At 65.0% G+C, this 85,310-nt stretch carries 66 protein-coding genes; 29 read left to right on the top strand and 37 right to left on the bottom strand.

What is annotated here, in order from left to right; genetic code table 11:
• The 10 genes from G332_RS12660 to G332_RS0104530 form a co-directional block, all read left to right on the top strand.
• Positions 1–468: T9SS type A sorting domain-containing protein (locus G332_RS12660; protein WP_038059514.1), on the top strand; the 468-nt coding region annotated here is incomplete at its 5' end.
• Between the two features lie 148 nt (positions 469–616).
• Positions 617–1,312 (top strand): hypothetical protein, encoded by a 696-nt coding sequence (locus G332_RS0104570; protein ID WP_156000753.1) that lies wholly within the window; start codon positions 617–619, stop codon positions 1,310–1,312.
• A 539-nt stretch (positions 1,313–1,851) separates the two neighbouring features.
• Positions 1,852–3,417, top strand: a complete 1,566-nt coding sequence (gene murJ / locus G332_RS0104565) for a murein biosynthesis integral membrane protein MurJ (protein WP_019625817.1) — start codon at positions 1,852–1,854, stop codon at positions 3,415–3,417.
• A gap of 340 nt (positions 3,418–3,757) precedes the next feature.
• Entirely contained in the window at positions 3,758–4,720 is a 963-nt protein-coding gene (locus G332_RS0104560) for a bifunctional riboflavin kinase/FAD synthetase (RefSeq protein WP_019625816.1), read from the top strand.
• Positions 4,721–4,753: 33 nt separating this feature from the next.
• The gene (gene ileS / locus G332_RS0104555) at positions 4,754–7,600 is read left to right on the top strand and encodes an isoleucine--tRNA ligase (RefSeq protein ID WP_019625815.1); all 2,847 of its coding nucleotides are present in this window, start codon (positions 4,754–4,756) and stop codon (positions 7,598–7,600) included.
• A complete protein-coding gene (gene lspA, locus G332_RS0104550; protein WP_019625814.1) occupies positions 7,600–8,106 on the top strand; it encodes a signal peptidase II in 507 nt (168 codons plus the stop codon). The genes ileS and lspA overlap by 1 nt, the downstream gene beginning before the upstream one ends.
• A 2-nt stretch (positions 8,107–8,108) precedes the next feature.
• Positions 8,109–8,540: a peptidylprolyl isomerase gene (locus G332_RS0104545; RefSeq protein ID WP_019625813.1), complete on the top strand. Its 432-nt coding sequence runs from the start codon at positions 8,109–8,111 to the stop codon at positions 8,538–8,540.
• Between the two features lie 24 nt (positions 8,541–8,564).
• Positions 8,565–9,515, top strand: coding sequence for a 4-hydroxy-3-methylbut-2-enyl diphosphate reductase (gene ispH, locus G332_RS0104540; RefSeq protein ID WP_019625812.1), 951 nt, complete (start codon positions 8,565–8,567; stop codon positions 9,513–9,515).
• 191 nt (positions 9,516–9,706) lie between these two features.
• Positions 9,707–10,561: a formyltetrahydrofolate deformylase gene (purU, locus tag G332_RS0104535; RefSeq protein ID WP_019625811.1), complete on the top strand. Its 855-nt coding sequence runs from the start codon at positions 9,707–9,709 to the stop codon at positions 10,559–10,561.
• Between the two features lie 286 nt (positions 10,562–10,847).
• On the top strand, positions 10,848–11,606 hold the full coding sequence (locus G332_RS0104530; RefSeq protein ID WP_026340600.1) for a serine protease: 759 nt from the start codon (positions 10,848–10,850) through the stop codon (positions 11,604–11,606).
• 73 nt (positions 11,607–11,679) lie between these two features.
• Here the strand turns inward: G332_RS0104530 and G332_RS0104525 are convergent, their stop codons facing one another.
• The 4 genes from G332_RS0104525 to G332_RS0104515 form a co-directional block, all read right to left on the bottom strand.
• Positions 11,680–12,786: a nucleotidyltransferase family protein gene (locus tag G332_RS0104525; RefSeq protein ID WP_026340599.1), complete on the bottom strand. Its 1,107-nt coding sequence runs from the start codon at positions 12,784–12,786 to the stop codon at positions 11,680–11,682.
• The gene (locus tag G332_RS0104520) at positions 12,776–13,681 is read right to left on the bottom strand and encodes an HprK-related kinase A (protein WP_019625808.1); all 906 of its coding nucleotides are present in this window, start codon (positions 13,679–13,681) and stop codon (positions 12,776–12,778) included. Before G332_RS0104520 ends, G332_RS0104525 begins: the two co-directional genes overlap by 11 nt.
• A 390-nt stretch (positions 13,682–14,071) precedes the next feature.
• On the bottom strand, positions 14,072–14,359 hold the full coding sequence (locus G332_RS13860; protein WP_196800042.1) for an HPr-rel-A system PqqD family peptide chaperone: 288 nt from the start codon (positions 14,357–14,359) through the stop codon (positions 14,072–14,074).
• 46 nt (positions 14,360–14,405) lie between these two features.
• Positions 14,406–15,104 carry a hypothetical protein gene (locus tag G332_RS0104515; RefSeq protein ID WP_019625807.1) on the bottom strand — a complete coding sequence of 233 codons (699 nt, stop codon included), beginning with the start codon at positions 15,102–15,104 and terminating at the stop codon, positions 14,406–14,408.
• A 267-nt stretch (positions 15,105–15,371) separates the two neighbouring features.
• On the opposite strand from G332_RS0104515, the gene G332_RS12655 reads away from it, so the two are divergent.
• Together G332_RS12655 and G332_RS0104505 are read left to right on the top strand one after the other, a co-directional pair.
• The gene (locus tag G332_RS12655; protein ID WP_038059513.1) at positions 15,372–17,153 is read left to right on the top strand and encodes an AMP-binding protein; all 1,782 of its coding nucleotides are present in this window, start codon (positions 15,372–15,374) and stop codon (positions 17,151–17,153) included.
• Entirely contained in the window at positions 17,137–18,375 is a 1,239-nt protein-coding gene (locus tag G332_RS0104505) for a pyridoxal-dependent decarboxylase, exosortase A system-associated (protein ID WP_019625805.1), read from the top strand. Before G332_RS12655 ends, G332_RS0104505 begins: the two co-directional genes overlap by 17 nt.
• A 76-nt stretch (positions 18,376–18,451) precedes the next feature.
• Here the strand turns inward: G332_RS0104505 and G332_RS0104500 are convergent, their stop codons facing one another.
• Together G332_RS0104500 and G332_RS0104495 are read right to left on the bottom strand one after the other, a co-directional pair.
• On the bottom strand, positions 18,452–19,186 hold the full coding sequence (locus tag G332_RS0104500; RefSeq protein WP_019625804.1) for a bifunctional 2-polyprenyl-6-hydroxyphenol methylase/3-demethylubiquinol 3-O-methyltransferase UbiG: 735 nt from the start codon (positions 19,184–19,186) through the stop codon (positions 18,452–18,454).
• Positions 19,183–19,377, bottom strand: coding sequence for a hypothetical protein (locus tag G332_RS0104495; RefSeq protein ID WP_156000751.1), 195 nt, complete (start codon positions 19,375–19,377; stop codon positions 19,183–19,185). The genes G332_RS0104500 and G332_RS0104495 overlap by 4 nt, the downstream gene beginning before the upstream one ends.
• Before the next feature lie 196 nt (positions 19,378–19,573).
• Between G332_RS0104495 and G332_RS0104490 the strand changes: the two genes are divergently transcribed.
• Positions 19,574–20,296, top strand: a complete 723-nt coding sequence (locus G332_RS0104490; protein ID WP_019625802.1) for a hypothetical protein — start codon at positions 19,574–19,576, stop codon at positions 20,294–20,296.
• A gap of 235 nt (positions 20,297–20,531) precedes the next feature.
• On the opposite strand, the gene G332_RS0104485 is transcribed toward G332_RS0104490, so the two are convergent.
• The 4 genes from G332_RS0104485 to G332_RS0104470 all read right to left on the bottom strand — a co-directional run bounded on the left by G332_RS0104485 (position 20,532) and on the right by G332_RS0104470 (position 27,931).
• Positions 20,532–23,915, bottom strand: coding sequence for a VanZ family protein (locus G332_RS0104485; RefSeq protein WP_019625801.1), 3,384 nt, complete (start codon positions 23,913–23,915; stop codon positions 20,532–20,534).
• Entirely contained in the window at positions 23,912–24,988 is a 1,077-nt protein-coding gene (locus G332_RS0104480; protein WP_019625800.1) for a GNAT family N-acetyltransferase, read from the bottom strand. The genes G332_RS0104485 and G332_RS0104480 overlap by 4 nt, the downstream gene beginning before the upstream one ends.
• 262 nt (positions 24,989–25,250) lie before the next feature.
• The gene (locus G332_RS0104475; protein WP_019625799.1) at positions 25,251–26,804 is read right to left on the bottom strand and encodes a glycosyltransferase family 39 protein; all 1,554 of its coding nucleotides are present in this window, start codon (positions 26,802–26,804) and stop codon (positions 25,251–25,253) included.
• Between the two features lie 299 nt (positions 26,805–27,103).
• Positions 27,104–27,931 (bottom strand): THxN family PEP-CTERM protein, encoded by an 828-nt coding sequence (locus tag G332_RS0104470; RefSeq protein ID WP_019625798.1) that lies wholly within the window; start codon positions 27,929–27,931, stop codon positions 27,104–27,106.
• A gap of 1,221 nt (positions 27,932–29,152) precedes the next feature.
• On the opposite strand from G332_RS0104470, the gene G332_RS0104465 reads away from it, so the two are divergent.
• Genes G332_RS0104465 through G332_RS0104455 form a run of 3 tightly spaced genes read left to right on the top strand, consistent with a single transcriptional unit; the run spans position 29,153 to position 32,630 of the window.
• Positions 29,153–30,124, top strand: coding sequence for a polysaccharide deacetylase family protein (locus tag G332_RS0104465; protein ID WP_019625797.1), 972 nt, complete (start codon positions 29,153–29,155; stop codon positions 30,122–30,124).
• 36 nt (positions 30,125–30,160) lie between these two features.
• On the top strand, positions 30,161–31,609 hold the full coding sequence (locus G332_RS0104460) for a putative O-glycosylation ligase, exosortase A system-associated (protein ID WP_019625796.1): 1,449 nt from the start codon (positions 30,161–30,163) through the stop codon (positions 31,607–31,609).
• Between the two features lie 13 nt (positions 31,610–31,622).
• Positions 31,623–32,630: a glycosyltransferase gene (locus tag G332_RS0104455; protein ID WP_038059512.1), complete on the top strand. Its 1,008-nt coding sequence runs from the start codon at positions 31,623–31,625 to the stop codon at positions 32,628–32,630.
• Between the two features lie 207 nt (positions 32,631–32,837).
• Here the strand turns inward: G332_RS0104455 and G332_RS0104450 are convergent, their stop codons facing one another.
• Positions 32,838–33,998, bottom strand: a complete 1,161-nt coding sequence (locus tag G332_RS0104450; RefSeq protein WP_081619751.1) for a CapA family protein — start codon at positions 33,996–33,998, stop codon at positions 32,838–32,840.
• Positions 33,999–34,163: 165 nt separating this feature from the next.
• On the opposite strand from G332_RS0104450, the gene G332_RS0104445 reads away from it, so the two are divergent.
• The 6 genes from G332_RS0104445 (at position 34,164) to G332_RS0104420 (ending at position 41,832) form a co-directional block, all read left to right on the top strand.
• Positions 34,164–34,931 (top strand): hypothetical protein, encoded by a 768-nt coding sequence (locus G332_RS0104445; RefSeq protein ID WP_019625793.1) that lies wholly within the window; start codon positions 34,164–34,166, stop codon positions 34,929–34,931.
• Positions 34,932–34,954: 23 nt separating this feature from the next.
• The gene (locus G332_RS0104440) at positions 34,955–36,502 is read left to right on the top strand and encodes an oligosaccharide flippase family protein (protein ID WP_019625792.1); all 1,548 of its coding nucleotides are present in this window, start codon (positions 34,955–34,957) and stop codon (positions 36,500–36,502) included.
• A 34-nt stretch (positions 36,503–36,536) separates the two neighbouring features.
• Entirely contained in the window at positions 36,537–38,237 is a 1,701-nt protein-coding gene (locus tag G332_RS0104435) for a hypothetical protein (RefSeq protein WP_019625791.1), read from the top strand.
• A complete protein-coding gene (locus tag G332_RS12650; RefSeq protein ID WP_019625790.1) occupies positions 38,238–39,335 on the top strand; it encodes a sugar-transfer associated ATP-grasp domain-containing protein in 1,098 nt (365 codons plus the stop codon). It abuts the gene before it with no gap.
• Between the two features lie 398 nt (positions 39,336–39,733).
• Positions 39,734–41,578 carry an ATP-grasp domain-containing protein gene (locus tag G332_RS0104425; protein WP_019625789.1) on the top strand — a complete coding sequence of 615 codons (1,845 nt, stop codon included), beginning with the start codon at positions 39,734–39,736 and terminating at the stop codon, positions 41,576–41,578.
• Entirely contained in the window at positions 41,575–41,832 is a 258-nt protein-coding gene (locus G332_RS0104420; RefSeq protein ID WP_019625788.1) for an acyl carrier protein, read from the top strand. The genes G332_RS0104425 and G332_RS0104420 overlap by 4 nt, the downstream gene beginning before the upstream one ends.
• A gap of 95 nt (positions 41,833–41,927) precedes the next feature.
• Here the strand turns inward: G332_RS0104420 and G332_RS0104415 are convergent, their stop codons facing one another.
• A complete protein-coding gene (locus G332_RS0104415; protein ID WP_019625787.1) occupies positions 41,928–42,707 on the bottom strand; it encodes a hypothetical protein in 780 nt (259 codons plus the stop codon).
• 162 nt (positions 42,708–42,869) lie between these two features.
• Positions 42,870–43,847: a glycosyltransferase family 2 protein gene (locus tag G332_RS0104410; RefSeq protein ID WP_026340596.1), complete on the bottom strand. Its 978-nt coding sequence runs from the start codon at positions 43,845–43,847 to the stop codon at positions 42,870–42,872.
• A gap of 118 nt (positions 43,848–43,965) precedes the next feature.
• On the opposite strand from G332_RS0104410, the gene G332_RS0104405 reads away from it, so the two are divergent.
• Positions 43,966–45,411, top strand: coding sequence for a chondroitinase-B domain-containing protein (locus G332_RS0104405; protein ID WP_019625785.1), 1,446 nt, complete (start codon positions 43,966–43,968; stop codon positions 45,409–45,411).
• Between the two features lie 134 nt (positions 45,412–45,545).
• On the opposite strand, the gene G332_RS0104400 is transcribed toward G332_RS0104405, so the two are convergent.
• The 14 genes from G332_RS0104400 to G332_RS0104335 form a co-directional block, all read right to left on the bottom strand.
• The gene (locus G332_RS0104400) at positions 45,546–47,327 is read right to left on the bottom strand and encodes a hypothetical protein (RefSeq protein ID WP_231362874.1); all 1,782 of its coding nucleotides are present in this window, start codon (positions 47,325–47,327) and stop codon (positions 45,546–45,548) included.
• A gap of 43 nt (positions 47,328–47,370) precedes the next feature.
• Positions 47,371–48,573, bottom strand: a complete 1,203-nt coding sequence (locus G332_RS0104395; RefSeq protein ID WP_019625783.1) for a glycosyltransferase — start codon at positions 48,571–48,573, stop codon at positions 47,371–47,373.
• On the bottom strand, positions 48,570–49,772 hold the full coding sequence (locus tag G332_RS0104390) for a glycosyltransferase family 4 protein (RefSeq protein ID WP_019625782.1): 1,203 nt from the start codon (positions 49,770–49,772) through the stop codon (positions 48,570–48,572). The genes G332_RS0104395 and G332_RS0104390 overlap by 4 nt, the downstream gene beginning before the upstream one ends.
• Entirely contained in the window at positions 49,769–51,082 is a 1,314-nt protein-coding gene (locus G332_RS0104385) for a hypothetical protein (protein ID WP_019625781.1), read from the bottom strand. The genes G332_RS0104390 and G332_RS0104385 overlap by 4 nt, the downstream gene beginning before the upstream one ends.
• A gap of 89 nt (positions 51,083–51,171) precedes the next feature.
• Entirely contained in the window at positions 51,172–53,082 is a 1,911-nt protein-coding gene (locus G332_RS0104380) for an XrtA/PEP-CTERM system amidotransferase (protein WP_026340594.1), read from the bottom strand.
• A gap of 2 nt (positions 53,083–53,084) precedes the next feature.
• Positions 53,085–54,218: a TIGR03088 family PEP-CTERM/XrtA system glycosyltransferase gene (locus tag G332_RS12645; RefSeq protein ID WP_019625779.1), complete on the bottom strand. Its 1,134-nt coding sequence runs from the start codon at positions 54,216–54,218 to the stop codon at positions 53,085–53,087.
• A 59-nt stretch (positions 54,219–54,277) separates the two neighbouring features.
• Positions 54,278–55,837, bottom strand: coding sequence for an exosortase A (gene xrtA, locus G332_RS0104370; protein WP_019625778.1), 1,560 nt, complete (start codon positions 55,835–55,837; stop codon positions 54,278–54,280).
• Complete coding sequence (locus tag G332_RS0104365; protein ID WP_019625777.1) at positions 55,834–57,066, bottom strand: TIGR03087 family PEP-CTERM/XrtA system glycosyltransferase; 1,233 nt, start codon at positions 57,064–57,066, stop codon at positions 55,834–55,836. The genes xrtA and G332_RS0104365 overlap by 4 nt, the downstream gene beginning before the upstream one ends.
• Before the next feature lie 13 nt (positions 57,067–57,079).
• The gene (locus tag G332_RS0104360; protein WP_019625776.1) at positions 57,080–58,117 is read right to left on the bottom strand and encodes a FemAB family XrtA/PEP-CTERM system-associated protein; all 1,038 of its coding nucleotides are present in this window, start codon (positions 58,115–58,117) and stop codon (positions 57,080–57,082) included.
• Positions 58,118–58,139: 22 nt separating this feature from the next.
• The gene (locus G332_RS0104355) at positions 58,140–59,048 is read right to left on the bottom strand and encodes an XrtA system polysaccharide deacetylase (RefSeq protein ID WP_026340591.1); all 909 of its coding nucleotides are present in this window, start codon (positions 59,046–59,048) and stop codon (positions 58,140–58,142) included.
• 16 nt (positions 59,049–59,064) lie between these two features.
• Entirely contained in the window at positions 59,065–60,168 is a 1,104-nt protein-coding gene (locus tag G332_RS0104350; RefSeq protein WP_019625774.1) for an XrtA/PEP-CTERM system-associated ATPase, read from the bottom strand.
• Positions 60,169–60,171: 3 nt separating this feature from the next.
• Positions 60,172–61,635, bottom strand: coding sequence for a TIGR03016 family PEP-CTERM system-associated outer membrane protein (locus G332_RS0104345; RefSeq protein WP_051080532.1), 1,464 nt, complete (start codon positions 61,633–61,635; stop codon positions 60,172–60,174).
• A 127-nt stretch (positions 61,636–61,762) separates the two neighbouring features.
• Positions 61,763–62,635 carry an XrtA-associated tyrosine autokinase gene (locus G332_RS0104340; protein ID WP_019625772.1) on the bottom strand — a complete coding sequence of 291 codons (873 nt, stop codon included), beginning with the start codon at positions 62,633–62,635 and terminating at the stop codon, positions 61,763–61,765.
• Positions 62,636–62,735: 100 nt separating this feature from the next.
• A complete protein-coding gene (locus G332_RS0104335; protein ID WP_019625771.1) occupies positions 62,736–64,286 on the bottom strand; it encodes an XrtA system polysaccharide chain length determinant in 1,551 nt (516 codons plus the stop codon).
• 606 nt (positions 64,287–64,892) lie between these two features.
• Between G332_RS0104335 and G332_RS0104330 the strand changes: the two genes are divergently transcribed.
• Positions 64,893–65,471 (top strand): PilZ domain-containing protein, encoded by a 579-nt coding sequence (locus tag G332_RS0104330; RefSeq protein WP_019625770.1) that lies wholly within the window; start codon positions 64,893–64,895, stop codon positions 65,469–65,471.
• A 258-nt stretch (positions 65,472–65,729) separates the two neighbouring features.
• Here G332_RS0104330 and prsT read toward each other — a convergent pair whose 3' ends face one another.
• The 5 genes from prsT to G332_RS0104305 all read right to left on the bottom strand — a co-directional run bounded on the left by prsT (position 65,730) and on the right by G332_RS0104305 (position 74,127).
• Positions 65,730–68,519: an XrtA/PEP-CTERM system TPR-repeat protein PrsT gene (prsT, locus tag G332_RS0104325; RefSeq protein WP_019625769.1), complete on the bottom strand. Its 2,790-nt coding sequence runs from the start codon at positions 68,517–68,519 to the stop codon at positions 65,730–65,732.
• The gene (prsR, locus tag G332_RS0104320) at positions 68,516–69,862 is read right to left on the bottom strand and encodes a PEP-CTERM-box response regulator transcription factor (RefSeq protein ID WP_026340589.1); all 1,347 of its coding nucleotides are present in this window, start codon (positions 69,860–69,862) and stop codon (positions 68,516–68,518) included. The genes prsT and prsR overlap by 4 nt, the downstream gene beginning before the upstream one ends.
• Before the next feature lie 22 nt (positions 69,863–69,884).
• Positions 69,885–71,969, bottom strand: a complete 2,085-nt coding sequence (gene prsK / locus G332_RS0104315) for an XrtA/PEP-CTERM system histidine kinase PrsK (RefSeq protein WP_019625767.1) — start codon at positions 71,967–71,969, stop codon at positions 69,885–69,887.
• Positions 71,956–73,350: a TIGR03013 family XrtA/PEP-CTERM system glycosyltransferase gene (locus tag G332_RS0104310; RefSeq protein ID WP_019625766.1), complete on the bottom strand. Its 1,395-nt coding sequence runs from the start codon at positions 73,348–73,350 to the stop codon at positions 71,956–71,958. The genes prsK and G332_RS0104310 overlap by 14 nt, the downstream gene beginning before the upstream one ends.
• A 147-nt stretch (positions 73,351–73,497) precedes the next feature.
• Entirely contained in the window at positions 73,498–74,127 is a 630-nt protein-coding gene (locus tag G332_RS0104305; RefSeq protein WP_019625765.1) for an XrtA/PEP-CTERM system exopolysaccharide export protein, read from the bottom strand.
• A 298-nt stretch (positions 74,128–74,425) separates the two neighbouring features.
• Here G332_RS0104305 and G332_RS0104300 point away from each other — a divergent pair, with 298 nt between their 5' ends.
• The gene (locus G332_RS0104300; protein ID WP_038059510.1) at positions 74,426–75,205 is read left to right on the top strand and encodes a YdcF family protein; all 780 of its coding nucleotides are present in this window, start codon (positions 74,426–74,428) and stop codon (positions 75,203–75,205) included.
• 222 nt (positions 75,206–75,427) lie between these two features.
• On the top strand, positions 75,428–76,408 hold the full coding sequence (gene galE, locus G332_RS0104295; protein WP_019625763.1) for a UDP-glucose 4-epimerase GalE: 981 nt from the start codon (positions 75,428–75,430) through the stop codon (positions 76,406–76,408).
• 240 nt (positions 76,409–76,648) lie between these two features.
• Here the strand turns inward: galE and G332_RS0104285 are convergent, their stop codons facing one another.
• The 3 genes from G332_RS0104285 to G332_RS0104275 form a co-directional block, all read right to left on the bottom strand.
• Entirely contained in the window at positions 76,649–77,431 is a 783-nt protein-coding gene (locus G332_RS0104285; RefSeq protein ID WP_019625761.1) for a hypothetical protein, read from the bottom strand.
• A gap of 14 nt (positions 77,432–77,445) precedes the next feature.
• Entirely contained in the window at positions 77,446–77,973 is a 528-nt protein-coding gene (locus G332_RS0104280; RefSeq protein ID WP_019625760.1) for a helix-turn-helix transcriptional regulator, read from the bottom strand.
• Between the two features lie 100 nt (positions 77,974–78,073).
• Positions 78,074–78,880, bottom strand: coding sequence for a TIGR04255 family protein (locus G332_RS0104275; protein ID WP_081619749.1), 807 nt, complete (start codon positions 78,878–78,880; stop codon positions 78,074–78,076).
• Between the two features lie 114 nt (positions 78,881–78,994).
• On the opposite strand from G332_RS0104275, the gene G332_RS0104270 reads away from it, so the two are divergent.
• Positions 78,995–79,339, top strand: a complete 345-nt coding sequence (locus tag G332_RS0104270) for a nucleotidyltransferase family protein (protein ID WP_019625758.1) — start codon at positions 78,995–78,997, stop codon at positions 79,337–79,339.
• Positions 79,340–79,415: 76 nt separating this feature from the next.
• Here the strand turns inward: G332_RS0104270 and G332_RS0104265 are convergent, their stop codons facing one another.
• Entirely contained in the window at positions 79,416–82,616 is a 3,201-nt protein-coding gene (locus tag G332_RS0104265; protein ID WP_019625757.1) for a DEAD/DEAH box helicase, read from the bottom strand.
• Entirely contained in the window at positions 82,613–83,026 is a 414-nt protein-coding gene (locus G332_RS0104260; RefSeq protein ID WP_019625756.1) for a (deoxy)nucleoside triphosphate pyrophosphohydrolase, read from the bottom strand. Before G332_RS0104260 ends, G332_RS0104265 begins: the two co-directional genes overlap by 4 nt.
• A gap of 469 nt (positions 83,027–83,495) precedes the next feature.
• Here G332_RS0104260 and G332_RS13455 point away from each other — a divergent pair, with 469 nt between their 5' ends.
• A complete protein-coding gene (locus G332_RS13455) occupies positions 83,496–84,362 on the top strand; it encodes a hypothetical protein (RefSeq protein ID WP_156000749.1) in 867 nt (288 codons plus the stop codon).
• 100 nt (positions 84,363–84,462) lie between these two features.
• Positions 84,463–85,209 (top strand): hypothetical protein, encoded by a 747-nt coding sequence (locus tag G332_RS13450; RefSeq protein ID WP_156000747.1) that lies wholly within the window; start codon positions 84,463–84,465, stop codon positions 85,207–85,209.
• The last annotated feature ends 101 nt before the right edge of the window (positions 85,210–85,310 follow it).

The raw sequence follows: 85,310 nt of genomic DNA, 5'->3' as shown, positions 1-85,310 counted from the left end.
CTGGCGCCGGGTACCTATTACGCCCGGGTCGCGCGTTCCCGTGGCCAGGGCGGTTACGTGATCACGCCGCGGCTCGACCCGGTCGGTTACACCCCTGACCGCGAACCCAACGACAGCCTCGAGGAGGCGCAACCCATCCACCTCGGCGCGGACAGCACCGGCCTGCTCGGCTACGTTTCCAGAAACGAACGCGACACCGAGGACTGGTTCAGGGTCGAGACGGGTGCCGAAGGCGCGCTGGCGGTGAGTGTCGCCGCGCAGGAGAGCCTTCGCGTCACGTTGCGGTTGTACGACGCCGACGGACGCAGCCTGCGTGCGTCGACGGGCGGGTCGACTTCCAGCCGGGATGTCGAACGCACCGAACTTCCCGCCGGCGTCTATTTCATCCGTGTCGCGCGCAGCGGCGGCCAGGGCGGCTATACGGTCCGGCCGGTGTTCACGCCGGCCCCGTCCGCGGATCACCGCTGAATGGTCGCCCTCGCCGGCGGTTGCGGCCCCGCCTGCTTCCGAGCGACCCCTGGCGGGGCTGGTCAGGCTTATACGAATCAGGCGCTTGGATTCGTCATGATCCGAGGTCCGTGGACAACCGCCACAAAAGACGAACGCAGGACAGGAAATGACAAAAACGGCACGTGAGCCAGGCAGCAAACCCGAGGGTGGGACAGCCCCATCGGACTCTTCCCGGGAAACGGTATCAGAGAACGTCATCCGGCACGGCAACGAGTACCGCTGGCTTCATGACGTTAGCCTGTGGAGGGATACTGTCATCCCCTTGATGCTCTTCAGGCTGATTTTGCTGGCAGCGCTGATTCCGGCGCTGCTGCTCCTGGTGATCGAAACCCTGGAGGGGTCCTTCTTGAGGGGCCTGCAAGCATTTGGCCAAGTCTATTTGATTGTTGCCAGCATCATGCTGGGTCTGTTCATCATCGCATACCCCCTTTACGTCCTGGTCAGCGGTGGCCGCTACTCGATCCTTTTCGAGATGGATGACAAGGGCATCGATCACATCGAGATGCCGTCCAGAGGGGTCAAACGGACCGATCTGCTGGCTCGGGTGGGGTTCCTTGCAGGTCTGGCATCCGGCAATCCATCGGCTTCGGGCGCCAGCCTGCTGGCCCTGTCGCGCAAACGCATGCACACACCATTCAATCGGGTGCGCAAAGTCGTAGTGTACGAGCGCAAGGGCGTTGTCAAGTTGATCGCCCGCAACATGACACGGAACCTGATTTATGCCCAGCCAGCCGATTTCAAGCTGATCAAGGATCTATTGCTTGAACGCTGCCCCCGGAAGGCCACGGTCATTTATCGCTGACCGAACAGCCCAACCGCAAAAAATGAGGGGTCCGACCCTGCTGCGTTCACCATGAAGGAAACACCCGCAGCCGATAACCGTTCCGATCGCCCTGTGAAACACTCTTGATCCAGGAAGACGCTGATTGAATCGCACGTCCGCGTGGGTGCCCGCCCAGTTTCTCGAGACAAGCGTTCCGAGACAAGACGCGTCGTGCAGCGGGTAGTGGTTCTGCCCGCCCGTTTTCGATGGATTCGGGGCGCAACGCAGGATCGGGCCATATTCATTCAGAATCGGGGGGGGCACCAGCCCCGCAAGCCATTGAAAGCAGGGGATCGTCCGCCCGTTGTTAATCAAAAACGGGCGCGGGAACGGCGTTGCGGCTCACCTGTAGCAGAATGACTGCACGGCCGCCGCGCTTCAAACGCACGCAAAAGCGACTCGAGCGCGGACGCGCGATTCAATCAGCGTCTCCCTGGACGCCCACCGGGGAAAACGCCGCGGTCCGATGCGGGTGATTCAAGTACACTGCCGGGCTTTCCGATAGGCCACCCCACGCAATGAACCGCCTGTTCCGTTCCACCGCCGTCGTCAGTGGCATGACCATGATCTCCCGGGTCATGGGCTATCTGCGCGACATGGTGCTGGCGGTGACCTTCGGCGCCGGCTCGGCCACCGATGCCTTCTTTGTCGCCTTTCGCATCCCCAATTTCCTGCGCCGGCTGTTTGCCGAGGGCGCGTTCAACCAGGCATTCGTGCCGGTGTTCGCCGAGTTCCGCGAAAAGCGCGGGCGCGAGGCCCTGCGTGACCTGCTGGACCACACCGCCGGCACGCTGATGGCCGTGGTCGCGGTGATCACGCTGCTCGGGGTGCTCGCCGCCCCGCTGCTGATCTGGGTGTTCGCGCCAGGCCTGGCCACCCAGGAAGAAGGCCGCCAGGACCTGGCCGCGCAGATGCTGCGCATCACCTTCCCCTACCTGCTGTTCATCTCGCTGACTGCGATGGCCGCGGGCATCCTGAACAGCATCGGGCGTTTTGCCGTGCCCGCCTTCACCCCGGTATTCCTGAACCTCGCGCTGATCGTGGCCGCGCTGTGGCTGGCACCGCTGTTCGCCGAACCCATCGTCGCGCTGGCCTGGGGCGTATTCATCGCCGGCGCCCTGCAACTGGCCTTCCAGATCCCGTTTCTGTGGCGCGCCGGGCTGCTGCCACGGCCCCGCCTGCGCCGCGCCCACGAGGGGGTTCGGCGCATCGTGAAGCTGATGCTGCCGGCGATCCTGGGCACCTCGGTGGTGCAGATCAACCTGCTGGTGGACACCCTGATCGCCTCGTTCCTGGTGGCGGGGTCGATCTCCTGGCTCTACTTCGGGGACCGTTTCGTGGAGCTGCCGCTGGCACTGTTCGGGATCGCGATCGGCACCGTGATCCTTCCGCGTCTGGCGCGGCAGTACAACCAGGCCGACCCGGCCGCCTTCAACCGCACCCTGGACTGGGCCCTGCGCCTGGCGATGCTGGTCGCGCTGCCCTCCATGCTCGGGCTGATCGTGCTGGCCGTCCCGATCCTCGCCACACTGATCCAGTACCAGGCCTTTACCCAGTTCGATACCTACATGACGGCGATGGCGCTCGCGGCCTACGCCCTCGGGCTACCCGGGTTCATCCTGATCAAGGTGCTGGCCCCCGGGTTTTTCGCTCGTCAGGACACGAAGACACCGGTGAAGATCGCGATCATCGCGATGCTCTGGAACATGGTCCTGAACGCCGCCTTCGTGCTGCCCTGGTACCTGTCGGGCACGCCCGGGGCGCACGCCGGGCTGGCGCTGGCCACCTCGGCCTCGGCCTACATCAACGCGGGTCTGCTCTATCGCGGCCTGATCCGCGAGGGCATCTACCAGCCGGGGCCGGGGCTGCGCCGGCTGCGCCTCGGCCTGCCGGCCGCGCTGATGGCCATGGTGGCCGTGCTGGTCCTGCTATCGCCCGGCTTCGGCCAGTGGACCGAATGGTCGGCCGACACCCGCCTGCTGACCCTGGCCGGGCTGATCGCGGCCGGCGCCACGACCCTCGTGCTGACCCTGCTGGCCGCAGGGCTGCGCCCGCGCCACCTGCTGTTGCGGGAAGCACAGTAGTGATGTCGGGGCGCTTAGGGAAACAATGGTTAAGGTACACGCTCGCGTTGGCACCCCAGGTTTTCCGAGACAAGGCGCGGTGCGCAGCCGGTAGTGGTTCTACCGGCAAGGGCCGCAACGCAGGATCGGGGAACCTGGGGTGCCAACCCCGAAGGGGCTCGGCCGCCAGTTGTTATCGAAAACGGGCGTGGGAACGGCGTTGCGGCTCACCTGTAGCAGAATGACTGCACGGCCGTCACCGCGCATTAAACGCACGCAAAAGCGACTCGAGCGCGAGCATGTACCTTAATCATTGTTTCCCTGACGGGTTATACTGGCGGTTTTGCGCGAGATTGGAGCGATGCGGCTGATTCGCGGCCTCGGGCCGTCCGACAGCAGGGCCTCCACGGCATCCACCGTGCGCGGCGCGGTGGTGAGCATTGGCAACTTTGATGGCCTGCACCGTGGCCATCAGGCGGTCATGGGGCGTCTGCTCGAGGCAGCGGCGGAACGCGGGGCACCGTCGGTGCTGATCACGTTCGAGCCGTTGCCACGCGAATACTTCGGCAGCCGCCCGGAGGCGCCAGAGCCCCCTGGACGGTTGCAACGGCTGCGCGATCGCCTGGTCACCCTGGACGCCACCGCGCTCACGGCGGTCTGGATCCTGCGCTTCGACGCCCGGCTGGCCGGGCTGTCGGCAACGGCATTTGTCGACGAGGTGCTGCACCGGCGCCTGGGAGCACAGCATGTGCTGGTCGGGGACGACTTCCGCTTTGGCCGTGGCCGAGCCGGCGACCAGGCGCTGATGCGCGAACGCGGCAAGGCGCTGGGCTTTACGGTGGAATCCACCCCCACGGTTGCGGATGCCGAGGGCCGGATCAGCAGCACCCGCGTACGCGCTGCTGCTCTGAGTGGCGATTTCACACGCATGGCCGAACTGCTCGGCCGGCGTTATCGCCTGCACGGGCGTGTCGCGCACGGCGACAAGCGCGGACGCAGCATTGGCTTCCCCACCGCAAACCTGCGCATGGGGCCCTGGCCGCTGGCATTGCGTGGCGTCTACTCCGGGTGGCTGCAACGCGCCTCGGGCGAGCGCCTGCCGGCGGTGGCCAATATCGGCTGGCGCCCGACCGTGGGCGGTACCGAGCAGCGGCTCGAGGCCCATGTACTGGAAGGCGCGCCGGAGCTCTACGGCGAGCCCATATGCTTCGAACCGATCGCGCAGGTGCGCGGCGAGCAACGCTTCGACGGCCTGGACGCCCTGCGCGCCCAGATCGCGCGCGACGTCGAAATGGCGCGCGAACACATCAAGGAATTCAGCTGAAACCCGGCCCCAAGGGCCGCCCCGGGATAGACCATGGCACGCAAACCGGCTCCGCCGAACCCCTACAAGGACACCCTGAACCTTCCGGAGACGGCCTTTCCGATGCGCGCGGGCCTGGCCCAGCGCGAGCCGGAATGGCTGGAGGCATGGAAGGCAGAGGACCGCTACCACCGGCTGCGCGAGCACTGCGTCGGACGGCCGCGCTTCGTGCTGGCCGACGGCCCGCCCTACGCCAACGGCTCGATCCATGTTGGCCATGCGGTCAACAAGATCCTGAAGGACATCATCGTCAAGAGCCGCACCCTGTCGGGTTTTGATGCCCCCTATGTGCCAGGCTGGGACTGCCACGGCCTGCCGATCGAGCTGAAGGTGGAGCAGAACCTGGGCAAGGCCGGGCGCGACGTCGACGCCGCCAGCTTCCGCAAGGCCTGCCGCGAATACGCGCAGGAGCAGGTGGACGGGCAAAGCGCGGACTTCCAGCGCCTGGGGGTACTGGGCGACTGGGACAACCCCTATCTGACCATGAACCACCAGGTAGAGGCCGATACGGTGCGCGCCCTGGCACGCATCTACAAACGCGGCCATGTACAGATGGGCGAGAAGCCGGTGCACTGGTGCGTGGATTGCGGCTCGGCCCTGGCCGAGGCCGAGGTCGAGTACGAGAACAAGATCTCGCAGGCAATCGATGTGCGCTTTCGCGTGGTTGACGATATCGACTTCCTGCGCCGCTTCGACGACATCGACGGCTCGCGCGGCCCCATCAGCGTGGTGATCTGGACCACCACACCCTGGACCCTGCCGGCCAACCAGGCGGTGGCACTGAATCCGGAGCTGGACTACGCCCTGGTGGAGCTGGAACACGAGCGCATCCTGCTGGCCGAGGCGCTGGTCGAGGACTGTCTGGCCCGCTACTCGCTGGGCGAGGGCCGCATCGTCGCGCGGGCCAGGGGGCAGGCACTGGAAGGCCTGATGCTGCAGCACCCGTTCCTGGAGCACGAGGTGCCGCTGATCCTGGGGGCCCACGTGACCACCGAGAGCGGGACCGGCGCGGTTCACACCGCCCCCGGTCATGGCCAGGACGACTACACGGTCGGTCTGCAGTACAACCTGGCCGTTCACAACCCGGTCGGGCCGGACGGGCGTTTCCTGGCGGACACGCCCTACTTCGCCGGCGAGAACGTGCATCAGGCCAACGGCCACGTGATCGAGGTACTCAAGGAACACGGCGCGCTGGTCGTCAACCGCAAGTTCGAGCACAGCTATCCGCACTGCTGGCGCCACAAGACCCCGATCATCTTCCGCGCCACCCCGCAGTGGTTCATCGGCATGGAACGCGCCGAACTGCGCGCGGACACGTTGAAGGCCATCTCCGAGACCCACTGGATGCCGAACTGGGGCGAGGCCCGCATCCACGGCATGGTGGTGAACCGCCCGGACTGGTGCATCTCGCGCCAGCGCAACTGGGGCGTGCCCATCCCGTTCTTCGTGCACAAGGAGACCAACCGCCTTCACCCGCACACCGCCGAGCTGGCCGAACAGGTCGCGCAGCGCATCGAGCAGGAGGGCATCGAGGCCTGGTTCCGGCTGGACCCGAAGGAACTGCTGGGCGACAAGGCGGACGACTACATCAAGCTGAACGACACCCTGGACGTGTGGTTCGACTCGGGCGTACTGCACTCCACCGTGGTGGAGCAACGCCCGGAACTGGGCAGGCTGCCCGTGGACCTGTTCCTGGAGGGCTCCGACCAGCATCGCGGCTGGTTCCAGTCCAGCCTGCTGACCAGTGTCGCGATGCGCGGCGAGGCCCCGTACAAGGCAGTGCTGACCCACGGCTTCACCGTGGACGAGAACGGCGAGAAGATGTCCAAGTCGCGCGGCAACGTGGTCGCGCCGCAGGAAGTCGTCTCCACCCTGGGTGCAGACATCCTGCGTCTGTGGGTCGCCGCCACCGACTTCTCCGGCGAGATGGCGATCTCGAAGGACATCCTCGACCGCACCGCCGATGCCTATCGCCGCATCCGCAATACCACCCGCTTCCTGCTCGGTAACCTTAACGGCTTCGAGCCACAGCAGCACGCCCTCGCACTGGACGATCTGCTGCCGCTGGATCGCTGGATCGTGGCCCGCGCGCTGCAGGTGCAGGAGCAGGTCACCCGTGCCTACGACAACTACCAGTTTCACCAGATCTACCAGCGGGTGCACAACTTCTGCTCGGTGGAGCTCGGCAGCTTCTACCTGGATGTAATCAAGGATCGTCAGTACACCACCCGGGCCGATTCGCACGCCCGACGTTCGGCGCAGACCGCTCTGTATCACGTGGCCGAAGCGCTGACCCGCTGGATCGCACCGATCCTGACCTTCACCTCCGAGGAGATCTGGCAGCTATTGCCCGGCGAGCGCCCGGAGAGCGTGCTGTTCGCCACCTGGTACGAGGGGCTGGCCCCGATGCCGGCGGACGCCGCCTTCTCCGACGCCGACTGGGACCGCATCCTGGAGGTGCGCACCCACGTCGCCCGCGCCCTGGAGCTGGCGCGCAACGAACAGGGCATCGGCGCCTCGCTGAACGCGGAAATCGAACTGTTCCTGCCGGCGACATCGACGGCGCGCGGCCTGCTCGAACGCCTCGGAGACGAACTGCGCTTCGTGCTGATTACGTCCGGGGCACGACTGGCCGACACCCCCGCCCCGGAGACCGCGCACAGCGTCGAACTGGAAGACGGGACGGCCCTCGGCGTAGTCGTACACAAGAGCGAACAGCCGAAATGCGTGCGCTGCTGGCACCGCCGGGCGGACGTCGGCGAGCACGCCGAACACCCCGAACTGTGCGGACGCTGTGTCAGCAATGTGGTGGGCCCGGGCGAAACCCGGCGCTTCGCCTGATGCCGCTGCGCGGGTCCGGCCTGTTCCCCGGTCTGGCGATCGCAGCGCTGATAGCGCTGATCGACCAGGTGACCAAGCGCTGGGCGGAACAGGCCCTGACGTTGTTCGCCCCGGTCGAAGTCACCAGCTTCTTCAACCTGTCGCTGGTCTACAACCCCGGCGCGGCCTTCAGCTTCCTGGCCGGCGCCGGCGACTGGGGGCGCTGGCTGCTGACGACCATCGCCGTGATCATCGGGCTGCTGATCACGTTCTGGCTGGCCCGCCTGCCGCGCAACGCATGGTGGTCCGTGGTTGCGCTGGGGCTGGTCCTGGGCGGGGCCATCGGCAACCTCATCGACCGCCTGCGCCTGGGCGCGGTGGTGGATTTCCTCGACTTTCACTGGGCCGGCTACCACTGGCCCGCCTTCAACGTGGCGGACATGGCCATCGTGGTGGGGGCGGTCACACTGATTGTGGCCACCTTCCTCGAGGATGACCGCACCCCTTCGTCAACGCATCGGGAGTAAACATGACCACTGCCACCAAAGGCGCGCATATCGAGCTGCACTACCGCCTGATCCTGGAAGGCGGCTTCGTCGTGGACGAAACCGGCGCCGACCCCATTACGCTGGAGATCGGGTCCGGCGAGATCCTGCCCGGGCTGGAGGACCTCCTGGTGGGTCTGGAGGCCGGGGACCACCGGGAATTTGCGATCGAGGCCGGTGTCATGTTCCCGTTCCCGGACCCGGCCGCAATCCAGCAGATGCCGCGTTCGCAGTTCCCGGAAGATCTGCCGCTGCAAGTGGACTACATCTACGAATTCAACAGTCCGGGCGGCGAGACCGTGCCCGGCCGCATTACCGCAGTAGAGGACAGTGCCGTGACCGTGGATTTCAACCATCCACTGGCCGGGCAGAACTTCACTTTCGAAGTGGATGTGCTATCGGTACGGGAACCGTAGGGCAATCGGCCCCAGGAGAACAGCATGAGCATGCAAGCCCAGCTCGCCAATCCGCGCGGCTTTTGTGCCGGGGTAGAGCGCGCCATCGAAATCGTGGAACGCGCCCTCGAGATTTACGGCGCCCCTCTGTATGTCCGCCACGAGGTCGTGCACAACCGCCACGTGGTCGGACGCCTGACGGATGCGGGGGTCGTCTTCGTCGACGAACTGGATGCGGTCCCCGACGGGCAGGTGGTGATCTTCTCTGCCCATGGCGTACCCCGGCGCGTGCAGCAGGAGGCCGAACGTCGGGGCCTCACGGTATTCGATGCCACCTGCCCGCTGGTCACCAAGGTGCACCTGGAGGTGGCCCGCTATGCCCGCGAGGGCCGCGAGGTGGTGCTGATCGGCCATGCCGGACACCCGGAGGTCGAGGGCACGCTGGGCCAGTTCGACCACTCGCAGGGTGGTCGCATGATGCTGGTGGAGACGGTCGCGGACGTCGCTGACCTCGAGGTCGCCAATCCCGACCGCCTCGCCTTCGTCAGCCAGACCACGCTATCGATGGACGACACCGCCGAGGTCATCGACGCCCTGACCGCGCGCTTCCCGAAGATCGAGGGCCCGCGCAAGATGGATATCTGCTACGCGACGCAGAACCGCCAGGACGCGGTCAAGGATCTGGCCAAACAGTGCGACCTGCTGCTCGTGGTCGGCTCGAAGAACAGCTCCAACTCCAACCGTCTCGCCGAGATCGGCGCGCGCATGGGGGTCGAGTCCCATCTGGTGGATGGCGCCAGTGACATCGAGACGGACTGGTTGCAGGGCAAACAGCGCATAGGCGTGACCGCAGGGGCCTCGGCACCCGAGGTCCTGGTCAACGAGGTCCTCGAGCGCCTGCGCGCGCATGGCGTCGACACCGTCTCCGAGCTCTCCGGGCGCGAGGAGACGGTCACCTTCTCCATCCCCGTCCCACTGCGCCGCGAATCCGCCTGAAAACACTGCTTGCGGGAGGCGATAAGAACTCGAAGAACTGAAGGAACACGGGATTGGGACGCAGCGTACACACCCGCCGTCACTGGCAGGTCCGCAAACGTCAGGGCACCACACCCGGAAACCCTTCACGTCTTTCCGACTTCCTGCTTCCTGTTATCCGCCCTTAACCTTGTTCTGGATGCCTAAGCGACATGGATGATCGACTGCGTTTCCGGCTGAGTATTCGCTGCCCCGACCAGCACGGCATTGTCTCGCGCATTGCCACAGCCATTGCCGACAGCGAAGGCTGGATTACCGAGGCCGCCCAGCATACCGATGCAGAGGCGGGCTGGTTCTTCATGCGCTGGGTGTTCTCGCTGCCCGGCCCGGCCGAATCCGGCCTGCGCGAGCGCCTGGAGACGCTGGCCGGCGACCTCGACATGGACTGGTCCCTGGCGACCACCGACACCCGGGCGCGGGTGGTCCTGCTCGCCTCGCGCGAGCCGCATTGCCTCAGCGACCTGCTGGCCCGCTGGAGCGCGGGCGAACTGGCCATGGACATCCCCGCGATCCTCTCCAACCACCGCGACCTCGAACCACTGGCTGCCTGCCACGGCATCCCGTTCGAGCACCTTCCGGTACCCAGGACCGGGCGCGAGGCCGCCTTCGAACAATTACAACAACGCCTGCGCCAGCTCGCCCCCGATACCATCGTGCTGGCCCGTTACATGCAGATCCTGCCCCCGGGGCTGTGCGCCGAATACCCCGAGCGCATCCTCAACATCCACCACAGCTTCCTGCCGTCATTCGTGGGCGCCCGCCCCTATCACCAGGCCTTTGCCCGCGGCGTCAAACTGATCGGCGCCACCTGCCACTACGTGACCGACGAACTGGATGCCGGCCCGATCATCGAACAGGACGTCACTCGCATCCGCCACGACGAAGGCGTACAGGACCTGATCCGCAAGGGCCGCGACGTCGAACGCTGGGTGCTCGCCCGCGGTCTGCGCTACCACCTCGAGGGCCGCGTACTCACCCACGGCAACAAGACCGTCGTGTTCAACTAACGCTGCCGGCGCACCGGACTTTACCGCTTCACGCCGCGCACCCTCTCTGTATTCCTTCCGGACCAGCGACTTGTCGGGGTTGGGGGATCTCGCGTGCGTATTGGGAGAACGAGGCGCAGGGACGATGCAACCCGAGAGAGCGGCAAAGGGACCGCTCTCTCGCACGCGCAGTCGATCCGCCCCAGCTCCTGCAGGCTGCTAGACTCCAGTCTTGACCCGAAACAAACCTCCGGAGCGTAGAACCATGCATGCACGTCGCGACAGGATGATCTCGATACTCGGCGCCATGGCCCTCGGGGCCTTGCTCGTCATGGGCCTCGGAACGGCTCAGGCCGACACCCTGCCGGACACGGCCGAACGCGTGCAGCAATCGGTTGTCGGAATTGCCACATTCAAGCCAACACGCAGCCCGCGGGCCGACTATATGGGGACGGGCTTCGTGGTCGGCGACGGGCGCCTGGTGGTCACCAATTTCCACGTCATCCCGGAGTCGCTCGACACCGAGCGGCGCGAACGCCTGGTGGTCATCAGCGGACACGGCCGCGATACCGAGATCCATCATGCCGAGGTAGTGGCGCAGTCGGTCGATCACGACCTGGCCTTGCTGCGGATTTCCGCCCCGTCGCTCCCTGCCCTGCGTCTGGGCTCATCCGACGCGGTACGAATCGGCGAGGAACTCGCATTTACCGGCTATCCCATCGGCATGATTCTCGGGCTTTATCCCGCCACGCATCGGGCGAGCGTCGCCGCCCGGACGCCGATGGTCATCCCCGCGCGCAGCTCGTCCGAACTCGACGAGCGCCGTATCCGCGCCTTGCGAAACAACCCGCCCATGGTGTTCCAGCTGGACGCCACCGCCTATCCCGGCAACAGCGGCAGCCCGGTCTATCGCAAGGACTCGGGCGCGGTCGTCGGCGTGGTCAACCAGGTGTTCGTGCAGGGCGGACGCGAGGCCGCGGTCAGCCAGCCCAGTGGCATCAGCTACGCAATACCGTCCGACCGCATCCGCCCCCTGCTGGATGAATACCACGCGAACGGCAACTGACCGCCCGCGCCCGTCCCGTCACGGGCGGGCGCAACACCGGGAGATGCGAGCGGGTGAATGAATCAGGGTTTCCCTACGCCTGGTGGCGCGCGTTCTCCTCATCGTCCTTCGGGGCGAGAAAGGCCTTGTAGAACAAGTGCCGCACCAGAAGACCCGGCGGCATCTTGAGCCAGTGCCCGCGCAGGAACAGCAACCCGCGGGCGGTGGCATCCTGCAGGGGGGTACATGAAGCGGCCCGCGCCTGGCTGCCGTGGCGAAACATCCAGCGCGCGGCCGGACTGATTCGCCGCGCACCCGACGCAGCGGCGAGACGCACCGTTGCCTCGCGCGGGATGTCGGTACCCAGGTGACGATGACACAGCCAGAGCGCCCGTTGCACCAGCCAGGTCACCTTCAGGGCCTCAGCCTCCACGACCAGCTCCTCCCAGAAAGCATTGCCGTCGCGCGCCGCAAAATGGTTCGTCAGGACGTGGATGTCGTATACGTCGCGCAGGCCACGCTCCCAGTCGGTCTCGGAGAACAGGTGCACCATCGCATGCAATACCATGTGCGCCGGTGCCAGCATACGGAAGCGCCACGGACCCGGCACGGCCACGCTGCGTTCGTGCAGCCGGTCGGCATCCGGCTTTACCTGGAACGTACGAGGCAGGATATTGTGGTGCAGATCCAGGGTCGTCCCGCGCTGGCGATGGGCCAGCGGCGGGAGTTCGTGCATCCACTCGCGATAATAGCGCTGGTCATAGTCGTCATGGTGCGAACCGACCCATCCCTCGAAGAACAGCAGCGACTCGGCGCGCTCGACCTCGGACTCCGGAAAAAGCAGGTCAATATCGTTGGCCAGACGCCCGTGGGCATTGGGCAGATCGGCGAGCAAATACGCCGCGCCCTTCAACAGCACCGGCGGCGCCATGCGCGTCAACAGGCCCCTGCTCAGCTCTTCCAGCTCCCAGCGCAGGGCCTCGGCACGGCGTTCGGCCACCCATGCCGCCCCCGTCAAGTGCAACACCACCGGTTCCGGCAGGTCCTGGTCGCAGCCGGCCTCCCGCGCTCGTTGCCAGAGCGCGCCGAGCAGGGATGTCTCACGCGCCGCTGCAAGCATCGCGGACCATTCCGCCCCGGTCCGCTCGGTCATGCTTTCCGGCCGCGCAAGCGCCAGGCAAAGCGCGGGGTTACCGTCCATGGGCCAGCTCATCGAACACGGTCATCGCCTCGGCGAGATCGCCATAGACAAAATCAAAGGCACGCACACGATCGCTCAGCGCCCCCAGGCCATGGAAGGCCCGGGCCCCCAACGCTGCGTAATTGAAGGTATTGTCGATCAGGCCGACCAGACAGGCCCCCGGGCTGCGCTCGGTAAACCGCGCCTGCGCCCCCTTGCAATACCGCGGAAACACCACCCATGCGGGGCTTGCCGGCGCCCCGGCACGCTCCACCGCCCCCCGGGGTGGAGACATATGCGATACGGTCCCCTTCAGCGTGTCATGGACCGGCGGGTTCAGGCGTGCCTCCGGGCAGAAGTCACGAATCACTTCAATCGAGGCGTTTTTGAGGCTGACCGGCCGTGCGGGCCCGGATACCGTGCCTGCATCCACGTCCAGCAACACGGATTCATCAGTCAACAAACGCCAGCCATTGTGGGACAGAGCGGCGCAAAGAGTGCTCTTGCCGGACCCCGGAGGAGCCGGCAGCAAAAGCGCACGACCCTCCCGCTCCAGCGCCGCGGCATGCAGGACAAGACGATGCTGAACCAGGCTGGTAATGCACCAGTTCATGCCCCACTCGAGCATCGGATAGGCCTGGTGAAAGGCGAGCGGCTTGAACACACTGCGCCGGTCGGACAGGAACAACACCTGCGGGTGATAAAATCGGCGCAGCGTCCGCGGGGCACGCAGCTCACAGTCAAAATCGTGGAAACCACCCGGCTCGTGCACGGGGTAATCACGGTAAACCGAAGCCAGCCCGGCGGCCACGCTGGGGATCCGGCTGCGGATTCGCGTTACAAAGGGGCCGGTCTTCAGAAGCAGCCCGTCACCGACGAGGCGGTGACGCAGCGCATCCGGCCCCAGACAGCGCACAGAGACGGTCTCTTGGGAAACACTGATCAATGTACACGCTCGCGACGATCGCCCAAATCGGACAGGCTCCCGGGGAAAGCCCGATGAATGTACCCACTCGCGTTGGCATCCCGGACTTGCGGAGACCAGGCGCAGCGCGCACAACCGGTAGCGATGTCACCCGCCCCCGTTTTTCTATCCAGACGTTTGCTGCATTCGAACCACCCTGCCGGATCGGGGAACCCGGCGCGCCAACTCCACAGGAGATTGATGCGGTGGCTCGGCCACCCGGTGTGATCAAGAACAAGGGTGGTGACGACGTTGCGGCATCCTGGCTTGTACAAAATGGGTGCACGGCAGTCACCACTGCCTCCCTCGAACGCTAAAGCGCCGCAGGCGCGAGGGTGTACATCAATCCGCGTTCCCCCGGAGACACTCCACATGTTCCCGAATCAGCCGATGGTTTAACAGCGCGGCGACCCACTCGGCAAGGGGGCCACCACCGGCATCATCCCATTCAAGACAGTCGGACAAATCGGAGCGCCGTAACGGACCCCGTTCCCGCAAGCAGTGGAGGATCTCACCCGCCACCGCATCGAGAAGATGCGTATCGCCAGTGCCGACATGAAATGCAGCCCACTGCTCACCGCACTGGCGCAAGTGGACGCCCTGGACAATCTGCAGGGCATTGTCAGACACGGCCTCGGGTCCAACCGCCAACAGCAGGAAGACCGAACCCGGCCGATCAGGGCCCCCAGGTCGGGGTGCCCATCGTATTCTCGAGGAAGGCCTTCACCTGCTCCGGTTCCAGACGATCGCCACTGTTGGCAACAAGGAATCCCTGGTTCAGTGTCGCGGTCACGATCCTGCGGACCTGCATTTCAGTAAGGGGGTAACCCGAGGTATGACGTGCGTTCAGCAAAGCCGCCACACCGAGGCGGATGATATCCCGCTCATGTGGCACGCCCGTGAGCGCCCGGATACTGCCGGGGTCCGACACAGCCCGAAACAGCGTGAGTGGAACTTCGTCCACCGAGCCCCCGTTACCACCCGACTCCGCGGGTTGCAGATAGACATTCGTGATATCCGGAAAACCGTGTTCCGACACGAATTCGCCGCCTTGTTCGACCACATCGCGCCAGCCCGAGTGATGCACGAATGCCGGACTGTTGAAATCCGGATTCCCCTCGCTGTCAGCAGCACCCCAGTAACCCGAAGGCTCGCCACCGCAGTCCTCGGGCTGGTCGTGACGCGACGTATTGCCGGAGACCCAGCCGGAAGGCATGCAGTTGGCACCGGCTGCTTTCAGTGGCGCGGCATGCAGCGTCATCAGCACCGGGGCCGTGCCCAGTGCCGCCTTACCCAATCGGCGACGGTTGCGCCCGCGTGCATCCAGCGACTCCTTGGAAGTGTCGGGTCGGGGGTCCTGTTGTTCGCTGCTCATCCGTTTTCCTCCGAGACGCGTTGCGAGGGCGTGTTAGTCACGCCTTGTTCGCGTCCGATCTCGCATGCCATTGTTCCGAGAACCAGAGCCACATCGTAGCGCGATCATCGGCCCGATGCCTATCATGGTTGCGTACTTCTTGTTTGACGAATGATCATGCAAAATCGAGACCACCACCGATCACGCCAGCAACATTCTGTTTGGGCGGGTGTTTTTTGCAACCACCCATGGCACGACAGGCCGCCGCGACAAAAAGCGTAAAGAAACATGACAACTCCCCAGGGGCCCGACATCCGGATTGACCAGTGCCTGACCCGACAGGCCCTCGCGCGCCCCAATGCAGCGGCACTGGAGAGCGCCCGGGGCTGTCTGTCCTTCGCGGCACTGGAAAACGAGACCCAGCGCGCAGCCTCGCGACTCATGGAACTGGGACTGCAGCGCGGCGACCGGGTCGCCATTTTTCTGGAAAAACGCCCCGAGGCGGTGGTCGCCATACTCGCCACCGCACGGGCTGGCGGGATCTTCATACCAGTGAACCCGGCCCTGCGGCAACGCCAGGTGGCGCACATCCTGAGCCATTCAGCAGCGCGCGTGCTGGTGACGTCGAGCGCCCGGCTGGACACACTGCAAGTAGCCGATTGGCCGGACACCCTCGAGCAGGTACTGGTAGTCGATCACGACAACCACGCGAATCCCGGATCATCCAGCGCCAGGGACCGGTCGGGTCTGGACGATCATCACGATCGAGGCGCGAGCGTAACGCCATTTTCCCGGTCTCTCGAGCTCCATAGCGGGGACCATCTGACGAGCGAGAGCGGAAAAAGGGGTCACGCCCCCACACGCGCGGCAGATCCGCCCCCAATCCGACAGGCTGGCGACTGGCATCGGTCACCGACGGCAAAGTTAGACGTGTCCGCGACCGTGACCGAACACGACCCTGTCGCCATCCTTTACACATCGGGCAGCACCGGGGCCCCGAAGGGGGTCCTGCTGTCCCACCGCAATCTCCTGGCGGGTGCTGAAAGCGTGGCCGGGTACCTGCGCCTGGACACCGACGACCGGATCATGGCAGCCCTGCCATTCAGCTTCGACTATGGACTCAACCAGGTGCTGTCGAGCCTGCATACAGGGGCCTGCTGCCGGCTCACGGAATACCTCTCCCCGGCTGGATTGCTGGAAGAGGCCGCCCAGTTTGGCACCACCACGCTGGCGGGGGTCCCGACACTGTGGCAGGCGCTCGCACGCGAGACCTGGCCCGAGGCCCTGCTCAGCACGCTACGACGCATGACCAACACCGGCGGGCGACTTCCCGAGGCCACGGTGCGCAGTCTGCGCGAACGCGCCCCCGAGACCCGGCTGTTCCTGATGTACGGGCTGACAGAGGCATTCCGGTCGACTTATCTGCCACCGGAACTCGTCGACCAGTACCCGAGTTCGATCGGACGCGCGGTCCCCAACGCCGAACTGGCCGTGGTACGCGCAGATGGCACGCCCTGCGCGCCCGGGGAAGAGGGAGAACTGGTCCACCGGGGCGCCTTCGTCGCGCTGGGCTACTGGAATGACCCTGCGGCGACAGCCGCACGTTTTCGCCCCTGGCCTCTGACCCCTCCGGAACACCCGCTACCGGAGCTGGCCGTGTGGTCCGGTGATCGTGTGGTTCAGGACGAACAAGGGCTGCTGTATTTTGCCGGACGCGGGGACGACATGATCAAGACTTCGGGCTACCGCGTCAGCCCTACCGAAGTGGAAACGGTACTCCTGGAATCCGCAGAGGTCATAACGGCTGCAGCTTTCGGGGTAGCGGACACCACACTGGGCCAGGCGATCGCGGTCATCTATCAGCCCGCGAGCCCCGCCAGCACCCCGGAACGCCTGCAACGCTGGTGCCGGAAAACGCTGCCCGGATACATGCAGCCTCGCATCTGGATCACGCTTCCGGATGGACTCCCGCACACGCCACACGGCAAGATCGACCGCAACCGTCTGCGGCGCGAGCTGGAGGACGGCACCCTCCAACCAGCAGCGGAACCCCATGGCACGCGAACCTGAATCCGGCACCCACTACTGGCCCCCCGGGCTGGAGCACGGCGAACACGGCGAGCTGAGAATCGCCGGCCAGCCCGTGCACGCACTCGCCGCCCAGCACGGCACCCCCCTGTACGTATACGACGCGGAGGATGCCGGCGAGCGCATCCAGGCCCTGCGCAGCCGGCTCCCCCACGGGGTTCGGCTGCATTATGCGGTCAAGGCCAACCCGCACTCGCAACTGCTGCATCGACTGGCGCCCTGGCTGGACGGCATGGATGTCGCCTCGGCCGGCGAACTCCTGCGCGCGCGGCAGGCCGGCATCGCACCCGGGAACATCTCCATGGCCGGTCCCGGCAAGACCGACCACGACCTGCAAGCCGCCATCCACGCCGGGTGTGTCATCGGGGTCGAATCCTTCGGCCAGTTGCACCGCATCGCCGATCAGGCGCGCGAGCACGGACACCGCGCGCCCGTCAGCATACGCATCAACCCCGACTTTCGGCTGAAGGCCTCGGGCATGCACATGGGGGGCGGGGCATCACCGTTCGGGATCGATGCCGAGGCCGTGCCGGAGATCCTGGAGGAGGCCCGACACCTGCCCGTCTTCGTCGCCGGATTTCAGGTCTATGCGGGTTCACAGAATCTCCACGCCGACGCGATCGTGGAGGCGCAAGCGCGTTCCCTGGCCCTGATTCTGGAACTGTGCCCGGCCGGCATCATCCCCGAATTCGTCAATCTCGGCGGTGGCTTCGGCATCCCCTATTTTCCGGGGGATCGGCCGCTGGAAATCACCCCCGTGACCGAGGGTCTGGAACGACTGCAGTCGCAACTGCAGGAGCGCTGGCCGGAGACCCGGCTGGTGCTGGAGCTGGGGCGTTACCTGGTCGGCGAATCCGGCGTGTATATCACGCGCGTAGTCGATCGCAAGGTCTCCTGTGGCGAGACCTTCCTGGTCACCGACGGCGGGATGCATCATCACCTCGCGGCCTCCGGCAACCTGGGCCAGGTGGTGCGACGCAACTACCCGGTGGCCCTTGCAACGCGACTGAACAACCCGGAAACCGAGACCGTCAACATCGTCGGGCCGCTCTGCACGCCGCTGGACCGCCTGGCCATGCGCGTCCGCATGCCACATGCCGAACCGGGCGACCTGATCGCCATCTTCCAGTCCGGCGCATACGGCCTCACGGCCAGCCCTGCCGCCTTCCTCGACCACCCCCTGCCGGCCGAAATCGTACTTTGACGAAACATCGGCTACGACACGCCCCCGAGACGCGACAGGCCTGGCGACGCTCTCGCCAGCACCCGTGATCCGGGTCTCACCTGCGGCGCAGACGCAAAATGAAGGAATGACTCAGGGCTGAACCGAGCGGGGGAAGCGCACGCAGCAACCCGCGCACCGGGGCACTCTCGAACAGCGGCTGCAGCCGGGCCACGCGCCCCGGCACCAGCGGCATCCAGTGGCAGGCAACCGGCTCCAGACCCACCTGCCGGGCCGCCGCCATCAGCCCCTCCCGAGTGTCGTAGCGCAGATGCGGTGCACGGCCTGCACGGCGCCGCCGGGCCTCCTGAACCCGGGTCGGCAAACAATGGGCATTCAGTGCATCCACCCAGAGTTCACCGCCGGGATGCAGAACCCGGGCCATTTCGGCCAGCGCCCCCTCGGGGCCCGCAAGGGCCTGCATGACGCCGAAGCAGAGGATGCCGTCAGCACAGGCCTCCGGATATGGCAACTGGTGAATGTCTGCCGCCAGCCATTCGATCCCCTCGGGGCTTCGATCCCGGGCCTTCTGCACGGACGGAGCAGAGTAATCCAGGCCCGTGACCTGGTGGCCCTCGGCATGCAACATCCGCGTATACGTCCCGGCGCCACAGCCAATATCCAGCCAGCGCCCCGGCGGCAGACGGGCCTGCTGCCACCAGTGACGAAACTGGCGGACACGGCTGCTCAGGCCGGTAGGGGTCCAGCCTGCGATACCGGCATCGTCGTCCCACTGCGCCCCGCGCTCAACAAACCGGCGCCGCCAGCGCTGCTCGAAATCCGATCCTGTCATGCCGACTTGCCCCCGACCGCGCACCCCGCGCGCTGCATCACCGCAGCCTGCACCACCTGCACGGCGTAAGTGCTGCGCAACCCCTGCAGGCACAACACAGCTACACCCCGGGCGATCACCGACACCCGGTTCGGCGCCATGCGCGTATTGTTGGCAATAATGCCCTCGTCCTGCGTCGAAAACCGATGCATAAACTGACGTCCGCCCCCTTTGAACATAGCGGTCCTGGCAAAGACTGGAAGGTGGATTCTACGGGCCTGCCAGCACGAAGCCGAATCGAGCGTGAGTTGGGCCGGTTGCCGCTCCCCGGCACACGGACTAGGCTTTCGGTGAAGAACCGATGCAGGTCGAGCCCGACCCGCCCCCAAACAGACGAGCCGTACGCCCTTGACCACCTTCCTCCACCGATTCCGCAGCCGCCGGCGCGAACTGGGGCTCGCTAACGCGCTGCTTCTGGGGCTGCACGGCGCGCTGAAGCACGTGAACGATCGCCTGGGCCTCGCCCGCTATTACCTGGTGGCCCAGCCAGTGGGGCACTTGCGCGCTCCGGCCGCACGCCAGAGCGACCTGCAGGTCCGTGACATCACCAACGACCCCGACGCCCTGGAACGCCTGCCACGTACACGCGCCCAGGTGCACTACCGCCTGGAGCAGGGCGGCATCTGTCTGGCGGCGTTTGCCCACGGGGAAGAACAGATGCTCGGGTTCATCTGGCTGTTGTTCGGCCCCTACAACGAAGACGAGCACCGTTGTGTTCTGCGACCGGCCGGGCAACCCCCAAGCGCGCTGGATGTCGACGTCTACGTATTCCCGGAAGCCCGCGGCGGACTGGTATTCGCGGAGCTCTGGCGGGCCGCAGACCGTGCCCTGCAGGCCCGCGGCATCGCCTGGAGCCTGAGTCGCATATCCGCTTACAACGCCAGCTCCCTGCGCGCCCACGAACGGCTCGGCGCCCGGCGCATCGGAAGCCTGTACTTTCTGCAGCTCGGTGGCCTGGAAGTCATGCTGACCGGCCGCCCGCCCTTTATCGCCTTCAGCCGTCCCGAAGGGCCTCCACCGAGTGTCACGCTACGGCCGCCCCGCGCCCCGAGCCAGGGAGACGCTGATTGAATCGCACGTCCGCGCTCGAGTCACTTTTGTGTGCGTCTAATGCGCGGTGACTGCTGTTCAGTCGTTCTGCTACAGATGAGCCGTAACGCTGTGCGCACACCCGTTTTTGATCAACAACAGGCGGCCGAGCCCCTGCTTTCAGTGGCCTGCGGGGCTGGTACCCCCCGATTCTGAATGAATATGGCCCGATCCTGCGTTACGCCCCGAATCCATCAGAAACGGGCGGGTAGAGCCACTACCCGCTATACGACGCGCCTTGTCTCAGACCGTTTGTCTCCAAAAACCGGGGGGCACCCACGCGGACGGACGATTCAATCAGCGTCTCCCCGGGAGCCTGTCGAACCCGGGACGGATCTGCTGTGCGCACAGGGGAAGACCCTATCAGGCCCAGCAGGAGCACCAGGTAAAACAGCAGGGCAACCGACGGAGAGAAGAGTACGGTCCCGAATACGCCTACGACCAGGACACCACTGACCGCGGCCAGGCTACCCAGCGCCAGCCAGTCGCCACGCAAGGCCCGGAGCAACAGCACCCACCCGGCCGCCAGCGTGAGCCAGGCGAATGCAACCAGCCCCAGCAGTCCCTGCTCGAAATAGACCTCCAGCCACTGGTTTTCCACCCGCCACGGCCACAGGTGATCGGTGGTGAAGTACCAGTGGCGGGCGCCCGACTCGAAATCGCCGTTACGCAGAACGTCACGGCCATCGGGCGCCGTCAATCGCACGGCATCCACCTCGATTACCGTATCGCCCCCGGCATGGTCGATGGACAGAACGAGCCCGCGGCGCAACGGCCAGGGCCGGCCGTCCATTTCGCTCAGGTCCAGCGCGGTGATACCCTCCTGCCACCCGTCACCGGGGTCAACGGACACGGACCCGGAAACACACTGGAAGGAGTGACGTACCGGCTTCTCGCACAGGTATACCCCCAGACGTCCGCCAGCGGCCGCGCGTACGCGCACCTCCAGCGCGTGTGGCGCCGTCCGCGCCGGCGCCACACGTTGATTGATATAGTACGAGTCTCCCGGCCCGAGGCGTAACCGCCCGTCACCGAAGGCGAAATTCGCCGGCAACCCCGCCTCTGCGTGCGCATCCCGATAGGCCCGCGCAAACTCGCCCAGCCCTCGACCCAGCAGCGAGTGGACCGCATGCCCCCCGGGCAGATCCAGCGCGAGATGCCAATGGTCCATGCGCGCCTCCAGGCCCTGACCGACCTGTGCCAGGCGTTGCTCCGCAAACCCGCTCAGCATGGCCGGCAACGCGGCGGCACTCAGCGCCAGCGCCACCCCGGCAGCCAATGCGGCTGGCCCGGGAAACGAGCGGCGCCCGCGCCAGGCAGCGACCAGGCCGACCAGCAACAGCACCAGGGCAACCGCCAGACCGGCATAGCCGCCCCGCGAATAGGTCATCGCGACCGCATAAACACCGCCCACGAAGAGCAGCCCCCCGGCGATCCACGCCAGCCAGGAACGTCGTGTCCAGCACCACGCCAGAGCCAGCGGCAGGGCCAGCACCAGAAAGGTTTCGATAGTCGGCCCACCCACCTGCATCTCGCCAAACCAGCCAGAGATGCGATAACGACTGTCAAAATCCAGCAGCCCCGGATACACCACGCGCTCCCTGAGTACGACCAGCAGCGCGGCCACGAGCCCCAGGGCAACGCCGGGGACAAACCAGCGGCGCACCGCCGCCCGCGGCGACTCCGGGCCCCATTGCAGGAGCCACAGCAGCACCGCCGCCCAGAAGACCCCGCGTGCCACCCGCAACGCATCCCAGTCGGTCAGATACGGCGCCACGGCGATGGGCCCCAGGTATGGCCACGGCCCCCAGGCCATGACCAGCGCCACTGCGGTCGAAACCAGCAGCAACCGCCAGGCCCAGCGCACGCCGGGCGATAACGCGGCCGGCTGTCGCCACCCCGACCCGCGCGCCAGCACGACCGCCACGGTCACGAGCAGGACCAAATCCAGCACCGACACCCGCAACGGCCCGGTATAAAGAGACAGATCCAGCAGCGGGATCGCCACGGGCACCACCAACAGCCAGGCCTGAGGCCTCCACGCCAGCAACGCCGCATAAGCCAGCAGCCCCGTCACCAGAGGAGCCGCGCCCACCGGCCAGCCTGCCGCCAGCCAGAGCGCCCACAGACCCGGCGTCAAAAACAGGATCTGGCGCCACCCCGGACGCCAGACGCCACCCCTGTCCGCCGACGCGACAGCGCTGGATGGTTCCGGTTCTGGCGTGCGCGGTGCGTCGCCGGGGGCTACGGTCAGCGCCCATCGCAGCCAGACCAGTACCCCGGCCGTCCCGCTCGCTGCCAGGGCCGCCAGCAGCAACGTGGTGGTATCGGGGCGCGCACCATCCACCACCAGCAGCTTCCCGGCCTCGACCACCAGAGCGACCACCAACCCGCTCAACGCCGCCCGAGCCAGCAGAGCCTGCCAGCGCCGTCCATGCGGCACCCACGCCAGCCACAACAGCACACCCAGCGGGGCATACATCGCCAGATGCAATACCACACTGCGCAGGGCGGCCGCCTCCGCAACCTGGTAATGGTAGAAAAATGGCCACAGCCGCAACCCCGCCAACCGTTCGGACGCGGCGTCGAAATCCAGCCCGTACGGCCCGAACCCGTGATTGACGCCGGCCAGGGCCACTACGTACAGCGGCACCATCACCAGCAACACGGGCAAACGCACCCATTGCAGCGTGCGGAGGAGCCGCTGCGGATGAATCGGCAGCACCCGAGCCAGGGCCAGACCGCCCATCATGCCCAGCGCACGCACCAGTGCCGAGCGACCTTCGGCCGTGCCCGACCAGGTCAGGAGGTTGGCCGCTTCCACCAGCGCCGCCAGCAGGACGACCAGCATCAGCGCCAGCCACGGGCTGTGCCCTCTGCCCCTGGCCCAGAGTCCCACCATAAGGCCCACCGGCAGGCTCAACAGCACCATCGCAAACAGCAGGGCCTGGCACTCGAAGCCTCCGACACAGGCCCCGCCAGCCGTCCACCAGCCCCATGCGTCCGAGGCCAGGCGCGTCCTCAGCTCGTCCACCGAAAGCACCAGGTCAAACGGCAGCAGCCCGACGATCAGATAAACCCCGAAATAGGCCGGGAGCACCCGTTGCAGTGCCCGCACGCCCCCCTGACCCAGGGCATGCAGGGCCAGGGCCAGCCGTTCCCGGAGCACAAACCAGCCAATGGCCCCCAGCAACGCACCAGTAAAGTTACCGAGGATGTCGGCCCCCGCCGGATACCGATAGGGCAGCCAGACCTGCAGAAACTCCACCGAAGCGGTGACCATCAGACCCAGCACCGCCGCGACCAGCACCGAGAGCAGCACCGTTCGGAACCGCGTAGCGGCAAACCCGATCCACGCAGCCAGAAAGAAACCCAACGGCAGGAACAGCAGCACATTGGAGACAAACTGCTGCCGGGCACCGATCCCCGGCGCCGTCAGCGTCATGCTGCGATACGTCTCCCAGGCCTGAGCAAGCCCCGTATCATCAAACTGGAACGGCAGCAGCGTCACATACAGCGCGATGGCCAGCGCGACCAGGGCCCCGCCCCCGCAGGCACCCCGGGACCAGGGCACCCGCACGCCCGAGGGAGCAAGACTCATCGCCGCACAAGGCGCCGCAATACCCGTTCCAGCCGGAATCGCCAGCGCGGCCGTTGCAGTCGCACCTGCACCATCTCCCCCTGGCCATTCCCCAGGCTGCGCTTGTACTGACTGTCACCCATCAGAAAGTCGTAGCGTGCAAAACCCAGAGCCGCCGCGCGGCCGATCGCCAGCGCATGACACACCAGACCCGGCTTCAACTTCGGGTCATCACGGTAACGAAACCCGCTCTGATAATTGCAGACGTAGTCACCCGCCGCCAAGTTGTAAAGATACCCGACGGGCCCGTCCGCGCCCTGGACCCTGAGCACCTGTGCCAGCCCGTCAGTCGTCCCCCGGGCTATCAGGCATTCATGGAAGTCGCGCATGAAGCGGTCGGAAAAGGCACCCGGCTTGCCACGAGCATTCCACTCCGCCTGGTGCCAGTTCACCATGGCCCGAAACCATTCCAGCGCCTGCTCCACGCTCGCGGCCGGCTCGACCTTCAGCGCAGCCTCGCCGCCGTACCCGCGCATGGCCCGACGGATCTGGTAGCGCGTGTTCCTGCTGAGCCCCGCCAGATAGTCGTCCGGCCCCGACATCCCCTGCAGGTCGACATAGTGAAAGGCCTTGCGATCCGCCACCACCGGCCGCAAGTCCAGGCCCTCCAGGGCCGGCTCCAGGCCGGTCCACCGCGTAGCCGCCAGCCATCCCAGCGAGAATTCATCCCAGCCGGGATCCTGCTGCAGCAAATCCCGCAGCAACTCGTGCAATGCCTGCGGCCCTCGCCCGGCCTGCCCGGCGAGCCCGTTGTGTTCCAGCGTCAGGCGATCGTAGCTCGCATCCCCCGTCTCGTTCAGGTGCACAACACGCACAGGGATCACGCGGGACCGCAACGCCCGCCGCCGGTACAACGCCGCAAACGCCGCCTGGCCCGCCGGCCCCGTCACCTGTACCGGTTCGGCCCTCACCCGGCCACCAGCGGCCTGCCGCAAACAGTCAAACCAGGCATACGTCAGGAAGGGGACACCGGGCTCACGTATGTCCAGCGCCGGCCACAGCGCGCGGGCCTCTTCCAGCGAAACTCGTGACAACCTCCAGTCGTACATCGAAACCCCAACCCGAAAACGCTTTAGTCTCGCACAAGCCAACGCCCCGGGAACGCCGGTCCCGGCCGTGCCCCGGGGAGGGAGCCCTCCGCTCGCGCGCATCTGCACGCCAACGCCTGTTGCAAGCACAAGGAACCACGAACGCATGAATACGCCCGCGGCTGCCGCCCGCCGGTTCTCCGAGGCAAGACGCGACCCGCTGCCGGTCGCACTGCTTACGACAGGAGCTCCGGAACCCGGTATACAGTCAGTTGGAGGCCGGTGACCGTCCAAACTCGGTCACTGCGACACCACGAAAGTCCCTGGCGCCCCGCTCCGCATACCCCTCCTCCCTCAACGTCGCGCGCAACGATTCCGTCGGGGTGCCGACAACCCAAATCCGAGGATGCGCCAGGAGCATGTCATCGACATTGTGGCCCGTGACGATATGAGTACCTTGCGCAGGAATCGAGCGGGCCTCGGGCGCCAACCCCAGGCGAGCAAGCCACGTATCACCCAGCCGATCATAAATCCGGCGCCATTGCTCACTGGACGGTTCACCCTGGATCCGAGTGATCGAACCCCACTGCGGTCCAATCCAGTACCGCTTGACCGCCCAGGCCGTGACGAAATCCGGTGCCCAGACGATGTCACCCGGAGCCAGATGACGCTGGACAAACTCGACCGCCGCGGGATAACGATGCGTCTTCTCCACCAACCCTGCGTTCCACGCGGCGAGTACACCCAGCAGCACGGCCATCAGCAACGCGGGAGCCGATGCGGCCCCTCGCAGGGGGGCTATTCTCGCAAGCGCATCGCCCAGCCGTGCCAATGCCACGGCGCCCCCGATCACCAGAAACGGCGTTAACGGATACAACGCACGTAAATGCCAGGCAGGCCGCACGAAATAGCTCACGGCGAGCAAAAAAAGGATCGGAAACAGAACATACGCCACGAACATCCAGCGCAGAGACGACCACCAGGCGCCGAGGAAACTGCCCACCAGGAGAAGTATGCCCAGCACCAGCAAGGCAGGGTGCTGCACCGCCGCTTGATCCAGGAGCAGACGCACCAGGGTGCCGAAGACCACAGCCCCATCCGGGACCGTCATGTGGCCAACCGACCGGATCATGCTGTTGAGGACCGCCGGGAGCACAGCGGCCGCTACCAGCCCCTGCACCAGCAACCACCCTCGCAATGTCACCCGATGCGCTGGCATCTTCCACCACAGCAACAACGAAAACACGGCCGCCGCCATCGGGATCAGCAAACCGGTCGCATGGGTGTAGGCCGCCGCTACACCTGCCAGGGCCAGCATCCAGGCGCCGGTACGAGCCGCAACCCCGGGAGAAAACCAGAGAAGTGCGCCCCAGGACGACAGCAGCGCCAGAGCCATCAGCATCGAATACATGCGCAGGTCTTGCGCCGTTGCGACAGCAGCCGGAACGACCAGCATCAGCCACAACGCAATCCACGCCTCTCGCTCACCCAGACACTGCCGCGCAACGCGCCAGGCGAGCGCCGCCGCGACCAGGCCCCACGCCGCAGAGTTCAACCGCAGCCACGTATCTCCGGCATCCACCCGGGCCCACAACCACAACTGCAGGTAATACAGCGGCGGGTGCAGATCAAAGCGCAGCGTCCCCAGCAGCGCTTCGTACAGGGTCCCGGAGGCGAAGGTCGCTCCGTAGATCTCGTCGTACCAGAACCAGTTCTCAGCGGGCAACAAAGCGCGAAAGACAAACCCGCCGACGAGCGCGCCGAACACGGCCAGCGCCATCGTCAAGCGGGGGTGTTGCAGGAAACGGCCCTGCCATTTCATTCGTGACCCCCGATGACCGCCATACACCACTCCAAGGGCTTCATGATCCGGGATGTCAGCCCATCACAGGGCCGCAGGAAGAACTGATCGCCGCAAATCCCACCCAGAAGCGGGTACAGCACCAGGGTACGTTGCGCACCGCTCGGGCACCGCCTGTCGCTGTTCGCGGCCGGCGACGGATAACGGCCGGTAACCAAGACCCCTCATAACGGCCGGAGCGGCATCGCGGATCGAAAAAAGTGCGTCAAAAAGAAAGGGGAGCACAAGGCTCCCCTCCCCGCTCGACCAAACGGCCTCGTTCAGACCTTGTTACGACGCCGCGCCACAGCGCCCAGGGCCAGCAGGCCCGTACCGAACAGCGTGAGCATCGCCGGGTTCGGCACCTCCGCCTGGGTGATCTGGAAACCAAAGTTCGCCGTAGTGAATGCCTCTTCAGGGGTGGTCAGACCGGAACACCCCGCTGCCTCACCCGCTGCCGCACAGGTATCCGCATCCAGCGGGCCCAGACCCTCCGCCATAAAGCTGATGTCGTACATGATGCCATCCAGCGAGAACGACTGCGCCAACGGATCAGTGCCCATATCCACAATGAAGATGTCATCGCAGACGGTTTCCACATCAAAACCGCACGGCGCAGTATTTGGCGTTTCCGTAAATGACGTCGCGAGCTCGAACGTGATCGGCGACTGCTGCGAGCCCGCCGGATCGGTCGGCGTCAGGGTTAAGCTGCCCGCAAGAGTGGCGGTCTCCAGCAGCAAGAACTGGAGCATGATCGGATTGTTGAAATGCGTCACGCCCGCACTCGTGGTGACGGAATCTCCGGTGTTGACCGAACCCGTGGCGGGTGAACCGGTGATCTCCAGCCCGCTACGATTAACGCTGGAACTAGTAGGATTCTGGAGGTCGCCGGTGCCACCCCAGCTCAGGAGGCTATCCGTGATCACCTGCGTACCCTTGTCACCGCCCGGGAGGCCCTCGACGAAAGTCGGCGCACCCGGCCCGGAAGTAATCCACTCCAGCGAATAGCTGTAATCCCAGGTGTTCACAAGCGCCGCGCTCGCGGGTGCTGCGGCGAAGGTCACGGCGGCTGCCACCGCCAGGCTCACTACCTTGGTCTTGGTCTGCATAGTTGCTCTCCTGCCTCAGTTGGTTCCGACCTACGCGGGCCGCACTGAAACCGCTAGCACAAACCGGACCAAATCTATCAAGGTACTGATAGATGAGATTTTTCGAGGAGTTTGCCAAACGCCCGAGCGGGCGAGTGTAAAGATTTTCGACCCCTCCCCTCCTCCCCCCCCCTCAGAGCAACGCCCGAAAGCTTCAGCGGAGCACTTGGCTCCACCAATCTGCAAACCGTTGGCGCGGGGCGTTGATCATCCTCTCATTGGAGATCGAAGACGGGCTGATCGCCGTTTCCAAGCAGGAACCCCTTTGCCCACGCAAAGAGATACAGCCGCATGCAAGGCCGCGGGTGCGGAAAAGCCAAGCTGACTCTGTCCTGTCGCTTCCCTGCTCAGGCCGTCGCGCCAGCGCCGCAGACAAAAACGCACATTGGCAATGGCTTCCGCGCGCAGAGCGCCCGAGGCCCAGTCGCCGCAGATAACCGTTCCGGAGAAACCGGGACCCGGCACATGGGCAATCGCACGAAACCCCTCTTCCATAACCGGTACATTCAAAGGCTCTGCGTAGCGCGGCGCTCCAGGCCCGAACCGGAGTCGATTCCAGCCATCGCGTCCATGTGCCTACACACGGCTGTTCTTGACCGCGCTCGCCGAGGCAATACGAATTCGTCGCCGCAAGACGCGCGCCGCCACCATACCAATCGCCACCCGTCACAAAAATGTGATCAAACGGTAGCATTAAGGAAACGCTGATTAAATCGCAGGTCCGCGCTCGGGTCGCTTTTGCGTGCGTTTAATGCGCGGTGACGGCCGTGCAGTCACTCTGCTACAGGTGAACCGCAACGCTTTGCGCGCGCCCGTTTTTGATCAACAACGGGCGGCCGACCCCCTTCTTTCAATAGCTTGTGGGGTTGGTGCCCCCCCCCGATTCTGAATATATATGGCCCGATCCTGCGTTGCGCCCCGAATCCATCAGAAACGGGCGGGTAGAACCACTACCCGCTGTTTGAGGCGCCTTGTCTCGGAACGCTTGTCTCCAGAAACTGGGGGGCGCCAACGCGGACGTGCGATTTAATCAGCGTTTCCTTAACGGGATGCGGCCCCGGAAGGGCCGTCAGCAGCCACACGGACAAGCCCCAGGGAGACGCTGGGAAAACACGGCAACAACGCGCACACTGGTGCGGACAGACCGCGACACAAACCCTCCACCAAAACGATTCGACAGAGATGCTTCAGCAAACCGCATTATTCGGCGTCCAGCAGCTCTGGCCATGGGTACAACCCGGCCAGCGCCTGTCGATCCTGCTGTACCACCAGGTGCTGCCCACCCCCGACCCGCTCAGACCGGATGCACCGGACACCGCCACGTTCGACTGGCAGATGGAACTGCTTTCCCGACACTCCAGCGTGCTGGCGCTACCCGAAGCGCTGCACCACCTCGAGACCGGGACCCTGCCACCCCGCGCCACCGCCATCACCTTCGATGACGGGTATGCCGACAACCGACTGCATGCACTGCCCGTGCTGCAACGCCATGGACTCCCGGCCACCTTTTTCATTGCCGCGGGCTATCTGAACGGCGGTCGCATGTTCAACGACACCCTGATCGAGACCATCCGGCGGGCACCGAACGGGACACTGGATCTGGGCGCGGAAGGGCTGGGAACATATACCCTCTCGAATGCAGAAAGCCGTCGACAGGCCATTCGCGACATCATCCGCGAGATCAAGTGGCGCCCGCGCCAGGAGCGCGAAGGGTCGGTTGAGGCCATTGCCCGGCACATCGGAGCCGACCTGCCGGATGACCTGATGATGACGGACCAGCAGGTGCGCGAGCTGGCAGAGGCGGGCATGACCATCGGCGGCCATACGCTGTCGCACCCCATCCTGGCTCAGGAAGATGCCCGCACCGCGGCCACGGAGATTGCCCAGGGGCGTCAGCGCCTGCAGGCGATTACGGGGCAGTCCGTGGATCTGTTCGCCTACCCGAACGGGAGGCCCGGCCAGGATTACACGGCACGCGATGTAGGCTTCGTGCGCGATGCCGGCTTCAGTGCGGCCGTTTCGACATCCATGGGCAGCAGCGCCGTCCAGTCCGACCGTTTCCAGCTACCTCGTTTTACGCCCTGGTCACGCAATCCAGTGAAATTTCTTGCGCAGTTGGTGCGCAACACCCGCCATCCGGTTACCGTAGTCTGATATTTCTCTGGCGCGATTCCGGTCGCCACTACGCTCATGCGCGACATCCTGTTTGCCCTTTTGATCTTCGGCTCGCTGCCCTTCATCCTCTGGCGACCATGGGTCGGTATCGCCATGTGGTACTGGGTAGGACTGATGAACCCCCACCGCCTGACCTGGGGGTTCCTGCAGACGATGCCGGTGGCAATGGCCGTCGGGCTCGCCACCCTGGCCGCACTTGTGCTGAACAAGGACCGCCGGACGCTCCCCTTGACACGGGAAAGCGTACTGATGGTGATCTTGTTCGGGCACATCACCATCATCTCGTTGTTCTTCGCGTGGCAGCCCGAGGTGGCCCTCCAGCGCTGGGACACCGTGATGAAGATCATGCTGTTCACGCTGATCGCACCCATGCTGGTCTTTGGCAAGGTGCGAACCATGGCCGTGCTCGCCGTGATCACGCTGTCCATCGCCTTCTTCGGCTTCAAGGGCGGTCCGTACACCCTTGCGAGCGGTTTCGGCGGCATGGTTTTGGGCCCACCGGGTTCGTTCATCCGGGGCAATACGGATATCGGCCTCGCGCTGGTGATGACGCTTCCCCTGGTGCTGGTCCTGGCCCGCCAGGTATACCAGGGGCGCTTTGAACTGCCCTTTTACTTCCCGCTTTACGAGCGCCACCACAAGCTGATCGGTCTGGGCCTGTACCTGGGCTTCTGGTTCCATCTGATTTCGATCATTGGCACCCACTCCCGTGGCGCCTGGGTGGCCCTGGCCATTACCTTCCCGCTCATCTTCCTGAAGATGCGCTACAAGGGCACCATGATTGCAACCGGCCTGCTGGCCATCGCAGTGATCGGCTTTACGGTCCCCGACAAGATCGAGCACCAGATCGATACCCTGATCCACTACGAAGAGGATGCATCCGCCATTGGGCGCCTGGATGCCTGGAACGTCTCATGGAACGTGGCGATGGATTACCCCCTCACCGGCTCCGGCATGAGCATCCAGCGTCTACCCCCCGAGATCTGGCTCAGCTATCTGGATCGCGACAACCCGGTCGTTAGCGGGCCAATCGCCGCACATAGCATCTACTTCCAGATGCTGGGCGAGCATGGTTTCGTCGGGCTCGCGCTGTTCCTGATGCTAATCGGCTTCACCCTGCTGACGCTGTTCCGCCTGAGTCGTGAAGGCCGACGGCGGGAGGAGACCCTGTGGATTGCCGAATGGGCATGGGCACTTGCGATCGGGCTGATCGGTTACATGATTGCCGGGGCCTTCCTGAGTCTGGCGTATTTCGACCTCTACCTGGCCTTTATCGCCATGGCCATTGTGCTGCGCCGTGAACTCCTGGAATCGATGCCAACCACCACCCCCGTGAGGCAGTCTCCTGTCCGGTACGCCCCTGCAGCGCAGACGGCCGAACAGAAACCCGAGCCTCCGCCGGCGCCCCCCGGCACCCCGCCTGCGACCGGCGGCACCATCATGGATCCCGGCCGGTTACGCTAAGGAGCTTCTGGACGTGCCAAGCAACCCTCCTGCTCCCTTCTGGCCGGTCCTGACGGACAGCCCCCTTGTGTCGGTGATCGTACCGGCGTGCAACTGCGCGGATTTCCTGGAAGAGACCTTGCAGAGCATCGTCGATCAGGACTATCCCCATCTGGAGATTATCGTCATCGACGATGGCTCTACAGACGATACGGCCGCTGTGGCACGCGGTTTTCAGGGCCCGGTGCAACTACTGCAAACCGCGCAGCCCTCGAGCGGCGCAGGAGCCAGCCGCAACGTGGGCCTGCGGGCGGCACGCGGGGACCTGATAGCCTTTCTGGATGGGGACGATGTCTGGCTGCCCGGCAAGCTGCAGGCCCAGATCGAATGCCTGCGGGCACATCCCGAATGCGCCATGGTGGCCAGTGAGTTCGCGCTCTGGAGCCCGGACGAGAACGGCATGTGGCGCGCCCCGGGCGCCTTCGCCCGCGAAACCGGAGAGGAAGACCCGCAGGCCCTGGACCCGGAGCGCTCCGGCTGGATCTACCACCGCCTGCTGCTGGACACCATCGTGTGGACCGGGGCCGTGGTCATGCGCCGGGAGCTGGTGGAAACCGTCGGCCAATTCCGCGAGGACCTGCGCCTGGCCCAGGACTACGACTACTGGCTGCGCGCCTCGCGGCTGAGCCCCGTTCTAACCCTGGCGCGTTCCTTCGCGCTGTACCGGCGCCACCCGCAAAGCGCGACCCGAAAATGGGCACCGGTCAACTACGCGGCCTCGGTCCTGGAGACCGCGATCCAGACGTGGGGGCTCAACAGCCCCGACGGTCAGGGAATCACGCAGCGCGAGCTTCGCAACAGGCGCTTTGGCCTGCATTTCTCCATGGGCTACAACCTGTTCCATAGTGGAGACCGGGCTGCAGCCGCGCCGTCCTTTCTTGAAGCGGGGCGCAACCAGCCCACCTACTGGCGCACGTGGCCTTACCTGTTCCTGTCCGGCCTGTCCTGGACTGGCCAGCGACTCACCGGGCGGCTTCCCTAATGAGCGGCAGGCTTCGCTACCGGATGCTGGAGCGACCGCTCCAGTGGCTCCCGCAAGGCATCCGCTGACCCACACGGCAATTCCAGGAGTCGCGCGCGGCCGCAAGGGCCTCCTGAACGCCGACGCCCTGCCCGCAACCGCCACAGAGGCGCCACGCACGGGAAACCCAACCTGCTGCCCCGCTCCACAAGCCGCCCTGGCGTGCGTTCAGCGGCCCAGACCCAGCACCCCGAGAAGCCAGTGTCGGTTGCGTGGGCGCAGCGGCAGACCGAGCAGGTCTGCGATCGCCGTCAGCGGGCGGCCTCGCCGCAGCGTGTAGTACGCCATGAGCGCGTGGTAGCGTGCCTCGCGCCAGCTCCGCTGGCGCCAGGCACGGCGCATTGCGCGCTTGTCCGTTAACAGCTCGCAGCGACGACGAAACTCCACCAGCGCCGCCTCGCGCCGTTCCGGAGCGGGGGGCTCCGGGCGATGATCCTCGGCAATCCAGACCGGTTCCATATGCCATCCCCGCACGCGGGGCCCATCCTCCGCGAAGTCGACTTCTACCGACAATACCCACCCGTAGCGGGCATCGGGGTAGCCACTTTGATACGAATTTCCATGCACGTTGAAGACAAAGTTCCCGAGCGAATAGGCAATCAGCCCCCCGCCATATGCCTCGACCCCCTGAACCACATGCGGGTGGTGCTGGATGACCAGGTGGGCCCCGTGGTCGATCAACTGCCGACTCAGCCTGACGCGATAGGGTGCCGGCGCCTCGCTGAACTCCAGATCCGCATGCAACTGCACCACGACCAGATCCGCGCCCTCGGCGGCCTGGCGAGTGCGCGCCAGCAAATCGGCAAACGGCTCCATCGGGGCCACGCCCGGCCCTTCGGGCGCGGCATAGTCCTGCGAGTTGTCGCCTGCCGCGAGAAACGCAATCACCTTTCCTTCGCGCTCGAGCAATGCAGGGGCGACCGCCTCGCCGAGAGACCGCCCCGCGCCCATCCAGGGCAACGCGTTTTGATCCAGGGTCTGGATGGTCGTTTCCAGCCCATCGGCGCCACCGTCCATGACATGGTTGTTGGCAAGATTCAGCACATCAAAGCCGGCGTCCACCAGGCTGCTGCACATGGCAGGTGGCACCCGCAGTACCTTGTTGTGCTTCCAGTGCCCCTGCCGGTTTTCCATATCATGGGTAAAGAAGCATTCCAGATTGCCGCTCAGGACATCCGCGTGGTCCAGAAGCGGCTGCACGCGACCGAACGGGCCGGGCCCCACAGCCCCGGGCATAGCCGTCCGGTCCCGCATCAGGCGAACATCGCCAACAAAACGCAGTTGCAAGGCTGCCCCCTCTTTCAGGTAACGTTGAACAGACGGCGGCATGCTGGTTCCAGACACCGGAGCCACCCTTCTGCATTACAGTAGGCCGAATCATACAGCGCAGCCCCTGCGACCCGACAATCCGGGCACCAGGGAGCCGATAGCCGGAGGGGCCGGGGGGTGCAGGAATCGACCGCTTCACAGAATGCGACGTCAGGAGCGACCACCATGGGTACGCCGCCTCGGCGCACCGTATTCTGGACCGGGGGCTGGGATTCGACCTTTCGCGTGCTCGACCTGGTCCTGCACCACGGGGAATCGGTCACCCCGGTCTACGTGCGCGACGAGACTCGGCAATCCATCGAGCAGGAAACCCGGACGATGGCGCAGCTCCGCCGCCAGATCAACCAGCGCGCGGACAAGGGCGTTCTGGGCGAGCCGAGAGTGCTGCACGCACGGGCCGCCCGCCCCGACTCCGAGTTACGCAGAAAATTTGCCGAACTGGTACGCACACGGGGCATCGGCGAACAGTACATCTGGCTGGCGGAACTGGTGCGCCAGCATGGCCTGCAGGGCATCGAGGTATGCGTGCAGTACAATGAAAACTTCTTCTTTCTGGCGCCCGATCTGCCCCCGGACCAGCGCGAATATCGGCTGGAACCCGTTCAACCGGCGCTGGACGAAGCCACGGCGGAGAGCCTCTTCAACCTGTTCAGCTTTCCCACCCTGCACATCGGCAAGGCCGAGATGCGCATCCATGCGCGGCAGCACGGGTTCCTGGACCTGCTGGAGCAGACGTGGTTCTGCCATATGCCCACGCGCTCCGGCCAACCCTGCGGATTCTGCGTGCCGTGCCGGATGGTCGTTTCCAGGGGAGTGGGCGATCGCCTGCCCTGGCGCGCCCGACTGAATGGCCGGCTTGTCCGCATCCTGGAACGCCTGCCCCGCGGGTACCGTTTCAAGCGCTGGTGCAAACGCAAACTGCGCAGCTACTAAGCGACCAGGGGAGACGAAGGGCGTTGAAGGATCTTGGCAACAAGGTGGCCAGTGGCGCGGCCTGGATGATGGGGCTGCGCACCTTTCAGCGTTTCATGGGGCTGATCAGCACCGTCATCCTCGCGCGCATCCTGGTGCCGGAAGATTTCGGCCTGGTGGCCATGGCCTTTGCGCTCTATGCGCTGGTGGAAACGATCGGCGCCTTCGGGCTGGACCTCGCGCTGATCCGGGACCAGAAGGCCGAGCGCCGCCACTACGATACCGCCTGGACCATCAAGCTCGTTTACCAGTCTCTCGGGGCGCTGGCACTGATCCTGGCCGCGCCCCATGCCGCCGCCTTCTTCGACGATGCGCGCGTGGAGGCGATCGTCTATGCCTTCGCCTTGATCTCGTTCCTGCACGGCTTCGAGAACATCGGGATCGTTGCCTTTCGCAAGGAGCTGACCTTCCGTAAGGAATTCCTGTTCGGCTTTGGCAAGAAGGCCTCGGCCGTCGTGGTCACGATTGCCATGGCCTTCTACTTGCAAAGTTACTGGGCCCTGGTCCTCGGCTCCCTGACATCGGCGATCGTCGGCCTGACACTCAGCTATGGCATGCACCCGTTCCGGCCCCGGCTCAGCCTCTCCGGGTGGCGTGACCTGATTGGCTTCTCTGCCTGGGTCACCTTCAACAACGCGGCCATGTACGGGCAAGGCCGGGGCCCGGACTGGATCGTCGGCCGCCTGGAGGGCGCCGCCGGTCTGGGGGCCTATCGCGTCGCAAGCGACATCGCAAAACTGCCCAGCTCCGAACTCTATGCCCCCATCATGCGCGCCGTGTTCCCGGGCTTTGCCAAGGTCTCTCACGATCTTCCGCGGCTGCGCCGCGGGTACCTGCTGGCCCAGGGCATGGTCACCCTGCTCACCGTACCCGCCGCCCTCGGCATGGTCGGCGTGGCGGCACCCCTGATCTGGCTGCTGCTGGGCGAAAACTGGCTGGTCACCATCCCGCTGGTTCAGGTGCTCGCCATACTGGGCGCCACGCGCATCCTGCACGGCAACCGCTTCTCACTGTTCATGGCGCTCAACAAGCCCTATTGGGTCGGGATCTTTGTCCTGGCGGATGTCCTGATCACCCTGCCCCTGATGGCCTATCTGCTATGGGCCGGTTACGGGCTCGAGGTGGCGGTGTGGTCCAAGGTCTTCGCGTCAAGCCTGCTGTTGCCCTTCGGTGTGATGCTGGTCTCCCACTTCCTGCAGATGCGCGGCCAGGACTTCTTCGCCGTCGTGTGGCGGCCGGTAGTTGCGTCACTGACGATGCTCGGAGTCCTGCTGGCAACCGGGCAGTGGTTGCCCGAACTGACCAGCAGCGCAGCCGGCGCCCTCCAGCTCCTGGTCCTGATTCCTCTGGGTATCACGGCCTACGCGCTCGTCTTGCTGGCCCTCTGGTTCGTGTCGGGGCGACCGTTGGGCGCGGAGACCCGAGCGCTGGAAATGGCCGTCGAGCGCAAGCTGATCAAACGGCACTGGGCACTGAAACTGACGGGCAAGCATCAGCTGTTCGGGGCAGGTTCGGCTTCATCCTCGTCATGAACAGCCAAAGTCACCCACACGCGCGAGGGCGCAGATGCTGAGCCTGCAGGGGGTGTGCGGTGGGCGTGATCCCGGGGTCACGCCCCGGGGCGATACGGCGCAAGCCGACGACTGGCTCCGTATTGCGACGGGCGCCATCCGTCTCCATATATATGCCCGTCACCAGACATACCGGGTTGGACGTCTGCACAACGGCATACTCGTGCAGGAACGGCACCTGCCCGGGAGTGAAGGGTGTGCCCCGGAGAAACGCAACGGCTCCTGGCTCCAGATCCTGTGGGACGAGGCGGGGCTGGAGGTGGTCACGGATCGGATGGGTACCATCCCGGTACACTGGGCGGTTCAGGACGGACAAACCTGGCTGGCCTCGCGCCTGACGGATCTGGCGCAACTGCTGCCACGAACACCCGGGCCGGACCGGATTGGCACCCTGTCCACCATCTTCCTGGACAACCCCTGGGGCCACCGCACCCTGCTGGAAGGCGTCTCGCTCCTGCCACCTGCCAGCCGTTGCCGCTTCCCGCACCCGGGCGCGGCACCGCGCTGCAGTCGCTACTGGACACCCCCGCCCGTACCCACGGCGCCTGCCGGGCCGCTCGAACCCTGGCTGGATGCAGCGGTCGAGCGACTCCTGTCGGCGCATCGGGCCGGGGCGACCAGCCTGGTGGCATCCTCGGTCGCCATGCCCGTCACGGCCGGGCTGGATTCACGCTGCAACCTGGCCTTGCACCCAGCGCTCCGCGACAGCGCCCGGCTTTTTCATTGCCACGACCTCGGCAATGTCGAGTGGCCCTACGCCCGGAAGATCGGCCGTTACCTTGGTCGCCCGATCGAGCGGTTCGACTCGGCTGAAGACATGCGGCACGCGGCAACCTTCGATCCGTCACTGGGCCCGGGCGATTTCAACATCGCCCACTGGCGGCTGGTGGGTACCGCCCGTCGACTGGCCGCAACGGGTTCCACGGCAACCGTCGATGGCTTCCTGCAGGACCTGCTGTTCAAGGCAACCTTCCTGCGCGAGCAGCCGCGGGAGGTACAGATACAGGGGCAACTGGCGCGCATGCGCTACAACGCGGCGGCGCTCGGATTTGCCGCCAACAGCGAAGAGGTCCGACTGCTGACCGACTACATCCACGCGGCCTACCCGGAGGCCGGTTCGGGGCTGGATGCCAGCCAGCGGCATTATCTGGAGAACCGCAGCCGCCGGCTCGTGTACAACATTGTGCGCCTGAATCAGAACTATCTGGATGTGCGCACCCCGGCTCTCGACCATGCATTGATGGACTTTGCCCTGAACCTGCCCTGGGAGCTGCGCCGGGGCTCTTGGCTTTATCGCCGCATCATCCACCGGCTGGACCCGAACCTGGCCGCGATCCCGTATGACAAGACCGGCCTGCCCCTTCTGGACCCCAGGCCCCGTTCCCGTGGCAAGGCGATCGCGCGCCAGTTGCGCCCCCTGCTTGACCGCGCCTGGCCGGGCCGCCCGTTCCTGCAACCCGCCGAAGGCAACTTTGCCCGCATTGCCCGCCACGACCCGACCTTCCGCCAGCAGGCGGCCGAACGCCTGGCCGGGTCCGAATGGCTCCCCGAGGCCTTGCACCTGAAAGACCCGTCATCCGCGCTCAAACCGGGCCGCGAGATGGGGCAGGCACATATGGATTGCCTTGGTGGGCTGCTCACCGTGGCGACACTCGAACGTTCCGTTGACCGGTCACACCCTCACCCGGAGGATTGAATGCCCAACCATCCGATGCACAAGACGCGCCTCCTGGGCAGCGGTTTCAAGACCTGGGAAATCGAGCTGTATCGCCTGCTGGATCGGCCGTCTGCCGAGTGTGCGAATTTCATGTCCCATCGGCAAATCCATCGGCATTTTCACCCTGCGGTGAACCGCGGCGGTCAAAAGTACGTGTTCAAGGACAAGTGGCTGATACACCAGATCGCAACCGGGCTGGGCATCCCCAGTCCGGTAACACTGGGGCTCTACCACCCCGTATTCGGCCAGCACCTCGATGGTACCGCGCTGCGGCAGTGGGCCGATTTCGAGCCCCTGTTTTCGAACACTCCCCGGGTCAACTGGATCATCAAACCCAGAGGCGGGCAACAAGGCGACGGGATACACCATTTTCGCGGCAGCCACCATGAGCTCGACCCGCTTTTGAGGTCGCTCCCTGAAGACGAACACTCACTCGACGATTCCGCTTATCACGGCTACCTGATCCAGGAATGCCTGGAGCAACATGCCGAGATAGCAGCCATCAACCCCACGTGCATCAACAGCCTGCGAATGGTCACCTTCTGCGAGCCTTCGGGGGAGGTCCACGTCGATTGCGCAATCATGCGCTTCGGGCGCAGCCACAGTGCCGCGGACAACTGGGACAAGGGCGGCCTGTCCGTCGGCATCGATCTGGACACGGGGCAACTGGTTCGAGGTGTTACGAAACCCAAGTTTGGCGGCGACTGGTTCGACTCCCACCCGGATTCCGGCGAACGTCTGACCGGCAGGCCCGTTCCCTTCTTCGACGAGGCCAAAAGGCTCTGTATGCGGGCGGCAAAGGCGTTCTCGGGCACACCGTCCATCGGCTGGGATATCGCGCTGACCCCGAACGGCCCCGTGCTCATGGAGGGCAACACAAAGTGGGACCTTCCCATGGTCCAGGTCCATTCCGCCGGCTACCTTACCGACGACAAGCGACGCCAGCTCGCGGAGTTCGGGGTGGAGCTTCCAGCCGACCTCCTGCCCGCCCCTTCTTCCGCGCTCCGCCTGGCCGTACAAACCGCCAGACGCTCGCGGGCCGGCCGCTGGTGGTCACGTCGCACAGGCACCGCCTGAGCACAATATGCGCCGACAACGGGGCAGACTGAGCGACCGGAGAAGCGTCCCAGGCACATTGACAGGGCCTCCTTGAAGCCCCTGCCAGGCCATTTTGATTTCACCCCGATGAGCAGCATACCGAGCCCCGACGACGTAAAACGGACATGCAGATATCGCCACGAACAGGTCGCGAACCCCAGGAACCTGTCGGGTTTCCCGGGACACCGCGATCGCTCCGGCAGCGAATCCGATCGTTCTGAAGTACACTTCCCCCGGCGGGTTATGGCGCGACCCGCCTGTCCTCGGCAAGCCCCTTCCAGGGGACCTCTCGGATGCAGTCATCCGCGAATTCCGGCAGGGGACTGGAGGCACATCATGACCCGCGTGAGCCGATTGCACGACGAAACGAGAGCCTGATGAACCCCGGCCGCAAAGACAGAACCTCGGCACAGGGCAGCACCCTGCTCATCGGGGCCACGCCGCGTGTGGTGATCCCACTGGCCCGCTGCCTTGCCGAACGCGGCATCCCCGTGGTCGCGGCATCGCTGATGCCGGGTACGCCGGCTATGCGCTCGCGGTGGCTGTCCGGCTACCGCTACCTGCGACCACCGGCACTCTCGCCCGATCGATTCCGGGAAGACCTCACCCGGGTAATCGAAGAGTTCGGCGTGGACACCATCATTCCCACCGGGGACGAGGTGCTGTCGGCGCTCGCCCTGCACGAAACGGAATGGCGCTCGAGGCTGCACCTGCTATGCCCGCCGGCGGAAACCTTCCGCAAGGTACTGGACAAGGGCAGGACGCTGGAGGCCGCGGAGGCGGCGGGGGTGCCAATCCCGAAGACACGCGTGCTGACAGGCGCAGACGATCTGGACACGACCCTGGCGGGGTTTCGCTTTCCGGCAATCGTAAAACCGGCCGACAAGGGCCGGGAGACGAGCCTGCGGCTGCGCTACCTCGAGGATCGCGATGCGCTCGACACGCTGATGGCTTCGCACTTTCGCGCCGGCGATGCCTGGATGCTGCAGGAGTTTGTGCCCGGGCACGGGGTCGGCATCGAGGTGCTGTTACATGACGGCGCAGCGATCGCGACCTTCCAGCACCGACGCCTGAAGGAATACCCGGTCGCGGGTGGAGTGGCGGCGCGCAGCCTGAGCGAAGCGCCCGACCCGGTACTGCTGGATCACTCGCTGCGTTTGCTGCGCGCGCTCGGCTGGGAGGGCGTGGCGATGGTGGAATTTCGCCAGGACCCGAAGACCGGGCGAACCGCGCTGATGGAGATCAACGGACGCTACTGGGGCTCCATCGCACTGCCATTGCAATGCGGTATCGCATTCCCCTGGTATCAGTGGCAGTTGGCGCATGGAGCCCCCCCCGAAGTACCGAATTACACGCCGGGGCGGCGCATGCGCTGGCTGGCCGGGGACCTGCTGCGTCTGCCCGAGGCAGCTGCTGCGGCCGTGAGCGGCGAGTACCCGGCGCGGCGGGCCGCGGCAGATTTCGGCACGTTCCTCTGGGATGGCGTATCGCCCCGCACGCGGGATGCCCTTTGGAAGCTGTCCGACCCCCGCCCGGCACTGGAAGACCTCGGCCGCGCGATCCGTCAGGTGAGCGCGCAGGTCTGGAACAAGGTGGCACGACGGGTACTGCCGTGGCGCTGGTATGCCGCGCTGCGCCCCATCATGCGGCTCGGTGCCGGGGGCGTGGTGCGCTATGCAGCCCTGGGCCTGCGCGCCCGGCCTCGGGCGCCGGATGCAGAGACCATCCGGACGGCTCGTTCCGTCTTATTTGTCTGCCACGGCAATATCATCCGCAGTGCATTTGCGGCCGCGTGGCTGGAACGGCTCCTGAGGGAGCGCGGCGACGCTGGCGGGATAACGGTTCGATCTGCCGGGTTGTGTGCGATCGACGGTACGCCCGCCCATCCCGACACCCGCGCCGCCGCCGAGCACTACGGCCTATCGCTGGAGACCCATCGGGCGCAACGCCTGGACCAGGAGACGGTCCGCCAGGCCGACCTCATCTTCATCATGGACCGGCTGCACCGCGTACGCATGCAACAACAGTTTCCCGACGCTGCGGGGCGCACCTATCTGCTGGGCAGCCTGCACCCGGATAACCGGTTTGCCCGCGATGGCCAGCAAATCCGCGACCCCTACGGAGAAGGCACGGAAGCCGTCGCCCGCTGCCTGGAAGGGCTGCGCCCCTGTGTAGAGGCCTTGAGCGCGATCGGCACCGCACAATCGGAGGGAGGGCGATGAGCCTTCAGCAGGACATACTGGACATGCTCGAGACGGAACTGGAGCTGGGCGGCCGCACGCGCCGCTTCAACACGGACACACGCCTGATGGGCGATGTACCCGAACTGGACTCCATGGCAGTGGCCTACGTGGTCGCCGCAATGGAGGATCGCTTTGACATCCGTATCGAGCACGACGAGGTCGGCGCGGAGCTGTTTGCCACGGTGGGTTCGCTGGTAGCTTTTGTGGAGCTCAAACAGGCCGAGAAGCGCTGAACGCGCGAGAACGGGAAGCGCTTTTCAGGAGACGCTGATTGAATCGCACGTCCGCGCTCGAGTCGCTTTTGCGTGCGATTCAAGCAGCGTCTCCTTTACCGCCGAAACGCTTCCTGGTAACGCCAGGCGATCGCAGCGGGGAGAATGCGGCGAACCCTTACGACAAGCCAGTACCGGAGTATGCCCAGCGCCCCGATTTTCGGCCGCCGACTGGGGCGCTCGATGGACTGAACGCACGGGGTGCAAGTCCCGCATGGCTTGCTCGAAAAGATGGGGTTCGCGCAAAACCAGGTACGGGAGAGAACATCGTTCCAGCCCTTTTGTTCCGCATAATCCTTGACCTCGTCATACGTCCACCCGAGCAAGGGGAAGGAAAAATTCCGAAACAGAACAGGCACAGGATCGGAAGATTCGGACAACCGGAAAGCTCCGTCGCCGGCACCCGCTTCTGCCTTGAGATAGGGCTCGAACAAGTGAGCCAGGTGGCCTTTCTTGATGCTCATTTCTGCCGCAGGAACAGCGGCTTTTTCTACCGCCTTCGCCAGCCAGGTGTACTGATTGCCCAGGCGGGTGTTTTCATTGATCGCCGCATGTGCGCTCAGAATGGGGTCGTCTGAGTCGAGCGTGGGCCGTGCAAGGATGATGGGCGGTTTTATCTGTTCCGCGCCTGCGCGTCCCTCTTCGATAATGCGCAAGCGCAGATCCCGGAGGGTCCGTTTCTCGATCGTCGCCGAGGGCCTTTCCGGATCATCGACATAGTAGGGCTGAACCACTTTTCCTTCGTCTTCGACTAGCTGCAGCAACCGAAACGTCGAATCCCATCCACCGGTCCACAACAGGGAAACCGGCCCATGTCCCTCACCGAAAGCACTCATTAAAGTAAAAACCTGAAGAAAAAAGTTTTTTCAAGGTATCACAAAACTGTCACAAACCGCAGCCGGTCAGCATTCGCCACTTGATAGCCTCGCGGAGGCGGGCACGGGTCAAACGCGTGTTCGCGCCAGCTTCGTATGCTTCATGGCGGGGGCCGGCAGGACTCAGGCAAGCCCGTCGCGAGGCAGGAAGGCTTCGGGGGCGGGCGTGGCAGCCTGCCGGAGACTGCGGGCGGCGCGGGTTCGCAACCAGCGACGGAACAGGCTGCGGTCGTTGCTGCCCGGCCCCAGCTCCAGTGCATGGGCGACCAGGTCACGGGCGGACTCCGGCAGGCCCTCATAACCTTCGCGGTAGATGATGTCCTTGATGGCCCGGTTTTCCATCCGGCCCTGGGCCTGGCGGTGCATGCGCCGCCAGTGGGTGCGCAGGTCGCGGGGCGACCACGGGGCGAGGCGCTCGCCCTGCCAGGTGGCCTGGGGTACGGGGATGATGCGCTGCTTGTCCCAGCGGTTCACGCACGGGTCAAGGTCGTGACAGACCCACGAGCCGATCAGCCCGTCGCCCCGGTACAGGCCCCACGGCTGGAACAGGCCGCGCGCCACCAAACGCTCGACAAACTCGCCCCGCAACGCATGCAGTCCGCCCAGGATGCCGCCGTGGCGCATGACGAAATCGCGCATCTGCACCGCCCCGGCGTGCGCGCCGGCAGGCATGCCCGTGGCGGCCGTTTGTGCCGCGGGCGCCGCCTCACAATGCTCGCGCAGGACACCCAGACCCACCGTATCGGGGACCACATAGCCATCCACAAACAGGTGCCAGCGGGCCTCGGGTCGCAGGCCGTGGATGTACTGATTCCAGGCATTGGCCTTGTCTCCCAGGGCGATCTCCACCACCCGGGCCGGATGCCGCCAGCCTCCAAGGGCCTCCTGCGCGGCGCTGGCCGTTGCGGGTGCCGGCCCATTCACCACAACCGTTAGTTCCACCGCTGGCCAGGTGCTGGTGGTCTGCTGCAGGGCTGATAGACAATCCCGGATACGCGCACCCTCACGGCTGGCGAATACGCAGATGGACCAGCCCACCGAACGCCGCGAACCAACCCGGGCCTGGCGTTCCAGTAAATGGCGATAAGGGGTGGGCTCCATGGCTTGCGGGCAGTATGGGTTCGAGACAGACGTCAGAGTAGCAGGATTGTGGCTGCGCCCCGCAGGCAACGGATAACAGGGCCGCCATACGGGCACACGAATAGTGGAGGGATACAACATGGTCGACCGACTTTTGAGGCCGGGGGCACGCAGCGGCCTGGGTGTGCTGCTGTTGGGGACACTCCTGGTGGCCTGGGGGACCGCCACGGCCGAATCGCGCGCAGTGGCCAATACGCAGCAGCTGGAGCAGGCCCTGAATCAGGCAGAGCCCGGCGATGTGATCGAGCTGCACCCGGGCGACTACCGCCTGAACGGACGGATCAACCTGCGCTCGGCCGGTACCGCGGCGGAACCCATTGTTCTGCGCGCACGCATCCCGGGTACGGCGGTGATCCACTCGCGCCAGACCACTGCGATCAAGCTGTTTGCCCCCCACTGGGAAATCCGCGACCTGGACTTTCGCGGGGATCGCGGCGCCAACCACGCCCTGCATATCGTGCGCGAGGCCGATCATGTGGTAGTTGCAGGCAACCGCTTTCGCAACTTTCACGCGGCGATCAAGGCCAACGGTGAGGGCGACCCGCGGCGCTTCCCGGACCATGTGCAGATTCGGCGCAACGTATTCGTGAACGATGCTATCCACACTACGCGCTGGCCGGTGGTCGCCATCGACATCGTTGGCGGGCAGGGCTGGCGCATCGAGCAAAACTTTATTGCCGACATCGCCCAGGGTTCCCCGGGCCGGCACGGGTCACCAGGCTTTGTGAAGGGCGGTGCAGTCGATGCCCTGTTCGATCGCAACCTGGTGATCTGCGAATGGCGCCACACGGGCGAGCGCCGCATTGGGTTGTCGCTGGGCGGTGGCGGCACCAGCCCGGGCGTGCTGGACCGGCGGGCCATTGGCGACTGCGAAACCTGCCCCGAAAGCGTAAACAGTCGGATGACCAACAACATCATCCTGAACTGTCCGCAGGAACCGGGGCTTTACCTCAATCGAGCCGAGGGCGCCCTGGTCGCCAACAATACGGTCTTCAATGCCTATGGCATCCAGGGGCGATTCCCGGAGACACATGCAACGGTGGTGGACAACCTGATCACCGGTACCATCTGGGCACGCGATGACGCCGAGCTGGAGACCGAAGGCAACATTGCCACCGGATGGCTGGACAGCGCTGCGTATGTGCCGAGCCTGCGCGACGAATTGACCCGGCGCATCAGCTATTACCAGGAGCGTTACCCCAGCTGGATCCCCGAACGCGTTGCGCGCTGGACCCGCGCGACGGTGGCGGGCACGGCCGACTGGGCACACGACAGCTTCCTGGGGCAACGCCATGGGCCGATGGAACGCTGGCTCCTGGCGCCGGGGCTGGGCGACCTGCGTCTGAACGATCCGGATGCCCGCCCGCTGGGTGCGGGCTCGGAACCACCCCGAGTCGAGCACGACTTCTGCGGGCAACCTCGCCAGGGCCGCGCCGACGTGGGCGCCATCCAGTACTCCGCCGGCACCTGCCACCTGCCGACCGAGCTGGAACGCCGCCACGGCCGCCTGTTCAGCGACCTGTAGAACTGTGAAGGGCTTTTCTCACCACCGAAGGCCCGAAGATCACGCGGAAATGCCCGGGAGCCTGTCGGGTTTGGGCGAGCGTGGCGGGAGAGCGAGGGCCTTTGTTCGGCCACTCGAAGCGCATAGTGGGGCTATCAGGCCTGCTCGGGAGAACCGGAGTCCGGCTCGACAAGCCGGATCTCCCACTGCCGGGTTATGCCCTGACGCGGCCAGGATGCCGGTGGATCCGCGTGGGTGGCGGCAGGACCAAGCGCAGAAAGGCTCGGGGCGCCGACCGACGCCGAATCCTGTAGCAGGCGCCGACTCCCTGCGGCGTTGAGCCAGCGGGAATCTGGCTCGCAGGGGGGCGGATGCAGGCGCAGCAGGTAACGCAAGGTACCTTCCGAATCGTCGATCTCCAGTCGGGCGGCCCACTGATGCCCCGGGAGGGTCGGCGGACGTACGCCTTGCTGACGGCCGAGATGGCCGCCGAGGAGGCGCCAGTCCAGGGTGGCACGCAGACGATCCCCGAATGTGCGTTCCGGGGCGCGGGTCAGGCGAACCGGGCTTCCAGAACCTGTAAGCACAACCCCCGCATCGACGGCCTCCATCGTGACGGCATCAAGCCGAGTCATGCCGAACAACGCACCCGCTGACTCCACGATAGGTGTACCGCCCGCACGCTCCGGATGTTTCTTGAGGGACTCCGCACTGATCCGAGCCGGTGGCGCCACGACGGGGCGGCCGTCTACCTCCAGATGGAACGGGCACACGGCCGCCTGACGCAGGTCCACCATCGAGCGGCCAAATCCCTGGACCGCCTGGCCGCGCGTCGAGATCTGCGCGTCCACGCGTTCGCCCCGAAACCGCAGCAGACCGGCCTCGCGGTCTTCGTGGATGCCCTGCTCCGGATTCCATGCGGGCGTCCAGTCCGGCAGAGAGGTTCCTGTGAGCCAGGGATGGCCGTTCAGGGTTGTAGATAGCAGGCCGGCGAACCAGGCGTTGTACACGCTGAGGAACATGTAGCCATCCCACCCGGCCGCTTCACCGCAGCCGCCCCCAGGCGTCAGCCACAGGAGGCCATCGTCGCGACGCTGGCGCTCAAGGCGCTGGCGAATGTTGCGGGCGACACGAAGCACCTCCTGCGCCGCATCCGGCCGCAACGCACCAGGGCGCTGCAGCAGTCCATGCAGGACCGTGAGCAGGCAGGCATCACCAAACAGGGCATGATTGCTGCGCCCGAAACCGCCGCAGTAGCCGGCATCGGTCAGGAACAGGCGCAGCCAGTCGAGGCCGCGTATCAAGGCCCGCTCCAGTTCAGGGTCGGGGCCGCGGCCCAGTGCAAGGTGCAGACACAGCAGATATTTCAGGTGGTAGGCAACCGGTGTCGCAATCCCGCGCTCCGCATTCGGCCGCCGCGGGAAGTCGATGAAACCTCCCTCGTGGGTCGTCCAGCGCCGCACCTGGGCCCGCAAGCGGCGTCGCTCCCACGCCAGCCGTCGCGGGCTTTCCGCCTCGCGTACGCGCAGCGCCTGCGCCAGCAAGCCCCAGTTGTTCGAGGGATAACGCGACCGCAGTGGACAATGCTCGTGGCGCCCGGCGACCGCCGAGTGATGCTCGGTGTCCTCCATCTGGGCCATCAACCCAAGCCCCAGACGGTTGAAGGGCTCGTGCCCGCGATGCTTCGCCGGGATGCTCGCCCAATGATCGAGAACCTCAGTGGCGACGTCTCGCTCGCAGGACGAATGCAGCGCCAGCGCCAGAAAGACCGGCGCGTAGTGATCGCGCGGCGTGGTCGCATTCTGACAGGCATCCACGAGCGCCCCGTCCGCTTCTACCCGCGCCAGCAGCCCGACACGCACATCCGACACCAACGCGGCGAGCAGCGCCCGTTCCTCTGCGCTTTTGTCGCTCCGGTCAGTTTCCCCTTGCGTCAATGGATGGCCTCTCGCTATTGCCCCGGGAACATGGATGCCTGCATCACCGGGCAGGCTGGCGGTGGGCCGCGTTCAACGCCTCGACGAGGACCGGGATGCGTGCCTCCCAGCGGTTGTCGCGGGCGTAGTCCCGGATGGCGTCGTGGTCCCAGTCGGTCTCCAGCGCATCCGTAATGGCCTCGCGCAGTGCCTCCCCGTCCCCGAGTTCGACCAGACGGCCCAGCCAGTCCGAGTGGATGACCTCCGGGTTGCCGCCAACCCGCGTGGTGACCGTAGGCAGGCCGCAGGCAGCGGCCTCCAGGAAGACGTTGGCCCAACCCTCGAAGCGGGTGGCCAGCACGAAGACATCGGCTGCGGAGTAGTAGAACCGCAGGCGGTCGGGTGGCGCGGCGCCGGTGAAGTGCACGCGGTCCTGTACGCCCTGTTCCCGCGCCAGGCCTTCGAGCCAGGCCTGGCCATTACCATCCGGCCCGCCCCCACCGACGCAGAGGTAATGGAGGTCGGGGAAACGTCGTAACAACGCCGGCAGTTGTTCGATCACACGGTGGAAGCCCTTGCGCTCGTTGAGCCCGCCGACAGTGATCAGGACCCTGGCAACCACCGGAAGGCCGAGGTCCTGGCGGCAGGTCGTCCGGTCCTCGGGGTGGAAGTAGTCCAGGTTGATGCCATTGGGCATCACCTGCACCTGGTCTTCCCGCACGCCCATGCCCAGGGCGATGCGCCGCAGGTCGCCGGAAACGGAGAACACGCGGGCGGCGGCGTGCATGGCACGAGCGGACATACGGCGCTCCAGCCGGGTGCGCGATATGCGCAGGATCGTCCCGCGCAGGGTGATGGTATGGGTCAGACCCAGCCAGCGCCCGAGCAACCAGGCGGCGACCCCGTCCGGGTAGATGAAGTGGGCATCGATGCCGGTCACACCCTGCTCCCGTTTGAGCCGCCGCACCAGCCGCAGCAGGCTGACGGCGAGAAACGGACCGTCGGTCCACTTCATAATGCCGGGGATGCAAAGGAACCGAGGGTGATAGACGTCGACCCCGTCCTGTACCTCGTGGTACGGCACCGGAGGCCGGTAGTGCGGATTCCAGAAGCGGCGGATCAGCCCCTGGCCGGGAAACCAGGCGACCGGGGCCACCACAACCAGCGGGATGTGCTGAGCAACGCGGAACATGCGCTCGCGCACGAACAGCCCGTAGGTGGGCTGCACAGCATTCGGGAACACCCGCGACAGAACGAGAAGCTTCATGCCGTATCCCGTGCCGTTGCATCCGACGGGCAGACACTGGCGATCACGTGGCGCGCATTCGCCTGCCAGGTATAGCCACCCTCCTCCACCAGCGCCGCGGCCCGGCGGCCCAGCCGGATCCGGGCCGCATCGTCCGCCAGCAGGTTGCTCAGGCGTTCGGCCAGGGCGTCCCAGTCGCGCGCGGGGAACAGCAGGGCACTGCGGTCATGATCCACGACTTCGCGGATGTTGGGCTTGTCCGGCGCGACCACGGCGCGGCCCAGTGCCAGGTATTCGAACAGCTTGATGGGGGAGGCATAGTCGGTGACATCCGGCTGCACGGCGATATCCAGTGCGGCAATGTGGGCCGGGATAGCATCGCGCTCCACCGCGCCGGTGAAGTGGATGCGTTCGACAAGGTCCAGATCCGCCGCCAGCTTCCGCAGCCCGGGAAGAGCGGGACCGTCTCCCACGATGAGCAGGTGCAGATCGGGATATGCCGGTGCCAGCGCCGCGCAGGCGTGGATCAGTCCGTCCACGCCGTGCCAGGGCCGAATCCACCCGACAAAACCCACCACGCGTGCCTGCGCAGGCACGTAGCGCTGACGCACGGAATGACCGTCCACCTGCGGGTTGAAGCGGGCCCCGTCCACACCGTTGGGCATTACCATCAGGCGCTCACGCGGGACGCCGCGCGCGGCAAAGATATCCGCCATGGCCTGGGTGACCACGATGGTTCGCGTGGCACGGCGGCAGAGCCAGTCTTCGATGCGCTGCGCCAGCCGCCGCAATACCAGATCCCCGTGCGTCTGCAGCTCGAGGCTGAGCGGGGCGTTCACCTCCAGCACCAGGGGGCGCCGCGTCAGCCAGGCCACCAGACGCCCGGCAAAACTGAACAGACTGTAGCGCTCGTAGATGAACGCCGGCCGGTGGCGCAGTACCGCCCACAACAACAGCACGAATGCCGGGCCGTTGTAGGCCAGTGATAACAGTTCGTAGAACCAGAACGGGATGGGCACACCCTTCAACGTGGGCCTTGCGTCCCTGTCGTCGGCATCGGCGCCGGCAGGTGTCGCAGCGGGGCTGGCCTCGGCCCGGCGCTGCAGCGGCGCCACCATGTGCACCTCGTGGCCCAGCTCGCGGAAGGCCGTGCAAAGGGCCCGGATATGGATGCCCTGGGCGTCCTCGCCCCGCGTGCGGTGGTGGTAGAGGATCTTCATGTATCCAGCGCCTCGCTTTCGACCCAGCGATACTTGCCCGACGGCGACGGCGCGATGTGGTCCACCAGCTGCAGACGTACCGGGACCTCGGCATGCAGAATACGGTGCATCCCTGCGGTGACCGTGCGAGTCTGCGCATCGCCCCAGGCCCCGTTGGCGATCACCTCGATATCGAGAGAGAGGTCCGCACGCTGCACCAGGCGGTACTGGGCCACCTGCGGCAACTCGCGCATCACGTAGTTGGCGGCCGAGCCATGGACCCGCCGGCCCTCGGCACCCACCAGGAAGTCATTGCGCCGCCCTTCCAGGCGATCGAGTGTCGGCAACGACGAGCCGCAGGGGCAGGTACCGGCCGTACCCAGCCGGCCGCGGTCGCCCACGCGATAGCGCACGAACGGCATGGCATACCCGTCAAGGTTGGTGACAAGCAGATCGCCGATGCCATCCGCGTCCGGCTGGTCGACCTCCACGTGCACATGTTCACTAGCGATGTGCAGGCGGCCATGCGGGCATTCGTGCGCGATAAGGCCGGCATCACGCGAGCCGTATTCGTTGGCGACCGGGCATTGCAGGATCTCGGCGATGGTAGCGCGCACCTGGGGGTAGAGCATCTCGGAGGTACACACCACGGCCTGCGGCCGCCAGCCGCGGGCGAGCTGCGGATGCTCGCGCAGGGTCTGCGCCACACGCACGATCACCGTAGGATAACCGTACACCAGCCGCGGCCGGAAGCGCCCGAGGAAGGCCGCGTAGGCCTGCAGGCGTTCGGCGGTCAGATCATGGGCCGAGAGCACCACCTGGTTGAGGAAGTAGCGATCCTTGATCACACGCAGGCGCGAGGCCTTGTCGAGCTCGATCGGAGAACCCCAGAAATCCACCTGACGATCGCCCGGCCGGATACCGAACCAGCCGCGAAAGCGCAGCTTCTGGGCATTGTGGCGCGCTTCCTTGATGCGATCACTCCAGAACACCAGTGGGCGTCCGGTGGAGCCACCCGTGCTGGAGGGCAGCAGCGGACCGGCAGCGTTGTCGGCCAGCAGCTCGCGGCCGCGCGCGCGCACCGTGTCGCGCTCGAGGACTGGAAAGGCCTCCAGATCGGGAACCCGCCCCGCCAGCGCCTCGCGATACCAGGGAACATGCGCCGCGCAATGCGCCAGCAAGGCATCCAGCCGGGCCTGATGGTATTGCCGAAGATCCGCGGCCCCGGCACGTTCGCGCTGCTGCAGGGCCCGCAGATGCGCGGCCGTCTCGCGCCCGCGCAGGCGCTCGTGTAACGGCCAGAATACCCGCCCCGCCAGCCATTGCGGCATGCGCAACGGCCAGTCCGGCTGCGGCAGGAGCGGGGCTGCGGAAACAGCGGACGCGCGGGTTGCGGAGGCAGGCTTCGGCATGGGGGGGGTCAGATATCCGTGGCGGCCACGTCAACGCGCTGGCGCAGGAACGACTCGAACATCATCAGCGCCCAGAGCGTACGCGAATGGTCGGAACGCGCCGACTGATGCTCGGCGACGAGACGGGCCAGGCGGTCGGGGTCGAACCAGCCCGAGTCGGCCAGACGTTCTCCGCACACCGCATCGCGCAGGGAATCCGCCAGCGGGCCCCGGAACCAGTCGGCGATGGGCATCACGAACCCCTGCTTGCGGCGGTACAGCACCTCGTGCGGGAGGTCCGGCTCGAACGCGCGCTTGAGCAGATACTTGCCCTCTCCCCGGTGCAGCCGCAGATCCGCCGGAACCCGGGCGGCCCACTCGACAAAATGATGGTCCAGTAGCGGTACGCGCACCTCCAGGCCGTGGGCCATGCTGGCGCGATCGACCTTCGTGAGGATATCGCCCGGCAACCAGGTCTTCATGTCGAGGTACTGGACGAAATCCAGCGGTTCCTCCTGCGCGGCGTTTTGCGCATGCGTCTGCAGGACCTCGCGGGCATGATAGCCCTGCAGATCGGTGCGCATGCGGTGGCTGAACAGTCGCGCCCGGCTGGCGTCGTCGACCACCGCCACACTGCGCAGGTAGCCCTCGACCGCGTCACGTGCCAGGGCCTGGAAGGTCGCCTTGGCACGCAGCGGCCGCGGGGCCCAGTCCGCCTTGGGGTATAGCGCCGCCAGCGCGCCAAAAAGCGGGCGCCGCAGCCCGCCCGGCAGGCGTGCACGCAGGTGTTCTTCCTGGCGAAAACCGCGATAGCGCCGGTAACCCGCCAGGGTCTCGTCCCCGCCATCACCCGACAGGGCGACCGTGACGTGCTGCCGGGTCAGGCGCGAGAGCTCGTAGGTGGGCAGCGCCGAGCTGTCGGCAAACGGCTCATCGTAGATGCAGGCCAGGGGGTCAATCAGACGCAGGCGATCGGCGTCTACCTGATCCAGAAAATGGCGGGCACCGAAACGCTCGGCGACGGCACGGGCATGATCGCTCTCGTTGAAACGCGGATCACCGAAGCCGATCGAGCAGGCATTGACCGGGGCATCCGACAGCCCGCTCATGGTGGCCACCACCGCGCTCGAATCTACCCCACCGGACAGGAAGGCACCCAGTGGCACCTCGGACACCATACGCATCTCCACCGCTTCGGTGAGACGGGCGCGCAACTCGTCGGTTGCGCTGTCCGCCGTCAGCGCGCGGGCATCCCCGAAGTGCACGTCCCAGTAGGCACGGGGACGGACTTCGCGCTGTCCGGGCTGCAGCGTCAGGGTGTGCCCGGGCGGCAGTTTGTGCACGTGACGGAAGATACTGCGCGGGTCGGGGACATAACCAAAGGCGAAGTAATCCTCGACTGCGGCCGGGTCCAGGTCACGCGACAGTTCCGGGCAGACAAGCAGCGACTTGATCTCGGAGGCGAACAACCAGCGCCCGTCCGGCAGGCGGGCATAGTGCAGCGGCTTGATACCGAGACGATCGCGCGCCAGGAAGAGGGTCTGCTGGCGACGGTCCCATACCGCAAAGGCGAACATGCCGCGGAAACGTTCCACACAGGCCTCGCCCCATTCCTCCCAGGCGTGGACGATCACCTCGGTATCGCAATGAGTGCGAAAGGCGTAGCCGCGTGCACGCAGCTCCTGCGCCAGCTCGGGAAAGTTGTAGATCTCGCCGTTATAAACCGTCACGACCGTACCGGCCGCATTGGCAAGCGGCTGCTGTCCTCCGGCAAGATCAATGATCGAAAGGCGCCGGTGCGCCAGGGCGACGCCCGGCTCCAGGTGGCTACCCGCTTCGTCCGGCCCCCGATGGGACTGCACAGCATTCATGCGCTGCAACAATCCGCGATCGGGCGTAGCACTGGCATGGGGTGCGAGAATACCGGCTAATCCGCACATGGCTAGTGACTCCGGCGGGCAGGATCACGCTCGGGCATCGGATACCCCAGCAATTCCTGATAAAGCCCGGCATAGGCATCGACCATGCGCGCCAGGCCAAAGGTCCGGACCGCGCGCTCGCGTGCGGCAAGGCCCTCGCGCCGGACCCGCTCGCGATCGCCGGCGTAGTCCGCCAGCACCCGGGCCAGGGCCTCCGCATCGCCCGGCTCGACGAGCGTGCCGGTGATGCCATCCTCCACGAGTTCAGGCAGCCCGCCCACGTTCGACGCCACAACGGGGAGCCCCGAGGCCATCGCCTCGAGTACGGTCACGGGGATGCCTTCGGCCAGCGACGGCAATACGAACAGGTCGATGGCCCGCAATTGTTCCGGCATGTCGCTGCGATTTCCCGGCATCCAGGTACGGTCCGCGATCCCCAGCGCCCGGACCTGTTCGCGCAAGCGGTCCGACTCCGGGCCTGCGCCCAGCAACACCAGCCGCAGCTCGGGCGCCCCTGCGGGCAGACATTCGCACAACCGCGCGAATGCCGTCACCAGGGTCGCCTGGTCCTTGACCGGTGCCATACGCCCCACGGTACCAATCACGAAAGTGGGGCCTGCGGCCGGCGCTGTCGTCTCCGTGGGGTGGAAGCGTTCAGTATCCACACCGTTCACGATATGCCGGACGCGCGTCGGCGGGATCCCGGCGCTGTCGGTCAAATAACGAGCGAGATGCGCCGACACCGTGACATGCCGATGCACCCAGGGGCTTAACCAGCGCCGCAAATGCCGATATTTGGGGTTCGTGCCGTCAAGGTCCGCCATATCCCAGCCATGTTCGGCGTGGACGCGCGCCGGCACGCCACTCAGGGCCGCCACGGGCTGACACTCCAGCGCCGCCAGGTTGGAGCTGTGTACGACATCCGGCCGCAGCTGCCGTAACAACCGCCACAAACGCAGGAACATCCCCAACCCCAGCCCCGGTGACTTGTGCAGGGCATGGATGGAGACATCCTCCGGCAGCCGCACGCTGAAATCCGTGTAGTCCGCGATACAAATGATGACGTGCCGAAACCGATCACGTGGCAGGTTGCGAACCAGTTCGATCAGGATGTTCTCCAAGCCGCCCACATCCAGGCGATACACGATGTGTGCCACCAGAGGCCGGGAATCCTGCCCGTCCCGCACGGCGTAAACCGAAGCGGAAGACGCAGCGGTCACTGCGTGTACACCTGGTCCAGATGCTCGCGCAGGGTTGGCAACGTCCGCTCGGCGTAACGGCGCAACTCCGTCTCGACGCGATCGGGATTGCCATCATGTTCGGCGTAAAAGACCAGCAAGGCGGCATCGTCGCGCCCGCCCAGCAGTCGCTGCAGGGCCTCGCGCACCTTGACCTCATGGGGGCTGGTCGTAAGCGCACCACCGACCCAGTACAGACGCCACACCAGCAACTCGCGACCCGGACCCCGCAACCGGAAACGTTCGACCCGAACACCGTCGTCCAGGGTCAGCGATCCCAGACGGCGCTGCGACCAGTCCGAGCGATCACGCCCGGCCAGGGTATTGTCCCAGCCGACCATGCTGCCGTAGCGATGCTGCTGGCGGTAGTACGCGACGTGAGCACCTACGGCGACGCCCTCTGCCGAGGTCCGGGACACCCAGCCACCCCGTTCGGCCCGGGCATAGTGATAGCCGGGCCGCCAGTCCTCGAGCGTCTCGTCTGCCGGAGACTGCCATTCACCCACGGCAAAAGCACCATCCCCCAGGCCCGCCACCTGGCCGAGGTCGCGCTGGTTCATCCATTCGCTGTACGCCGGAGCGGCCGCGACAACCAGCACCCCCAGCAGGGTCGCCCGAGCCAGTCGGCCCAATCGCGGGGAGGAAGTCGCCGGCACCGGTGCATTCGGGTCGGCATGATCCGGTGCGGGCGGGTCATCCTCACGCCACAACGTGCCAATCCAGAACATCAGGAAGATCACCAGACCGAAGAAAATCCAGCCGTAGATGAGATGATCGACGCCCGCGGCATACTCCATTCCGCTCAAATGGCCGATCATCACGATCATGTAGGCGCGCAGGCCATTGGCGAGAATCGGCACCAGGATGGCCAGCGAGACAAAGACCAGGCGGCGCCACAGGCTGCGGTACATGATGTAGGCGTACAACGTACCCAGCGCGACCGATGCAATCAGGTAGCGCACGCCCGAACAGGCCTCCACCACCGACCAACTCCCGGTCGGTAGCTCGAACTGCAAGCCGTCGCGATAGATGGGGATGCCCGTCAGCTGGACCGCATAGACGGTGAAGTCGGCCGTGAAGTCCATCAGGGGCTCCACAAGGAAATTGCCAAATGGCACCGCGAACAGCAGATAGGCCAGAGGAAACTGCAGCACCCTCACAACCGCCGTACCCAGCGTCAGCCAGACCAGCGCCGGGATCATCAACGTAGCCGCGAACTGGCGCACGGAGGTGACATCCACCAGTTCCGCCATGACCCACGCCAGACCCAGCAGGGCCAGGGGAATCAGGGCGAGCTGGTTGGGTTCCGGGGCAAGCGCCACCAGTTCTCCCCGCTTGAGCCAGACGAGGAACAGGGCGATCGGTGCAATGAGGAATCCGTGCGTGAAGGTCTCGGACCGGCTCCAGGTTTCGACCATGGACAGATAGCTCGTCTGGAACAGCACCAGGGTCGCAGCCAGCAACAGGACCAGGGCGGCCAGGGGCCACCACCAGTTACGCGCGGGGAGCATGCCCCGGATCGCCGTTACACCATTCATGCCAGTTTCCCGTCAGACGCCGCCGCAGAGGCGGCAGGCTGCAAATAATCGTCCAGACGCGCAAGGTTGCGTGCCCAGTCATAGTCACGCTCCACGCGCTGGCGAGCACGTTGACCGCGCTCGCCGGGACCCTCGGCGAGGGCGCGCAACACCGCCCGGGCAAAGTGGTGCGGGTCCGTTTGAGCCTCGAGCACCTCGGATTCGCGCTTGACCGTGAGCCCCTCCAGGGCCTGGGGCGAGGCCACCACGGGGCGCGCCAGGGCCATCGCCTCCAGCACCTTGTTCTGCACGCCCCGCGCGATGCGCAGGGGCGCAACTGCCAGGTCGGCGTGACCGATCCAGGTGCGCATGTCCTCGACGAAACCGGTCACCGAGACGCCGGGCAGGCGCGCCAGTTCCGAGACGGCCGGTGTCGGGCGGCTGCCCACGATCGCGAACCGGGCGTTCGGGACCTCCGCGCGCACCAGCGGCAACACCTCGCGGGTAAACCAGACCACCGCATCCACATTGGGCCAGTAATCCATGACGCCGCTGAAGACGATGACCCGGCTGCCAGCGGGATACGGGTTGAATTCGGGCACATGCTCCGGGGCGAAGTAGGTGTGATCCACGCCATTGTTCAATGCGTGGACCCGGTCGGCCACACCCGGCGCCTGGTGACGAAAGGTTTCGGCCTCGGACGGCGATACGAACAGGCTGACGTCGCTTTCCCCTGCCACCTGACGCTCGTATGCGAGCAGGCGGCGCCCTTCGCGGCGATAGACCGCGCTCATCGGCCAGCGCCGTGTCGGAGCGTACTGGGTCCACTTGTCGGAGTCGACATCGACGAAATCCACCACGCGGGTTTGATCCTCGCCCGCCGGCAGATACTGGGCCATGGCCGAGGAGAAGGCCACGGTGCGGGTGACTGCATGCCGGCTCACGGTTGCGCGGACCCAGCGCTCCAGCACTCGATCGCGATACCACGGGACAGTCAGCGCCTGGCCCGTCAGGAAGCCGGTCAACGCGCGCAACTGGGCACGCCGCCGCGGCAGCGGTCGGGCACAGACCGTCGCGCAGATGCGTTCGAGCTCGGGCAGATACGCCGCATCGGCCGGGTCGTCGATGAACGTCCCCAGATGCACGCGATAATGCTGCGCCAGGTAGCGCAGGATGTGGTATGAACGGATCTTGTCGCCCTTGTTCGGCGGCCATGGGATCCGATGCACCAGATAGAGAAGATCATCCATTGAAGGGCCTGTATCACCCCAGAGAGCGCGAGAGCCTGGGGCCGAGCCAGTTGGCAACCGGCAGTGGCAGGCGCTTCCAGGCGGCGATGAAATAGCGGTATTTGGGGTTGAGCGGATTCACATTCGGCATCGCGTCGGCGCGCACCAGGTGGTACTCGTAATACAGGGGTTGGGGCTCAAAACCCCAGTTCTTCTTGAAGCTGTACGATCCGGTATCGAGCTTGCTGCGGCCGAAGTCGAACACCCGGCAACCATCCTCGCAGGCACGGCGCATCAATTCCCAGTAGAGAAAATCATAGCCAGCGACCTGGCGCGCCTCCGGCGTCCCGGCGCCGTAATAAGGCAGGACCTCATCGCGAAAATAGAAGGTCACTACGCTGGCCACCGGCTGGTCCCCGTGCATCGCGGTCAGGACGCGACAGTCGTCGCCAAAGACCTCCCGCAACGTCTCGAAGTAGCGTCGACTGAACACCGGTGTACCCAGGCGCCGCACATTGGCCGCGAAAATCGGGTAGAAACGCTCCAGGTCGGGATCGAACGTACTGGTCAGACCGGCCTTGATGCCCTTGCGGACCATGCGCCGCTGCTTCCGCGGGATCGCGTTCATGTTGGCTTCGACTTCCGGCGCCAATGCCTTGCGGAAGGTCACGTAAAGGTCCTTGGTCGGCCATTCGGGGTGCCGGGGCTCCAGATTGCGGTACTCGAGATAGTCGACCCGCAATTCCTCCGCGAGCGCGCAAGCCGCACGATCCAGCGCCGCGAAGGCCGCGGGGGAGTCGGCCAGAATGCCACCGTAGACCCCGAACGGGATGGACGCGAGGGAATCTCCGAACAGGCGCGACCGCACATGCACCAGCGGCAATACACCCCGAATCGCGCCGTCGGCCTCCGCCAGCAGAAAGTGCACCGCATGCCCGAACGCGCGCTGCATGACCGTCGCCCAGCCCGCACGGTGGAAGAAGGTTGCCTCGGGGCGCTGCTCGACAAAGGCATCCCAGCGTGCGTGATCGACAGCGGTAAGGCTGCGCACCTGCAGGCTGCTGGCATCCACTTGCGGGCTCGCCCCTTGTTCCTCAGGCGACGGATACACCGGCGCGATCCTCCGGCCGTCCAGCGTCTCCGGCCTGCGGGGCAAGCGCTTTGGCAAACACCTGATCCATCCGCTGCCAGCGGAAGTCCTGCAGCAGACGCTCCAGGCGTGCCTCCATACGATGCAGGTTCACGTAATGGCGGAACCGCGACTTGGCCGTAATGCCGGCGATGCGGGGCTGGAGCGGGTCGATCTCCCAGGGGTGAAAGTAGAACACCGCCGGAATGGCATCCACCCGTTCAATGCGCCGAAGCGCCCGGCGCGACAGTGCATAAGGAAGCAGACGGAAATACCCGCCACCGGCAGCCGGCAGATTGCGCCCCGCCACCCGCAGCGTCGCCGGCGGCAGTTCCAGGATGCCGCCTGGCAGCGGGCGATGAGGCTCGCGCGGCGCATCCGGCATCCCGTAATGGTCATGCCGTACCGGGTAAATGCTGGAACTGTACTCGTGACCTGTCTCCGCCAGGACCTCCAGCGCCCACAGGTTGCCCGCCCCGATGGAGAAGCTGGGGGCCCGATACCCGCGAATGGCAACACCCGCCAGGTCCTCCAGCTGACCACGGGCCCGGGTCACGTCTTCCCGAAAGGCCTTCGGGCTCAGATCGGTCACACGCTCATGGCCATAGCCGTGACTGGCCAATTCGTGGCCCGCCGCGACGATGCGGCGCACAACATGCGGATAACGCTCCGCAATCCAGCCCAGCGTAAAGAAGGTGGCCTTGGCGCCGCGGCGCTCGAACAGATCCAGGATACGGTCGATGTTGCGCTCGATCCGACACTCGCGGGTCTCCCATGAGTCGCGGGGGATCTGGGGCGCGAGCGCCGAGACCTGGAAGTAGTCTTCTACATCCACGGTCAGGGCATGCGTTACCGGTTGGGCATCGGGATGCATCATCAGCCTGCCGCGCCTAGCGCTCCCCCATCCCGGATTCGGACGACTGCTCCAGGTCGAACTGTTCGCGCACGGTCGCCAGGAGCTCCTGATTCAACCGGAAGTTGATCGAGATATTGCGTTCGATCCGCTGCAGGCGCTCGTGCAGGGCCTCGACGTCCTGTTCGACACGCATCAGCGCCAGGCGACTTTCGACCGCGGCATCGCTCGCCTCCGCCGCGATGCTGGCCACCGCGGCGTCTGACGACGAAGTCTGCCCGGGGTCGACATGGGCTGTGGCGGCGGTCGGCGACTGCCGGGTATCGTCTCCGAGGTCGGCCTCGATCTCGTCGATGACCACCTGCGCATGCGCCGCATCCAAGTGGGTGCGTTCTTCCATGTAGCCCATCAGGAGCAGACGATCACAAAAGGTGTTGACCTTGCGCGGGATCCCGCCAGTGTACTGATGGATGCGTTCCCAGATATCGTCGGCGAAGTCCGGCCGTTCCCCCCAGCCAACCCGATGCAAACGGTGCTCGACGTAGGCCCGGGTATCATCTGCATCCATCGGCCCCAGGTGGTAGGTCGCGATGACCCGCTGGCGCAACTGCTGCATGTTCTCGCTCTGGAGCACGCTCCGAAACTCCGGCTGGCCCAGGAGAAAGCTCTGCAGTAGCGGCCCGTCGATGCCCTGGAAGTTGGACAACATGCGCAGCTCCTCGACCGCGTCCGACCCGAGATTCTGCGCTTCGTCCACCACCAGCAAGGCGCGCTGACCTCGGGCGCGGATGTCCTTCAGGAATGTCTCCAGGCGCCGCAACTGGCCAGCCTTGTGATTGGGGGCGTCATCAAGCCCGAAGGCCAGGCAGACGGAACGCAGCAGATCCTGCGCGTCCAGCTGGGTGCTCACCAGCTGTGCAGCGACCAGCGGCTTGTCGTCCAGCATCTGGAACAGGCCACGCACCAGTGTGGTCTTGCCCGCTCCGACCTCACCGGTGATGACGATGAAGCCCTCCTCCATCTGCACCCCGTATTCGAGATACGCCATGGCACGGCTGTGGCCCTTGCTCGCGTAATAGAAACGCGGGTCCGGGCTGAGCGCGAACGGTCGCGCTGCCAGGCCGTAGAATTCCTCGTACATCCCTCAGAATTCCTTGGTCAGAGTCGCGATGATGGAGTTTTCACGGAATTCGTTCGCAGCGCTGTCGGAATCCCGGCGCTGATGGCGGTACACCAGCCTGAAGCGAAGGTCCGGCGACAGCTCCTGCGCAAACCCGATCCGCAGGTTCCAGCGATCGTCCTCGCGGTCACTGCCCAGGAATTGCGTTCGGGTATAACCCGCGGACAGATCGAGCGTGGTGAGGGGACCGTATTGCCAATCCCAGGAGGCATTCACACCCGTACGACGGTTGTTGTCCTGGAACAGCCCCAGACCGCTGCGGGTTTCCGACTCGCGCTGGGTACGGAAGGCCGTCACGCCGAAGACACTGCGTCCGGTGTTGTAGCGCCAGGCACCACGCAAGGACTGGCTAAAGAAAAAGTCCTCGACCAGGGCCTCTTCGGTCAGGCCCGAAACCGCCAGCAAAAAGGCGATCTCGTCCAGCGTGAACTGATCGAACAAGTCATCGACCGTCGTACCCAGCTCGTCCGCCAGGGCATCGAATTGCGCACCCCGGCGCTGGCGGGTAGAACCGATGCCCTCGTTATAACTCAGGCGGTAGGTCGATCGGCGGCTGCGATGTTCCACCGAAAGCGCACGGGTCTTGCCAAAGAAGCGATCGCCGTAGCGCGCATCAATACTGGTGACACGGGTAGGCGCCCATCCGGCCCCGACTTCCCAGAAGCTGCCATCGTCATCTTCACGGGTCGTGGCAAAGTCGTTGAATTCGCGACCTGCGGTGCCGAACAGACGCAGGGAACGCCCGAAGCGATAGCCGAGGGTGGCGCTGACTTCCCCGAACTCGCCTTCCAGTCCGTCCTCGAAGTTCTCCTGCTCGTAGAATGCGGCCAACTGCCAGAAGGGGCGATTAAACGCCGCTCCGCTGTCCAGCGTATATTCGACACGGTGCGAGTCGTTGTTGGGGCGCTGGCTGCGGTGGTAGCGGATTTCATCATAGGTATAGCGAATTTGCTGATTGGCGAAGCTGCCAAAGCGCGTTCGCAATAGCGGCGAAATGCTGTAGCGCGTGGACTCCTGCAGGTTGGCGCGCGGCGTGCTCGATCCGATCCCGACGGGCCCCAGCAGGGAGGCGGCATCCTCCGTCCGACTCGCGCGCGTCTGCAGGAAGAACGTATTGGGCACGATCTCCCAATCATTACTGGCGCGCAGGAAGTGCGTCGTACGGTCCTCGCGCGAGGTGCTGACAAAGCGCCGGGCATTGAGGGAGTAATCGACCCGTGTTTCCATGCTCGGGCCCTGCTGGCGCAGCGATATACCGGGGCGCACGGAAAGAATGAGATCCGAGCTCGCCTGGCCTCGGGGTGCAAGGGTGGCGTTGTCGGTAAGCTCCGCGGAGGCAGTGACGCGCGGGGTGATCTCCCAGCCACTGGCCAGGCCGAAGTAACCGACCCGAGTCGGCTCGCTTAGCGCCGCCGGCTCGGTTGCCAGAGCAGGCTCTCGTTCCGGGGTCGATTCACTCGCCAGAGCGGGACCTGCGACCAGACTCAGCGTGGCCGCCAATGGCCAGCGCAGTCCCGGTGTCCGCTTCCGACGAAGCCCCGCCGGGTGGAACTTGTCAGGCCTTTTCACGCGCATCCCTCTCATGCTCTCGCCCCCCGTAATAATACCCGCCTGCATAGCCCAATCCGGGCATGGGGGCGGCACGATTCAACATGGAAAGCACCACATCGCAGGATTGCAGCTGCTCCATGGCACGCTCCACCGAAGCGGCGGGCGTGCTATCCGCGTCCACCACCATCACCACCTGCCCCATATGATGGGCCAGCACCCCCGGCTCGCTGGTGGCCAGCAACGGCGGGGAATCGAACAGGATCACGCGATCGTCGTAGCGCGCATACAGGTCATCGAGCAGCTGCAACATGGCATCACTGGCCAGGATTTCGGTCGACCGTCCATGCGGCCGCCCCGCCGGCAGCACACTAAGCCCGTCGATGTTGGTGCGCAGCAGGACGTCCGGGATCTCGATGTCCGGATCCGTCAGCACGTCCATCAACCCAAGATCGGCCTCGAAACCGAGGGTGCGAGGGATCGCGGGACGGGCGACATCGGCATCGACCACCAGCACCGTGCGATCCACCTCCATCGCAATGCTCAGTGCGAGGTTGGTCGTGGTGAAGGTCTTGCCCTCGTTGGGGAGCGCGCTGGTGACCATGATCATCCGGCCCTTGGGGACCTGCATGGCCGTATGCCGGCCAAACGCATTGTTCAACAGCGGCCGTTTCATCATGCGGAACTCTTCCGCCGCCGCCGAGCGATGCTCCCCGGGAACGACAATCCCCTGCTTGCGCAACCAGCCGAAATTGATCGCCACCTCCTGCGAACGGGCCGACTCGGGCTCCGGGCCCGGAGCGGCCGCCACGGGCTGTTCGACCCCGGGAGCAGGTTGCCTTGAACGATTTTTGTCGAGGGCTTTCTCGATGATACTCATGCGGCACTTCCCTTGGTTGCACGCGGCTGGCCGCTTCGGCATGCGGGGCGAGGCGTGGCGACCGACCCTGGCAGCGGAAGATGCTTGGGTGAATGCAAGCTCATCGCAGCAGCCTGATCAATTCATCCAGGATGTAGGCCGAACCCGTCAGATACAGGGCCATCACTGTGGCGAAGACGACGAGCAGACTGCCAATCCCCATCGTGAAGAACAATAGCTCGGAAAAGCGGCGGCGGGTCTGTACGGGCGTTCGCACGCGGGAGACCGTACCCAGAACCGGCCGCCCGGTGATCTCGGCCAACTGGCGGCTGTCACCGACCGTCCGCCGCATCTGCGAAAGCAGGAACGCAAAGCCGGTACCGGCACCCAGCCCCAGCAGCAACACCCCCGTGGCCAGCAAGGGCCGATCGGGCGAGGCCGGCTCCATCGGGCGACGCGGCGGCTCCAGCACGCGGAAATCCACCGAGTCGGTCTGCCTTTCGACCTCACCCGACATCACCACCTGCTCGCGACGGTTCTGAAGCTGACGGTAGGAGTCGCGCAGTACGTCGTAGTTACGCGTGAGCGCGGTCAATTCGGATTCCACCGCCGGGGCACGGTCGACATCCCGTTCCAGTGTCGCCACTCGCTCCTCGAAATCCTGGATGCGGGTCCGTAACGATGCGAGCTCGCTTTCAGTCTCGGTAATGGCGTGCTGCAAAGGGTCCGTCGTACTGGCACCCACACCCTCAAGAGCCTGCGGGTTCTCGGCAAATGCTTCGGCCTCGCGTTCGCGCCGTTCTTCCAGCTCACCGAGGATGCGCCGCGCCGAGACAACATCCGGGTGGTCGTCGGTAAACTGTTGGCGCATGGTGTCGATCCGTTCCTGCAGGTCGTTGATCCGCCGATCCAGCTCCGGGTTCTGGTAACGGGCGACAGCCTCCGGCCCCGAAGCCTCTGCCGCGCGCCGCTCCAAGATCTGCAAACGGCTCAGGGCTTCGCGCTCCTGCAGCTGCGTCTGGCTCAGGCGCTCTCGCGCACGCTCCAGCCGACTGTAGAAATTCCCGTCACCACTAAGGAAACGCGCGTTGTCACGCTTGAATTGCTCGATTTTGGCTTCCTGCTCCTGCAGCTGGCTTTCGTACCCTTCCATCTGACGCTCAATGAACTGCTGCGAGGTGGTGATGTCCAGGCGGGAATCGCCCATTCCGCGCTCCATGAACAGGTTCACGGTCTCGCGCACTACATGGTGTGCGACGTCCGGATTGTGGTGACGGAAACTGATGCGGTAGATATTGTTCCGCTGCCCACCCGCAAGGTTGAGCCCGGCGCGAAGTTTCTCTACGTGCTCATCCAGATCGGAGATGCCCGTAAGCACGTCCAGGTCACTGTCACGCGCGATCTGTTCCAGGTTGTCGCGACTGAGCAGGGTGCTGGTGATCATGCGAAGACTTTGTTCGGTATCTGGCCGCACCGTCATCCCGCGCAGGAGCGGGTCGAGCACCGACTGAGTATTCACAAACACCCGGGATTCGGACTCGTACACATCCGGCAAACTGTGCACGTAGGCCCAGCCGCCCAGGCAGACCAGCCATGCGACCGGCAGAATCCACCAGCGCCGGCGCCAGGTCGCGCGCGCATGCTGCAGAAGGTCTTGAACGATCTTTTCCATACTGCCCGAAGTTCCCGCTAACCGCGCTTATGCGGCATTAATGCTCCAGCCCCGGCGTCCAAAGGCCGCCGGGAACCGGCCGTTCGTCAGTTTCGCACCCTATCGTAAGACGGTGCCACAACGATGTGGCCCATTGAAAAGCGTTTCCATGATTCTGTCCACAAATGTCGGGAATGTTTACAGACTGACCGTTAGTTGTGCGTGTCCCGGGAGACGCCCCGTCGCCATGAGCCGGCCCGAAAAAACGGATCGAATGCAGACGCCTGCGCTCGAACCAGTCTTGCGTGCGGTCGAATACGCGGTGACTGCCGCGCGGCGGCCCCGCACCCAACGCGCCGCATGGAAGCGCCCGAAAGAAACCAGAACCATCTGAATTGTCAATATATTAAAGGATTTCGAACCACCCCGCCGGATGCGATACCGCCAGGCTTGCGGGCAAAGCCACTACCCGTTGCGCAACACCCCCGACCTCGAAAAGCCTTCAGCCTCAACGTGAGTACAGGCGTTGATCATCGCTGCCCTTCGGCAGAGACTTGTTCTGCATGGCCCGGATATTGCTTCGAATATCAAGCGTCAAAATCCGTTTAAAGGGGGAGTGAGCAAGGCATGAACCACAACGAACTCGCCCAGGAACTCGCGGAGTTCTGGCTGCCAACCCTGGTCGACCGCGACTGGGAAGGGCGGCTGGAAGTCCTGAACGAGATCCATGCCCAGCTCTACCAGGACCTGCCAACCCAGGAAGAATACGATTCGATCGCCTCGCGTTTCGTCGCAGCGGTGATCGAACACCTGGGGACGCCCCCCATTTGCGACAAGGCCCAGGCCCAGATCTACGCTACATCCGCCGAACAGGGACACTGGAGCGCAGCCTTCGCCTGGCAGTATGCTCGGCAAGGCGATACTGCTTCCTCCCCGCAGGACTCGGTTGGCAAGAACGAACGTCGCCGCTGGCCTCGCCAGTGGGTGGACAAACTGACCCAGGCCTGGGTCGAGGACGCGACGATCCGCTGCCGACTGATCGATCTGTCCAAAGGCGGGGCCCGCATCGCAACATTGGGCGGAGCCAACCCTCCTGCGCCTGGATCGGCCATTCACATCTGCGTGCCGGAAGATCAGATTCGCGAAGCCGTCGTGGTGTTCAGCAAGCACGATCGCGCTGGCCTGCAATTCGCGGGCACTTCCTGAAGATAACGGTGATTTCTCCGCATTTTCTCCGGTACCGCGACCTGCCGCGGGAATCGACCCGCAATATCACGACCGACGGCGCGCAGCGCCCGGTTTCGGAAATCTCGCGCTACCGGAGTGAGCGGCTCGGTTAATCAGGGCCTCGCCGGAGGGCTGACCAGCCGACCCGCGCAACCCCGTTCGCTTTACCCCGGAAAGGAAGCGGGCCGCGCCGCACGCGGGCCCGCCAGAGGGTTTGGCTGACCAGCCTTCCGCCTGTCAGTCGAGTTCCGCTCGCAACGCGGAGGCATCCTCACGCTCGGCAAAGCTGTCACCCGCGCTCAGGACCGCATCGAGGACGTCGCGGGCGGCCTCCTCGTCACCGGTGGCGACTAGCGCCCGGGCGAGGTTATAGCCAATACCGGGCGTGGTCGCAGCATCGCTGTAGGCGCTTTCCAGTACGTCACGGGCAGCCTCCGGGTCGTCACTGTAAAGAAGCACGACACCCAGCGTGTCGAGGATCGCCGGCTCTTCGGGGGCCAGGTCCCGCGCGCGCTCGGCATAACCCAGCGCCTCTTCAGTTTCTTCCTTGCGCAACAGCCAGGCGAGGTTGTTCAGCGCGACCACGTCCTCCGACTGTTGCGCCAGGATGGCGCGATACGTCTCCCGTGCCGCATCCTCCCGGTCAAGCCCCAGCTGGGCGGACCCGAGCAGATGACGAACGCCGAGATCTTGCGGATTGTCATCGAGCCATTGTTCGAGGTCGCGGAGTGCTTCGTCCCCCAGCCCGGCCTGCAGACGCGACTGGTGGCGCTCGACGACCCATTGGCGCGAGCTTTCCTGTTCCAGCGCCTCGGTGTAACGCGCCACGGCGGCCGCGTGCTCGTCCTCACGGGCAAGCAGCCAGGCATCGCGAGCGATCACGCCGGGCTCCTCGCCGTGCGTGTCCAGCAGGGGGGCGAACACCTCCCGCGCCGCATCGACTTCACCTGCAGCCGCCAGATGATGGGTCAGCGCATGACGCGCGGTCACATGCGAACTGTCCAGCTCCAGGACCCGCCGCAAGGCAGCAGTCGAACCGGGCTCATCGCCGGTTGCTGCACGCACACGCGCCAGCGCAAACTGTACATCTGCATCGTCCGGGCTCACATCCGCCAGCCGCTCCAGGGGTGGAAGGGCCTCGGCGTGCTGGCCCAGCGCCTCGTGCACATGGGCGATGGTCGAGAGGAGCTCGGGCTGCTCCGGATGGTTTTCCAGCGCCTCCTCCAGAAGCGCGAGCACCACGGGAGCACGATCCTCGGTCAGAGGCAGGCGCGTCAGCATCAACGCGGGCTCGACCTCCTCCGGATGGTGCTGCATCGCACCCTCGAGCCAGCGCAGGGCCGCCTCGTGATCGCCATCGGCCGTAGCCATGCTTGCCAGCTGCATCGCCGAAGCCGCGTGTCCGGGCGACATCTCCTGCAGATCCTCGAACACTTCGCGGGCGGCGTCGAGGTTGCCCAGACGCACTTCCAGCGCACCGAGATTCATGGCGATGGAGACACTCTCCGGATTGGCCTGAGCCCCCTCCTGAAAGGCCAGACGGCCTTCTTCAATTCGGTTGAGCCCCAGCAAGGCGGCGCCCTTGATGTTGTAGCCCTGCACGTTCTGGCGATCATCGGCAATCATCGCCCGCGCCACTTCAAGCGCCTCTGCGTAGCGACTGTTGGCGATATGACTCATGGCCCAGGCGACCTGATCCTGCTCCGGCTCTGCGGCCATCAGCTCATGCGCCTCGTCCTCCTCGCCGCGCTCCAGCAGCGCCCGTGCCAGCATGCGACGCATGGTCGGTGAACCCTGCCCCTCGTTGTGCGCAGTACGCAGGAACTCGACACCCCGATCCGGGTTCTCGGACTCAAGATAAAGACCCGCCAGCATGTCGCCTAGCGCCGGCGTCATTTCCGGGTGGCGCTCGAGCGCCTGTTCGAGACGGCTGCGCGCGGCCTCCGGATCACCCCGTTGCATTTCCAGGCGCCCCCAGAGCCGGTACGTCATGGCCGTATCCGGGCCGGAGGCGGAGTGGCGCTCGAGATGGTGCTCGGCCTGCGCGAGATTGCCATTGTGCAGCAGGATCGCAGCGAGGTAAGGCATGGCAGGCCGGTAATTGCGGCTGCGGGACAATGCCTCCTCGAAGTAAGGCTGCGCCTCCGACAGCTCCTCCTGCTGGAAATGCACCAGCCCCCGGAGGAAGTGGCCACCAGGATGATCCGGCGCCCCCTGGCGCAGGAACTGCGCATCGGCCGCTGCCTCTTCATAGCGGCCTTGTTCCAGATGGGTCAGCCCACGCTTGAGACGCTCGGCAATCTGGTACGGACGCCGCTCAAGCGCCCGATCATAGGCATCCAGGGCCGCGTCCGGGTCACCGCCCCGGTGCGCCAGGTCGCCAACCAGGGCCCAGGCGGGCGCGAGGTCGCCATCCCGTTCGAGCGCGCGACCCGCGGCATCGCTAGCCGCGTCGATGTCCGCATCGTCGAGCGCCAGGTAGGCCTCCCCAAGGTGAAGCAAGGCGAGCTCCGGATCACGATCGCGGGCAGCCTGCAGCGCCTCCCGCGCCTCTTCCATCTGGCCCAAACGGATATGCGCGATCGCCTGATGCCCGAAGACCTCGGCTGCCTTCTTCGCCTCCAGACCTTCGGGGTGCGGCAACTCCGCAAGATCGGCGAAGCGATCGAGCTGAAACAGGGCGTGCGACAACGGCAGCAGCAGATCTTGCGACTCGGAGGCGCTGAATGCGCGCTCCAGGTGCGAGGCCGCAGCATCATACTGACCATCGGCCAAATAGGCCTGCCCCAGGGCGGCACGGGTACTGGTGCGACTCTCCAGACGCAGGGCATTGCGGTATTCAATAATGGCCGCTGCGTAATCGGCACTTTCCATACGCTGCTCGGCGCGCTCGAGGTACTCCGCCTCGCTGGCACTGCCGAAGCTGTCGCACCCGCTGGCCATCAGAAGCGCGAGCACCGCGAATACAGTCAATCCAAAGCGGGGGATGGCGCCGCCAGTCATCTGTTTCAGGATCTTGCCGGTCATCTTGCGTCCCTCAATCCGAGTTTGTCGAGCAGACTGTATAACGTTGGCCGCGTCACGCCGAGGAGATCGGCAGCCTGAGCGATGTTCTGGTTACAACGTGCCATGGCGCGCAGAATCGCCTCGCGTTCGGCATTGTCGCGAATCTCGCGCAGACGCGGGGATGGCGCCTCTTCGCTCAGGTGGTCAAGCCCCAGGTCGCGCGAGGTGATCAGCGGCCCGTCTCCCATGATCACGGCCCGGCGCACCACGTTTTCCATCTCGCGCACGTTGCCGGGCCAGTTGTAGCGTTCAATGGCGTCGGTCGCGTCACGCGTGAAGCCGCGATAGGATTTCTTCTGCTCGCGCGAGAAACGGTCCAGGAGCGCGTGCGCAATCAGACTCGCGTCACCCTGGCGCTCCTTGAGCTCGGGGATCGAAATACTGATCTCGCTGATTCGATAGAAAAGGTCTTCGCGGAAGCTGCCCTCGCGGATCAGGGCCTCCAGATTCTGGTTGGTCGCCCCGATAATACGCACATTGACCGGAATCTCCGCGCGCCCGCCCAGGCGCTCAACCTTGCGCTCCTGCAGAAACCGCAACAACTTGGCCTGCAGGCTCTGCGGGAGATCCCCAATCTCGTCCAGAAACAGCGTCCCGTTGTTGGCGTGTTCGATCTTGCCAATGGTCTGACGAGTCGCGCCCGTAAAGGCACCCTTCTCGTAGCCGAACAGCTCGCTCTCCAGCAGGTTTTCGGGGATCGCCGCACAATTGATCGCCACGAAACGCTCCCCTGCACGATCACTCAGATCGTGCAGGGCCCGCGCCAGCACCTCTTTGCCAGTACCACTGCTGCCAAGCAGCAGCACCGTGGCATCCGAGGGCGCGACACGTTCCACCATGCGGCAGACTTCGAGCATGCCGGGGTCCGCGGTGATCAGACCGGACAGCGGGCTTTGGGAATTCCGCGCCAGCGCCCGATTTTCCGCTTCCAGCTCGTAAAGCTGTGACGCACGATCCACGATCAGCCGCAGGAGGTCGGACTCCACCGGCTTGATGTAGAAGTCATAAGCACCCAGCGACACCGCTTTCAGGGCGTTCGCACGATCATCGTTGCCCGTCACAACCACCACTTTCGTCGCGGGCGCCTCGGCCAGGATCTCTTCCAGCAGCTGCAGCCCCTCGGAGGCATTGGCCGGGTCCGGGGGCAGCCCCAGGTCCAGCGTGACCACTCCGGGCTCATGCCGGCGCACCTGGGTCATGGCACCCGCGCGGTCGCTCGCCTCAAGGACTTCATAGCCATCGAAGCACCACCGAAGCTGGCTACGCAGGCCATCGTCATCTTCCACAATCAGCAACTTCGGCAACGAACTCACAACGCCTCCACCATCATGTTGGGGATACTGACCCATCCACGCCCGCGAGCGGTAGACGCAGAGTGAACAATGTCCCGACGCCCGGCGTGCTTTCCACGTCAATCCGGCCGCCCATCGCCATGATGCGCTCGCGCGCCTCGTACAGACCAATCCCCATCCCTGCATTCCCCTTGGTCGTCTGGAAGGGCCGAAACAGGCGGTTCTTCATGAACTCGGAATCCATACCATGCCCGTTATCCTGAACCAGAACCATCGCCCAGGATCCCTCCGGATACAACGTCAGCGTGATGGAGCCGTGATCGTCGGTCGCCTCCTGGGCATTCCGGACCAGGTGCAACAGCACATTGCGAAGGCCATCGCTGTCGACCTGCACCATGAGCACTTCCGGCGCATCCAGTTGCGGGACGGGCAACAGATCCCCGCTTGAGCGGATGACTTCCTGCAACAGGGCCACCAGATCCACCGCACGCGGCACCACCAACGGTGCCGGCCGCGCCTGACGCAACTGCAACTGGGTGCGCTCCAGCCGCTCGCGCGCATTGGCCACGGTCCGGAACGCATCGCGGACAAACTCCGGATTATCCGCGTGACGCTCCGCATTGGAACACACCAGCGAAAGCTGAGCCGAGACGTTCTTCAGGTCGTGCACCAGGAATGCCGCCAGCCGGTGGAACGCCTCGAACTGCCGCGCCTCCAGCAACGCCGCGTCGGTCTGAACCAGGGCCACATACACCGCAAGCTGACGGCCGGCCGTTTTCAGAAGATCGCGCTCCTCCCATTCGATCTTGCGCGGTGCCCGCGGGCGCGCGAGGACGACAAACCCCTGCAAAAAATCGCCTTTCAACAGCGGCACAACCGTCCAGTGGCGCGGGTTATCCACGAGCCAGTCCGGCCACTGCGGCTGCTGATAAACCTCCGGCTGGCGCCGGTACTCGTCCAGGTCGATGACCCAGCCAGTACGCGCCAGAAACTCAACCAGATCGCTTTCCGGCGGCTCGGGGGCATAGTCCGGGTCGCCCAGGTTCAGCACGCCATCGAGACGATACGAACCATCCCGGTCGCGCACCCAGAGCAGCCCTCCGGGGCTTTCGACCAGCTCGCCAATCGCCAGGATTGCACGCTGGCGCAGCGGCAGCTCACCGTCTTCTGCCGAGAGCGTCCCGGTAAACCGCAACCATTCCTGACGGTAATCGAACGAGTACCGAAAGAAATGCTTGGAAAGAAAAACCCGCAGCCGCGCACGAAAGCTGCCCGACGTCACAATCACCGCCAGCAGGACCACGGCACCGAACAGGAAGGTGACCTGCAGCAAGGGCCCCAGCTCGCCGCCCACGTGGCGGAGGTAATACCCGGCAGCGCCCACCGCCAGCAAATAGAACCCGGCCCCGGTGAGCGCCGCCGTGTGAAAGAGCAACTGACGCGAGACGGTGGGCGCTTCACGCTGGAGCGGTCGACGCGCCAGAGAGACCGCGATCAAGGGCACTACGATCGCATTGACGAGTCCGCGCGCCTGCCAGGCCGGCCCATCGACCGCCTGAAAGAGCACCAGATCCGCGAACAGGAACAGGTCAAAGGCGAACACGGCCCCGAGCCCGAGCGCCAGGAACTTGATCTCCCAGCGCCGCTGCGGCGGCGTATTGCGATATGCCTGCTCGACCAGCACAAGGCCCAGCACGGCCATGGCCAGCACCGCAACAGCGGGCCATGCCCCCAGAATCGGTGCCGCCGGCACGGCCAGCAACACCAGCGCCAACGCGAGAAAGACCATGATCGAGACGGTCACGGTCCGCAACGGCCCGAACAGGCGACCGGCCTCATCAAAACGCCCGGTCAGCATGGCCAGCAGAAGCGCAAACCAGCCAGCATTGCGCAGGACTTCGAATGGGCCGCCGCTCAGGGGGGTCAACGGCGAATCCAGCGCCACTACCCCTAGGTAAAGGGCCCACACCACAGAAAGCAGCGAGGCCCCCGCCACCCAGAAGCTGCCGGGCCGCTTCCGCCACGGGACCAGGGCCAGAGCCGCCAGCACCACAAAGGCCGCGGCGGCGATGAAATAGTTAACGGCCGTCAGGTCCTGCAACGCGTTATCGGGCGCCACGACCAAACAGCACGACCTTGACGGTCTCCAGCAGGATCAACATGTCCAGAAAGAGGGTGTGATTCTTCACATAGTACAAGTCGTACTGCAGCTTCTGGCGCGCGTCCTCGACCGAGGCCCCGTACGGGTAGCGAACCTGGGCCCACCCGGTAATGCCCGGGCGGATCGTGTGCCGAGCAGGGAAATACGGGATCTCTTCAGAGAGCTGCTGAACGAAGACCGGGCGCTCGGGGCGCGGCCCGACGAACGACATACTGCCCTGAAAGACATTGATTACCTGCGGCAACTCGTCAATCCGCAACTTGCGGATGATGCGCCCGACGCGCGTCACCCGATCGTCATTGCGCACCGCCCAGCGGGCAACACCGTCGACCTCGGCATCCTCGCGCATACTCCGGAACTTGCAGACATCGAAGGACTCGTTGGCCAGCCCCACACGGGTCTGCCAGTAGAAAACCGGGCCGCGGCTCTCGAGCTTGATCGCCAGGGCCGTGACCAGCATCACGGGCAAGGTCACCAGCAGCAGGCTCGAACTGGCGACCACATCGAACGTTCGCTTCACCGCCTGGCGCATCCAGTGCTGGCGAAACCCTTCGCCGAAAACCAGCCAGCTCGCATTCATCGAATCGAGCTGTACTTTCTGCTGTTCGCGTTCGAAAAACGTGGAGAGTTCCGTGACAGCGACGCCATGCAGCTTGCAATCCAGCAACTGCTGGATCGGCAGGTTGCCGCGCCGATCGCGCACCGCGACGACCACCTCGTGGGCCCGGTATTCGCGGACCATATCGAGCAAACGCGTGCCCTGTTCCAGCTGGAGCGGGCACGGGAGCTCGTCCGGACAGTCCTTTTCCCCGGCAGTCGCCACGTAGCCGAGAATCCGGTAGGGCAATTCCTCGGGCCGTTTGTCGGGATGGATGGTCTCGATCGCACAGGCACGACTACCGGTACCCAGCACCAGAATGCGGCGCTTGAACGCATCCGCCTCGAGAAAAGTGCGCCACAGGGATCGCTCCGCCACCAGCCCCACCACCAGAGCCAGCACGCCACCCCCGACGGCCGGGGCGGTAAACACCGATGTGGGGACCAGGGTGACATAAAGCAGAAGAAGCGCCCCCACCACCACAAGGGCCGGAATCATGCGAAACAGGAAACCGCCGGTGCCGCGCGTCGCCAGATAATCGGCTTCATAGAGGCCGGCCAGCATCAAGGAGGCCAGCACCACGACGGTCGCAGCCAGCAGCTCGGGGTTCAGAACGTGCAGGGCCTCGGGCTGGAACGGAGGCAGGGTAAGAACCAGATAGAGGCAAAGATAGGCGAGCGCGAGCTCCACAAGCGCCAGCATCAACACCCGCCGCCGTACATAGTGGCCAAAGATCCGCATCACTATTGGCCCCGCAAAGGCAACAGCCGGTGTCCGCCATCAGACTGGCGGACACCGGCTGTCCGGGACGCGTCAAACGGCCCCGCCAGCGCCTCCGGATGCCCGCCCACCGCCTCTACGATGGATGACGACATCGCACGGGCCGGATCAGAAGCGGCGTTCGGGAATGATCAGCGTGTCGCCGGGCAGCATGTCCACATTGGCCGAGATATCGCCGCCATTGATCAGGTCATCCAGGCGAACGCGATACTGCTGCCGTTCACCGTCTTCATTGCGAATGATGACCGCGCGATTGCCTGCGGCGAAGTCCGTAATGCCGCCGACCGCGATCATCACGTCCATCACGCTCATTTCTTCGCGGTATTGCAGGGCCTGCGGTTCCGCGGCCTGCCCGATCACCCGGACCTGACGGCTGTACGGCCCGGCGAAGCTGGTCACCATCACAGTGACGACCGGATCTCGCAGGAAGTGAGAAAGCTCTTCCTCCATGACGCGGGCGAGTTCCGTGGGCGTCCGACCACTGGCCTGGACATCTTCTACCAAAGGCGTGGTGATCTGGCCATCCGGCCGCACCGCCACACCGGTGGACAAATCCGGATTGCCGCGCACCGACACCTGGAGCGAGTCGCCCGGGCCGATCACGTACTGTTCAAGGACCGTGCGCTCAACGGTAGATGGCGCATCCGGGTGATCCACGGTAGCGCAACCAACCAGCAGCAGGGCGGGTACAAGGACAGCCAGACCGAGTCCGGTTTTCGGAGCGTGCAACAGGGACATTGCGGTTCCCCCTGGGAAGTCTGATCTTTGAAATATGATCGTTGTTGTTGATGTCAGCCGACCGGAAAGCGGAACGAGTACTGCGCGCATCGGCGCAGCGGGTCCTGGAGCGTCTCGCTCACAGCCACCGTATCCCGCGATCAGGTTGAGATGGTAGGCCCGCACGGTGAACGGCGTCCACGCATCCCCAGTTGGCCTCGGGCTGGCGGACTAACGTCTGCGTTACGCAATCCGTACGCGTATCTTGCCCGAACCGCCACACTGACACCAGACAAAGCCACACCGACGCCGCATCCCGTTGGAATCTTTCCCCCTTCATTCTCTTGCCGGCTGGGCACTTCCCCCGGCCGGCCCTTTGCTGGTCCTTCTTGCGGGGCTCGCACTGATGCGCTTCAGAGTGGGCCGCTGGCTGGCCTTTAGCGGCGCGCTGCTCCTCTATGCCTTCTCCACCCCCCTGGCAAGCCACGCCCTCATTGCCCCCCTGCAGAACCCGTATCACCCCCCGGACGCACCGGCACTGGAGGCGGCTGAAGCGATCGTGGTTCTGGGCGCGGGCTACCGCAGCGGCGCCGTGGAGTTCGCCGGAGAAACGGTCAACGACCTCGCGCTTGTACGCCTCCGTTACGCCGCAGCCCTGCACCGACGCACCGGTTTGCCCGTCATCGCGACAGGCGGCGCTGCAGGCGACCGCGAACCCGAGGCACGCTGGATGGCCGAAGCACTCACAGAATGGGGCGTCACGGAAATCCTGCAGGAAAACAGGGCACGGGACACCCGCGAGAATGCACGGTACTCCGCCGAGCTCCTGCGCGAACGGGGTGCACGGAACGTTCTGCTGGTCACGCACGCGCACCACCTGCCGCGCGCAAGCGCCGCATTCGAACACTACGGGGTCGAGGTCATCCCCGCCCCCACGGGGGCGTTTGTGCCATCGACGACGGGCCTCTCAATCGGCATGCTGAAGCCCCGGGCCAACGCCATGCGCACCAGCTGGCTCGCCATGCACGAATATCTCGGTATTCTGTGGTATCACTGGCAACACAACCGCGGAGTGGAACCCCGGGGAAGCGCCGGTTAATCGGCTCATCCCTGCGGCAAATAGCGCTGCCGCCGGGATCGACCACCATTACGAGGCCGATCCCGCAGCAAGCCGCAAACCGCAGCACCACAGGCACCGTAAAGAGTCAGGATGGCCTTACACAGCCGCCGCCCCGGGGAAACAGCAACCCATCAGCGCTCCCCCGGAGCCTGTAACGCAACATTAACCCGAACCCATACGAACCGTTTCCAGGACGAACACATGAAACTGCTGGTCACAGGCGGCGCCGGCTACATTGGCAGCCACGTTACGCAACACCTGCGCAAGGCCGGGCACGAGGTCACCGTGTACGACAACCTGAGCACTGGCCACGCCTGGGCAGTGGGCGACAGCGAACTGGTGGTGGGCGATCTCGCCGATACCGAACGCCTGGGCGCCGTGCTCGAGCGCGGATTCGACGGCGTGCTCCACTTTGCCGCGCACATCGTCGTGCCCGAATCCGTCACCAACCCGCTCAAGTACTACGGCAACAACACCCGCAACACCCTCAACCTGTTGCAGGCCTGCGCCGCCAACGACGTACGCCGCTTCGTGTTTTCCTCCACCGCCGCCGTTTACGGCATCCCTGACCGGGCCAGCGTCGCCGAGGATGCCCCACTGCAGCCGATCAACCCCTACGGCGCCTCCAAGATGATGTCGGAACGCATGCTGGCCGACCTCGGCGCCGCCTCCAACCTGCGCTATGTCAGCCTGCGCTACTTCAACGTGGCCGGCGCAGACCCGCAGGGCCAGCTCGGCCAGGCCACGCCCGACGCCACCCACCTGATCAAGGTCGCCTGCCAGGCCGCGACCGGCCAGCGCGACGGCATCGCCGTATTCGGCACCGACTACGCCACCCGCGACGGCACCTGCGAGCGCGACTACATCCACGTGGAAGACCTCGCCAGCGCCCACGTCCGCGCCCTGGAGCACCTCGACCGCGGCGGCGAATCGCAAATCCTCAACTGCGGCTACGGCCACGCCTACAGCGTGCTCGAGGTCATCGACGCCGTGAAACGCGCCAGCGGGGTGGACTTCCCCGTCACCCTCGGCCCACGGCGCGCAGGCGACCCACCCGCCCTGATGGCGGACGCCGGGCGCATCCGCGAGGCCCTTGCCTGGGAACCGCAATACGCCGACCTGGACCAGATCGTCCGCCACGCCCTCGCCTGGGAGCAGAAAACCGCGCTGCAGTCGGCCTGATCCGCGCCTCCCGGTACGAACAGCCCGCATGTTTCATGGATCCGCCCAACGGCCGCACAGGACCGGACACCAGCGAGGGCATGCGCAAATATTCGGGTTCGATCGCCGCCGCCATCACCACGTGAACCGGCCCCTCCTCACAGCCGATGTTCTCGGGATCGGCATAGAACCATCGTCGTCGATCGTCCTTCAACGACTCTGTGAGAGGCTAGGCAAACAAACGAACACCGGGGGATTCCGTCAGTCTGCGCGCGGGGCATCCGGTCCGAGGCGGTTACTGATGTATTCGAACCGGAGCTGCTCTGTCGTCCGGAGGTCATGGAGGGTGAAGGCCTCTTCCGACAAGGCCTCGCATTCGCCCGGGACCAGATTTTCTGTGCCCTCAAGACGCTGGCGGAGTCCGTCCGCAAGCGTTTCCGCCACCTCGCTTGCTCCGGGGGCATCGACCGAAAACACGACGTAGAGATCGATTTCGTACGGGTCACCGGGAGCCAGTTCTTCTCGCGGATCGTAGTTTATCCATATCCCAATGATCTCCTCGCCCTTCTTTCGAAGCTTGCTACGGAGGTGATCCCAGAGGCCGGCGAGGCGTTCTCCAAGCGCATCGGGTAGCGCGTGGCGACGGTAACGCGCGGCCAGCCAGTCCTGCAGCGCGTGGTGTTGTTGCGGGTCGACCTGGTCACCGGAGAGCGCGCCCGCCGGGAGGGCTTCTTTACGGATGGTCAACTTGTCGCGGGACAGCAGGCGGAACCAGCCAACTCCGCTGCCTTCCTGATCGACCAGTCGAAGATGGAGCTCCCGCGGGTTCCGGCCGTTCTGATTGCTGCCGTCGGGGTGTTCGAGTGGTTCAGCGGGTATCACTTCGACCGCGGGCTCCCGGTCGGGCGCGCTGGCGAGGTCGCAGTCGTGAGAAATAACGACGGCACGTTCACAGTCCGTGCCTTTCGCAGACTCGCCCAGCTCCTGCGCAAGCACGACCGTGCCCTGGCGCCAGCCTGTCCTGCCGTCCCAGGCGTCTCTCACTGCCTTTCACCTCCCTATCCGGTCGGGCGAGCGTATTCCGCTGCCACATCCTCGGCAGGGCGTGCTGCTCCACCCCGGGGCTTTGCGCGCTGTGTCTCCTCGTAACGGGAAAGATCAGCCAGAGCCTGCAGGTGCTCCTCACCGATCTCCTGTCCTGCCTGCAACCGTTCGAGCAGGCTGGTTCCGTCCAGAGCCGGTCGGCGCACCAGACGTGCCGGACGGGAAAGCGAATACTGCTGTGCCAGGCTGGCCAGTTGTTCCATCTCCCGCAGGCGGGGCCAAAGCTCAGCGCGGGGTTCGGTTTCACCTTTCATCCAGGCGTAGATCGTGGGTCGCGAGACATCGAATACCCGAGCAAGGTCGGTGATCGACAATCCCAGCGATTCGCGCAACGCGGCGAGGACCCGGGGAGCGTCCGGCGCTTCGTTCGCAATGGCGTCGGCCACTCCCTGCGGCGCCCAGCACTCGATGGCCTCGTCGTAGACCCAGTTGCCCTTGTGGATCAGATAATGGGCATCGGCGTCACCGCCCGTGCCCGGCATTGCATATCCCGAGGGAGAAAAGGCCGTAATGGAAACGGCGAGAGCCGCCGTGCGCCAAACCCCGGGACCGGTTTTCTCTTCGCACTCGGTCATCGTTATCTCACTCATAAACGCCCCAAATGGACCGGGCCTTGTCGGTGGTCATTTCCCGGAACATCTGTCCGATCGTGTCGTGGCCATCCCGCAGCACCTCGCTCAGACGCTGGTTATCAAGCGGAATGTGTGGCTGCGGGAAGCCCCTGTAGACATCGTTGTCCAGCATGATCACCGTGTGGTCATGGATCCGGAAACGCGCCTGCGCCTCCAGCATGACCGGCTGGAGATCCGGTGGCCATACGACGCCACGCGGCGACACCAGAGCACGGCTGACCACGGTCGTTTTATCCTGCTCGAACACCGTCTCGGAAAAGCTGTGCCGCAGGCCAGCACCCTGCGAGGCCGACAGACCCAGCAGCCGCTCGGGAACCAGCTCATCCAGCCCCGAGCCACCCATTGATGCCGGGTCGACCACGTTCAGGTAGCGCAGCCCGACTCGGCTGATGAACTGCAGCTCGACCGTCTCATGAAGCCGTTCCATTCCCCGCAGCATGGAGCCTAGTAACTCCTTGAAACCGCGGTAACCCGTGGTGTGGAAGACCAGGCTGTCCGGCTGAAGGATGAAGCCTTCGCTGGCCTCCGCATTGCTGAATACCCAGCGTTCCCGCTCCAAAGAACGAACCGCGGGCTCCTGTCCCTCGACCTGCTTGACCTCGAAGCTCTGAGACTTCTGCGGCACAAATTCGGGCCACCCTTCGCGACGCAACGCGTCCTGCAGCCGCGGTACGTACTCGGCCATTCCGGGAACGGGATTGAAACGCACCTGTGCCAGGGCATAGCACAACGGCATGCTGGCAGACGGGTGACTCATGGGATGGTTCCTCTTGCGGGGTGACACTTTACATCGAACTTTACACTCTGCCAGTTGAGTTTGTCAGCAACCCCGGATGCTATAGTTCTCCTGTACTCAGGGGACGGCCAGAGCATGGAAACCGCGGGTTACGCCAACATCCCGAAGGTCGAAAAGGCGCAGTCGCCCCGCGAGCGAGTGACCGGGCTGGCGCATGACGCCGCCGCCATCGTGCGCGAGGAATTCGGCGACGATGCCCGGGTAATCTGGTTCGGCTCCTGGCCGCGTGGCACGGCGCGCTGGAACTCCGACATCGACCTGGCGATCGTGCCGGCCCGGCACGTTTCCGTCAGCGACTGGGGCCGGCTGCGCGGCCGCATCGAGGACCTGCGGACGCTCTACACCTTCGATCTGGTCGATCTGACCGAGGCCAGCGACGAACTGCGCCGCGACGTCGAAGACCACGGACAGGCCCTCTGAGCAAAGCGGCCGAACAGTAATGCCCGGCTTTCCATCAGCTGAAAAAAGCGGTCGGCACCTGAACCGCCGCTGAGCGCTACAGGACCGTGCGGCGGGCGAGGTGCAGGAGGCGGGCGGGCAGTTCGTAATCCAGCTCCCAGACGATGCTCATCGGCTTGCTGCCTTCATGGCGCTGGTAGCGCACGGGGCCGCAGAAGGTGAACGGCTGGCTCAGGCCGGTGGCGTCGCGCTTGGCCGGGCGTATGAACAGCATGGGGGTGTAGCCGAGCTGTTCGTGGTGGATGTAGCGCTGCCCGGTCTCCGAGGTGGGTGAGGTGCCGGATTGGGACTGCCAGTGGAACCGCCGTTCGTTGAGGGCATAGTCCTCGTACATGGTGGTGGGCGAGAACTCCTGCTCGGATTTCTCCAGGGTTACGAACAGCGCATCCACTCGCCGTTCCGGCACATGCCGCACACCCTCCTGCTGAGTAATCGGCTTCTCCAGGCTCCCGAGCCCCAGCGCCAGCAGGATCTGCTCGCGGGTGTAGGACGCATGCAGCTCCAGCGGCCCGGTCTGGTCCGGGAAGGTGATGCCGCTGGCCGGCACCATGCGCTCGCGCCGCCATTCGGCGACCTCCTGGAGATCCCGGTAAAGCGGGCGTTGTTCGCGGACGAAGCGGTCCACCGACGAGAGGTCGCCGTTCCCCGGGCGCGTCTTGCCCCATAGCGTGCTGTGGATCAGGGCCAGCCGGAGCCGTTCTTCCTCGCTGAGCTCATCCACGTTCACCGCGGATTCCGCCAGATGGCTTTGCAGGGTTTCCAGCAACCGTTGATCATCACAGCGGACCAGGCGTTGCAGCCCACGCTTGAGGCCGTTGGCATACGGCTGCAGCGCCTCGGCCGACTCCCCGCCACAGTCCGCGCGCAGCCGTGACGGCAGATCCTTGCGCAGCAGGTCTTCGGCATCGTCCATATGCAGGCAGTCCAGCATCTGGGGCAGGCTGGCGGCGTCGATGTCCTCCTGGAAACAGCCCTTCAGCTCGCGCACGATCTGCGGTCGCTGGCGGTTGATCTGCGCGCGGATGTTGTCGAGGACCCGCTGGGTGGCCAACCGGTCGAGGTGGATCAGGCAGCCACTGGGTAGCCAGGGGAAGCCCTCTTGGATCTGGTGATCCACCCGCTTCTCCGGCCGCGCGCTGAGCGCCCGGAACCGAGCGGCGTAGCGAAAGCGCCGATCCTGCGGCGCCACGAAATCCAGCACCGTGAGGTGCGGCTTGCCTTCATGCAGCCGCAGCCCGCGACCCAGCTGCTGCAGGTAGACCGTCAGGCTCTCGGTCGGGCGCAGCAGCAACAGGGTGTCCACCTCCGGCAGGTCCACGCCCTCGTTGTAGAGGTCCACGGTAAAGATGAAGCGGATGCGCCCCTCGCGCAGGTCGCGCTGCACCGATTCCCGCTCGTGGTCCGGGCTCTCGCCGGTCAGTACCGCGCTGGGCACCTGCTTGGCCGAAAAATGCTCCGCCATGAACCGCGCATGGTCGCAGCTGATGCAAAACCCCAGGCCCCGAACCGAGCTCAGGTCGGTCGCATGTTCATGGGCCTGCCGCAATACCCAGTCGGCCCGCGCCTGGTTACCGGTGAACACGCCTTCGAGTTCCTGGGCGTCATAGCCCCCGCGCTGCCAGCTCACCCGCCTCAGGTCCACGGATTCGTGGTCGGCCACGCCGAAGTAATGGAACGGCACCAGCAGGCGCCGTTCGATCGCGTCCGGCAGGCGGATCTCGTGGGTGTAACGCTGGCCGAAGTGCTGGCGGATGTCGTCGGCATCCGTGCGCTCCGGGGTCGCCGTCAGGCCCAGCAGACATTGGGGCCGCACATGGTCCAGGATGCGCTGGTAGCTCCCCGCGGTACTGTGGTGCGCCTCATCCAGCACCACGTAATCGAAATGCGCCGGGTCGAGGCGATCGAGGTCTCGGGCATTCCAGCTCGCTACCGTGCAGAACAGATGGCGGTCCTGACTCGGGCGTGCCCCGCCCACCAGCACGTCGCCAAACTCGTTGTCCTGCAGCACCTGACGGAAACTGGCCATCGCCTGACGCAGGATCTCCTCGCGGTGGGCGATGAACAGCAGCGACGGGCGCCCCTTATCCGCCTGCTCGCGTGCAAACCGGCGATAGTCGAACGCGGCGATCATGGTCTTGCCGGTCCCGGTGGCGGCGATCACCAGATGGCGGTCGATCCCTGAACGGCGCTCGCGCTGGATATCCTCCAGGATCTCCTGCTGGAAGGCATACGGCCGCAGATCGAAGAACGTGGTGGCGTCTTTCTGCGCGGCTGGCCCTGCGCTGGATTCCGATTCCAGCGCCTGTTGGAGGCGGGGTAGGTCATCCGTGGTGAGCGGTTCGAACTCCGCCGGGTCTGCCCAGTGCGCCTCGAACGAGGCCTCGATCTGGCGCCACATGTGCGGCAGCTCGTATTCGCTGACCTTGGCCGTCCACTCCAGCCCCTCATCCATCGCCACGCGCGAGACATTCGCCGAGCCGATGTAGGCACTGCCAAATCCCGTGCTCCGATGGAACAGGTAGGCCTTGGCGTGTAGGCGCGTGCGGTGCGTGTCGTACGAAACCCGAATCTCGGTGTTCGGCAGGCCCAGCAGAAACTCGATCGCCTTCAGATCCGTGGCCCCAAGGTACGAGGTCGTCGCGATCCGCAGCCTGGGCGAGCCATCCGCCGTCGGCGTCTCGGTAAAGCGCTTCAGCGTCTCGCGCAGAGCGCGAATCCCGCTCCACTTGATGAACGACACCAGCCAATCGGCCTGCTCCGCACTGGCCAGTTCCTTCTCGATCTGCGTGACCAGACTCGGCGTGCGATCGGACCCCGTGAGCAGGCTGGACAGGGCCAACGGTATATCCGGCCGCGGTGTCTCCTGCTGCCCCACCTGTTCGGCAGCCGAGGAACACACCTCCAACAACTGCCGAAACGGCGGCTGCGGCAGGTCTTCCTCGATGCCCGACAGCGGATGCTCGGCCGCCGCCAGCGCATCCGCCAAGATCTGCACAGCCCGAGTCCAGTCCTCATGCCCCTTCTCGCGGAGCTCCCCCGCCCGCTCCGCCAGCCGCTGGGCCAGTTCGGCTGCCAGAGTCATCGCCAGGTCGTCGCCCTCCAGCCCCTGGCTCCAGCGGGCGTGGTCCTCCAGCCCCAGGGCTTCCAGCGCCTGCCGTACCCGCGGCGTATCCAGCCGTTCATGCAGGCCGACCCATTCGCCCCCGGGCAGGGATTTGGCGGCGTTATCCCGGCTCATTCGGACCGTGCAGCAATAAAGGCTTCGAGCAACGGGATGTCCGCAGGCGCCAACTCGAGCCCGCGCGCCTCGGCTGGTGACACCCAGCACCAGCGATCGTGCACCGTCAGCACCGGGCTCTCGTCTTCCGTCCAGGCCTGCAGCGCCACCAACTCAAGGCTCCCATGACCCGGAATCGGCGTGCGCCCGATTTCTTCCCCCACCCGGAGCTCCATCGCCAGCTCTTCCCGGAATTCGCGACACAACGCAGCCTCCAGGCTCTCACCCGGCTCCGCCTTGCCCCCGGGAAATTCCCAATACCCCGCCAGCGCCTGATCGACCCCGCGACGCGCCAGAAAGATCCGCCCCTGGGCGTCCTCAAGAATCCCGCAGACCACCGCCGCCTGATTCGCTGTTATGAGCGTTTCCAACACGGCTCTCCATTTAGCCTGGTCGGATCGTACCAGGGAACGCCGCCACAGCTCCCGCCGGAAGCACGTTTGTCCGGCCACGCGTGGTTGCTCCTCCCGTCACGCCACACTGCGACAACGGTGATATACCGATTCTGTATAGCACCGCGCTCTGTCGCGCCCGCGCCCCCGCTTCCCATGTCTCGCCCCGAATCAGTCCACCTGCACGCCTTTAACGTCGGCCCCTGCGGTCTCCCCTATCTTGGCCTGGTGAGCCGCTGTAAGAACCTGAACAAGAGCCGAAAAGTGCTCGTCCCGGCGCGTTAGGCGCCCCGCTGCTCGACGCGACGCCCACTACCATGATAAAAGCATGGTTTACCGATGGTAGTGTGCCGCCGAGAGGAGAACGCCGGGATGATATGCAGAATCTGTATATCACCAATATGACAGATTCTGTCTAATCTACTGTTGGCCAGACAAGGAGTAGTGCGTGCTTGTAGAAAGTGCTTTTTCAATATTGCCTGAGTCGGTAGCTGGGTTTGGCTTTCAGAAAGTGCGGCGAGAGGCGAATGCTGTAAGCTGTTTCTCATTTTCACTTCTGAATGCACTTCATGCGAAAAACATTCTTGACCCAATTCAGCGCATTCAATTGGAGCACGCTTATTCGACTCAAAAGGTACCATTGCCATCAGGTGGGAATAATCGTCACTGCGATATTTTCTTGGATTATGGGGGATCAAAAATAGGCACAAAGTTATTGGCTAACTACGGATGGCGTTACAGGAACTACGTAGAGGCCAAATTCCTAAAGTGCTACAAGAAGACTAATTCAGGACAAGATACGCGCGCCTCTAGCAACTCTGCAGAATTGATGGCTGATTTGCTCAGGCTTGTGGTTCTGGTGCCAGAGCCGGAGGTGTTAGTAGGGAAGCAAAATCCAAAGACCTCATCTGCCCGTTATCTTCTCGTTATTGCAGATAATCCGCCCGAAATTTTTGTAAACAAATATCTAACGTCACTACATTCGGTATTTGAGAAGCCGGCCAAGATGGCGCGAATTACCGTTGATTTGTCATCAGGGAAAGCCGCCGGTGCATTCGCGGAGAAAGTTGGCACTGGTTTTAGTGGATTGACTTTGGACATTACCTCTGCAACCTGTTTCGCGCATTATCCGCTAGACCCGTCTGGGAGTTCTATGCTTTGGATGTTGCTAATTCGCATTGATGCGGCCCGCATCTCGGGCACTTTCAATGGTGTGCCCTCCGGGTTTGCAATAGATAGTGACCGTAGCGTGACGGAAGATAGCGCCGGGGACTACATGAGAATCCGTGACTTTGTTGCAATAAATATCAAATGATGGCCAACAAGGCCATCCAGTCGACGCTCGTACCTCGCGCGACTGATGGCAAACGTTATGCGTCAGAGTACAACGGATCACAAGAACGGGGAGCCCAGATATGACAGCTGAAGTAGCCATTGCAAATGCCTCGGCAATAGCACTCGCGGCAGACAGCGCGGTCACTATCGGGGACCAGAAAATTTACAACTCAGCTCTGAAGCTATTTTCTCTTTCGAAGGTCGCTCCGGTAGGCGTGATGGTGTACGGAAACGCCGATCTAATGGACGTTCCTTGGGAAACTCTAATCAAGACGTATCGAAAGAATCTCGGTGGGACAACTCACGAGACGCTGGAAAAATACGCGGAAGAGTTCCTTGAATATCTGAACGACAATCCTGCGCTTTTTCCGCCTGAATCCAAAAAACGATGGTTGTTGGGTAACGTAACAGGTTACTTCCAAATGCTTCGAAATGAATTCTTTGAAGAACTTCATCCGATTCTAGAAGCAAATGGCCAAATCGAAGCCGCCGAGGTACAGCAGGCCCTCTCTAAGGTAGTTGGCGATCATCACACATCGCTTCGTTCTGAAGCCTATGCTGAGGGAATGACGGACGCATTCGCGAAACAGCTACGTAGCACATATCTCGAGGATTTTAAAAAGATCCCGGAACCTGTCAACCTGTTTCGGACGCCTCACACGGAGGATAATGTATTTTCCGTCCTCGCCCTGGCTGCGCCCATGGTCGGGAAATTCACGACCATGGACTCGCCGGCATCCGCCTCTTCGGGTGACACCGGGTTGATGGTCACCACCTCCGGCGGTCGGGCGGCGACGGGTGCCCCTTTGACGAAGCGCTCGGGGTGATTGCGGTACTGGGCATCGAGCACCTGCTGTCGCTGCGTACGGATGGCCTCAAAGCGTCCCGTAAAGACCTGCTCCGGGGTGTAGCCGCCGAGCCCGCTGTG

The organism is Thioalkalivibrio sp. ALJT (genome assembly GCF_000381825.1).
In the GTDB taxonomy this organism is placed as follows: domain Bacteria; phylum Pseudomonadota; class Gammaproteobacteria; order Ectothiorhodospirales; family Ectothiorhodospiraceae; genus Thioalkalivibrio.
The sequence above is the reverse complement of the archived record's forward strand: the minus strand, read 5'-3'. Positions and strand labels throughout refer to the sequence as shown.

What these genes read in the sequence shown, in the direction of transcription:
- G332_RS0104270 (WP_019625758.1), top strand. Translation starts at nt 78,995, where the DNA reads ATGGAAACCGCGGGTTACGCCAACATCCCGAAGGTCGAAAAGGCGCAG.
- G332_RS0104425 (WP_019625789.1), top strand. Translation starts at nt 39,734, where the DNA reads ATGAACCCCGGCCGCAAAGACAGAACCTCGGCACAGGGCAGCACCCTG.
- G332_RS12655 (WP_038059513.1), top strand. Translation starts at nt 15,372, where the DNA reads ATGACAACTCCCCAGGGGCCCGACATCCGGATTGACCAGTGCCTGACC.
- G332_RS0104390 (WP_019625782.1), bottom strand. Translation starts at nt 49,772, where the DNA reads ATGAAGATCCTCTACCACCACCGCACGCGGGGCGAGGACGCCCAGGGC.
- G332_RS0104530 (WP_026340600.1), top strand. Translation starts at nt 10,848, where the DNA reads ATGGCCCTCGGGGCCTTGCTCGTCATGGGCCTCGGAACGGCTCAGGCC.
- G332_RS0104355 (WP_026340591.1), bottom strand. Translation starts at nt 59,048, where the DNA reads ATGCATCCCGATGCCCAACCGGTAACGCATGCCCTGACCGTGGATGTA.
- xrtA (WP_019625778.1), bottom strand. Translation starts at nt 55,837, where the DNA reads ATGAATGGTGTAACGGCGATCCGGGGCATGCTCCCCGCGCGTAACTGG.
- G332_RS0104560 (WP_019625816.1), top strand. Translation starts at nt 3,758, where the DNA reads ATGCGGCTGATTCGCGGCCTCGGGCCGTCCGACAGCAGGGCCTCCACG.
- G332_RS0104485 (WP_019625801.1), bottom strand. Translation starts at nt 23,915, where the DNA reads ATGAGTCTTGCTCCCTCGGGCGTGCGGGTGCCCTGGTCCCGGGGTGCC.
- G332_RS0104495 (WP_156000751.1), bottom strand. Translation starts at nt 19,377, where the DNA reads ATGCATCGGTTTTCGACGCAGGACGAGGGCATTATTGCCAACAATACG.
- G332_RS0104335 (WP_019625771.1), bottom strand. Translation starts at nt 64,286, where the DNA reads ATGGAAAAGATCGTTCAAGACCTTCTGCAGCATGCGCGCGCGACCTGG.
- G332_RS0104470 (WP_019625798.1), bottom strand. Translation starts at nt 27,931, where the DNA reads ATGCAGACCAAGACCAAGGTAGTGAGCCTGGCGGTGGCAGCCGCCGTG.
- G332_RS0104475 (WP_019625799.1), bottom strand. Translation starts at nt 26,804, where the DNA reads ATGAAATGGCAGGGCCGTTTCCTGCAACACCCCCGCTTGACGATGGCG.
- G332_RS0104280 (WP_019625760.1), bottom strand. Translation starts at nt 77,973, where the DNA reads ATGCCGGGCACGGGCGGTGACGCCGATGCCCATTATCTGATCCACAAG.
- G332_RS12650 (WP_019625790.1), top strand. Translation starts at nt 38,238, where the DNA reads ATGCCCAACCATCCGATGCACAAGACGCGCCTCCTGGGCAGCGGTTTC.
- G332_RS0104380 (WP_026340594.1), bottom strand. Translation starts at nt 53,082, where the DNA reads ATGTGCGGATTAGCCGGTATTCTCGCACCCCATGCCAGTGCTACGCCC.
- G332_RS0104330 (WP_019625770.1), top strand. Translation starts at nt 64,893, where the DNA reads ATGAACCACAACGAACTCGCCCAGGAACTCGCGGAGTTCTGGCTGCCA.
- ileS (WP_019625815.1), top strand. Translation starts at nt 4,754, where the DNA reads ATGGCACGCAAACCGGCTCCGCCGAACCCCTACAAGGACACCCTGAAC.
- G332_RS0104420 (WP_019625788.1), top strand. Translation starts at nt 41,575, where the DNA reads ATGAGCCTTCAGCAGGACATACTGGACATGCTCGAGACGGAACTGGAG.
- G332_RS0104570 (WP_156000753.1), top strand. Translation starts at nt 617, where the DNA reads ATGACAAAAACGGCACGTGAGCCAGGCAGCAAACCCGAGGGTGGGACA.
- G332_RS0104460 (WP_019625796.1), top strand. Translation starts at nt 30,161, where the DNA reads ATGCGCGACATCCTGTTTGCCCTTTTGATCTTCGGCTCGCTGCCCTTC.
- lspA (WP_019625814.1), top strand. Translation starts at nt 7,600, where the DNA reads ATGCCGCTGCGCGGGTCCGGCCTGTTCCCCGGTCTGGCGATCGCAGCG.
- G332_RS0104385 (WP_019625781.1), bottom strand. Translation starts at nt 51,082, where the DNA reads ATGCCGCAATGGCTGGCGGGGCGGGTATTCTGGCCGTTACACGAGCGC.
- G332_RS0104405 (WP_019625785.1), top strand. Translation starts at nt 43,966, where the DNA reads ATGGTCGACCGACTTTTGAGGCCGGGGGCACGCAGCGGCCTGGGTGTG.
- G332_RS0104265 (WP_019625757.1), bottom strand. Translation starts at nt 82,616, where the DNA reads ATGAGCCGGGATAACGCCGCCAAATCCCTGCCCGGGGGCGAATGGGTC.
- G332_RS0104500 (WP_019625804.1), bottom strand. Translation starts at nt 19,186, where the DNA reads ATGACAGGATCGGATTTCGAGCAGCGCTGGCGGCGCCGGTTTGTTGAG.
- G332_RS0104340 (WP_019625772.1), bottom strand. Translation starts at nt 62,635, where the DNA reads ATGAGTATCATCGAGAAAGCCCTCGACAAAAATCGTTCAAGGCAACCT.
- G332_RS0104415 (WP_019625787.1), bottom strand. Translation starts at nt 42,707, where the DNA reads ATGAGTGCTTTCGGTGAGGGACATGGGCCGGTTTCCCTGTTGTGGACC.
- G332_RS0104275 (WP_081619749.1), bottom strand. Translation starts at nt 78,880, where the DNA reads ATGAGTCACCCGTCTGCCAGCATGCCGTTGTGCTATGCCCTGGCACAG.
- purU (WP_019625811.1), top strand. Translation starts at nt 9,707, where the DNA reads ATGGATGATCGACTGCGTTTCCGGCTGAGTATTCGCTGCCCCGACCAG.
- prsT (WP_019625769.1), bottom strand. Translation starts at nt 68,519, where the DNA reads ATGACCGGCAAGATCCTGAAACAGATGACTGGCGGCGCCATCCCCCGC.
- G332_RS0104505 (WP_019625805.1), top strand. Translation starts at nt 17,137, where the DNA reads ATGGCACGCGAACCTGAATCCGGCACCCACTACTGGCCCCCCGGGCTG.
- G332_RS0104310 (WP_019625766.1), bottom strand. Translation starts at nt 73,350, where the DNA reads ATGCGGATCTTTGGCCACTATGTACGGCGGCGGGTGTTGATGCTGGCG.
- G332_RS0104305 (WP_019625765.1), bottom strand. Translation starts at nt 74,127, where the DNA reads ATGTCCCTGTTGCACGCTCCGAAAACCGGACTCGGTCTGGCTGTCCTT.
- G332_RS0104445 (WP_019625793.1), top strand. Translation starts at nt 34,164, where the DNA reads ATGGGTACGCCGCCTCGGCGCACCGTATTCTGGACCGGGGGCTGGGAT.
- G332_RS0104450 (WP_081619751.1), bottom strand. Translation starts at nt 33,998, where the DNA reads ATGCCGCCGTCTGTTCAACGTTACCTGAAAGAGGGGGCAGCCTTGCAA.
- G332_RS0104465 (WP_019625797.1), top strand. Translation starts at nt 29,153, where the DNA reads ATGCTTCAGCAAACCGCATTATTCGGCGTCCAGCAGCTCTGGCCATGG.
- G332_RS0104395 (WP_019625783.1), bottom strand. Translation starts at nt 48,573, where the DNA reads ATGAAGCTTCTCGTTCTGTCGCGGGTGTTCCCGAATGCTGTGCAGCCC.
- ispH (WP_019625812.1), top strand. Translation starts at nt 8,565, where the DNA reads ATGAGCATGCAAGCCCAGCTCGCCAATCCGCGCGGCTTTTGTGCCGGG.
- G332_RS0104525 (WP_026340599.1), bottom strand. Translation starts at nt 12,786, where the DNA reads ATGGACGGTAACCCCGCGCTTTGCCTGGCGCTTGCGCGGCCGGAAAGC.
- G332_RS0104515 (WP_019625807.1), bottom strand. Translation starts at nt 15,104, where the DNA reads ATGAGCAGCGAACAACAGGACCCCCGACCCGACACTTCCAAGGAGTCG.
- G332_RS0104435 (WP_019625791.1), top strand. Translation starts at nt 36,537, where the DNA reads ATGCTGAGCCTGCAGGGGGTGTGCGGTGGGCGTGATCCCGGGGTCACG.
- G332_RS0104350 (WP_019625774.1), bottom strand. Translation starts at nt 60,168, where the DNA reads ATGTACGAGGAATTCTACGGCCTGGCAGCGCGACCGTTCGCGCTCAGC.
- G332_RS0104410 (WP_026340596.1), bottom strand. Translation starts at nt 43,847, where the DNA reads ATGGAGCCCACCCCTTATCGCCATTTACTGGAACGCCAGGCCCGGGTT.
- galE (WP_019625763.1), top strand. Translation starts at nt 75,428, where the DNA reads ATGAAACTGCTGGTCACAGGCGGCGCCGGCTACATTGGCAGCCACGTT.
- G332_RS0104545 (WP_019625813.1), top strand. Translation starts at nt 8,109, where the DNA reads ATGACCACTGCCACCAAAGGCGCGCATATCGAGCTGCACTACCGCCTG.
- murJ (WP_019625817.1), top strand. Translation starts at nt 1,852, where the DNA reads ATGAACCGCCTGTTCCGTTCCACCGCCGTCGTCAGTGGCATGACCATG.
- G332_RS0104365 (WP_019625777.1), bottom strand. Translation starts at nt 57,066, where the DNA reads ATGGATGATCTTCTCTATCTGGTGCATCGGATCCCATGGCCGCCGAAC.
- G332_RS13450 (WP_156000747.1), top strand. Translation starts at nt 84,463, where the DNA reads ATGACAGCTGAAGTAGCCATTGCAAATGCCTCGGCAATAGCACTCGCG.